The organism is Cupriavidus sp. MPR-AND1C, assembly GCF_058809705.1.
On sequence record NZ_JBXASU010000005.1, the window covers coordinates 114,507 to 201,115 of the forward strand.

Consider the following 86,609-nt stretch of genomic DNA (forward strand, 5'->3'; position numbering starts at 1 on the left):
GGCCGCGAGAATGCTGGATCGGATGCGCCGGCGCGAAGTCGAGCGCAACCAGCAGGGCGGTACCCGCCTGGATCAGGGCACACTGGCGACGCTGCACGACATCGCGCGCCGGCTCAACACGTTGTCGGTTGACCTGGAAATTTATGCCGTGCAGCCCGGAGTTTCTAAGCAGGCGGTGAGCCAGTCACAGTTAGACCTACTGAGCGTGACGGAGAACTATCTGCGGGAGACCTACGACGCGCCATTCTGGCTCATCGCCCATCCGTAATGGCTTAAGCCGCAGCGGTTGGAAGTTTGCCGGGCCCATCGGGACGGACGCCAGATGCGGTGTGGCGCGGTAGGCAGCAGGCTCAGCTCGCGTACTGGGTCTGTCGTTGCGCTACGAAATGTATTCGGCACCACCTTCGAAGAGCGTGCGACCTAGCCGATCATGTGGAGCGGCCGGCAAGCGACCTCCGCCAGCGGTGGGCCGGCCGGCTCTTCCCGATCCTTTCCGTCTTTCGCGCATCCCTCTCCGAATGACTGAAGCCAGGCCCGGTTCCTCCCTTCTGGATTTCGCGCTGGCATGATTCGGTTGGCCTCGCTGGTCGGCTCCGTCGCGAGCGCGCGAGTGAGCGTCTTGGCATTCAGCTTCTACGAATCGCAATCCCGTTGCTCGATGCCGCTACAAGCGCGATTTCCGGCTCACGGCTGAGCTGGCAATATGCGCTCGATCTTCATCGGGGAGGGGCCATGAAGAATCGAGCATCCTGCTCGATCGCCGGCGCCACTCGCTCATCGATATAAGCCAGCCACGCACTTGTCTTGGCATCCATGAAGTGCCGCGACGGCATCAGCGAAAAAACGCCAATGTCAGGAGAGCGCCACGGTGCGAGCACTTGCACTAAGCGGCCATTGCGCACAGCGTCTATGACGCTGAACAGCGGCAATAATGCGATCCCAACGTTGGCTTCGGCAAGGTCCCGAAGGACATCTGGCGTGTCGGCCACGCATGGACCCTTGGGGACGAGTTCGTGGCTGCGATTGCCAGGGCCTATAAGCCTCCAAATGGGACTGACGGACGGATTGGCGGCCTGTAGACAGGCATGGCTTCTGAGGTCTTCCGGTGCTTGCGGTGTCCCGTACGTTCCGAGATAAGAGGGAGACGCGCATAGCACTGAAAACGTCGTTCCCAAACGCCGTGATACCAACCCCGAGTCTTGTAGCGACTCGGCCAAGTAGATGCCGACATCCGTGCCGCGTGCCAGCAGGTTCGGCTCATACTGGGACGTACTGTATTCGACCCGGATCCCCGGTTGCCGCCGAAAGAACTCTGGTAGGGCCGGCACCACGTAGCGCTGACCGAAGTTGGTCATGCACTGCAAGCGAAGCGTGCCTGTAGGGGTATATGCCGCCCCGGCAGCCTGGGCCTCGGCTTCAGCGACCAAATCGAGAATTTCCCGGCATCGCTCAAGATAGGCTGCGCCGGTATCTGTCAGGGCACGTTGGCGTGTCGTCCGATGCAGCAGTTTGGCACCAAGACGCTTCTCCAACTCGCTGACGAGGCGCGATACCTGCGCAGTCGTCAGCTCGAGTTGCTCGGCTGCCTTCGAGAAGCTGCCGGCGTCCATTACGCAGACGAAGGCACGCATCGCGTGGAGTACGCTCAGATTGTTACTCATTTCGTAAATAACCTTCCTCTCAGTGCGTATTGTTTGCAAGTTCGCGCCAAAAGACAATGGCCTCGGAGTGGTTACCTCGGACGAACTGTCCGGGGTGACCGGCTGAAGGAGCGACAAGCGCGCTCCGCTTGCTTGCCAATCGAGAAAATGGCGTAAATAGCACAGACTAAGTCAGTTTGGACACTATGCGTCAACGACGGCATGTTGGTTAATCAGGAGTCGGCAGCCCTCACGCCGAGCCAATTACTACGAGGAGATATCCCCATGAACTTGTCGTTGCGCGCGGCAGATCTCTACGACGCAATCTTCGGCTTGATTCATCGCTGCAGTTGCCAGGACCAGGGAGGCCAAAATGTCTGAAGTCACTCCACCTCTGGGAGCGCCACTGCGCCCGGCACGGCTCGAAGATCGCTATCAACTGGAACGCGGCCCCGCCTACATCAGTGGCACGCAGGCTTTGGTTCGGCTGCTCTTCAATCAGAGCGCGCGTGACCGTGCGAATGGTTTGAACACTGGGGGCTTTGTCAGCGGATATCGTGGATCGCCACTGTCCGGGCTGGATCAGGTGCTCTTTGGCGTCAAGAAGCTTCTGAAAGAGAAGCAGATCGAGTTTATCCCCGGCATCAATGAAGACCTGGCGGCAACCGCGTGCTGGGGCACGCAGCAGTTGATGCAGCGCCCCGAAGAGGCAGCGGTCGATGGTGTGTTCGCCATGTGGTACGGCAAGGGACCCGGCGTAGACAGGAGTGCGGATGCGCTCAAGCATGCCAATGCTGCAGGAACCTCCCCGCATGGCGGAGCGCTCGTGCTGGCTGCCGACGACCACACTGCCAAGTCGTCCTCTTTTGCGCACCAGAGCGAGCAACTGCTGGTCGCCTCCTTCATTCCTATCCTGTACCCGAGCAACGTGCAGGAATATCTCGATTACGGAATCCACGGCTGGGCCATGAGCCGGGCGTCCGGCTTGTGGGTCGGTATGAAGTGCGTTGGCGATATCGTCGAGACAACTTCAGTCGCCGACGTGGATCCGTTTCGGGTCGATTGTCGTCCCCCTGAAGACTTCAAGGCGTCTGAAGACGTTCACATCCGCTGGCCAGACGTGTGGGCGGAACAAGAGCCGCGCCTCGTGCGCTCAAAGCTGCCACTGGCGCTGTCCTACTGTCGCGCCAACAGCTTGAACCGCATCGTGTTGAAGAGTGCGGGCTCGCGAATTGGCATCATCGCAGCAGGCAAACCATACAACGACGTGCGCGAAGCTCTCGCGCTGCTGGGCCTTAGCGAGGACGAACTTGCGGCGAAGGGAATTGCCCTTCTGAAACTTGGCATGGTCTGGCCGTTGGAGCCCCACATCGTCAGGGAGTTCGCACAGAATCTTGACGAGATTATCGTCGTTGAGGAGAAGCGGGCCCTGATCGAGCAACAGGTCAAGGACATCCTTTATCCGTTGGCTGCGAGTGGGGACAAAGCACCCCGAGTGGTTGGAAAGGCGGGCAGTGGACTTCAATGTTCGGAGTTTGAGATTCCTGCCGATCAGCGGCTACTCCGTGGTGACGCCGAACTTGGCCCTGCCGAGATTGCCTCGGCGATTCTTGCGCGCCTGCACGCCAATAGAATCGGCTTGTGCCAAGCCACGCCATCAAGGGATGGCAACAGTAAGCTGGCTCCGCCGGTGGCGCGCCGGCCATACTTCTGCTCTGGTTGCCCTCACAACAGCTCGACCAAGGTACCCGAAGGCTCCCGGGCGACGGCCGGTATTGGCTGCCACTACATGGCCAACTGGATGAATCGCAGTACCGAGAGCTACACGCACATGGGCGGCGAAGGTGTGCCCTGGGTCGGGCAAAGCCGCTTTTCGAAGCGGTCGCATATGTTCGCGAACATGGGCGATGGCACGTTCTTCCACTCAGGATCGCTCGCGATTCGCCAGGCCGTAGCGGCCAAGGCGCCCATGACGTTCAAGATTCTGTTCAACGATGCTGTAGCGCTCACCGGCGGGCAGTCGCACGACGGTCCGCTCACTGCGCCTATGCTCACGCAACTGCTTCACGCCGAGGGTGTCGAGCGCATTGTGGTCGTCAGCGACGACGTGGCCAAATACCGAGGGCATCAGGCGGCATTTGCGCCGGGCACGACCTTCCATCATCGGCGTGATCTTGATGCTGTTCAGCGGGAACTGCGTGAAGTGCCGGGTGTTACGGCGCTGGTATATGACCAGACCTGTGCCGCTGAAAAGCGCCGCCGTCGCAAACGCAACAAGTATCCGGATCCGGCCGTCCGCTACGTGATCAATCCCGAAGTGTGCGAGGGATGTGGCGACTGTACTGTAAAGAGCAACTGTGTCTCGGTTGAACCCCTGGAGACACCCTTGGGCCGCAAGCGCCAGATCAACCAATCTGCCTGTAACAAGGACTACTCCTGCGCGGACGGCTTCTGCCCGAGCTTTGTGGCTGTGGAAGGAGGGGCACTACGGAAGAAGCCGGTTGGGTCGCGTCCGGAGAGCGACCCGGCGGCCTGGCCCGATCCGCCATATCCTCAATTGCCGAATCTCCATGCCGCATATGCCATTCTCGTCAACGGTGTGGGTGGCACCGGAGTACTGACCATCGGCAACATTCTGGGAATGGCTGCCCATTTGCAAGGCTTGCACTGCTCGGTAATGGACATGGCGGGGCTAGCGCAAAAGGGCGGAGCGGTGTGGAGCCATGTCCGGATCGGCAATTCGGCGGAGGAAATCCATTCGCCAAAAATTCCGGAACAAGCGGCGGATGCACTAATTGGCGGCGATCTGGTGGTGAGCGCGCATCCCGACTCCATCAGCAGGCTAAAGGCAATGTCCCGCGCCGTCGTGAACGCGAACGTCTCGCCCACAGCGGACTTTCAGCAGAATCGCGATTTCGCCATGCCGGAGAAGGCGCTCTGGGAGAGCGTCGAGAAGTCATGCGAGGAGAAGAGCCTGGCGAAAGTGCCTGCTCAGGACCTGGCGGTGCGTTACTGCGGGGACGGAGTCTATGCGAACATGATCATGCTGGGTGCTGCGTGGCAGGCCGGTCACGTGCCGCTGTCTCTCGATGCTCTGCGCCGGGCCATCGAGCTGAACGGACAATCGGTGGACGCCAACATGCGAGCGTTCAAGATTGGCCGGCAGTATGTGGCTTCACCAGGTCGGCTGGATGATCGATCGACCGCCGTGGTGCAATGGATGCCACGTACGGATCGGGAGAGCATTCAGCAGTTGCTGGAAGACCGTCGTGCCCGGCTGGTGGCCTATCAGAATGCGGGCTATGCAAATGAATACGAAAAGTTCCTGCAGATGGTGCGGTCGTTCGATGGCCAGACGCCGAGCGGCTACGATCGGGTAGTCGCGAAGAACCTGTACAAACTGATGGCATACAAGGACGAGTATGAGGTCGCGCGACTCCATTCGTCTTCGGATCTGCGCAAGCTGATCGAGAGTCAGTTTGATGGCGAGTACAAGGTCAGGTTCTCGCTGGCGCCCCCGCTACTTGCTCGGCGTGGTTCTGATGGACTCCCACGCAAGAAGCTGTACGGAGGCTGGATGCACCAAGGGTTTCGCGTGCTAGCAGGCCTGAAGTTCTTGAGGGGAACGATTGCCGATCCGTTTGGATACACGCATGAACGTCGTGTGGAACGTGCCTTGATCGAAGAGTACAGGGCTGGGATTCGAGCGACACTGCCCTTTGTGGCAACCCAGCCGGAGAAGTGCATGGAGCTCGCGCGTATTCCGGAGCAGATCCGCGGCTTTGGGCATGTAAAGGCTGCGGCTATCGAGGACGCGCGTTTGCGTCAACGGTCATTGCTTCGGGAAATCACTGGCAAAGACCATTCCCGCATCGGTTATTCGGAGCCATCTGCCTAGCGTACCAATTGACGGGCGCTCCCCGTTGGGGAACAGCGTATCCAAGCTCCTCCGACCTGACGGGCGGGGTTCTCCTTCATGTCAGGCGCCATCGACAGATGGTGCCCGACTTATTGCAGCGTCTGTGGCAACGAGGTGCCCGTTTCCTAACCGCAAAGCGCGAGTACAGAATGACCATCGCCAAAATGCTTGCGCGTCCGGCGTGGAACCGAGTTGCAAGCCTATTGGTCCTTCGCTGAGGGGCCACGGAAGCGATTGCGATAGGCACCCGGACTAAGGCCCACTTTTTCCCTGAACAGCCGGCAAAAGGAGCTCGTGTCGGTATAACCGACCTGCGCCGCAATCCGCTCAACGTTAAGGTCTCCGGCTTCCAGCAGGGTACGCGCGGACTCTATGCGCAGGCTTTGCAGGTACCGGAGCGGCGGTTGATTGAGCGCTGCCTGGAAGCGGCGAATGATTGTGCGTTCGCTCACGCTCAGGTCATTTGCCATGTCAGACATCCTTACGTCCTTGGTCATGTTCTTCTGGAGCCAGTGTTGCGCTCGGTGCACCAGCGAGTCGGCGTGGGCTTTATCCGTCAGCAGTGGAAGATAAGGCGTCTGCTTCGTTTGACTGACATCGATGAGCATCGTCTTGGCACACTGGGACGCAATCATGGGTCCGCAGAAGCGCTCGATGATGTGAACGGTTTGCAATAGATAGGAGGCCTGTGCGCCGGCACAGATTAACCGGTCAGCTTCGGTAATGATGGGTTCGAGTTGAAGATCTACCCGCGGAAACCTAGTACGGAACTGCTCAGCCAGCCACCACGTGGTAGTTGCGGGGCGCCCGTCGAGAAGGCCGGTCTTCGCAAGTACGAAAGTTCCGGTACAGCTAGCAGCCAGGCAAGCGCCCGCATTCCACTGTGAGACAAGCCAATCACATGCCGCTGACTGACGCGCAAGCAACCGTTCGAATGCCTTGCTGCCGGCATAGTGGGCGCTAGGGACAAAAACGAGATCGAATTTTTCTCGTGCGCGAATGGCTTGCGTGTCCACTTTCAGCCCGTTGCTCGTGGTTACGGGCCCTCCGGCAGGCGAAACAAAATGCCACTCAAACTGCACCGCTTCGGCCCCCAGTTGTCGCCGCAAATGGGAGTTCGCGATCTGAAGTAGATCAGCGAATCCTCCAAGGCTGGATGCGTAGCATTCGTCATAAGCGAGGACGGCGGCGCGGTGCGTCATGGTTGGCATAATTCACACTAAATGTGTCAGTCTAGCCAATGTACATCAAAGGGGCTGCTGGGGAAACTGTAGTCATTCCATGAGCGCCATAGCCCATGGGGTATGTAGATTTCGCGCGATCCGGTTGGCCGCTACTTGAGGCGATTCAGCGTAATCCCCATCCGCTGGGCCCATAAGGTTGAGCCGCTGGGGGCGACTCGGATTGACCCGGGGCAGCGCGGGCGAGACAAAGCCCTCCTCACACCAACGCGTCATAGCTCCGTACCCTAAATAGCTGTCCGCGACCTCATATTCGGATTCAGTACTTGGAAGGATTGTTCTTATGCGTATCTCAAATGTCGGCGTCATCGGCGCTGGGACGATGGGTAATGGAATCGCGCAAGTATGCGCGTCCGCAGGCATCAATGTCGTGCTCCTGGATGTTTCCGACGAGGCGCTACAGCGAGGGGTGTCGGTCATTGCCGGGAGCCTAGACCGTCTTATCAAGAAGGGCATCCTGTCTGCTGACAACAAGATGGAGGTGATGGCTCGCATCTGTGGGACGACCCAGTACAGTGATCTGGCCAGCGTCGACCTTGTGATTGAAGCCGCCACTGAAAATGAAGTCCTGAAGCTGCGCATTCTCAAGGATGTTGATGCCGCGATTGGGGACGATGCGATGATCGCGACGAACACGTCTTCCATCTCCATCACCAAGCTGGCCGCGGCTACGTCGCGACCGGAGCGATGCATCGGTACGCACTTCTTCAACCCGGTGCCATTGATGGCCCTGGTGGAGTTGATTCCTGGCCTGCAGACTTCCGATGAAACTCAGCAGCGAATCGATGACTTCGTCAATGCCATCGGAAAGAAATCGATCCTTGCAAAGAATAGTCCTGGGTTCGCGGTCAATCGCATTCTCTGCCCGATGATCAATGAGGCCATCTTCGCCCTGCAGGAAGGTCTGGCGTCGGCGGAGGACATCGACAACGGCATGAAGCTTGGCGCTAACCACCCCATTGGTCCACTCGCACTAGGCGACCTGATTGGATTGGACACGATGCTCTCGGTCATGGAGGTTTTCTATGAGAGCTTCAACGACCCCAAGTACCGACCCGCTCAGCTCCTGAAGGAAATGGTCGACGCCGGCTACCTCGGCAGAAAGAGCGGGCGAGGCTTCTACCAGTACTGCTAATTCGAAGAAATTGCGTCAGGAGACAGGTTGATCATGAGCAACAGCGACGATGCGGTATTGCTTGAGCTTCAGGACGGAGTTGCCAAGCTCCGCTTTAACAGGCCGCGTAGCCTTAACGCTATATCGCCAGAGTTGGCTGAGCGATTCCTTCAACGGTGTCGGGAGGTCCAGGCGAGCACAGCCTGTCGCGCGGTTGTTATTAGTGGCGAAGGGCGTGCGTTCATGGCCGGAGGCGACCTGAGCCACTTCTATCAGGGATTCGAAGTGGCCGCGGATACGGCCGAGGCGATGATCGCGCCAATGAATGAGGCGCTGTCTATTCTGGCATCGCTTCCATTGCCGGTGGTGGCGAGCCTGCACGGGCCGGTGGCGGGAGCGGGAATGAGTGTCGCGCTGGCCTGTGATCTTGCTGTGGCGTCCGACGACGTCCAGTTCTCGTTTGGCTACACGCAGATTGGTGCCAGCCCGGATTTGGGTATTTCTTCGATGTTGCCTCGTACGGTAGGTCTGCGCAATGCGATGGGCATTGCGTTGCTCGGCCAGAGTCTCGGTGCGGAGCAGGCGATGAGGCTCGGTCTGATCAACCGGCTAGTGCCTCGCCAGGATTTGGCGGAAGAAACGGACGCCGTCATGGCTCATCTTGCCACGGGACCAACCCTCGCCTATGCGCAAACGAAGCGGCTGTTGCGGTCATCTTTCGACCGTCCTCTCGCAGCGCAATTGTCAGAAGAACTGGCAGCCTTCCGTGCCTCTGCTGCCACCTATGATTTCGTCGAGGGTGTTTCATCGTTCATCGAGAAGCGCCAGCCCGCGCGGTTCTCCGGCGCCTAGCACCGCTGGGAACCAGCCGCAATGCGCCAATGCGCGATTGCCGGGTGTGCGCAAGAGGGCCGCAGAGCTCTCAGACGCGCGTAGTCGGTCACGGAAAAAGTCTGCTTACGAGTGCCGCGACATGCGCGCTTAGCGCTTGGTGCCACTTCTTGGCGCGGTGACCAGTACTCAGCTTCAAACTCCGATTCCACATAAGAAATTACAAACAGGAGACTACATGTCAGACAGCGTTGCACGTGCCGATGTTATCAGTCAGGCTGATTCCTTCGAACGGGAGGCCTATGCGAAAGTCACCTTGCGACTGATCCCGCTGCTCTTCGTTAGTTACGTGATGGCGTTCCTTGATCGTGTCAACGTCGGCTTCGCCAAGCTGCAGATGCTGTCCGATCTGAGCTTCAGCGAGGCGACGTATGGCCTTGGCGCCGGGATCTTCTTCCTCGGGTACGTGCTCTTCGAGGTTCCCAGCAACATCATCCAGCACCGAGTCGGTGCGCGCCGCTGGATCTCCAGAATCATGATCACATGGGGTCTGCTCTCTGCCGCCATGATGTTCACTCAGACGCCCACCATGTTCTACGTTCTGCGATTCCTGCTTGGTGTCGCGGAGGCGGGGTTCCTGCCAGGCATTGTCATGTATCTGACGTACTGGTACCCGGCACAACGCCGAGGAAGGATCATGGCATTGTTCTTTGCTGCCGTTCCGGCGTCGGGATTGATCGGTGGTCCGCTTTCTGGGTGGATTCTGGAATCGCTTTCCGGCGCATATGGCCTCGCGGGCTGGCAATGGCTGTTTGTTCTCGAGGCTTCGCCATCGATTTTTCTGGGTCTGTTGATCCTTCTGGTGTTGCCGGACGGCATCCAGGACGCCTCATGGCTCTTACCGCAAGAGAAGGACGTGCTCGCCGCAAATGTCAAAGCAGAAAGACGGGATAAGCATGACGTCAAGTTGGGAGCGATCTTCTGCGACAAGCGCGTGTTGGTCATGGCTGCCATTTATTTCTGTGCAACGACGGCTGGATATGGCATTAGCTTCTGGTTGCCTACCATCATCAAGACGACCGGTGTCGTGAGGCCGCTGCAAATTGGCTTGCTGACCGCAGTTCCGTTCCTGTTGGCGATTGTCGGTATGCTGCTCTTTAGTCGGAGTGCCGACGCACGACGCGAGCGCAAGCTGCATCTCGTGAGCGCAATGTCGATTGGGGCGTTCGGTCTGGCTCTCAGCGTCTTCTCCAGTTCGAACACAACTGGAGCACTCGTCGCGTTATCCATCGCGGCCATCGGCGTGTACTCGGCTTTCCCCATCTTCTGGAGCTTTCCAACTGCCTTTTTGACGGGGGCAGGTGCCGCGGCAGCTATTGCGTTCATCACTTCGATCGGCAACATCGGCGGCTTTTTCAGTTCTTACCTTATCGGATGGGTCAAACAGATGTCGGGAAGTACCAATCTTGCCATGCTTGTGCTCGCAGCAGTCTACGTCGTGGGTGTGCTGTTGACGCTGACCGTACCCAGTCGCCTCGTCAATAAATGATCGACGTTTGGCTATTCACAACTTAGGGCTACCAATTGCCAGGAGATATGTGTGAACAATACAGCGCGGTCGACACCCGTGCGCCGTCCCTTTCCAGGTGAACTGCTTGCGTCGCTCAAGTCTATGTTCGGCGAGCGTGTCTCGACCGCGGAGGCAGTCCGCTTGCATCATGGTCGAGACGAGTCGCCTTTCGATCCGCAGTTACCAGACGCGGTGGTATTCGCACAAAGCGCCGAAGACGTGCAAGCCATCGTAAAGCTCTGTGCGCAATACAACGTTCCAATCATTCCTTACGGCAACGGCTCGTCGTTGGAAGGCCATCTGCTTGCCGTGCAGGGTGGAGTTTCCATCGATATGTCGGAGATGAATCGTGTGTTGTCGCTCAACGCCGAAGATCTGACTGTCACTGTCGAGCCTGGCATCTCACGCAAGCAAGTGAATGAAGCTCTGCCCGAAACCGGTCTCTTCTTCCCGATTGATCCAGGCGCGGATGCGACTATCGGTGGCATGACGGCGACGCGCGCGTCGGGTACGTAACACTGAAATGAGTTTGCGAACTCCATATCAGCCTTAGATTATGGACGTCCCGTCCGTTGCCACGGCAGGGAGGGCAACAGCAAGGTGTGTAACCGGCGCCTTGTCGTCGTTGCCTCTTGCTTGGCGTAAATCGCACTGAATGTGTCAGAGTAGACAATGGTCAATAGCCGGTGGTATCGGGAAACTGTGTCTATCCACCTGAGTATGGTGGGGCACATCGTGGGCGGAACGTAGTCGTCGGAAAGGGGGGGCGCATGGTGTCCACCGTTAGTGGAAGATGGCAAGTGGCGAAGCTCGGCGCAGTGGCGTGAGCGCGAGGACTTCATTTGCAAAGCGAACGGAGTCTGTATGAATGCCAGATTTCCAGAGACTGTGACGAAGGCGGACTCGTCGAAGGACGACCGTGATTCCGTATCGGTGGTGGGTAGCTGCCTCGCACTCACCAGTGTGCGTACTAATGAGGTGAGGGACTTCTATCGCGGGTATGCCTTGGTCGCCATGGCAACCGCCGTGATAGCTGTCGTGGTCGGTATTGTGTTCTTTGCAGTTGGAATTCTCCCGTAATGAAAGTCCTAATCGTTCATGCTCATCCGGAGCCCCAGTCGTTCAGCTCGGCCTTGAAAACCGTCTCCGTGGAAGCCTTCCGCGAAGCCGGGCACGAAGTCCAGGTTTCAGACCTCTATGCAATGGGCTTCAACCCTGTTGCGTCTGCTGCCGATTTCGGCGATCGGGCAAATCCTGAGTACTGTGTTTACGCGCTGGAACAGCGCAATGGTGTGGCGAACGGCACTATCAGTCCGGACATTCAACGTGAACTCGAGAAGCTCATGCAGTGCGATCTCCTCGTGTTTAACTTTCCGTTGTTCTGGTTCTCGACGCCAGCGATCCTCAAGGGATGGCTTGACCGCGTGCTCGTCTCTGGAACGGTCTATGGAGGTACACGCTTCTATGACCGTGGAGGACTTCGCGGCAAGCGTGCGCTGCTGAGCGTTACGCTGGGCGGACAGGAACACATGTTCGGACGCGACGGTGTGCATGGACCGCTCGAATCAATGTTGAGGCACTTGTTGCAGGGAACGCTGGGGTACACAGGACTTGACGTACTGCCGCCGTTCTTTGCGTGGCACGTGCCATACATCACGCACGAGGACAGAGTCGCGATGCTGGAGGCGTGGCGTGAACGGATTGCCACGCTTGACGATGCGGTCCCGCTTTCGTTTCCGAGCCTCAATGACTTTGATGAACTGCTGTATCCACTAAAAAAGGCAGAGCAAAGCGAAACAGTTTGATAGTGATCAAAACGTGATCGACAGTCCCATCGTCATTGATATGCGGGCCGGCGAACCATCGCCGGACATCATGCGGCAGGCTGGATGGCCGGGCGGTCGTCGCCTGCCAAAGCGGAGAACTTTGTATGAAGTCGCCTGTTGAGCGAACGGCCATTGCGACGCGCATGGCCGATGTCGCTCCTTTCTATGCCATCGACATCCTGACCCAAGCCAAGCGGCTCGAAGCAGAAGGTCGGGATGTGGTCCACATGGAAGTCGGTGAGCCCGACTTCCCGACGCCGCCCGCAGTTATCGCAGCCGCCCAGGCCGCCATTGCCAATGGCAAGACCACCTATACGCCTGCGCTAGGCATCCCGGAACTCCGGGAGGCGATTGCCGGCTACTATCAAAGTCGCTACGGCGTATCCGTTCCCGCTTCACGCATCGCGGTGACCCCTGGCGCTTCTGGCGCGTTGATTCTCGCCTTGGCTTGCCTCACTGAACCCGGAAAAGAATGGCTGCTGACCGATCCAGGCTATCCGTGCAACCGCAACTTCGTTCGCATCTTTGAGGGCGTACCGAAGTCGATACGAGTGGGGGAGCAAAGCAATTTCCAGCCGACCCTGGAAGATCTCCATGCTCACTGGGGTGACGCCACGGCGGGGGTCATGCTGGCTTCCCCGGCCAACCCTACTGGCACGATGCTCAACCTGGACCAGATCAGCGCGTTCGCCGACTATGTTCGCAACAAGGGCGGGCACTTCATCCTGGACGAGATCTACCAGGGATTGACGTACGAGAACGAGACATCCACGGCACTGCAATGCTGTGACGACGTCTGGATCGTACAAAGCTTCTCGAAGTACTTCCAGATGACAGGTTGGCGTCTCGGCTGGCTGGTGGTGCCGGAAGCATACACCCGTCATATCGAGAAGCTTGCGCAGAACCTGTTCCTGTCTCCGTCGGCCCCGGCGCAATACGCAGCGCTGGCGGCCTTCGATCCCGCTACGCTGGACCTCGTAGAGCAGCGTCGGGCTGAATTTAGGCGTCGCCGGGACTTTCTGTCCGCAGAGCTGGCGCGACTCGGATTCCGAATCGCGGCAAGGCCCGAGGGTGCGTTCTACATCTATGCCGACTGTTCTGGCTTCACTAGCGACAGCTTTGCATTTGCGGAGGCATTGCTCGAGCAAGCCGGAGTGGCGGTCGCGCCGGGCCTGGATTTCGGAGCTAATGAACCCGGCCGCTACGTTCGCTTTGCCTATGCCGCGGACGTCAATCGTCTTGGCGAAGCTGTGGCGCGTATCGAGCGCTTTCTTAAGGGGTAATGGCGTCGGTCGCCGCCTTCCCGAATCCGAGTCACGGCTATGAGGTGGTCCGCACTCGGGTTCGACGGCGTTCGTGTCAAAGCGAGGGCGGCATACCAGTACCAATGCAGTGATTTGACAGGTAATCAGCCTGAGTGGGGAGTGTTTTGCAATGAGCAATCGTGAAGTGGTAGTGGTCGGCGCCGCCCGTACGGCGATCGGTACCTTCGGCGGGTCGCTGAAGGATCTTCCGTTGACCGTTCTGGGTGCGACGGTGGTTCGCGCGGCATTGGAGCGCTCCGGTGCGCAAGCCGGCGATATCGGGCATGTCGTCATGGGCAATGTCATTCCCACCGAGCCTAAGGATGCGTATCTCAGCCGCGTTTCCGCAATGGATGCGGGAATTCCCAAGGAGACTCCGGCATTCAACGTTAATCGCCTCTGCGGCTCCGGTCTTCAGGCGATCATTTGTGCGGCGCAGTCGATCCTGCTAGGCGATGTGAACCTGGCGGTCGGCGGAGGCGCCGAGTCCATGAGCCGCGGTCCGTACATCGCGCAGGCTGCGCGGTGGGGCATGCGCATGGGCGATGGCCAGATGGTCGACTACATGAATGGCATCCTTCATGATCCGTGGAAGCGCATTCACATGGGTGTGACGGCTGAGAACGTCGCGGAACGCTACAGCGTTTCCCGCGTTGAACAGGATGACCTAGCCTTGGAGAGCCAGCGACGCGCTGTTGCGGCGATTCAAGAGGGTCGGTTCAAGAGCCAGATCGTTCCCGTTGCGATCAAAACCCGCCAAGGTGTGGTCGAGTTCGATACAGACGAGCACGTCCGCAGGGACGCGAGTGCTGACGCACTGTCAAGGATGAAGCCCGTGTTCAGGGAGGGAGGCTCGGTAACGGCCGGCAATGCCTCAGGCATCAATGATGGCGCGGCCGCGTTGGTTCTCGCCGAGGCCGGCAGGGCAGCCACTCTGGGGCTCAAGCCCTTAGCCAGGTTGGTTGGCTATGCGCATGCAGGTGTTGAGCCCGAGTATATGGGGATCGGGCCGGTGCCGGCTACGCGTCTGGTGATGCAACGAACAGGCCTCAAGCTCGCGGACATGGACGTGATCGAGGCGAACGAAGCATTCGCTGCGCAGGCTTGCGCGGTGGCGAAGGAGTTGAGCTTCGATCCGCAAAAGGTCAATCCCAACGGGTCGGGCATATCCTTGGGACATCCGGTCGGCGCGACGGGCGCGATCATCTCGGTAAAGGCGATCTATGAACTGCACCGGACAGGGGGGCGCTATGCGCTCGTGACGATGTGCATTGGCGGTGGCCAGGGCATCGCGGCGATCTACGAACGCATCTGAAGCTGTCGATGGGACTTGATCCTGCAAGTCTTACACGTCGAGCATGACGCTAACGGAAGAGTTAGGCGAACTGAGGCGCGAGGTACGGGCGGCGAGCGTCCAAGCCTCGCGCGAAGCGCTCTTGCGGGCTTCCCCGGGCCGTGAAAAAGAGGTACTACGGTCTATTCTCGAAGCCCGGATCACTCACAGTCGCCCTCGCCAAAAGATTGTGCACTTTGCCTGCGCAGCCGAGCGCCGCATATTCTTGAGTGCAGCGCATTTTGAAGAGTGCCGTGAGGTTGCGTCCACTTGTCTGGCGCTTAGGACCCTCTTCTGGGCGTCTTATCGCCGGTTCGGAAGATGATGGCCATTTTGATGTGCCGGCAACTGCGATACATGGACAGTTTTCAGCATCAACTTATGAGGGAAGTACGAGAATGGGCGAGATCATTGACGCCTGGATGCAATTGCCCAACAAAGACTATCTGCTGAACTCCATGTTCGACTCGCTGCGGAGGTGGCCGACGAACTGGAAAACGCTGGCCCTCGACAATCCTGAAATCACACATGAACACGCGCTCGAAACCTTTCGCTCTCAGGGCGTTTCGCGCGTCATCGCCAGTGCCTGGTGGGGCCCAACTGGGCCGATGATCTCAAATGACGAGGTTGCTGCGGCAGTTCGCGCACATCCGGAACAGGTTGTCGGTGTCGCGTCGGTCGACATCAGCCGGCCGATGGAGGCGGTGAGGGAACTGCGCCGATGCGTAAAGGAATTTGGCTTCAAGGGCTTGCGGGTTTTGCCATGGTTGTGGGGCCTGCCTCCCGACGATCGCCGATACTATCCGCTCTATTCCGAATGCGTCGAACTGGACATTACGTTTTGTCTTCAAGTCGGGCATGCAGGCCCGATGCGCCCGTCGGAACCGGGGCGTCCTATTCCGTACCTGGATAACGTTGCCCACGAGTTTCCGGAGTTACGCATCGTAGGCGGGCACATCGGGTTTCCATGGGTGTCTGAAATGATCTCGCTCATGATGAAACATCCGAACGTATATGTGGATACGTCGGCATATAAGGCTTCCAGGTTTCCTCAGGAGCTGGTGTCCTATATGCGTGGGCCGGGCAAGCACAAGGTGCTGTTTGGTACCAACTATCCCATGCTGACTCCCGCGGAGTGCCTGGCCGGCATTGACTCGCTCAACTTGGGCGAAGCTGCCCTGCCGTTGTTTCTGGCGGGTAATGCGCGACGCGCGTTCAAGTTGGACGCATAAGTTGGCAAATGGTGAGCGCATCCAGCGCCCACCGACTACTGATCCCGCGCACATGGGTGGGGGCAATGGCGGCTCGCTCGAGCCCCGCCGGGGCTCGAACTTGCCAGCAAGTCCCTGTTAGCCAGCAACTCGTAGCTGGCGCCATAGCGCTTGCTACAGCCAGGCGCATGGGGTTCCTAAGCGTTTCGCCATTGCGGCGCACGCTTCTCAAGGAAGGCATTGACACCTTCGCGCTGGTCCGCGCCGTCGAACAGATCGACAAAGCGCTCGCGCTCCAGCGCCGCGTGGCGTGGCACACCCAGGCGCGCCGGATGTACAAGTTGCTTGCTGTAAGCTGCAGCGCGTGGGCTCACGCTGCAAGCGCGTTCGGCCATGGCCAGTGCTGTTTCCAAAGTCTTCCCCCGTGGCACGACTTCCTCGACCAGCCCAATGCGCAGCGCCGTGGCGGCGTCGACGCGCTCATTGGTCAGAATCATGCGCTTGGCCCAGCCTTCGCCGACGAGCCATGGCAAGGTCTGTGTGCCGCAGCCGCTCGGCAATAGCCCCACCGCAGACTCGGGAAGTGCCATCTGTGCGTGCTCTTCGGCAATGCGAATATCGCAGGCCAGCGCACATTCCAACCCGCCGCCCATGGCGTAACCGTTGATCGCGGCGATTACCAGCGGACGCGCGTTCTGCAGCGCTTCAAAGGCGGCGCCGAACTGCTGTGCAATTTGCCGCGCGCGGGCGCGATCGCCATCGGAGAATCCATTCAGGTCTGCCCCGGCGCTGAAGAACCTCTCGCCAGCGCCGGTGATGACCACGGCTCGGATTTCGGGATTGGTGTCGATGCCTGCTACCAATGCACGCAACTGCTCAAGGGTTCCGGAGTTGAATGCGTTGTCCGGCGGACGGTTCAGTGTCAGCGTGGCGACGTGGCCGTCTTGGGGAATACTGGATCATTGCTTTGGCTCCTTGCCGGCGGTGGATAGGTACTGACGGATTACCCCGGAGAAATCGAGCCGGCCGTCGCCGGCTTGACTCATCGCCTGATAGATCTGCTGGGCCAGCGCGCCGAGGAACAGCGGCTGCTTCAAGCCGCGTGCGGCGTCGGCCGCCAAACTGAGGTCCTTGAGCATCAGGTCGGCACCGAAGCCGCCCGTGTAGCCGCGCGACGACGGCGCCGTCTCAATCACGCTGGGGTAGGGGTTGTACGTGTCGGACGACCAGCAGCGCCCCGTCGATGTGTTGACGATGCCCGCGAGCACATTGGCGTCGATGCCCAGCCGCACGCCCAGCGCCATGGCTTCCGACACGGCGATCATCGAGATCCCGAGGACCAGGTTGTTGCAGATCTTGGCGGCCTGGCCGGTGCCGGTGTCGCCGCAATGGACCAGATTGCGGCCCATATTGGCCAGCACAGGCTTGACCTGCTCGAACAGCTCGGGCGTGGCGCCAACCATGAAAGTCAGCGTGCCGGCCTGCGCACCGCCGGTGCCGCCGGATACCGGCGCATCGGCCAGCGCGTTGCCACGCGCCGCTGCGGCGGCCGCTAGTTCGCGCGCGGTGGCCGGGGCGATCGTGCTGGAATCCACCAGCGGCACGCCGGGACGTACCCCGGCGAGCACGCCGTTCTCGCCCAGGTAGGCGCTGCGCACATGCACGGCGGCGGGCAGCATCGTGATGACGAGGTCGACCGTGGCGACAGCGTTGCGCGCGGTATCGGCAGCGGTAGCGCCTTCGGCGCACAGCGAGGCTATGGCGGCGGCATTGAGGTCGAAGACGGTGAGGGTATGGCCGGCTTTGAGCAGGTTACGCGCCATGGGCGCGCCCATATTGCCCAGGCCGATGAAGGCGATATGCATGGGAGCTTCAGTCAGAGATAGTTCAATGCCGCCGACTTGCACCCTGTCCCGAACGCAGAAGCAGGATGCAAACGGCGGCACATGATTACGCAGTGGTGGCTTTACTTCAGGCTAATGGTCGTATTGACACCGTCGTTGACCGTCGCGTCGTCAAACCAGCGCGCCGTCACCGTCTTGGTTTGCGTGTAGAACTGCACCACCTGCTTGCCGTAAGGGCCCAGGTCGCCGAGCTTGGATCCGCGCGAGCCGGTGAAGCTGAAGTAGGGGACGGGTACCGGGATGGGGATGTTGATGCCCACCTGCCCAACATCGATTTCGCTTTGAAACTTGCGTGCGGCCGCGCCGCTCTGCGTGAATACGCCGGTGCCGTTGCCAAAGGGGTTGCGATTGACCAGCGCAATGGCGTCGTCGAGTGTTTCCACGCCGATGACCACGAGCACCGGGCCGAAGATCTCATGGGTGTAGACCGACATGTCGGTCGTCACATCTGTGAAGATGGTAGGGCCAATGAAATTGCCTTGCGGGTAGCCGGGTACTTCCACGTTGCGGCCGTCTAGCGCCAGCGTGGCGCCTTCCTTCTCGCCGGAGGCGATGAGGCCAAGAACACGTTCCTTCGCTGCAACGGAGACCACTGGGCCGACATCGGTGCCGGCTTCCGCGCCAGCGCCGACCTTCAGCGTCTTCGCCTTCGCCACGAGTTCAGGCACCCATTCGCGCGCGGCGCCCACCAGTACGACCACGGAGGTAGCCATGCAGCGCTGGCCGGCCGCGCCGAAGCCAGCACCCGCGAGGGCGTTCAGCGTATGTTCCTTGTTTGCGTCCGGCAGTACCACTGCGTGGTTCTTCGCGCCCATCATGGACTGCACGCGCTTGCCATGCGCGCCAGCCAGGTTGTAGACGTGGGTGCCCACGGCGGTGGAGCCAACGAACGACACCGCCTTGATGTCCGGGTGTGTACAGAGCGCATCGACTACTTCCTTGGCACCGTGTACCACGTTCAGCACGCCTGCTGGGACGCCGGCTTCAATCGCGAGCTTCACCAGTTCGACTGTCGACAACGGATCCTGTTCGGATGGCTTCAGCACGAAAGTATTGCCACAGACGATGGCCATCGGGAACATCCACAGCGGAATCATCGCCGGGAAGTTGAACGGCGTGATGCCGGCGCAAACGCCGATCGGCTGCTGCAGCGTGTACGTGTCGACGGTCGAGGCCACGTTCTCGGCAAAGCCGCCTTGCTGCAGCGTGCCGATCGAGCAGGCGTGCTCAACCACTTCCAGCCCACGGAAGATGTCGCCCTCGGCATCGGCGAGCGTCTTGCCCTGTTCGGCCGTCAGGATGGCGGCAATGCGCTTGCTATGCTCTCTGATCAGCGCCTGGTATCGCAGCATGACGCGCAGGCGCGCTCCGATCGGGGTGTGACGCCAGGTCGCGAACGCGTGATGAGCAGCGCTTACGGCGGCGGCCACTTCGCTGGCGGTAGCCAGCGGGACGCGTGCCAGGACTTCTTGCGTGGCGGGATTGACTACCTGGCGGAATTCGGTTGCGGACGACTCCACCCATTCGCCGTTGATCAGCAGTGGTACGGTCGGCGCGGCATTGTCGGTCTTGTGCACGGCACTCATGGTTCTCTCCAGAAAAGCTCGGTCTGTTGGCAGGTGAGGGTAGGACTACAGGCTGCGCGCGATTAGCATGCGCTGGATCTCGCTGGTGCCTTCGTAGATTTGGGTGATGCGGGCGTCGCGGTAGTGGCGCTCAACGGGGTAGTCTTCCAGGTAGCCGTAGCCGCCGTGGATCTGCAATGCCTTGGAACAGACGCGCTCAGCGATTTCAGATGCATAGAGCTTGGCCTGAGAAGCCTCTGACAGGCAGGGCAAGCCTTCGCTGCGCATGCGTGCGGCGTGGTGCACCAGCAGACGTGCGGCGTTCAACTCGGTCGCCATGTCGGCGAGCATGTCGGCGATGGGCGGATGTTCGCGCAGCGCTCGGCCAAACTGGATGCGCTCGCTGGCATAGCGGCACGCGGCTTCGAATGCCGAACGCGCAATGCCAATCGCCTGTGCGGCGATACCGATGCGACCGCCTTCCAGATTAGACAACGCGATGCGCAGTCCTTCGCCAGGGTCGCCCAGCAACGCGTCGTGCGGCACTACGCAGTCTTCCAGCGTGATGGCGCAAGTGTCCGACGCGCGGATGCCCAGCTTCTTTTCGGGGGCGTGAACGATGAATCCTGGAGTATTGGTCGGTACCACGAAGGCCGAAATGCCCTTCTTGCCTCGCTCAGGATCGGTGACGGTGAACACCACGGCCACGCCGGCGCGCTGGCCGTTGGTGACGAACTGCTTGCTGCCGTTGAGAATCCAGCCGTTGTCCGTGAGCCGAGCACGAGTGCGCAAGTTGTGGGCCTCGGAGCCAGCCTGCGGTTCGGTCAGGCAGAAGGCGCCGATTAGTTTGCCGCTTGCCAGACGCGCCAGGTAGCGTTCCTTCTGTGCGTCGGTGCCGAAGTGCAAGATTGGCCCGCAGCCGACTGAGTTGTGCACGCTCATCAGCGTCGCACTGGCGGCGCAGCCGGCCGCGATCTCTTCAATTGCGAGTGCATAGGCCACGTAGTCGGTATAGGTGCCGCCCCATTCTTCTGGCACGATCATGCCAAGTAGGCCCAGTGCGCCCATCTCGGCGACGACTTCGTTAGGTAGACGCCCATCGCGGTCCCACTGTGCTGCGTTGGGCGCCAGCCGTTCGCTGGCAAAGGCGCGTGCGCTATCACGGATCATCGTTTGCTCTTCGGTGAATTCGCTTTGCATGGCAGTTTGGCAGTGGTGTTCGCTTCTTGGAGCAGCGACGCAGGTCTGGAAGGGGCTTAGCTGTGTGGGCGCAGTGTAGGAACACCGATGGCAGCGTCCTATGCCGAATTCCGCCAATCTCGCTGAACTCGTTTGCCATTCGGCTAGTTCTGCAACGGAACTACTCGCACATATTGGCAATCGTGGACCGACAGCTTCGCTGCAAGCGCACACGCTGTGGGAGAGCTGAGCAAGTAGTCAGCGAGCATCCGATCTCTGCGTACACGTGATGAGGCTTGCGGCCAGACCGGGCGCTGACCAGACTAGAGCTCGCACCTCTGTTGGAATTCTGCGAATCAAATACCAATGGAGGACTGCGTGCTATGGAAGAGCCAAAACGTGTGAGCGCCGCCTTCGGGATGTCGGGCCACCGATGAGGGTGCTGATCGCTTGCGGTTGTTGCAGCGCGATTGAGCGACACGCGACCCTGGCTTTTAGGCAATGCCCCCGAGATATGGTGGCGCAAGAGGCATGTCTGGCTGAGCCTCGGTCATAGTTGTGGCGAGATTCACCAATAACGTGTCAGTTTCGACAATGTACAACTGCGACTTGGGGCAGGAAACTGTGAGTGCACGCCACGTGCGGCAGCGCACTCCATGGGAACGCCTTCCACTGGTCATGACAACGATGTTGTCATGCCTTGAGATTCGCGGGAGCCTCGCAACAACTGGAAAGCCGGACGAGGGTTCAACGGCTGATCGCTCCCTTTGAAGTCTTGGGTGCGCAGATCGAGACAAATAGTCGTTCGGAAGAGACAGCCATGAGTAACCAAACAGTATCCACCGGCAGTAATCTCTCGGCATCGAGCATGCTGCAAAAGGGGCTTGCGTATGTCCGTGGCGAGACCAATGTCCCGTTGAGCAATGAGACCATCGGGGAATTCCTGCTCGCGACAGCGGCACGCTATCCCGACCGCAGCGCCGTGGTGTTCCGAGCTCAGAATGTACGTTGCACATGGGCAGAACTTGCACATGAAGTTGACGTACTTGCCACTGGGCTCGCAAACCTCGGCATCGTAAAGGGAGACCGCGTTGGTATCTGGTCACCGAATCGCTTTGAGTGGGTACTGACGCAGTTCGCCACGGCGAAGATTGGCGCAATCCTTGTCAATATCAACCCGGCCTATCGGCTGGCAGAGGTTGAGTACGCATTGAACAAGGTCGGATGCAAGGCTCTCGTGGCGGCGGAGGCTTTCAAAAGCTCGAAGTACCTCGAGATGCTGCAAGAACTTGCGCCGGAGCTTGCCACGGCGACGCCAGGCGAACTGCGTGCGCGAAGACTCCCGGACCTGCGAGCGATCATTCGCATGGGCGATGCAAAGACGCCAGGGATGCTCAACTTTTCCGACGTAATGTCCGGCGGCAGGCAGCAGCGAGAAGATGCGAAGCTCGGGCCGTTGGCAGAATCGCTGAAAGCTAACGACCCCATCAATATTCAATTCACCAGCGGTACAACGGGCAGCCCGAAGGGTGCAACGCTGACGCACCACAACATCATCAACAACGCGCGCTTCGTCGCGATGACGTTGAGCCTGACGGAAGAGGATTCGTTGTGCATTCCTGTGCCGTTGTATCACTGCTTTGGCATGGTCTTGGGAGTGCTTGCGTGTGTGGCAACGGGTTGCACGATGGTCTTCCCGGGCGAGGCGTTCGATCCGGGCGAGACGCTTGCCGCGCTTCATGAAGAACGTTGCACAGCGATGCACGGTGTTCCTACCATGTTTATCGCGGCACTCGACCATCCAGAGCTGGAGAGCTACGATCTGAGTTGTTTGCGAACGGGCGTGATGGCCGGCTCGCCCTGTCCGGTGGAGACCATGAAGCGCGTGGTGTCAAAGATGAATCTGCGCGAGATTACGATCGCGTACGGCATGACCGAGACAAGCCCGACTTCATTCCAGAGTTCGCCTGAAGATCCGCTCGAAAAGCGCACGACCACCGTTGGACGAGTACACCCTCATCTCGAAGTCAAGGTCGTTGACGCATCCGGAAAGACGGTTCAAGTGGGTGAGACGGGGGAACTTTGCACGAAAGGCTATTCTGTCATGCAGGGCTACTGGGGCGACGACGAGAAGACGCGCGAAGCGGTTATCGACGGATGGATCCACACCGGTGATCTCGCGACTATCGACGCGGACGGCTACTGCAATATCGTGGGGCGCCTGAAGGACATGCTGATTCGCGGCGGCGAGAACGTCTATCCACGGGAGATCGAAGAGTTTCTTTTTCGGCACTCGAAGGTGCAGTCGGTTCAGGTCTTTGGGGTCCCGGACGAAAAGTACGGCGAAGAAGTCTGCGCGTGGATCATTCTGCGGCCTGGCGAGCAATGCTCCCCTGAGGAGATTCGCGAATTCTGCCGTGGCCAGATCGCCCATAGCAAGGTGCCGCGCTACATTCGGTTTGTCGATGAGATGCCCATGACGGTGACCGGGAAAGTGCAGAAGTTCGCAATGAGGCAGAAGATGATCGAGGAGATCCAACTTGCCGACCCGAAGGCTGCCTGACGGGCGATCTTCATAAGTGTAAAAGGCTTGACGACCTCCGATAGGCCGTCAACCTCCCTTCGCGCGGAGTAGTTGCATGGTTCGAGGGGATCGGGCTAATGGGTCGGATGCGGTCCGGGAACCGTGCGAATCATTGAATTCGCGCGGGTGCGACGATACACTGGGTCGAACAAACTAGACCATCGTGGCTCATGGATAGGTGGACAACCACTCGCGAGAGCACCACTAGCGTGCACAGCTTCCTGGAGAGGTGGCAGTGGTATCGCATGCTGCCTGCCGAGCTTCGCCAATTGGTATTGGGGACCATCGAAGAGCGGACCGCTGAGGCAGGCGACTACATCGCACGGGCGGGTGAGCCCAGCACCCACTGGTACGGGCTCATGCGCGGCTTTCTGCAGATGTATGTTGTCGGCGCGGACGGCGCCGAAACGACTTTGTATTGCCTGCGGGAAGGAGAGTGGGGAGGTGAGGGATCCTTGCTGAAAAAGGAGATGCGACAGTACGATCTCCGATCGCTGACCCCCTCTCACATTTGCTTGGTACCCGCCTCGACCTTTGAGGCTTTGCGTCAATCGTCTATCGATTTCAACCAGTTCCTCTGCGACATCATGAACGAGAGGATGGGAGTCTTCGTCGGCATGCTCGCTGCCTCTCGCCTCCTTAGGCCTGAGATGCGGGTGGCCAGGGCGTTGCTGATGCTCGCCGACAAGACGGCGGCGGGCGCGCAGGAGTTGTCGATTCCACAGCATGAACTCGCCCTGATTTGTGGGCTTTCCAGGCAGCGAGTGAATATCGCACTCAGCGAGCTCAGGCGGCACGGCCTTGTTGAAAGCGAGCCGTGCAAAGGACTCCTGCTGGTCCATGTTGCTGCGCTGCGCAGTCACGTTGCAGGGGGGGCTTGACCAGCGCTCGCGCCGAACTTCGCGCCCGGCTGGCCCAGCGCTTCTGCAAGGAGATCGAGCCTGTCCCCACCCCAGAAGAGTTCCTCCTTGTAGACGAATGTGGGAGCGCCAAAGACTCCAAGCTCTTCGGCCCTTGCCAGCGCGGCGGTGAGATCGTCTGATGCGTTGGCTTGCAAGTAGGCACACCAATCGTTTGGGTCGAGGCCCACCGCTGTCAGTGCCTCCTCTATCGAGGCCTCCGATTCCAGATCGAACTCTCTGCGCCAGAATGCGGCCAACAGGGGATCGCAAAACTCCCAAAGGCAAGCCCTGGACTTCGCGAACAGCATAGCCTGACTTGCGAGTTTGGCATCCCAGAGCTTCACGGTGGATCGTATGGTCAGTCCTTGCCGTCTGGCCAGCCGGCGGCAGTCCATGTACAGGTACTTCAGTTTGGCGACATCGCGACTCGATCGCTGCTCGACATCGCCCCCATAGGCGGATCGGAAATCCGTGATAAATGGCCACCATTCGAACTTGACGCCGCAGCGCTTTTCCAGCTCCCGCGCAGGCTGCAGAACAAGGTAGGAGTAGGGGCTGCGCAAATCGATAAACGCATCCACGACTGCGGCGTCTTGTGCGTCCATGGCTAAGTGGTTTGAAACAGGTTTTGCTTGGCCCGGTCCGACGTGGTGACGTCGACCCAACGGTCCCGCAGTAGATCGAGGGCTCGTCCCACGGCAGGGCGTGCGCGTACTCGCCCGTACCACGCTTGCACGCCGGGAAAATCGTCCAGGGCTACCCCTGTCATCTTGTGGATGCGGACCCAGGGGAAGCATGCCATGTCTGCGATCGAGTACGTGTCGCAGACGTAGTCCCTGCCTTCCAGGCGATCATCCAGGATCCGCAGCAGACGCCGGGTCTCGGCTTGGTACCTGTCAATGGCATATGGCACGGGAGCTGACGCGTAGCGGTAGAAATGCTGTGCTTGTCCCATCATCGGCCCCAAGCCACCAACCTGCCAGAAGAGCCATTGCAGGACCTCGTTGCGCTGCCGCAGATCTCCTGGAATGAATCGATGTTCCTTTTCTGCCAAGTACAGCAGGATAGCCCCGGTTTCGAAGATTGTTATCGGACCCCCGCCATCGAGAGGAGCGTGATCGACGATGGCGGGAATCTTCCCGTTGGGGTTGATAGCGCGGTAGCCTGCCTGATGTTGGGCGCCACTCGTGATATCGATCGGGATGATTCGGTATGGAATCCCCAACTCTTCGACCAGGATGTGTGCCTTATGTCCGTTCGGGGCTGGCCAACTGTATAGGTCGAGCATCGGCGTCTCCTATCGCTTACGCATGATCTCTTGCCTGCGATGGTCCTGTGCTCGTCGGTTGCCTTCGTCGCTCATTCCGGCCGGGAGCCGCTCGTCCAGAGCGACCGTGCGCTCCTCGATCTGTCGCATGACGCTGTCTTGCAGTGCCTTCTTGGACATTGCGTAAGCCGTGTTGCAGTCGGGGGTAATGCATCGTGCATAGCTTACTGCTGCCGCAAGCAACTGATCCGGCTCGACTACCTCGTGGAAGAAGCCAAGTCGCTCTGCCTCCTCGAGTCCGTACAGTTGTCCGCGTAGCGTGGTCAGGGCTCCGACCTGGTCGCCAAGCGTGTACTTGATGATCTCGACATAGGCTGCCGGCATTGGGATGCCAATGGGCACCTCGTTTAGACCGAACTTGGCAGGCTTGCGCGCTGCAACACGAAAATCGCAGTCAAGCGCTGTGATGAGGCCACCTGCGATGGCGTGGCCGTTGATGGCGGCGACGGTAGGGCGCGGGTACTGGAAGATGCGCAGGTTTGTCTCGCGATACGCGCGATACCATTCGCGGATCTTGTTCCGGTCGCCGCTCCCGAAGATATTGAAACTGTACTGAAAGTCGATGCCTGCGGAGAATGCGTCACCCTCGCCCGTCAGAATCACAGGAAGCTCGCTGAAATCGCGTTCGAGCCGGTCAAAAGCGTCGTGGAGGTCAGCGAAGAACTGGTCGTTCTGCACATTTACCTTGTTGGTGTTCATGCACACGAGTGCGCAACCTTGCAATTCTTCGATAGTCCATGCCATGGAGGTCTCCTTGTGGTTCGGTATGAATCTTCTGTTGCTCAACAGTAGCAAGTCCGCTGGCGAGATGCTGTCGTTTGGATGACAGGCTGGGCGACAGCAGAGAAATATGCAGGCGCATTCCGCGCGAACAGGTTTTCGATTGCGCCTGGTTTGCTTGTGTGAGGTGGCGAACCAGTGGCCGCCTACTCTTCGATGGCGCCGCCGATCGATCGCAGATGCTGCCGAAACGTAAGGTTCGGGTCTGAACGTCGACCGGCCAGGTACTCGTCGAAGCGTGCCTGCGTTCTGAATGTGGTGCCGAGCTGCATTCGTGCCGCTTGATGACGTTCTGTGTCGCGGATGGAGATGGCGAGCGCTGAAACTTCCGCCGCGCGATCCAGTGGTATAAAAATCACACCATCGTCGTCGCCAAGTACGAAATCGTCGGCCGTTACAAGGTGCTGACCGACCGTCGCGGATGGGGCACTGCCTTCATCCTGTACATCAAGCCGTTGTGGGCCCGCAGGCAGACTACCCAAGCTGAAAAAGGGAAGGCGGATAGTCCGAAGTTCGGAGGTGTCGCGATGCAGGCCCCAGATCACTATGCCGGACAGCCCGGCCTTGCTCGCCTCCAGCGTAACCAGGTCACCGACGCACGCCTCATCTCGGCGGCCACCATTGTCGACCACCAAGACGTCTCCGGGACTTGAGCGGTCAATAGCTTCAAGGAACACGTTGACGCTGCCAACGTGCTGGGTGGGACAAACGCGTCCGACCAGGTGGGTATGGGCCCACAGTGCTCGGGTATCTGAAGGTGCACAGCGAACCTGAATGCCGAGTCGCATGCACGCATCCGCGACGTGCGGTGTGGTGAGGTCTCGAAAGGTTCGTTGAAGCTTAACGGATTCCATCGGTCAGTTTTCCTTGGGGTGGTCATGGACGGCGACATCGCGAAGATCGCGAAGGAGATAGTTGACCCTGTTCGTCATCGCAAGGGAATACCTCCAGCCGCGGCCAATTCGCACGGGCCGCAGCGCACTCAGAAGTTCAGTGGGCGCGTCATAAATGGTGAGCGCGCTCTCGCCTTCCCATACAGGCCCGGCTTGAACGTTCTCGGCCTGAAGCCGAACCAATTCGAAGACAGCGGGGCAATCATGCTGGCCTTCGAGCATCGATGGAAAGTGGCGAAGCGCAACAATCGGCCGGCTGCCAAACGTAACGGCTGATTCGCTGGCACGACCCTTGAGCAGGACATGGCCTTCCGCGAGTCGCCGATCTTTCACGGCAACCGTGCCGGCAAAGATGCCCCCGGATTGGAGCCCAGGCGAGGAGATTGAGGTTACCCCCATCGAACGCGTAACCCACACAGAACCGAGCTTCTTCGGATAACCGAGGGCCCAGCCTCGTGCTAGGGAAGTGTCCTGGTCAACCACGATATAGGGACAGTACTGCATGAGCTTGCCTTCGCACTGAACACTCGCAAGCACGATGCATTCGCGATACTGGGCTCGCACGGGGTCGAGCAATTCTGCTCCGGCGTTGGTGCAGGCCTGCCAGTCCACGAAGGAGACGGTGACAAGACCTCGTTCGTCCGGGTGCAGGCTCAGCCCTGGCGGCAGCAGCGCTTCGACGGCAGCAGGATCCGCCCAGTATTCGATGGTGACAAAATCAGCGGCGTAGTGCCACGGTGGATACGGAGCGATACTGGCGTTGCCGTCGTTGGAGAACGGGCCCATGAAGCCCTTTACAGTGGAAAATCGTGTCATGTGGTAACCGGTTTGTCTACGACCAGGCGTGCTGTTCGTTATGGGGAAAGGACCCGTCTTTGACGGCTGCGACGTATGCGGCGAACGCGGTATGAACGTCGCCTGTTTCCTTCATGAAGTTCCGCACGAATCGAGGCATGCGCCCTAGATTGATTCCGAGCATGTCATGCATGACCAGAACCTGCCCTGCGGTGCCGTTTCCAGCCCCGATGCCAATGGTGGCGCACGATGTCATTTCACTCGTGATATCTGCCGCCAGTTGAGCCGGAATCATCTCCAGCACCATCATTGATGCGCCAGCAGCTTGGAGTGCAAAGGCGTCGGCACGCAATCGATCCGCGCCATCCTTCAGACGCCCCTGGACGCGATAGCCGCCCAACGCCGAGACTGTTTGCGGAGTAAGGCCCAGGTGGCCGCAAACCGGAATGCCGCGCTCAACGAGGAATGCGACGACATCCGACGTCCAGTCGCCTCCTTCCAGTTTGACCATATGCGCGCCCGCCTGCATCAACGCTACTGCGGATGTGATCGCCTGCTCGCGCGATTGCTGGTATGAACCAAAGGAGAGGTCTGCGACGATGAGAGCCGTCCCTTGGGAGCGAGCCAGTCCTTGAGACACACACGTGGTGTGGTAGCACATGTCTTCCAGCGACACTCCCACGGTGGTTGTGTTGCCCTGACACACCATGCCGAGCGAGTCGCCGACCATGATGCAGTCGACACCCGCCGCATCCGCCACAGCGGCGAATGTGGCGTCATACGAGGTAAGCACAGCAATCTTTTCGCCTTTCGAATGCATTTCGGCGAGGCGGGTAGTGGTGACTTGCTTGCGTCTCTGGTCGTCGCGGCTTTGACTGCTTCCATAGGGCGCGATAGTGTCCCCATTGGACTGTGGAGGATTAGTGGTCATGCTGTGCATCACGATGCTTGGTGTAATGTTTGGTGCAAAAGCTTCAACTACGGAACGGCTCAATCGAGAGGTTGGCGCAATACCGACGGTTTGCCGTTGGCGCTGTTCTGGCTGGTCAAACAATGATCTCGCCGTCAATACAAGTGACAGCAGCGCCGCCGACCTGGATCCGACCATCGCGTAGTGCCAGGTGAATCGAGCCGGCGCGCCCGATACCAGAACCCTGCGAAGCAATATAGGATGAGCCGAAGCGGGCAATCTGGTCGCTGTATTGCAGGAAGGCCGCTACGGCACCGTTGCCATTGCCGCAGGCTGGATCCTCGTTGACGAAGTACGAAGGAGCAAATGCCCGGACTTCAAGGCGGCTCCGGCAGCTCTCACCGCATTCGCCAAAGATTACGACACCCGTCGCGCCGGCTTTGCGATTCTGCTCTCGCATTGCTCTGAAATCGGGACGTGCCGCTAGTACGGCAGTAGCATCGTTGACCTGTGCGATGATCCATCGGCCGCCGACGTCGACCATCGCAGGGCTGTATTTGCGGCAAGTCCTTGCCCCGAGAACGGACTCCAGGTCATCCACCTGGCGCTGGTCAAGCGGTGTAATGGCGGGCTCGGGCAACTCGAAGGCGATTGAATCTATCTGACCTTGTGCTCCTGCTATCTCAAGCCTCAACAGTCCGGCGGAGGATTCCTGAACCAGAGAGCCGTTGCGCAACTCCACTAATCCCGCTTCCAGTAAGGCATAAGCCGTACCGATCGTGGGGTGTCCAGAAAAGTGCTCCTCGCGACCGCGGATGAATGTGCGGATGCCATAGTCCGCGTCGCTCGCATTCTTGGTGACCACGAAGGTGGTTTCCGGCAGACTGGACCAAATCGAGATGTGCTGCATTTGCGCGGTGGTCAGTTCTTCAGCGCTGAGCACAACACAAACCGGGTTGCCCTTGAACCTCTGGCTGCTGAACACGTCCACCTGTTTGAAGGGAATCTTAGACACCTTGGTACCTGCGACAGGATTGGAAAAAACCTTCCGATTCTTCAATATCGCCTCGGCATTGACGCGCACGCATCGTTCTGCGTGCAGCAATTCGGTCGATTTCGGTGACATGCTCAGTTTGGGTCGAGGTTCCGCACTGCATCACCGTCTAGCATCGCGGCGTGAGCTTTGACCAGCAATTGCAACGTCTCATCGAGCGTGTCAGCCAAATTCTGATTGCTCCGATATTGCGAGTGGACACGCCGAAGCAGCGAAGCCTGTGCCATCCATTCCAGGAGCGCCTCATACGAGATGCTCTGCTGCTCCAGTAGCTTGAATTTGACGAGCACTTTGAGGGCGTGCATCCCGTTTCGCATGGGATCGTCGCGAAAATGGGCAAGCCTGCTTGTGGCGCGTTCGAGCGCCTCGTCTACCCACGAAAAGGGCCGGCCATGCCCAGGGATGACCATGCGGACTTGAAGGCTTCCAATGAGCTCCAGCACCGCTTGTTGCTCCGCGAAGCCGCTCTCGCCATCGAGCTCTGGAAAAATCACCCCAAAGCCGTTCTCCCATAACGCATCGCCTGATATAAGCAAGCGCTCGTGGGGCGCGTACAGCATCACGGCGTGTGGGGCATGCCCTGGCGCAGCAAGAATCTGCCAGTCAATTGCACCCATCCGCAGTGTGTCGCCATCCTTCAGCACATGGTCATAGGTGAAGCGTTCACATCGTTGGCCAGTAGGCAGGTAGCTGAGTGCCTCAACGTCCCATGTGGAAACTGCATTGGCATCAGCCGCGGGTATCCAGGTGCGGGGTTGCCACCGCCGTTGTATCGCGGCATTGCCTCCGCAGTGATCGGAATGCAAGTGAGTATTGGCGAGTCGACGCAAAGGCTGGCGGGCAAGCCGCTGTTCGACAAGCGCTACGGTCTGAGTCGCATGTGTGACGTAACCGGAATCAACCAGGGCCGTGTCAGTGCCATCGATGAACAGGACACTATTTGAAGACAGCCAGCCGCGCTCAAGGACATGCATGCTGGCGGGCAAGGCTGCCATAGGCCTTGGTGTGGTGACGGTGTTCATTATTGGATGGTCAACGTCTTGTACAGCGAAGCATTCGGCCGCGGCGGTAGCTTTGGGTGGTCTGACGGCAGCAGTCAGAGCGCATTGGTAAGCGGGGCCCTGCCGTCCATTGTTTGGACAGTTTCATCGCTGGGCCACAGGCTGTACATTGTCTAAAGAGACATAACATGTGCGAACTGCGACAACCTAGTGCGCGCCCCCGCGGGTGCCTGCCGCGCGGCGCGATGTGCGTCGCGCATCAAGGTATTGAAGGGAAGGCAGTTCGAAACACTTTCGGTGAGGGAAGCCTTGACACATCCCAATCGCTTCGAGACTACGTCCTCAGTTGATCCGGTGTGGAGTAAATAGGGCGGATGCCTCGCAGCAAATTTTGTCCATGGCGACACTGAAACTTTGGCGTCTGGTGTCGGGACAAGAAAGAGGCTGTCGGTCACGCAGTAATCAGGGTCCGACTTCGGTGTCATAAAGTCGTCAGCATGGTCACAAACACTAGGGAAATTCCCACCCGGGGACTGTCATTCCGATGACAGGTCATCGCCCTCAGATCGCCTAAGCTGGCGCCGAACAACCAATCACCGGTTGTTCCCCAGCCAACTTGTATAGCGTGTTCAAGTGAGCTGCAGCGTAATCGCTTTGTGAGGTGCCCCGGTACCGCGCGCTATAGACGCGTACATCTGAAGCGTGAAGCGATGGACCGAAGTCGATCGGTAGCACGTTCATTCGAACTTGATACTCGAACGGCGATGACTCGCGCTAAACGTAGTACCGGACGATGACAACATTGGTGTAGACAGCACCAGGAGACAAGCAATGCGTCATATTGATATTCACCGGCTGGCTGACGAGGCCCGCTTTAACCGCTTTCACGGACTCATACTATTCTGGTGTGCGTTGATCATCGTGTTCGATGGCTATGACTTGGCGGTAGCGGGTATTGCGCTGCCGTCAATCATGAAGGGTATGGGAGTCGACTCCACGAGGGCAGGGTTCATGATTAGCTCGGCGCTGTTCGGAATGATGGTTGGCGCAATCTTGCTTGGCACTGTTGCGGAAAAGATTGGCCGCCGACGTGCCGTCGCCATTTGCGTTGCCCTCTTTAGCGTGTTCACCGCAGTGGCTGGCTTCACAAGCGACCCAGTAGCGTTCAGCGTCGCCAGATTTCTTGCAGGCCTTGGCATCGGCGGGGTGATGCCAAATGTGGTGGCGCAAATGACGGAGTACTCGCCAAAGCGGATTCGCAGCACCATGGTTACGTTGATGTTCAGTGGCTATGCGGTAGGGGGGATGCTTGCTGCAGTTCTGGGAAAGGGCCTGATCGAGACATACGGATGGCAGTCCGTCTTCGTCGCCGCAGGTCTGCCGGTGCTCTTGATCCCATTGATCCTGAAGTCGTTGCCTGAATCGATGGCGTTCCTGATCAAGGCTGGACGTATTGAGGAACTGAAGTCGACTGTCTCGAAGCTTGAGCCAAGTTACCGGCCGAAGGCGAATGACCACATTGCACTGCTTGCCGTTGATAAGGCGAGTGGTGCGCCGATTCGCCAACTGTTCCGTGAGGGCCGGGGCTTCAGCACTGTGATGTTCTGGGTTGTTTTCTTCACGTGCTTGTTCATGGCCTACGCGCTGAGCTCGTGGCTGACTAAGTTGATGGCCACTGCAGGGTACAGCCTTGGCTCTGCGTTGACGTTTGTCCTTGTTCTGAATTTCGGAGCCATCGTCGGTGCAGTGGGAGGGGGCTGGTTGGCTGACCGCTTCCACATCAAGCATGTTCTGGTGGTCTTTCTTGCGTTGGCTGCGGTGTCGATCTACTTGCTTGGCTACGGAGTGCCCACTGCGGTGCTGTACTTCGTCGTCGCGATGGCTGGTGCGACAACCATCGGCACGCAGATCCTGGCCTACGCGTATGTCGGTCAGTTCTACCCTATGACCGTTCGCTCCACTGGGATCGGTTGGGCATCTGGTGTCGGACGCAGTGGCGCGATTCTGGCACCCATCCTGATCGGCGTCCTGGTTGCGAGAAACCTGCCATTGCAACAGAACTTCACCGTAATTGCGGTTCCTGCGTTAATCGCGCTGCTGGCTGTTGCACTGGTTAATCACGGGCGCTCGGCCGCCGCGCACAGCGAACGCAGCAACGCAGAGACGGTCGATCTCCCGCTCGTTGGTACCGCCGGAGAAGGCGCGCGCGGTTGAAGATCATTTGCGGGGTGTCTCTTGGGCCCCATTGAAATGGGGCTTCTTTTTATACATCACCGACCTTGGGATTGCCTCTTGAGGGCGCGAGGCCATCACTTGAGTTCTCATTCACCGCGTCTTAGAAGGGCGCACGGGAGCATCGCACGACCTTAAGCCAATATCGGCTCTTCGTTACTGAGAATGGCTGTTTAATTGGCCACAACATAGACGTCGGTAATCCGACACGCGATTCTGCTCAGCGGATTGTTGGCGTGCGTTTGAGTTGCGGGGCGACACCATCCTGCTGCCATACGGAGCCGGACCCCGATGTGGGGGCGCCTTCTCGAGTCAATCTGCTCAGATTGGTATTCTCATCGCTCTATTCGGGGCGTGCCGCATCAGCGTTGCGATCTCCGTGGTATTTCGAAAAGGCTGCCGTGCTCGCTTTGATACTGTGCGAACCAAGTTTGGTTCCCGACGATCAAAAAGAGTAGAGGTCGAGGATTGCGCCGTTCCAGTAAGCGCCACTCCCGCTTGTCCACCGAAGATGGAGCCGGCTGTGCTTGCGGGTGGGTGTGCCATTCTCCCAGGTAATCGATCTGGCCGCCGCTTTGCTCCCACCATCGCAAGGCAACTTGTTGATGGGAAGGATCTTTGCGTATGAACGCCCAGCGCGACTGCACATCTTGCGGTGCGGGCACAGTAGCAGCGACCACATCGAGGTGCGCGCCTCGGCGATAGCCCAGCAGGATGCCGCCTGCTTCAGGCCTGGACCCCATCTGAACGTACCTTTGCAAGAGCGTCAGCACTTCAGTGTCAAAGACGATCGAAGTTCCGCTCTTCAAAGTTAGCGTGGTAGTAGCAAAGAGGCGCAGGTTGGACATTTGGCGAGTCGTTCAGGATTGCCGGCTTTGGCACTCGTACGTTGTGGCTTGCCGTCCAACCTGATAGCGCGCAGACGCGGGCTGACACTGCCGTTGCGCCAGTCGGCAATCATCTGCGCGCAAAGGCCGGCGGCGGCCAGCGGTGCGGTGACGGCGTAGGGAGTAATCGAGCGACAGCCTACCAACTTGCTTTGCACGGGGCCATCGGCGACACGGAAGCGCTCGGTCATACCGCCGTCCGGTTCAAAATGCCACAGGCAGTCGTAGCAGGCGCGGTTGCCCGCTTCGGTCCACAGGGCTTGCACCGCTTCGCCATTGCCACAGACCCAAGTGAACGCCATGGGAGGGCAGTTCGGATCTTCGGCGAGATGATGCTGATGGGCCTGGCTCAGCACGGAGGACAAGGCCTGCTCGCCGGTGGCGTCGATGACCAGATCTGCCCGGAACAAATCTGGCCACTTTCTGGCATCCTTGACGATGGCCCGGATGTTTGCGTACGGAAACTCCTGCGTGAGTCGTTGACGCAGCGCTGCGGCTTTGTGATCGAACAGGGCGTCGAAGCCGAGCACGTGGCGTCCGAGGTTTTCCGGCCACAAGGGCTCGGGATCGCAAAGGACCAACTCGCCGCCGCCGGTGCCTGCGCCGAGGCGAACCAACGCCTGGGCCAAATAGCCCCCGATTGCGCCGACGCCGACGAGGTGCAGGCGCAATCCTGCCAGTGAGCCGGCCGTGGTGAGGTTGCGTTCGTGAATGAACTTTGGGCTCAAGTCGTGCGCGAAAAATGGCTGGATCGGGTTGCGGCCCCCGGCTCCTGAGGTGAAGTGCTGTCGCACATCACTGCGGGGTTGACGCAGCGCCGCCCGACTCGCGTGTGGCAAGCCCATGAAGAAGCCGAAGACGCCGCCCGACGATTGGAGCAGCACGTAGACGCCTTGCCAATCTTTCCACAGGCGCCGGTGCATGACCTGCAGCAACTGACTGTATGCATCGCTATCAATGCGCTTCAACCACGCCAGCAGTTCGGCCATGGTAGTGGGCACGCCGCGTTCCTCCAGCCACGGGGCGCGGCGCAGCGTAATGAGGCTGCAGCAAACAGGATGGATGTCGGCGGCTTCGTCGCGTTGCAGAGCCGGCTGACACTGGTCCAGTTCCTCCGCTCGCGTGCCTACCAGCACCATGCCGTTGCCGAGTGAGCGTGCGGTAAGGGGCTCGCTGGAGCCAAGGGTGCCGTGCAAAATAGTATGCTTGCCCTGGTCCCAATAGACACGGAATTCTTCCCGCGACTCGCGCTCAACATAGCCCGATTGCGCTTGTTCGGCCAGGACGCTTGCTGCCTTCTCAAGGCAATAGGCCACCGCCTTGTCGGCGTGATGTCGATTGAGGATAACGTCGCCAGCCGCGAGATAGCATAGCCAGCCGGTACGCAGCAGATGCGGGCGAAAGCCGGGAGGGGCGTCGAGCAGGGTGATGTCAGGATATCGAATGAAGTCCCAGTCCCGGATGTCCAGCCGAATGGGCACTCGCGTTCTCCCTACTTCCAGGGCGCCCCGATAGGCCACGCTAGTAGGATGGTCCACCGCGATTTCTTCAAAGCCGCGCGCAACCAGATAGCGATGGACGCGCGCATTGGCGCGGCTGAGGTTACCCGGCACGAGTGGGGCGGACCACGGGTTGGGACACCACAGCGGGCGCGATGCTACGAACGGCCTGAGCATCGCTGGCCTCGCACGCGATCCAGTCGGGCCGCATGGGGACCCGGACGCCCCAGAGTTCTCGCAACTGAAGGATGACTTGTTGTGCCTCCTGCGGCGACGCGTGAACGATCGCACTGCGCAAGCCGCCATGCAGGGTGCGGGCGCGCTGCGTGGCATCGCGACGCGCGCCGGGATCCAGTCGGTTGAACTGCTCGCCCGGGTCGATGCTGGCTTCTTTAATGTCGCCCCCCAGCCTGTCGGCCAAGGATTGCGTGACATGTAGCAGGGCAAGGTCGTCGCGGTTGTCCAGGCTCTTTGTCGCCGTATCGAGGGCCTGGGCGGCACAGATCATGAGCACGATCGAACTGGGCCCGCCGCTTTCCCATGTGTGATCACGCCAGGCCTTTAGGTAGCGGCAGAGGCGACGCAGGCTCGGGTGACGAAGACGTTTCTTCTCGAACCATTTGGCCACGGCGCGCGGGTCAGAGCGCCGCCACGTGCCGTCGCGCAAGGCCAGTGAGATGTGACGCAGATCGTCCCAGTCCTGCTGGTCGTCGGCGAGCGTAGCGCTGTCCAATGCCCAGGGTTGGCCGAGCGCCTTGCGCGCGACGTGTTCCTGAATGGTCTGGAACTCGTTGGCGGGGGCGACATAGAGCGGCAAATCGATGTGCGCGGTCTCGCCCGTCAGGTTGACGCGGACACAAGTTTCCTTTCGGCTCAGCGTCCACCCATTTGCCTGGGCGACCGGCGCGACGATTTGTTCCACCATGCGATAGAAGGCGGCAGCCGCATGACGCGGTTCCACGGCGTTATCTTCCCAGGCGTCGACAGGCAGATAGATCCCCAGGTCCCAGTCCATTTCTTGCGGCGGGGTCTGGCAGGGGAGGTTGCAGGTATCGTACGACCACGAGCCCTGCGTCATGAAGCGGGGCTGCGCCTTGGCCTCCTCGTTCAGGTGGGTGCTCAGCCAGACCGGGATGCCGCGGGCCAGGGCCCCGCGCAGCAAGTTCTTGGCGGCACGCAGCCGCTGCTCGGTGGCCTCGTCCGGCTTGAGGCGGCTGTGAAGCGAGCCACTTTCCAGACGGGCATAGAACAGCTTGTGGGCGTTTACAGGCATGCGGCAATCTCCGGCGATTGATGGGGGCCATAGTGGAAGGTGGCCGGGGCGGGTTGGTGAGCGCGCAGCAGGTCAAGCAGGGTCGGCGTAACCTGTGCCTGGATGGCGTTGGCAGCGTGGCCGCGCAACGTCTTCTGTGCGTTGCGGCCGGCGCGGTCAAGTCCGACATTCATGGCCGCCTCAAACGGTACCGGGTCGTCGATGTGGTGGTAGGCCTCTTGCAGCCAGTGCGCAAGCATCTGGTGGCTCATCTGCTCCTGCGAGGCGATGGTCAGGCCGAACAGGCGTCGGCCCCATCCGGCCACCGGCCACAGCCGCCGCCAGAACGCCACCTCGCCGATCGCGCGGCCGAACAGCAGGCCCATGTCGGAGGCATGCGCCGCGTTGAACGCGACACCGGGCGCCGCCGTGCCCACGGCAACCAGCCGGACACGCGACTGGGGCACATCCAGGAAGCGAACGGCCTCGTGCAGCGCGGGCAGGCCCGGGGCATTGGCCACCAGTCCGCCATCGGCATAGCGCACATCGTTGAACTCGTGAATCGGAAAAAAGGTGGGCGCAGCACTGGTGGCGAGCGCCACGTCGACCAGCCGATGCTTCCAGTCGCTCTTCCAGTTGACGTGGTGCGGGGTCTTGAACATGCACGGGCCGCCCTTCGTCACGTTGACGGCCGGCACGAGAACGCGGTGAGCAAGCTCGCCGAGGGTGCGCTCGCCGAACAGCTCGGGGGCCGCCAGCAATTGCTGCAAGGGCTTGTTGGCGTATTTCGACGACCACAATCCGAGGTTCAATCGATCGGCGAGCCAGCGCGGACGCCGCAGACCGAAGACCGTGGGGGCGAAGATGTCTTCGCCATGGTCGGTAAAGAGCGCGACGACGCGCGACATCGGAATCTCGGCTGCGACGGCGAGCGCAAGGATGCCGCCGATCGACGTGCCGGCGATCAGGTCGAACTTCTTGGCAAGCGGGGCGCCGAGTTCCTCTTCCAGATGTGCGAGGATCTGCGCGGCGAAGAGGCCGCGAAAGCCGCCGCCGGAGATCGCGAGGATATGAAATCCACCGTCTTCCGCCGCAACCGGCGATGGGGTGGGATGGGGGGTGTGGGTCATGTTGTGCAACTTCAGTCGGCGTGGGCGGCGCCAGCCAATGGGTGGCTGAGGCGGCGCGGTACACGCGTGGGCGGCCCGTCGTGCCGGGATGGCGCAGGAGCGCCGCCCCCCCGACACGGCGTACGAAGGCGGGAGCCGGGACTGGCCTCCCGCAACAGGGGCGACCGACTAGAAGAGACTGAGCTGACCGGGATGGGCGCGCCAGTGCTGGCACACCTGCTCGGTACGGCCGAAGCGCACGCGCCGGTAGGCCCGCACGAAAACGCCGCGGACGCGGCGCTGGAAGTGATGCATAATAAACTCCAGAAATTGCGGCCAAAGCTTGCCCACAACTCCCGGAGCCATTACACTCCGGACGTCCTTACCAGACAGGTTGTGGGTGACGAGGCTGGCCTCATTGCCCCGCCAGAAGCCCCTGGGCGCGCCAACGCCTCGGGGCTTTATTTTTTTTCCGGCGCCTGCCGGAATCCTTGGGTGCTGCTAGTCCTTCACGTCCCGGTTCTGCAAGGCTGCGTGATCAATCCAACTGCCGCGGTTGCCCCACTCGCGTAGGTGCCAGCCGGCCGATCGGTCCGCTTCGAAGCGATCGTCGCCACTGAGGAGCACCGACAGGCGACTCACGCGCTTGCTGAAGTCTTCGCCCGCGATCAAGCCGCCGAAGCCCTCCCGTGTCAACAGTTGCAGCAATTGCCGCGTCGGCGCCGGTCGGCGATAGCGATTGAGGATCGACACCGCCGCATCGGTGACGGTCTTGCCTTTCGGCAAGCCCCGCGTGCGCTCTTCGGCCCGCTGCATCAGGTTGACCAGGCGGGCGCGGACATCCGGCGCTGCCTGCTCGTCTTTCTGCTGCGGCGACGCCGCAACCGCTTGCCCCAGCAACGCCTCCTCGAAGGCACCCCCTTCCAGCTTGTCACTCAGATGCAGGAACAGATTGACCTCCTGCAACTGCCTTTGCAGAGCCTCGATCTGAGCTTCGAGGTCTCGCCGCAGGGCGAGCGCATGCTCATAAGCTGACATTTCAAGTCTCGTCTACTACACACGGCCCCAATGTATCGTAACGGACACGTGCGCGCAAGCCTTGCGCAAGTGATTTTCTAGAAATCTGGAAGGAGTCGGTGCATTCTGTGAAATAAGGTGCATTATGCGGCTCAAAATCTGTGGATAACTTGCGGGGTGGGGAAAATTCTCTCTTGACTCAGTGGGCTGGCCACATTAAACGCGGCCGCCGCCGAGGGGGCACTCTGCCTCCCGGTATCGGAAGTTGATCGGTGCTGTGCACTATATGTAGTCGAAGTGTTGAGGTGTGGTCAAGATATAGTAGGTGATGGGTGGCCGGGCCACAGGTCCGCCGCGCCCGCGATGGGGGCCGCTGCTGGAGTTCCGCCAGCACGCGCGTGGGACCTCTTTCTGGAGCCTGGGTGGAGGGGGAGGGAGCGCTGCTGCGGGATGCCATGCATCGCCCGGGGCGGTCAGCGTTTTTTGCCGGAGTGGGCTACAGGATAAGTGTTCTTATCTGCTACGCTAAAACCACCGACGCCCGAGGCCGACCCGCCAGTCTTCTCCCTTCCCGTCGCCCGCCGACCCCTCCGCCGTGCTGTTCCCCGTACCCGGCAGGAGGCCGCGATGGCGTCCGCTTCGCTTTTCCCATCCAACGCCTCGTCCGCGGCGCGTCCGTACGTGGTCACGCGACGGCGTTTGCACCGCGGGCACTTCGCCTACCTGCGCGGCCTCGCCGAAGGCCTGTCCGCCAGCCTGTTGCGGGATCGGTATCTGGCCGACGAGGAGGCGCCAGACGAGCACGAGGAGCCCATCCACCGCCTGGCCGGCTGGATCCGCGCCGAACTGGCGGCGGCCGCCGCGCGGGGTGGCGATTTCGCGCGGGCGCGGCTGCTGCGCCTGGATCTGGTCCCCGTCGCCGACCACCCCGTGCCTACGCTGGCGGCGTTCGTGCAGGCCAGGGGCCTCGAGGACGCCAGCGAGGCCGTTCAGCTCGCCGCCTGGGAGGCCGCTTGCGGCAGCGCGCTCGCGCGCGAGCGCCACCACACAAGGTTGCTGCACCGGCAGCTCGACGCGATCCATGCGCTCGAGGCCGTCATGCTGCGCCCGCCCGCCTGCGCGGACGGGGTCGAGGCGTGGATCACCGATGCGCTGGCGCAGCGGCTGATCGGCGCCGGCCTGCCGACCTTGGGCGCGTTGCACGCGCGCATGTCAACGGGTGGTGCCTGGTGGCGCGAACTGCGCGGGGTCGGCGTGCGCAAGGCCGAGGCCTTGCGGGCCTTCGTCGCGGCGCAAGCCGTCACCCTGGGCGCGCTGCCCGCGCCGGAGGCGGGCCATGCCAATAGCCGAGGGACTGAGGCCGATGCGCCGCGAGCCGAGGCGGACCTCGTCGGGCCGAGCCTGGTGCCTCTGGACCGTTTGTGGGTAAGTGCGAGCCTGGATGGCTCGGCCGGCCGTTTCCGGGCGGCGCCGGAGCGGTGTATGCTCGCCGCCAGCAATGACTTGCAGGCCGTCGAGGCCTGGCTGCGAACCAAGGCCAAGGGGCCGGCGCCAACCGTGCGCCGGGGTGTTAAAGGCGAAGCGGGGGAGGGCGATGCCGCGCGGCCGAACTGCACCGATCGGGCCTACCGCAAGGAGGTCGAGCGGCTGCTGTTGTGGGCCGTCGTCGAGCGCGGCAAGCCGCTGTCATCGCTGACCACCGAGGACGCGACCGCCTTCCGGGACTTCCTGCTGGCGCCGCCGCCGGGGTGGTGCGAAGCGCACCCCTACCCGCGCGGGCACCCCGCGTGGCGCCCGCTGCAGGGACCGCTATCGCCGCGCTCCGTCAGCTATGCGCTGGGCGTGCTGGCGAATCTGTTTGGCTTCCTCGTGGACCACGGTTACGTGACGGGAAACCCGTTCCGCGGTGTGGCGCCGCCCGGTCCGGTCGAATCCGGCCCCGATGCGGGGCGGGCGTTCACGCACGTCCAGTGGACCTTTATACAGACGCAACTGGCAGCGTTGCCGCCGGGTCTCGCCTCGGCGCGCTTGCAGATGGCCTTGCCGCTCTTGTACGACAGCGGGCTTCGCTTGTCCGAACTGGTGGCGGCGCGCACCGCGGATCTGGCTGCGGTCCGCCTGGCCCGGCCGCCGGAGTCGCCGGTCGAGGGGTGGATGCTGCGTGTGCGAGGGAAGGGCGGCCGCATGCGCGAGGCGCCGGTCGACTGCCGTTGGGTGCGCGGCCCGCTCGCGGATTGCCTGGTGAAACGGGGCCTGTCCGCCGATCCGCGCGCCGTGCCTGATGTGCCGTTGCTCGCACCGGCGGTTCCCGATGCCGCGCCGGAAGCAGGCATTGCCGCCAGTTCATTTCATCAGCAACTGAAGCGGTTCCTGCTGCGCTGCGCGCAGACGCTGGAAGCCACCGATCCGGGCGGGGCGGCGCTCTTGCGCCGGGCGTCCTGCCACTGGTGGCGGCACACGGCCATCAGCCACGCGCTCGATGCCGGGGTACCGCTGCAGGTCGTGCGTGAGAACGTGGGCCACATGTCGCTGTCGACCACCTCCCGCTACGTGCGGGTCGAAGCCGCGCGTCGGCTAGCGGCCATGCAGCAATTGTGGGGCCGATAGCGGCTGTTACATTTTGTTACTTGTGCGCTGCGGCATGGATTTTTGCGAGCGCCCAGTAGACCAGCATAGGCGATACGGTCAACAATTACAAATTAATGCCGCAAAGAGCACTTTAATTGGCGAGAATGAGGCTCGCGTGCGGGTTTATCCGTAGTCGAACACGCCTGCAGCGCTTCGGTAAGCATTCGCGCCCAACGAGCCGGCGTTGGGTTGGCTCCCGGCAAAATCGCGCCCTACAGGTGTCCTACGCGATTACTAAAATGAAAAGTGTAGCTTGATGCTCTATTTAGGTGTTCAATGCAACACGTTTAGAAAAATCAAGCATTTGTTTTTCGCCGGCGGCTGGTGCAGGATGCACTCACACACAGCCTGCGACCGACCCGATCGGCGCACTTCCACCCCAGAGCCAAAGTTAGCACCCTCGCCGTTTCATGCTGCATTGCATCAAGCCTGGCAGCAATGGCGAGTGGGGCAGCGTTTGCCCAAAATTTGGAGGTTAATTATGAGGCACTTTAGCGATGACCCCTCGTCCCATGGGCGGGCCGCCATGTCCGCGAAGGAATCGGTACGGGGTCGAGCGCGCAAGTTTCCATTCGACGGAGTGGCTGACTTGATCCATGCGCTGCCAAGGCATCGGGACAAGGTCCTCTTCGCGGTTCTCGTCGCAAGCGGCGCTCGCTTGCTGGAAGCGCGGCTGCTGCTGATGGGGGACGCAGAAAAAGCAACAACCCGTCTGATCAACTTTCCCCATCGCTGGGCGGCGGATTAGCAAGCGTCGTCCGGGGATTCACCGTGTCTTCGGGCCCCATGCAGCGCACCGACCGATTCGCATTGTCGCAAATGGCGATACCGCCTTCGCGCAGATGGTTCGGCTCAAACATATGAAGTCCGACTCGAACACTTTCGAGGGGGAAACATGTACAAGCACGTGACCTTGCTGATCGACCATTCGGGCGACGCGACGAGATGGAAACTGCTTGGGCCAGATGGTCAACCGTTTCTGGCATTTGACCTATTCGTCAAGGCGATACGGGCGCTAAGGCTGAACACGCGAAAGAACTATTGTAGGCATCTGGCCGAGTTCATCGACTATTTGATCGAAGCCCAATGGGTACTGGCCAGAGGCGGCTTGCTCACCAGGTCTCAATTGACCGAGGTTATCGAGGCATACGGCGAGTACCTGCTCCTTGGTACAGGCGCCGCCAAGGACGCTGCCAAGAAGATCGCGGAGACGATGCCGCCATCTTGCTTGAATTGCCCCGCGAGTCTGATGCCCAAAAAGGCGGCCATTCGTCGGTGGCTAAAGCTATCCAACGCTTATGGTCGAGAGGTGGAAATGCTGGCGATGCTCAATGATGGAAATGCAGCCACACACCAAGAGCCGCCACTGCTGCCAGAGGTCGGCACGCGACGTCCGTTACCGGAGTATGAAAAGAGAGCCTTGCGGGCAAAGTCCATGCTCGCGGGCGTGATTGCCGGCGGACCTCGGTTCATTGAAGCCGTGCCGCTCGGAAAAGACGTAGCCCAAACGTTCGAAGCGAGTCGTGCTTTTCCCTACGACAAGGTCATCGACTTCGTTGATGCGTTTCCAACGTATCGGGATCGCTGCCACTATGCGCTTCTGGCGGCCTCGGGGTGTCGAGGCAGCGAAGGGCGGCAGATCCTCATCGATGACATCAACATGGAAGACGCTACCGTTGCATTGGTCGATCCAAGCAGTCGGCCGGCTGATACGAGTTATTGCCGTCTGTCGTCCGAGGAGCGAGAGCTGTTGGCATGGAAGGGCCGGGCCACAGACCTGACGCTGCTTATCGAGCCCTTTCGCTCGCTCTTCTTCGAATGCCTCGAACAATATTTGAATCGTGAGTATATCGATCACGGTAGGCATAGCTTCCTTTTTCAGTACTCCAACCGACGCACTATCGGGGCTCCCTATTATTTGTTCGACAGCAAGGAACGAATTCAGCGATTTCACCAAGCGCTAAAAAAAGTGGGCGTCGTGCTGCCCCGCAATACTGCGGAACATTCGTTACGGCACATGTATGGATGCTACCTGGTGAATTATTTTCCTCGTTCCGACGGAAGCTTCGGACTCCCACTTTCGATAGTGATGCAGTTGATGGGGCACGCCAACATCGAAATTACGAAGAAATATGCCGTAATCGATGAGACCCTCAAGCAGCTTGAGGTGGCACATGCCAATGAGGTTATCTTCGGAAATGGAACGCCGGTCAGTCTGCTGGAACTGAAACTGGCTGCGCTAACCGCAGAGGCCGAACGGGTGATACGGGAGCTCGAACAGCGGCGTGTGGCAGCTTGACGTATGGACACGGTGCGACGCGGTCACACCGTACTACGGCATTCAATAGGGGGGCACTAGTGTCCGACCCCATGCAACTTGAGGGAGCAGCCCAGAATGATCAATTTGACCGTCGACCAAGTCGTATTCAACCGAACCGGGAGCGCATTGCATGAGGACGTATGTAGCGCATTGCGTGCGGCCTCCAGCGCGATACTGGACGCGCTGCAGCTCGACCGGGCCGAGCTCGGGTCCGTCACAACGAAAACTAACCTCCGCGCCGCATTCCCCAAGTTTGTCGAAGGCCGTGTCCTCGCGGATGAGCGACGTTGCTTTGGGGTCGAGTACGTAGAAACGGCGTATGCGATGTATGAAGGTGGCTATGCAGCAGTTACGGAGGATCATTTTCGCGCTCTGATGTTTCCTGATGGTTCAGGTGAGTTCTCTTACAAGAGGGCCTACGCTCAGACCATACGCACGGGTGCAGGAGTTTTTCTCGTGGCGCTCCACTGCTTGGGAGCGATCACGTTGCCTGTTAGCTTTAGCTGGCCTTCGCTACGCGAAGACCGAGGTGGTCGACGTATCGAGATAGGGAAGTTTGTATGCTCCGAGCTGTTAGACCTCATACGCTCAATCGACTCGCAAGAGTTGGAATCGAAGATCCCAGCATTTGATGTCCTCGGAAGTTCGAAGAAACGCAGAGAATGGTTTCTTTCCTATGGCACGAAGGCGATCCTGGCCACAGGCTGGCAAACACCGGAAGATGTGAATCTAGAGGATTTGATGGCGATCAAGGCGAAAGAAAAGACCTTGGGCGTCCATATTCAACATGTCTATAGGACATTATTGGATGTTCTTGTGCGTGCCTTTGGGGACCGTGTCAGCGTAACCCCAGAAATTTGGGGGCGCGCACTCGAAAGTCGCGTGCATTGTCTGCCTGATTTAGACATTAAAGACGGTGGGATCGATCTCATTGACATCTTAGAAGAGTTGCTTGACTCTCAGGTCGCAATGTTTACTCCGGAAAAGATGATTAAAAACATTAAAGGAATTCCGGGGATTGATGTGGATGTAAGGCGAGTCGGTAAGGTATGGATCGATATTGAGAATCTGTACATAAAGAAAATATCGAGAGAGAATTACAAGTCAATAAAAAATATTCTTTCATGGTGGAACTGCTATCTCTTCTATTATCTCCCAGTCTGGTTCGATAGGCATGGGGACACCACTCTTGCTTTTCCCGGCACACCCGCGCTCTTGGCAAGATCGCGAGCGTTCTTCGTGTCGCGCTTGCTTGACGTGGACCACGATGTCCCTATGACTTTCCTTGAGTTCATGGACATCATTCGCAGGCATCGAGGCTGGGTCAACAATAGCTACTATGCGTTGCTCAAGAACCTGGAAGCGTTCTTCGCTTTCATCGAAGATTATGCTGAAGAGTTAGAGAATTGTTCCGGATTCACGCAGCCGATAGCTTCTCACGATTTTCCGCGGACCACGAAATACAAGGTGACAACGAAGCGGCCAATTCCGAAGTGCTTCTTTAAGGTTTATATTATCTATCACGAAACCATCCTTCATTTTCTTAACGCGGTATTGCAGGGTGTTTTGTGTGGGGAGATTTCCTCGGAAGCAGTCCAGAAGATGACGCGTGACGAGGTTATCGATGCGTTTGCGTGGTCAAGTACCCTAGGGTTCGTCCCGGTCCTGGCTGGCGGGAAGTCTGTCATTCCGCTGCGCTTCATTCCTAATGTTATCGATGCCGATTGGAGGGATATCAAAGGGAAAGGCCGCTTGTATGTGCCTCATCCTCACGGGCTTATCCAGAACCTGGCAGCGCTTCATGCGGGCGCGCGTGGAAACCATTTGCAATGGCTGGATCGCAGAAGTTTTGATCGGCATGCAAGCGACGATGGTGGAGGAATCACTTTGCTCTATCTCAACACCGATAAGGTCCAATCCAGCGGCCTGACGGTACACGTGCATCGCCGCGTCATCGAGTTGCTGCGCAGCCAGCGCAAATGGGTGGAACTCATTGATGCACCTGAATTTCAAACCGAACATTATTACAACAACGAGCCGAAAACGAAGTGGCCAAAGATTCTGCCGCTGTTCGCTTACAAGGCCGATGGGGCGCCGCATCTGGACGAGGTTTACGCCAAATCGTGGAAGCGCATGTTGCTCGGACTTGAGGGACTCTTGCCCCAGCTAACCGAGTATGGGAAGGTCCGTAGCCTCCTGCGCTTATTGCCGAAGAATGTCCACATCACCGATCCGAACATTGAGGAAAAGCTCAAACAGTATGGTGCGAGCCAAAAAGTTGTCTGTGAGCTACGGGTGAGTACCGAGATTACCCCACACAGTGCCAGAGCCACGGTCATCTCGGAGGCCCGGACCTTTCTCACGCCTGATCTGATCGGGACCTACCTCACCGGCCAAACTGAGCCGGTCGTCATCTACTACATGCGACCGGATGCCGATTCCATACGGCAGGCGGAAGCCTACCAAGGCCAACACATCAGAGACGCGGTGATACGCGACATTGCCGAGCCCGCAATTCGGGGCAAAGGAGCTTCCTCGGCATTGATCCAGGCAGACCACGTGAACTCGAACTTGTCGAGAAGTCTCCGCAGCAACCCGAACGAGACGATTGAATGCTACGGCTGTATGAGCATTACGTTCTCAAAGCCTGAAAGGGATGGCATTGACGTCTGGCAAGAAACGATGGGTGAAGGCGCTGCTGCCAATAAAACTGAGATCTGTCCATTCGGCAACAACTGCCCGCCTGAGATCATCAAGGAACTGAAAGGCCGGCGTAGGTGTGGGCTGTGCCGCTATGCCATGCGATGCATTGACCATCTCCCGGCGATCCATGCCAAGCAGCGGCAGCTTTCCGAACAGGTCGACACGCTGGAGGCATCCATTGAGCTCGAGCGGAGTACGGTTGGGGGGCGCAGGTCGGAAGACGAGATCGAGTTGCTGGAACAGGAGGCTGCGGATCTCTGCGAAGAGCTGGCGGGGTGGATTCTCAATGGTGAGGTACTCGAAGGTGAGCGCAAGCGAATTGCGGAGGGTGAGGATACGCGTCGGTGGATTGTGCAAAAGCCCGAGATCATCGAGAAGAAGCTTCAACGGTGCGTTGGGCCCAATTGCCAGACAGCCTACTTATTGGCTCGCCTCGGTGAGTGCTTGCAATACCCGACGATGGAGAACGAGGAAGTCCGGGCGCGCTTCGATTTGCTCAGACGAAGGCTCCTGTGTGAGCGGGGAAATCTGCAGGAAGCGCTAGCCTTAAACGTGCCGCCTGATCCTGCGTCCGAATGTGCCGGCATTCTGCGCTGGATCGTAGACTCCTGCGGCCTGAGTCTGGCACAAGTTGCAGAATTGCTTGATGGAGCCCACCTGAGTCGCCTTCCTGAGCCAACCTTCAAAATCTTGGGCTACGAGGCGAACGATGGCGAGATTGATGACTGAAAGTCGGTTTTCCCCGTGGCAGGATAGATGTCAGACAGCGCGCGAGACACTCATCGATCAGGAGCTCTTACGCTTGGAAGGAAAAGGGATGCGCTTCGAGTATGTGACGGCGCTCGCCGAGTACATTGCGGAGCGCCTATCCATTCGTGAGCAAAAATGTTGTGTGCCCAGCACGCTGCTTCGGAATTCTCGCTATCGTCCAAAGCTCGACGACTACATTGGCAATCCGCAGAGTGGTAAGAAAAGAGGGGGGGCGACGGCTGTCGTTCGCGGCCAGACGGCCCGGCCGCTGGAAGCAAAGAAGGAGGAGCTCCAGGTCGCAAATCTTCGCCGGGAGAACGAGCGCCTTAGGCTCTACAACGCCACACTGGAAAAGACCGTCTCGGGCTTTAAGCAGCAGGCACAGCGCATTGCGGGCAAGCCCGAGGTGGCTCAGTCGGAATCCGTGGCAGGCATTAGCGCTGAGTCTGTGTATGAGCGAAAGTTTGTCATGACTTGCCACGTGTTGGGACGGGTGCTGGATCAACTGCCGGCAATTCTGAATGTGGATCTGGAAGCCGGGCGCATCATCGACAAGTCCGATCGCAGGAATGGTCTCATTGCCGAGGGGGATATGGCCGAACCGTTCATCGAGTGGCGCAAGCAATCAAAGAGGAGGTCGGCATGAGCAGCGGCAAAGAAATAGGGGACGGCTACGCCGAAACCCTCAGTGAATTTCTGCGCAGCGATTGCGAGGTGCCGATCTCTCAAGCGGGACGCGTGAACATCAGCGAACTCGCTAGAGTGACTGGAATTCCGAAGTGTTCGTTCTATCAAAACTCGAGCATCCGGAGAATTCTCTCAGAGTCTATGGCTCGCCCGATCGAGGTGCAAGGCGGGAAGAATAGCCCCCAAGAATGCTCCGACGTTGGCGCGTCTTCGACGCGCGCCATGGAGTCGCTGGAACGTCGGGCGAATCATCTTGAGAAGCACAACGCTGTACTCGTTGCTGAGAACGAGCAACTGCGGAGAGAAGTGCGCGCGCTGCGGCTCGCGCTAGGGAGGCAGGACATGATGATAGAAACGGGACGGAAGGTGCATATTCCAATCCAGGAGGCGCGATGAGCGCGTCCACCTTGGCGCCGATTGCGGTGCGAGTGCGTGTCAAGAAGCTGTTCAGTGTCCTGCCGAACGGAGCCTTCATTGCCGGCGGTGAGGACGAAAACTGCGAATCGATTCGGGTACTGGTGGGCCCGCACAGCGAGGCTTGCACGCCCTTTGCAGGTGAGACATGGGAGTTCTCGGGGCACTTTCGGGTACACCCTCAGTATGGAAACCAATTTCACGCATCGTGCGGGGCACGCCCGCTGTTCCCGCAAGCGAATCTGCTTCATCACTATCTCGCCGAACACCCCGACTTCGTTGGGATCGGGCCTGCAAGTGCCAGAAAGCTCTGCGAGCATTTCGGAGAGCGCATTTACACGGTCCTGGATCAAGGCGATGTACCTACTCTTTGCCCAATACTGTCGCCGAAGGTTGCTCACCAATTGGTTCATATGTGGCGTGAGAAGCGAGAGGAAGCGTCAACCATAGAGTTTCTGGATGGACGCGGTGTCGACTGGCGGCTCGCCACCAAGCTTCACAAGGTATGGGGCGCCAACGTCCCGGCCGTCTTAGCGGAGAACCCGTACCGCCTTTTGGCCGTTGCTGATTGGAAGGCCGTGGATGGGCTTGCGCAGCGCTTTGGCGTTGCACATGACGACCCGCGTCGGTTGGTGGGTGCAGTGGAGGCGTGCCTGTACGCCAGGCTGAGTGGTGGGCATACGCTCACAGGGATCGAAAGCCTTGAGCGCTCGCTCAGAAGACTAATCGACCGACGCTCGATCGGCAAGGCGATTCAGGAAGCGCTTGTGGTGGGTGCTGCGAAGCAGCCGATGGAAGGTGCATTTCAGCCAGCAGGAGCGTGGGCGTTGGAGTTCGGTCTCGCACGGCGGTTGCGCTCGCTACTGGATGCGCTCGAGCACCGGGCGGACTTTCCTGTCGAGGATTTAAGAATGATGGAGAATGCGATTCGGTCGGCCGAGGTGCAGCAGGGATTTTCGTTCAGTGCTGAGCAAAAGGCCGGCATCTTGTCGCCCTTTCAGCATCGGATCTCACTCTTGCTAGGGGGGGCCGGGGTCGGAAAGACTTCAGTGCTCAGAGGGGTGGTGGGAGTGGCGCATTGCTTGGAGCAAGGCGTCATCCAGCTTGCGGTAGCTGGCCGTGCGGCAAGGCGTCTGGAACTCGCGTCGGGGCATGAAGCCATGACGCTGGCGAAGTTTCTCTGGTCGGTGCGTTCGGGCAGAGTTGTCGTCCCCACTGGTTCCCTTGTGATCGTTGACGAGGCTTCAATGTTGGACCTTTCGTCGGCGTTTCGGCTGCTCCAGCTTCTTCCGGACACTACACGAATCTTGCTGGTCGGCGACGCCTTGCAACTTCCACCAGTTGGATTCGGCCTGGTTTTACATTGTCTGAAGGAAAGCAGGGTGATACCAACTAGTGAATTGAAGGCTGTGCACCGCCAAGCCGGTCAGTCGGGAATTCCGGCCGCGGCTGAAGCCGTGCGCCACCATCGCATGCCGGACTTCGTTCGGTATGAAGGCAAACACGACGGAGTTAGCCTCCTCGATTGCTGTGGGGATGATTTGATGCCGTTGCTTTACGACATTCAGCACCAATGGGAGGGGGAGGAGTACGCCATACTTGCTCCCTTGCGCAATGGCCCATTCGGAGTGAAGTTGATCAACGCTGCTTGTCACGCGATGAAGAACGGCGGCGACATGGCGGGTGGCTTCTTTGTGGGAGAACCAATCATGCACGTGATCAATGATTATGAGCGATTGCTGATGAACGGCGCCCTCGGACGAGTTTTATCGGTGGAGAAGGACGGCGCATTAACTGCCGAGTTCGAGGGGAAAGTTCACAGATTCGCGGCGCGCGATGTGCCAGGCCGTATTGAACTAGCCTATGCAATGACGGTCCACAAAGCCCAGGGCTCCCAGTTCTCCAGGGTGATTGTGGTGACAGGTTCGACCAAGGCCTTTGACCAAGCAATAGTCTATACGGCGATGACTCGCGGCATCAGGCAGGTCGTATTTGTTGGCGACCGCCAGATGTTGAGAAGGGCTATAGAAGCGCCGGCAAGGGGCGCGCAACGACAGGTTGCATTGACCCAATTCCTGACTGAGGCCCTACCCATCACGGCCAGATGAATGACTCTTGGCCGTTGCAATGAAGCGAGAACGCTTTTGATTAGCACGAGGACCATCGGAGATGCACCATGGGCGCGACAAATGATGTCTACTTTGCCGGACGGGTATTTGGCAGACGCGAGCAGGATGGCTACCGCTTCTTTCTATGGGTGGATGTACTGATCGGTGAGATCACTGGTGCCGGGACTGGGACGTCCTTCGCTTCCCTGCACGCCGAACCTGCTGACGGAGCATTCTTGTGCCGCCTCAAAGGCGGATGGCTCTTCGTGACTGGAACGAAAGGCCATGCTCTGCGGCGCAACACCTTTTGGGATGACACACCTGACGCTGAGGCAAACGCGCAGGCGCTGCAAGCGCTTGGCTGCGAAGTGTTGACTCTTGACGAGGGCAATGCTCGCGTGCGAGCAGACGGTATTCCCGTTCACTCGGTCACGGGCGAGGAAAAGCGCCGAACTGAAGGCTTGGCGCGGTGTGGCAACAACGTCTAGGAAATATTAGGGGAAGGACATGCCTAATTCTGTGCCTCAAGCTGCTCTTGGGGCGGTGCTTAACGATTCGAGTGCGACATCGCGACCGGCGACGTGTGCTTTCCCGAAGATTCTCTGGCACTCTGGAGAGCCGTGGGCATTCGCCAATGATTGGGCCATCGGGAAAGATGCGCGCAGTCCGTCGACCATCCGGGCCCGTATTCGGCATCTCGGCCAGTTTGCATACTGGCTAGATTCAAAAGGGCTGGACTGGCGCCATTTCCCTCAAGGTGCAAACGATAGCTCGTTGGCATTGTATCGAGACGAACTTCACGCGCAATTTAGACAGGGGGCGTTGACGTGCCACAACGCTGAGGTACGGTGGCGCGTCGTCGTTCAGTTTTACCGATACGCCCGCGGGTGCGGCGTTGTGGAAGACCATCCCTCGTTGCACACCCGCGGTCCGCTGGTACGTCATCTGGCTACTTACGAGACCCGAACCCCACCAATCGCGCGCGACCCGGTTCCAAGCACCACGTCGCCACCGATGCCAACGGCACGCCGATCGCGGTCATCCTGACCGGCGCGAACCGCAACGACATAACCCAGCTCTTGCCCTTGATCGAAGCGATTCCGGCTATCCGGGGTTGCCGAGGTCGCCCCTTGCGCAAGCCTGGCCGAACTACGCCGACCGTGCGTACGATCACGACAAGTACCGTCGACCGCTTCATGCTGCCGGCATCCCCACTTCGATCGCGCGGCGTGGCCAGCCCCACGGCAGTGGACTCGGCAAGATCCGCTGGGTTGTCGAGCGCACGCATGCCTGGCTTCACGCATTCCGCCGTCTGCGCACCCGTTTCGAGCGTCGCGCCGACATTCATGAAGGCTTCCTCAAGCTGGCCTGTTGCCTCATTTGCTGGCGCACCCTACAGCGTGAGGAAAGTTCATTTTGAAATGAGTTCTAAGTCAGGCCCATTCGAGCGCGGCGAGGTCAATGGGTTCCTTGCTGCAAGGCGCGCGGCGGGGATTAACTCTGCGTTGTATTGTCCGTTGATTGCCTCGGCTAGGGCATTGTTGCGGAATCGCCCTTGCTTGCCCACCGAGGGGCGATACGCGCCTCGGCCAGACACGCTGTGAAGCGAATGCTTACGTATTGCGGCGAGCTGTGATCCGAATGGCAAGCGATCACGTTGCCGCGCCCAGGCAGGCGGGCGCACAGAGCTTGCCCCCGTGCATCGAGCATGAAGTCCGTTCGCATTGAACAGCTTACCCACCCCACGATGTGCCTGGGCGGGGTTAGGTTGCAGGTGGTAAGGCAGCAGCTAGCGGTTAGTGTGATGGCGATGTCACTTGATCGATTTTGTACAAGAAACGAATCACTGCGCAGTAGGGGTTCTGCGCCCATTTTGCTGACGTTGTGAGATGCCTACGGGCGCACAATGGGGCGTTGACCCAAGCGTGCATTTGAGTGCATACTAGCCCCGTGTGCAACCGATTGATTCGATTGAGTTTTCACTCACTCACACGGTTGTCGGCTCGCTTTTTCCCTATATAACGGTTCGAATCGTGTAGGGCGGACCATTTTCTCCCGCATTCCCCAGCATTCCCCATCGCTCAGAGGGGCCATCGTCGCATCGCGAACTCAGGCGAGGTGCTGCCTATGGCTGACAGTCCGGTCTAATATTTCGGGGCTGCCGTGGCTTTTTCTGGCTCGGCGCGTTTCCCGAGGCTATTCCCATGGCGAAGTTCAACACAGGTGCGGGCAGGAAGCTGCGTTACTGGCTGGCCGGTGGCGCGTGCCTGTTGATGCTGGCCGCCATTGCACGCCATGTCTTGTTCCTGGTGGTCGAGGAGGATGCGTTCGAGCCCAAGCCGGCCGGCGCGGCCGGTGCGATGACGCCGGATCGCCTGGGCGTCGCATCGCGCCAGTTCGCGTTTGCCAGCGGCGCGCGCATGCTGCGCGCCTCCTGCGTCCTGGCGCAGGGCGGCGACGCCCCCGCCTTGCTGATCTACCACGGCGACGAGGAAAACTTGTCGGACTGGGCCAGCGCGCAGGCGCTGCTCTACCGCGACGGGATCTCGTCCTGCGTGTTCGACTACAGCGGCTATGGCGCTAGCAGCGGCAAGCCCGGCGTGGTCAACCTGCATGAGGACGGCCTGGCCGCATATGGGCAGTTCCTCGCCATGACGCCGCGAGCCAGCCGGCGCTATGTGATGGGTTTTTCGCTGGGTTCCGGGGTGCTGCTGGATGTGATCTCCGCCTTGCGCCCGGCGCCCGCTGGCCTGGTGATTGCCGCTGGCTTCACGTCCGCACGCGAGGCGGCGGTGCTGACCGGGCGGGTGCCGGAGTGGATAGCCAGGCTGCTTCCCGAGCCGTGGGACAACGAGGATCAATTGCGAAAATCAAGGCTGCCGCTGCTGCTTGTGCACAGCCGCGCGGACGAGGTGATTCCCTTCGCGCATGCCGAGCGGCTGGAGCGCGCGGCCTGCGGTCCTCGCCGGCTGGTGGCGCTGTCGGCGCTGCCGCACGATGCGGCGATCCAGTCGGAGCGCCAGGAAGCGTTCTGGGCGCCTATCGTCGCCTATCTGCGCTCGGGCCGACTGGCCGGGGAGGGCGCCGAATAGGCCGCGCGCACGCCGTGCCGCCGGGGGGGGCACGAAAAAGGGGCGTCGGCCAAAGCCGCACGCCCCTTTTTAGCGATGGCCGCCGTGAGAGGCGGCCGCGCCGGTATTACGCTTCTTCGGGCAGGCTCGCGCCTACGGTATTGAAGCCGGCGTCCACGTAGGTGATCTCGCCGGTCACGCCGCTGGACAGGTCCGACAGCAGGAAGGCGGCCACGTTGCCAACCTCGTCGATGGTCACATTGCGGCGCAGCGGCGCTGCCTCCTCGATGTGGCCCAGCAGCTTGCCGAAGCCCTTGATGCCGGAAGCGGCCAGGGTCTTGATCGGGCCTGCGGAAATGCCGTTGGCACGAATGCCGCGCGGGCCCACCGAAGCGGCCAGGTAGCGCACGCTGGCTTCCAGCGATGCCTTGGCCAGGCCCATGGTGTTGTAGTTCGGGACCACGCGCTGCGCGCCGAGGTAGGTCAGCGTCAGCAGCGAGGCCTTGTCAGACAGCATGGGCAAGGCGGCCTTGGCCAGAGCGGGGAAGCTGTAGGCCGAGATGTCGTGCGCCACACGGAAGGACTCGCGCGAAAGACCTTCCAGGAAGTCGCCAGCGATGGCCTCGCGCGGCGCGAAGCCGATCGAGTGCACCAGGCCATCGAGCTTGTCCCAGCTCTGGCCGAGCCCGGCGAAGGTGGCGGCAATCTGTTCGTCGTCGCCAACGTCGCATTCGAATACCAGGCTGCTGCCGAATTCCTTGGCAAAGTCGTTGATGCGGTCCTTGAACCGTTCGCCGACATAGGTGAAGGCTAGCTCGGCGCCTTCGCGCTTGCAGGCGGTTGCGATGCCGTAGGCGATCGAGCGATTGGACAGCAAGCCGGTGATCAGGATTCGCTTACCTGCGAGAAATCCCATAACTTCTCCAATGATGTTCGAGGTGGACGGGCACGTTTCGTGCAACGGCGTCCGGGCTGCGGCGCGCACCGCGCGGCGGCTGCTTTGCAGCAGGCTGACGACCGGCAAAACAGCGGTGCCGCATACTGGAATGTCCGGATGGCTGGATGCCGGCCGAACCCATGTAAAATTGTCTCATAACTTGACCGCGCCGCCGAAGGCTGCGGACGATCCGATTCAGGTGGAGGACCCAAACCGGATGCATATTCGCGCACGTAGACCGCTTCAGGCGGCATGGCAGCGCTTCCGCACATTTGCGGCGCTGGGCTGTGGATTCGTAGCCCTGTGTACCGCGGGTTTTCCCTTGTCGGCTGGAGCCGCCCATGGCTTCGCACAGTATGGCGGCCTCAAGTATCCCGCCGATTTCACCCATTTCGACTACGCCAACCCGGACGCGCCACGCGGCGGCACGCTGACGCTCGCCAACCCGGACCGCCGCACCAGCTTCGACAAGTTCAACCCGTTCACGCTCAAGGGTACCTCCGCCCCGGGCGTGAACACGCTGATGTTCGAGTCGCTGTTGATTGCCAGTAGCGATGAAACCGCCAGCGCCTATGGCTTGCTGGCGGACGACGTGACCGTGGCGCCGGACGAACTGTCCGTTACCTTCCACATCCGGCCGCAGGCGCGCTTCAGCAACGGCGATCCTGTGCTGGCCAGCGACGTCAAATACTCCTACGACATGCTGATGAGCAAGGCATCCAGCCCTGGCTACCGCAGCATGTGCACCGACGTGAAAGCCGTCACGGTGGTGGATTCGCGCACGGTACGGTTCGATTTCAGGCAGCGCAACATCGAGCTGCCGCTGATCGTTGGCTCCTTGCCGGTCTTCTCCAGGAAATGGACCGCCACGGTGTCGTTCGACAAGCTGACCTTCGAGGATCCGGTGGCCAGTGGGCCCTACCTGATCGAGCGCTACGATGCCGGACGCGGCATCACCTTCAAGCGCGATCCGTCGTACTGGGGCAAGGACCTGGCGGTGCGCCGCGGCACGTTCAACTTCGACCGGGTGGTCTATCGCCTGTACAAGGACGAGACAGCCAAGCTCGAAGCCTTCAAGGCTGGCGAGTTCGATGCGATCGTCGAGTACAAGGCCAAGAGCTGGGCTAAGAGTTATGAGGGCAAGCGCTTTTCCAACGGCGAACTGATCAAGACCGATTTTCCGCACCGCAACGGAGCCGGCATGCAGGGCTTCGTCATGAATATGCGCAAGCCGATGTTCCAGGACGTGCGGGTGCGGCAGGCCCTGATCCTGGCGCTGGATTTCGAGTGGCTCAATCGCCAGCTGTTCTATGGCGCGTATCGCCGCCTCGATAGCTGGTTCTCCAACAGTGAGCTGGCCGCCAGCGCCACGTTCGACGGCCGTCCCGGCCCCGGCGAGCTGGAACTGCTGGAGCCGCTGCGCGCGCAGCTGGCGCCCGAGGTATTTGGCCCCATCGTGGCGATGCCCACCACCAATCCGCCGCGTTCGCTGCGCGACAACCTGCGCGATGCGCGCCGGCTGCTGGCCCAGGCCGGCTGGACCTTCGAGGATGGTGCACTGCGCAATGCCAAGGGCGAGCCCTTTGTCTTCGAGTTCCTGGACGACGGCGGGGCCATGAGCCGCGTCATCACCACCTACGTGCGCAACCTGGAGAAGCTGGGCATCGAGGTGAACCAGCGCACCACCGATTTCGCGCTGTACCAGAAGCGGCTGGAAGACTTCGACTTTGACATGGTGTCGATCCGTTTCCCGGATTCGCAGAGCCCGGGCAACGAGCTGCGCGACCGCTTCAACAGCGAGGCGGCGGGCACGCCCGGCTCGGACAATCTGTTTGGCCTGAAATCGCCGGCGATCGACCGCTTGGTGGACAATGTCCTGCACGCCCATACTCGCGAAGAACTGGTCAATGCCGGGCGCGCGCTGGACCGCGTGCTGATGCACGGCTACTACATTGTGCCCAACTGGTATAGCGCGTCGCATCGGGTGGCATACCGAAAAGAGCTGGTCTATCCGCAGCGCCTGCCGTACTACTACACGGCGGAAGGCTGGATCCTGAGCAACTGGTGGCGTGCCGATGCCAAGCCAGCCGCTCAATAAGCGCGACAAGGAAACAAGATGCTCGCCTATCTGCTCAAGCGCGTACTGTTGATGATCCCGACCCTGCTCGGCGTCATTACGCTGACGTTTGCGGTGATCCAGTTCGTGCCGGGAGGCCCGGTCGAACAAATGATGCTGGAGCTCAAGGGGCGAGGTGGCGGTGGCGGCGAGGCCAGCGGCGGCGGCGCGGAGTATCGCGGCCGGCGCGGCGTTGACCCCGACAAGATCAAGGAAATCCAGGCCTTGTACGGCTTCGACAAGCCGCCGCTGGAGCGCTATTTCATGATGCTCAAGCGCTTCGCCCGGTTTGATCTGGGGCAGAGCTATTTTCAGCACCGCAGCGTGTGGGAGCTGGTGAAGTCGAAGATGCCGGTCTCTGTCAGCCTGGGCCTGTGGACGTTCTTCCTGACCTACCTGATATCGGTGCCGCTCGGCATATCCAAGGCGATCCGGGCGGGCAGCCGCTTCGATGTCGTGACCAGCATGGTGGTGCTGGTGGGTTATGCCATTCCAGGCTTCGTGCTGGGCGTGTTGCTGTTGGTGCTGTTCGGAGGCGGCACCTTCGTGCAGTGGTTCCCCTTGCGCGGCCTCACGTCGGACAACTGGGACCAGCTCACGCTGATGGGCAAGGTGATGGATTACCTGTGGCACCTCGTGCTGCCGATCACCGCCTCGGTGGTGGGCAGCTTCGCGGTCGTCACTATGCTGACCAAGAACGCGTTCCTGGAGGAGATCCGCAAGCAGTACGTCCTGACCGCCCGCGCCAAGGGGCTGGCGGAGCGCCGCGTGCTCTGGAAACACGTCTTCCGTAACGCGCTGATTCCGCTCGTGACCGGTTTCCCGGCTGCCTTCATCGGCGCTTTCTTCACCGGCTCCCTGCTGATCGAAACCCTGTTTTCGCTCGACGGGCTTGGCCTGCTGTCCTACGAGGCGGTGCTGCGGCGGGATTATCCTGTTGTGCTGGGCACGCTCTACCTGTTCACCTTGATCGGCCTGGTGACGCGGCTGATCTCCGACGTTTGCTATGTGATGGTTGACCCGCGCATCCACTTCGAGGCGGTGCACCGATGAAATTCAGCTCGCGCGCGCTCCCCAACGGGCTGCCGCATTCCCTGTCGCCGCGCCAGCGCGCCTGGCAGCGCTTTCGCCGCAATCGCCTGGGCTACTGGAGCCTGATCCTCTTCGTCGCCATTTTCCTGCTGAGCATGGTCGCCGAGACCTTGTCCAGCGATCGGCCGCTGGTGGTGAAGTACAAGGGCGAGTGGTATTTCCCCATCGTCAAGACCTATGCCGAGAGCACCTTCGACGGGGACTTTCCCACCAAGGCGGACTATCTCGATCCGTTTATCCGCGACCGCATCACCAGCAACGGCAATTTCGCCATCTTCCCGCCCAACCGGTACTCGTACGACTCGATCAACTATTTCTCCAAGGAGCCAAATCCGGCGCCGCCTTCCGCGGAGAACTGGCTGGGCACCGATGACCGCGGGCGCGATGTGCTGGCGCGGCTGCTTTATGGGTTCCGCGTTTCGGTGCTGTTCAGCCTGGCGCTGACGTTGATCGGCGTGGTGATCGGCACCTTGACGGGCGCGCTGATGGGTTTCTTCGGCGGGCGCTTCGACCTGATCTCGCAGCGCGCCATTGAGATCTGGAGCTCGATGCCCGAGCTCTACCTGCTGATCATCTTCGCGTCCATTTTCACGCCGAGCCTGGCGCTGTTGATCATCCTGCTTTCGCTGTTCGGCTGGATGGGCTTGTCCGACTACGTGCGCGCCGAGTTCTATCGCAACCGCTCGCTCGACTACGTCAAGGCGGCGAGGGCGCTGGGACTGTCCAATGTGCAGATCATGTGGCGCCATATCCTGCCCAACAGCCTGACACCGGTCATCACCTTCCTGCCATTTCGCATGAGTGCGGCCATCCTGGCCCTGACCAGCCTCGACTTCCTCGGCCTTGGCGTGCCACCCACCACGCCGAGCCTGGGCGAGCTGCTGGCGCAAGGCAAGGCCAACCTCGATGCCTGGTGGATCTCCCTGTCGACCTTTGCCGTACTAGTGGTGACGCTGCTGCTGCTGACGTTCATGGGCGATGCGCTGCGCGACGCCTTTGATACGCGCCTGGGCCTGGCCCAGCTGCGCGGCCGTGTCGAGCCGAAGGCGCCAGAGGGTTCTCCCGCGGCCGAGGCGGCGTCATGAGCGCAATGCAACAAGCCACGCAGGTCACACTGGCCACGCAAGCCAGCGCCAACGATCCAATGCAACCCGTGCAAGCCAAGGGGGATGCCGGCGGCCCGCTGATGTGCATCGAACGCTTGTCAGTCACTTTCGGTCATGGTGAGGATGCCACCCGGGCGGTGCGCGATGTCAGCTTCGACCTGCGTGCCGGCGAGCGCTTCGCGCTGGTGGGCGAGTCAGGCTCGGGCAAGACTGTCACGGCGCTGGCCATGCTGCGCCTGGTGGACGATGCGCGTTACCAGGGCTCGGTGCGCTTCGAGGGGCGCGACCTGCTCAAGGTGTCGGAGCGCGAGATGCGTGGCATCCGCGGCGCTGACATTGCCATGATCTTCCAGGAGCCGATGACCGCGCTCAACCCGCTCTACACGATCGGCAACCAGATCGTGGAGACGCTGGCGTTGCATGAGGGCCTGGACCGCCGCGCGGCGCGTGAGCGCGCCATCGCGCTGCTCGAGCGTACGGGCATCAGCGACGCGGCGCACCGTTTCGACAGCTTTCCCCACCAGCTTTCGGGCGGCCAGCGCCAGCGCGCCATGATCGCCATGGCGCTTGCCTGCCGGCCCAAGCTGCTGCTGGCCGACGAGCCCACCACGGCGCTGGACGTCACCATCCGGGTGCAGATTCTGGAGTTACTGCGCGACCTGCAGGCGGAGTTCGGCATGGCCGTGATGTTGATCACGCACGACCTCAACCTGGTCCGGGCCTTCGCCCAGCGAGTGGGGGTGATGGAGAAGGGCGTGCTGGTTGAGGTTGGCGAGACCGCCTCGGTATTCGCGGCGCCCCAGCATCCCTATACCCGCAAGCTGATCGACAGCCGGCCGCGGCGCGAGGTGCTGCCGCTGGTGCCGCTAGCTCCCGTGTTGCTGGAGGCGCGCGGCTTGTGCGTGAACTATGCGCGCAAGCGCCGTGGCCTGGCAGGATGGTTTGGCCGCGACCAGTTTGCCGCCGTCAAGGACGTGAATTTCTCGCTGCGCGAGGGCGAGACTATCGGCATCGTGGGCGAGTCGGGCTCCGGCAAGACCACGTTGGCCCATGCCGTGCTGAACTTGCAGCGCCGCAGCGCCGGGGATATCCAGTTCCTGGGCAAGAGCCTGGACGAGGTCTCCCGGCGCGAGCGCAGCACCTTGCGCTCGCGCCTGCAGGTGGTGTTCCAGGACCCGTTCGGCTCGTTGTCTCCGCGCATGACCATCGAGCAGATCGTGGGGGAGGGCCTTGCCCTGCACCAGCCTGGCTTGTCGCGTGATGCCATGCGCCAGCGCGTCACCGAGGCGCTGCGAGAGGTTGGCATGGACCGCACCGCCCTGGGGCGGTATCCGCACGAGTTCTCCGGCGGCCAGCGCCAGCGCGTCGCCATTGCCCGCGTCCTGATCCTCAAGCCACAGGTGCTGGTGCTCGACGAACCCACATCGGCACTCGATGTGTCCATTCAGCAGCAGGTGCTGGCGCTCCTGACGCAGTTGCAGCGCAAGTACAACCTGAGCTATCTCTTCATCAGCCACGACCTCGCGGTGATCCGCGCCATGGCGCACCGCGTCATCGTGATGAAGTCCGGCGAGGTGGTCGAGGCGGGCGATACCGAGACCGTCCTGGGTGCTCCGCAGCACGCATACACCCGCAAGCTGATGATCGCGGCAGAAATTGGTGCGAGCGATCCGACACTGCCGCAAATTGGTGCAGGCGCACTCAGGGTGTCACCCGATTGACTCGCGGTTGACATAATCAAACCGAGAAAGCATCTGCGACTTTCGTCGTATAGCCTTGATTGCAAAGCGTTTTATTTGAATTTTGTAACGAACTTTGACATGTGGATGACAACCTTATACCATCCGGCGAGAACTATTTTCGGGGGTGGTTCGCGCGTCGCTTATGCGTGTGGCGAGTGGTTTGCATCACTTGGTCCGCTTTTTGCGTGCGAGTCATCCCATTGATTTCAAGCCCGCCCGGTGCGTTTTCCCGGGGCCGGTCAAGAACGATTCATCAGGAGAACCAATGCAGCGAATGCTTCATTCCCTGGCGCGCGGCGCCGTAGGAATTGCCATTGCCTGCGGTGCCACTCTATCGAATGGAGTGCTGGCTGACACGGTCTTCAAGGATCCCGATGCTCGTATCGATGCACGTACCGAACTGAGTGCGGACCCCCATCCGGAAGGCAAGCGTGGCTTGCTCTCTTCGGTCATGAGTTCCACCAGCCATGTGGCCAGCAAGGCCGGCGACCTGGTCATGAATGCCCTCGGGCTGATTGGCGTGCGCTACCGCTTCGGAGGCAACAGCCCCGAATCGGGCCTGGACTGCAGCGGCTTCGTTCGCTACGTGTTCAATGACACCTTTGGCTTCGTGCTGCCGCGCCGCTCGGTCGAGATGAGCCAGGTCGGCACCACCGTGGCATCCAACGACCTGCGCCCCGGCGATCTGGTGTTCTTCAACACCATGCGCCACACCTTCTCGCACGTTGGCATCTATATCGGCGACAACAAGTTCGTGCACGCACCGTCCACCGGCAGCAAGATCCGCGTTGACGACATGCGTGCCTCGTATTGGGTGACGCGCTATAACGGTGCGCGCCGTATCGACGACGCGCCGCAGGACAGCGGCAGCGCCAACAACCTTGGCAATATGGTCGAGACCCTGAAGCGTTTCGATCCGAATGCAGTGAACCGCCCGCTCTACGGCGGCTGACCGGCGCGCGGACGTGGTCCGCGCCAGTCAAGGAAAAAGGACTGCCACGCAGTCCTTTTTTCGTTGGTGCTGCCGGCTCCCTACTGCGCGGCTACGGTGCCGGCGGGCCGCAGCCGCGCCTGGGCGAGCTTGTCGCGCAGGCTCGCCATGACGGCGGCGGCGGCTTGCTCGCCGGCCAGGATGGCACGGTTGCGTGAGTTGAAGTCGCTGCCGCCCATGTCCGGCAGGTCGGGGCGGATCACGATGTCGGCCCGCGCCAGCGCCATCTTGCTGATCGACTGCCCCATGATGGCGGTGGTCTGCAGCAATACCCCGCTCTGGCCATTGCTTTTCTGGCTGGAAGGCTCGGCGGAGATATTCACGGCAATCACGAAGTCCGCGCCCATGGTGCGCGCGGAGTCCACCGGCACGGGCTCGACCAGGCCGCCGTCCACATAGTCGTGTCCCTGGATCGAGACCGGCTGGAACACCCCCGGCACGCTACTCGACGCGCGCACCGCCTGGCCTGTGTTGCCGCGCCGGAACAGGATGCCCTGGCCCGTCTTGAGATCGGTGGCGACGATGCCCAGCGGCAGCTTCATGGACTCGATGGGGCGATTGGCGATCAGCTTGTTCACATAGTTCTGCAGCGCCTCGCCCTTGAGCCAGCCGCCGAAGCGGGTGCCGAAGGGCAGGGCCCAGTCGGCGATGGCAGCTTCGTCCATCGTCAGCGCCAGCTTGTTGAGCTGGAAGCCGCTCATGCCAGACGCGTAGAGCGCCGCGACCACCGCGCCAGCGCTGGTGCCGGTGACGAGGTCCGTGTGGATGCCTTGCGCCTCCAGCGCCTTGATCACGCCGATATGGGCGAAGCCGCGCGCGGCGCCGCCGCCTAGCGCCAGGCCGATCCTGATCGGGCGGGGTGGCACCACAGGCACCAGGGTCGGCGCGGCCGGTGTTTCCGGCGTGGCGGAGAGGGTGCCCGGCTTGGGGCCAAAGGAGCAGGCCGCCAGCAGTGCTGCCGCGCCGGCGCCAAGGAAATTGCGTCGTTGCATGGATAACCGAGGGAAGGGAAGTGGCGCATTAGGCGCGGCCAGCGTCGCGACGGCGGGAATGTGCCGTCCGCGCTAGCTACGCGCCCAGCGCGACAGCATTCAGACCGGGCAGAGCATAAATGATTCCGCGCGGCCGGGCACCCCGGCGCCGGGTGGGGCGGGATGCCACGCCCTGCTTGCTATAATGTGGCGATCCGTGCGACACGCACTTCGTGTCCGGGTAGCTCCAACGTTAGGAGCATCGACCTTTGTTGGGACGCGGGAAGGCTTAGGCTGACCCGTCAATCTCAACCATTTCTTGCTTTGACGAACCTGGCCGTAAGGTGGGGGGAGTCCAGATGTTGTGATGAAGGCCAGAATACCGGCCCGAGTCGCAGTTTGCTTTTTGCTGGATGAATGTCCAGCCATTGCCCAAAGGCGGGGACGCTCGCCTTTGGGCGAGTTCTCGGTAAACACACGCTCTATGGAGGGTGTGGGCGTTTGTACAATGCGGTTTGTTGTGCAGGCGCAACATAGCATTTCATCCGGTCCATATGGATCGGCGCTACGTTCTTTGGGACGGAGGCTAGCGCTCGCAAGAGCCCACCGCCGTCAAGCGCTCGCTGGTTAGGAGCACATGAAGTAAGAGAGTGAGGTTCCGGAGCGTAAGCTCTGCGCGTTATGGTTCGGTCGGACTCACCCGCGAGGGTGCTCTGATAGAGAACCTGCTATGCGACTAGCAGTAGCCTAGGGGGACATGCGTCACTGGTAACGGTGGGGTGTGAAGCTTCCCTGACAATGTAGCCCCCGTAAGGGCGCCCGTTTTCCGTGAGGGAAATGGGTGGAGACTCCGAGCAGCGATGGGGTCGAGGAGCTAGGCTGACTGGTATGGGTAATGTAAGTGAACTGCTGATAAACGTCGTAAACATTGCAGTGCCAAAGCTGCTGATAGGCACTAACCAAACGGTACGTGGTCGGATGTCCCGCTGGATCGTCGGGACACGTCGCTAATGAACCACCGGCGAAAAGGCAGGCCCTAACCCAGTCGTGTAACGCGCAGGGAACGTGGTAAGCCCGTATGGCTGCCGAAGCGCAGTTGGCTTAGGCAGGCGAACCGCAAGGAACGCTGTTGGCTGTGCGGGTATGGGAGGTTGGACAAAGCGAATGCCGGGCTGTAATGGTTCGGATAGGGGTTGAAACATCATCCCACGCGAAAGCGGGCAGACTTCCAACTGGTCTTTCGTCGCAAGACGTCTGACTGAACTCGCTTGTTTAATTTTTCTTCCCTTGAGGGGCAACTGTCCCTCAAGGGGCATGTTGTCTCTTGATTTTGGGGAGGATCCTCAAGATAGGAGAGCAGCATGGAAGCATTGATCCGCAAGGATGAATCTGCGCCCTCCGGCGTTCCGCAGCGATGGGGCGACATCAATTGGCGCCGCGTTGAGCGAAACGTTCGGGTAATGCAGATTCGAATTGCGAAGGCAACACAGGAAGGGGATTGGCGCAGGGTGAAAGCCCTGCAACGGTCTCTGACCCGCTCGTGGTCCGCCAAGGCATCGGCGGTGCAGCGAGTGACGGAGAACCAAGGTGCGCGGACAGTAGGTGTTGACCGCGAAAAGTGGGACTCGCCCGAAGTCCGATGGGAAGCCATCGGACGGTTGAAACGCCGGGGGTACCGGCCCATGCCATTACGGAGGGTCTTTATCCCCAAGTCCAATGGGAAGGAACGCCCTCTGGGTATTCCGACCATGTTGGACCGAGCCATGCAGGCCCTGTATCTGCTGGCGCTGGAACCGGTGTCCGAAGGGACGAGTGATCCGAACTCCTATGGGTTCCGGATCAATCGCTCTACCGCGGATGCCATGTCCCAGCTATTTGTCTCGTTGTCCCAGAAGGCTTCGGCTCAATGGGTACTAGAGGCGGATATCAAGGGGTGCTTTGACCATATCAGTCACGACTGGCTGGAACGCAACGTCCCGATGGACAAAGCAATTCTGCGAAAGTGGCTGAAGGCTGGCGTGGTATTTCAGGGCCAGTTTCAGGCGACCGAAGCCGGAACACCACAGGGGGGCATCATTTCCCCGACTCTGGCAAACGTGGCATTGAACGGGTTGGAACGGCAACTGGTGGAGTCCTTGCGGACAAAACTTGGAGTCGCCAACGTACGGAAGCATAAGGTGAACGTCGTGCGGTATGCAGACGACTTCGTGATCACCGGCAGTACGCCGGATGTTTTGGAGCACGAAGTGAAGCCGTGGGTAGAGGAGTTCCTAGCAGTACGGGGGCTGACGCTATCGACGGAGAAAACGCGGATCGTCCACATTGCCAACGGCTTCGACTTCCTTGGGTGGAATTTCCGTAAGTACTCGGGAACGCTGCTCATCAAGCCAAGCAAAAAGAACGTGCAGACGTTCTATCGCAAGGTGAAGGAAGTCATCAGTGCTAACAAAGCGGTAAAGCAGGCGGATCTAATCGCCCTGCTGAATCCGATGCTAAGGGGCTGGGCGCAGTATCACAGTCCAGTGGTTGCGAAGGCGACGTTCACACGTACAGAGCACGATATCTTTAGGGCTCTGTGGCGGTGGGCGAAACGGCGACACAACGGTAAGGACTCTGGCTGGGTGCGGAAGAAGTACTACGCAGCGGTCGGGGAACGAAACTGGGTGTTCGGGACCACAGTAACAAAGGCGGATGGTAGTAGCTACTGGAAGGGGTTGTATTCGCTATCGAGTACAGTTATCCAGCGGCACACAAAAATCAAGGGGAGCTACAACCCCTTTGATCCTGAGCAGGAGCGGTATGGCGAGAAGTTGCGGCAGGAGCGCATGCGATCAAGCATGTCGCACCGAAAGCAGTGGATCAAGCTGTATTTGTCCCAGCAAGGGCTGTGTGCGGTGTGTCAGTGCAAGATCACCAAAGAGACCGGGTGGGAAGATCACCACTTGGAGCCGCGCATTCTTGGCGGCTCCGATGCTCTAGGGAATCGCGTGCTGTTGCACCCGAACTGCCACATCCAAGTTCACCACCACGGTCAAACTGTTGTGAAACCGGTGTTTAACTAACATTTTGCAGAGATTTGAGCCGTATGCGGGGAAACTCGCAAGTACGGTTCCTCGGGGGGGATGGGTCAGTAATGACTTGTCCCTACCCTCCTACACCCAGGCCTGCGCGCATTCGTGCGCGGGCTTTTTTGTTTCATTCCTCTATGACACAACAACGCGTCCGCACCCGCTTCGCGCCGAGCCCGACCGGCTTCATTCACCTCGGCAATATCCGCTCCGCGCTCTATCCCTGGGCCTTTGCGCGCCGCATGAAGGGCGATTTCATCCTGCGCATCGAGGACACTGACGTCGAGCGTTCTTCGCAGGAGTCGGTGGACGTGATCCTGGAAGGCATGGCCTGGCTCGATCTCGATATCGACGAAGGCCCGTTCTACCAGATGGAGCGCATGGACCGCTATCGCGAGGTGGTCAAGCAGATGCTGGACAGCGAGCTGGCCTATCCCTGCTACATGAGCACCGAAGAGCTGGACGCGCTGCGCGACGCGCAGCGCGAGCGCGGCGAGAAGCCGCGCTACAACGGGTTCTGGCGTCCCGAGCCGGGCAAGGTCCTGCCGGCGCCGCCGGCCGGCGTGCAGCCGGTGATCCGCTTCAAGAACCCGATTGGCGGCAGCGTGGTCTGGGACGATGCGGTCAAGGGCCGGATCGAAATCTCCAACGACGAACTGGACGACCTGGTGATCGCGCGCCCGGACGGCACGCCGACCTATAACTTCTGTGTGGTGATCGACGATCTCGACATGCGCATCACCCACGTGATCCGCGGCGACGACCACGTCAACAACACCCCGCGCCAGATCAACATTATCCGCGCACTGGGTGGCGTTGCCCCCGTGTACGCGCACTTGCCGACCGTGCTCAACGAGCAGGGCGAGAAGATGAGCAAGCGCCATGGCGCCATGCCCGTGACCGGCTACCGCGACGAAGGCTATCTGCCCGAGGCCGTCCTTAATTATCTGGCCCGCCTGGGCTGGGCACATGGCGACGCCGAGATCTTCTCGCGCGAGCAGTTCGTTGAATGGTTCGACCTGGAGCACCTGGGCAAGTCGCCGGCGCAGTACAACCCGGAGAAGCTGGCCTGGCTGAACAACCACTACATCAAGGTAGGCGACAACGCGCGCCTGGCCGGCTTGACCCAGCCGTTCATCGAGGCGCTGGGCGGCAAGGTGGAGGGCGCAAGCCTGGAGGGTGTCATCGGGCTGGTGAAGGACCGTGCCAATACCCTGAAGGACGTGGCTCAGGCCGCGCTGCTGTTCTACCGTGGCGAGCCGCAGCCGGATCCGGCGCTCAAGGCAGAACACCTCAACGCCGACATCCTGCCGGCACTGCAGGCCCTGGCCACGCGGCTGGCGGCACTCGGCGAGTGGAAGCGCGAGGAGATCAGCGCGGCCTTCAAAGCGGTGCTGGCCGAATTCGGCCTGAAGATGCCCAAGCTGGCTATGCCGGTCCGCCTGCTGGTGGCGGGGCAGTTGCAGACGCCTGCCATTGATGCCGTGCTGGAGTTGTTTGGGCGCGATACGGTGCTGCGCCGCATCCAGGCCGGGCTAGCCTGAAATAATTTGAAGAAATTCCAGACAGGGGCTTGCGCTCCTGCCAGGAATTCAGCATAATCTTGTTCTCCCTGCAGCGCGGACAAAAACCAAGCGGGCAAAACAGATGGAAGCGATAAGAAGTAATCCCGCAGTAATGTGGATCGCAGAAAAAAGTTAAAAAAGGGGTTGCAAAAAAGCAAGGTTGTTTATATAATCTTGTCTTCGCTGAAACGAAGAAACAAACGCGAAACGCTGCGAAAGCAGCGGTAGCAAAAAGAAGTAGGCGGTAACGTAGTACCATGGGGCTATAGCTCAGCTGGGAGAGCGCTTGCATGGCATGCAAGAGGTCAGCGGTTCGATCCCGCTTAGCTCCACCAAAATGCCGGAAGTTTCGAGTGTGATAAATCGAGGCTTCCAGGGTGTTGTGAAGGTCTGGTTGTTGAGATTTTCACAGTGCCAGACGAAATAAGTCGAAAGACAAGTTTCTGTCCCCATCGTCTAGAGGCCTAGGACATCACCCTTTCACGGTGAGTACAGGGGTTCGAATCCCCTTGGGGACGCCAAATAACGAACGTAACCAAACGTTCGAGTTGTCGTCGAAAGCATCGCTGTCGATGATAAGTAAGAGTATGGAGTGGTAGTTCAGTTGGTTAGAATACCGGCCTGTCACGCCGGGGGTCGCGGGTTCGAGTCCCGTCCACTCCGCCAAAACTAAACCCGCATGGTTATGCCATGCGGGTTTTTTCTTTTGCTGTCCAGCATTCTCTCGAGCAGTTTCCGATAATCCCTGCTACTTGATTCAGTTCGCGCGCGATGGTTGCGCGGCGACATTATGTCGGGCCTCGCCTGCTCACCGGGCAGGCATTATCACGCTGTGGCTGGCGGCGGTCCGCCCTTGTTCGGCTATATGCCCTCGTCGCGGCGGAGATAATCCATCCGCTGCGTGTTCCAGGCTTGCTCAGATTGCACGGCGCCGGCTGACTGTGGCGAAGTAGCGCACCAGCAGCGAGCCGGCGATGGCCAGGCTGATGCTGTTAGCCAGCCAGAACCCCGCGGCTCCCCGCGTGAAGGCGGGCAGGGCGTCGATCAGGCCAAAGCCCAGCACGTAACCGCCCCCCAGGCCGACTCCCCAGAGAGACGCCGCGTAGATCAAGGTCGGCACCAGTGCGATCTTGTAGGCGCGCAGGATGAATGCCGTCATGACCTGGACTGCGTCGAATGCCTGGTAGAAGGCGATGAACAACATGAGAGGAAGGGCGGCGCGTACCACTGCAGGATCCTTGGCGTAGGCATGCAGCAGGGGTTCTCGCAGGATCCACAGCAGGCCACCGACCATGATCGCCAGCGTAGCCGCCAGGCAGATGCCGTGGCGGGCAATGCGGCGTGCGCTGTCCTGGTCGCGCGCGCCGATGGACTGCGCTACCAGGGTGGAGGTGGCGATCGCCAGCGACAGCGGCAGCATATAGGCCACCGCCCCCAGGTTGGCAATGATCTGGTGGCCAGCCAGCACCACGGTACCCATGCGCGTGATGAAGATCGACATCAAGGTAAACGAGGTGATCTCGATCAGGTAGGTCAGCCCCATCGGCACGCCCAGGCGCAACAGTGCCCGGATCGGCCGCGCTTGCGGCCACGCCCAGCTGGAAAAGATCTGCAGAGTGCGGTAGGCCGCGTTGCGCCGCAGGATCATGATGCCGGAGATGCACCAGATCCAGCTGATCAGCGCCGAGGCCAGCGCGCAGCCCGGCCCGCCCATCGGCGCCAGGCCGAAGCCACCGTCGATGAACCAGGCATTGAGCGGAATCTTTACCACCAGCCCGACGAGCTGCAGTACGGTCACCATGACCGGGCGCGACAAGGCGTTGTTGAGTGCCGAGTAGATGCGAAAGCCCAGTGCGGCCGGCAAGCCAAAGGCCTGGATATGCAGGTAGTGCGTTGCCTTCTCGACCAGCTCCGGCGGTGCCTGGGCAAACTCCAGCAGCGGGCCGGGGAACAACAGCAGCAACATGCCGGGGATCGCCAGCGCCAGTCCCAGCCAGGCGGCCTGTCTGACTTCATTGCCAATTTCCGCCGCGCGCCCGGCGCCATGGAGCTGACCGGCGATCGGTGCAAGCGCCTGCAGCACGCCCATCAAGCTGATGTAGACCGTGATGTAGATGGACCCGCCCAGCCCCACGGCGGCCAGGTCGATGGCAGAGGCTCGCCCGGCCATGATGGTGTCGATCACGCCAAAGGCGATCACCGCAAGCTGGCCGACCAGGACCGGTGCGGCCAGCACGGAAATGCGGCGGATATCGTGGAACATGTTCATGCGGGCAGGCGTGGCGCCGCCACCTCAGGGGTGGCTTGGCAGCCGACGTCCGGGCAGGCTGGGCCGGGGCGGCGCGACCCGGGACATATCGACCAGGCGATACATGCGAAAACGCTCGTCGCGATCGGAGGGGCGCCGGCCTTCCCAGATCAGGCGCCATTCAAAGTGCGAGATGCTGGTAGGTTCGCCGTAGTCGACCGGGTCGTGGCGCAGCAGGACGTCGCAGCCGTCATCCGGGCCGCCGAAGCGGATATGGCCGAAATAGGCAAACGACGCCAGCTGCGCGTCGCCCATACGAATCGGCTGCACACAGTTATACGCCGTGGGCAGCGCCATCGAGGCGGCCTGGGCCACGTCGCGATAGGTCTTGCCGTAGTTGATCGATGGCAACCACAGCGTCATGGCCAGCACCCACATCAGCGTGGTGCCAGCGGCCGAGATCACCACCGGGCGCCAGATCTGCTTAGGCGCGCGCGACAGGCGCCAGCGCACGATCAGGATCCAGGCTGCCGTCACCAGCAGCGCATAGACGATCGCACTGACGGTGAAGTCCTGCTGGAAGCCCGGCAGCAGGCGGTAGATATTGGCGGCGACGCGCGGAGGCTGGCCCGTCGTCCTGGCGATCCACATGAACCAGACGAAGCCACCGAAGATGGTGAAGAACAGCAAGGCGAACCAGTCGATCGCGTTGATGGCGGCGCGCGTGAGCGTCGGCAACCCGAACGCGGCAAGCACGGCCATCGGCGGCAGCAGTAGGATGAACTGTACGTCGCCCGGCGCACGCAGCAGAAACAGCAGCAGCAGCGGTGGCAGCAGCATCGCCAGGGGCAGCGCCACATGCGGCGCACGGCGCATGCCCGACCAGCTCAGCCAGGCCCAGCAGGCAATTGGCCACACCGGCCAGGTAAACAGCAGCAGGTTGCGTGCGATGAAGTTGAGCGCAGCGGCGTTCGGCGCGCCGTAGGTGCGGCGATCGTAGCGCGACCACTCGCGGATGAAAGTCACGGCGTCGTTGTGGTCGGTCGCGCCGAAGTAGGCGGCGGCCATCCAGGCTGCCACCAGCGCCAGCGCCAGCGGCACGCTTGCCAGCAGCACGCGCGGCAGGGGCAGGGGCTTGCAGGCCAGGCCGCAGATGATGACCGACGCCAGCAAGACCAGCGGGATGACCGGCCCGCTGGACAGGGTCAGTGCGCCCAGCCCGACGCCCAGCCAGATACCACCCTGGATTGGCTTGTCCAGGCTGCGGACCATGCCATACAGGCTCATGGCGACAAAGCAAACTTGCCCAACCTGTGGCGTGGTTTCGTGGCCGCGCATGGCCAGGCCTACGCAGGCCAGGAAGATCAGCAGGGCGCCGTCGGCCAGCGTGCGGCCGTAGTCGCGCGCGTTGGGCTGGCCGCCAAAGACATAGGCGAAAGGCTGCACCTCGGCGCGCCGGCCGAGCAGGTAGGTCGCGTACCAGATCAGTGAGCAGGTGCCGAAGTAAAAGAGTGCCGTGGCGATGCGCGACGCGTCCGGCGCGCCGAGCCAGCCGCCAAACAGGCGGATCATCAGGGCGCCAACCCAGAATACCAGCGGGCCGTCTTCACCATAAGGGCGGCCCACGATATTGGGCATCAGCCAGTCCTGGGTGCCGCCGGTGGCCAGTTGCCACATTACGCCGAAGCCAGCCGCATCCTCGTTTTTCCACGGATCGCGGCCGAACAGGCCAGCCAGGCCGTAAATGATGCAGATGGCCAGCAACAGTGCGCGCGGAAGCGTACCGGTGGCGGCTGCGGTCAGGTGGACACGGGAAGTCTTGGCTGCGCTCATTGATTGGAGGGTCTAGGGGGCCGCCGGGGCGGGGCGCTCCCGGTTAGCTGCGTCCGGAGGGCGCCGGTTGGTGCCGATCGCGCGGAGGCTGCAAAAGCAAAGAGGCAGCCGATGCTGCCTCTTTGCTTGGGTGCGCGGCGCCGGAGCATTTTGTCCGAGGCCATGCAGCGAGCGGGCTCGCGGCGAATTACTTCGCGGTGAGCTTGTTCAGCTTGCTGCCGAACTTCTGGCGGAACTTCTCGACGCGGCCGGCCGTGTCCATGATCTTCTGGGTGCCGGTGTAGAACGGGTGCGATTCCGACGACACTTCGATCTTGGCCAGGGGGTATTCCTTGCCGTCGCGGGTGATCGTGTCGCGCGTCTGGATGGTCGAGCGGGTCACAAAGCTGAAGTCGTTCGACACGTCGAGGAATACGACTTCGCGATAATTCGGGTGAATGCCTTCTTTCATGGTGTTTCCTTTCAGGTTGGGTAGCCAGTCCGTTGTTTGCCGTGCTGCTGCTGCTGCCATTGCCAAAAGCGCGAAAAAAAGCGCCAGAAACTGGATGCGCTGATTGCACTGGCAGCGTTGCGGCGAACGAACCACTTGCCGATAACGGACAATCCGGGATTATCGCAGAAAAACAAAAAGCTGGGCAAGTTTTGAGTGCGCGATGCGCACGGCGGCCGAGGGTGGCGAAAGGTTGGTCTTCGATCACATTGAGGCCGGATCCTGGCGATAAAACGCCGCGAGTGAATCATAGAGAACCGGCCAGTGCCTGCGAAGGCCGGTCGGCTCGACAAAGAAGGTCTCCGAGGCCACGGCGAAGAACTCGCTTGGCGCCTCGCAGCCATATGGGTCGATCACCCGCAGCGCCGGCGGCAGCCGTTCCGGATGGTCCCAGGCATGGTCGGACTGCTGCTCGCAGGCGTCCGCGAAGCGGTCGTACTCGGTAAGGAAGGACTCGGCCCATTGCTCGCGGTCGATGCCCGGATGGAGCACGCGTGAGAAGGGCGGCACGCCGTCCGGCTCGCCGTCGAGCATGTCGAGCTTGTGGGCGAACTCGTGGATGACTACGTTGTAGGTGTCATCGGGGTGGTGGGCATGGCGTGCATTCAGTCCGGCGCCGGGGGTCTGCACATCAGGCCAGGAAAGGATGACCGGTCCGTGTTCCCAGGCTTCACCACTGGCTTCCTCGACCACGCCATGCACTAGCCCGATCTCGTCCTCGACGGTGCGGCGGATGACGAAGTCACCGGGGTAGAGCACAATGCCGCGCCACCCGCGATACCACTCGATGCCCAGCTTGAGAATGGGCACGCAGGCTTGCAGCGCGACGCTCGTCACCATCTCGTCGGTGAGCGGCAGGTCGTGCGCGGTTGAGTATTCCTTGTCGGCGATGAACAGGGTGGCGAGCTCGCGCAAGGTGGCGAGATCGGCGGCGCCATAGCGCTGCACGAACGGCAGCGTGGCCACCGTGTGCGCCCACAGCGCATCGGGAATGGCGTAGTGTTCGAGTTTGCGCACGCGCGAGCGCGCACGCAGGAAGTGGCTCAGTCGGCCGAACATGGGACTCCTGCAGGCACGGGGCGGAAATGCAAAAGGGCGCGCCGAGGCGCGCCCTTCCAGTGCATTGCCAGCGCGCGAACCGCAGCGCGCGGCATAGCGAACGATCAGCCGCCTCTGCGCATCATATCGAAAAACTCGGCGTTGTTCTTGGTCGCCTTCATCTTGTCGAGAATGAACTCCATGGCCTGCACTTCATCCATGTCCGAGATGAACTTGCGCAGCACCCAGACCTTTTGCAGGATCTCGGGCTTGATCAGCAGTTCTTCGCGGCGCGTGCCGGACTTGTTCAGGTTGATCGACGGATAGACGCGCTTTTCCGCCAGGCGGCGTTCCAGGTGCACTTCCATGTTGCCGGTGCCCTTGAACTCTTCGTAGATCACGTCGTCCATGCGGCTGCCCGTTTCGATCAGCGCGGTGGCGATGATGGTCAGCGAGCCGCCTTCTTCCAGGTTACGCGCAGCGCCGAAGAAGCGCTTGGGGCGTTGCAGCGCGTTGGCGTCCACACCACCAGTCAGCACCTTGCCCGAGGCCGGCACCACCGTGTTATAGGCACGTGCCAGGCGGGTGATCGAGTCCAGCAGGATCACCACGTCGCGCTTGAGTTCGACCAGGCGCTTGGCCTTTTCGATCACCATTTCAGCGACCTGCACGTGGCGGATGGCGGGTTCGTCGAAGGTCGACGCCACCACTTCACCGCGCACCGAGCGCATCATTTCGGTCACTTCTTCCGGGCGCTCGTCGATCAGCAGCACGAACAGGTCCGCTTCCGGATGGTTGTTCGCAATCGCGTGGGCGATGTGCTGCAGCATCACGGTCTTGCCGGACTTGGGCGAGGACACCAGCAGGGCGCGCTGGCCACGGCCAATCGGCGCGATCATGTCGATGATTCGGCCGGTGATGTTTTCCTCGGCGCGGATTTCGCGCTCCAGCGTCAGCGGCCGGTTCGGGTGCAGCGGCGTCAGGTTCTCGAACATGATGCGGTTCTTGACCGCTTCAGGCGCTTGACCGTTGACCTTGTCCACCTTCACCAGTGCGAAATAGCGCTCGCCGTCCTTGGGGGTCCGTACTTCGCCCTCGATCGTGTCGCCGGTATGCAGGTTGAAGCGGCGGATCTGCGAAGGGCTGATGTAGATGTCGTCCGTGCTTGCCAGGTAGGAGGTCTCGGGCGAGCGCAGGAAGCCGAAGCCGTCCGGCAGGACTTCCAGGGTGCCGTCACCAAAGATGATTTCGCCCAGCTTGGCGCGCTTCTTCAGGATCGCAAACATCAGCTCCTGTTTGCGCATCCGTTGTGCGTTGTCGATCTCGAGGGTCGCGGCCATTTCGAGAAGCGCAGACACGTGAAGCGATTTGAGTTCTGTCAGGTGCATAGACGAGGGGTACAGAGGCGCCCGGACGGGCTGGACCTAAAGGAGGGGGAGGAAATGAGCGAACGCTCGGGGAAGTTGTTGATGCCATCTTAGCACAATCCGGACGGTGCGCCAGGGAAGGCGCACGCACGTCGGATTGTGGCTACACCGGGGGAGCGCCTGATGGCGCCGCGCCCCGGGCCGGCGTATTACAGATTGCCGTCGAGGAATGCGGTCAGTTGCGACTTGGACAGCGCGCCGACCTTTTGCGCGGCAACCGCGCCATTCTTGAACAGGATCAGCGTGGGGATGCCGCGAATGCCGAACTTGGCCGGCACTTGCTGGTTCTCATCGACGTTGATCTTTGCGATCTGCAGCTTGTCGCCGTAGTCTTTGGCCACTTCGTCCAGGATTGGGGCGATCATCTTGCAAGGACCGCACCATTCTGCCCAGAAGTCGAGCAGGACAGGCTTGTCGGACTGGAGCACGTCTGCGTCGAAGGAGGCGTCGCTCACATACTTGATTTGTTCACTCATGGCGGAAAACCTCTGGTTTCGCTCTGTTTAATTTAAAGGCGGGATTTGCCGAACCGCTACATTACACGAGTTTGCGCCTACCCGTGGGCGGGCGCCTTACCCGGTGCGGGCTTGTCCCGAGCGACGGGACAGCCATGACTGGCGGGATGTTGCTCATATATTACCAGTTGATGGGAATTCAATACCCGGCTCATCAACCTCACGGTGCGCTGCCGTACGCGGAGATGAAACCCGGCCGATGCGGCTGCGTGTAGCGCCATTCTGCCCGCGAATCCAAGCCTGGTGGGTTCATTGTATTAATCGGCGCAAGAGCTTTTATCAATCGGGGGCCGCGCCGAAGTTCGCCGAGAGGTGCTCGATGTGTGACTTATAGGTAACGCCATTTATGCTTCGACATGCGGCGCGAGGGCTTTGCGCAAACGCAATCGAATGCGATGCAAAGGTCGCGCGGCGCCCCCGGGCGCGTAGAATGGAATCATGCGCCCGGCCTCGGCCCGGCGCCTTCCCGCGCAACAGACAAGGCTACAGACCATGACGCCAGACACCCCTTCCAAGCCGGATCCGCAGCAACCCCCCGAAGTGGAACACTTGAGCGACGCGCTGGAGCACATCAATGCGGCAGTCGAGCAGGAGAGCATTGCCGGCGGCGCTGCCAAGGGCCTCCTTTACAGCGTCATAGAGACCCTGGGCGCGCTCGTGGGCGACCCCGACCTGCCAGAGCACGCACGCTCCGGCTACCAGGGCCTGCTGGAGACCGCGCGCGAAATCCGCTCGCGCCTGGAGGCCGGCAGCCAATGAAGGTTCTCCGGGCTCTGAGGGCATCGCGCATCCCGTGCGCGATGCCCGGCTGTGCGCGCTGACCGGCGCGCGCTTTCTCGCCATGGCATCCGATCCGGCCGTCACTCTCGCTTCATGACCTCGCTGCAATTTCGTCCCGGCCCCGACTTCCTGCCGCAGGCCGCCGCCGCGGCCTGGTATTTCCTCGACCATTGCGGGGAGCAGCAAGCCGCCGCGCATGTGGTGGTGCCCACCGCGGCGCAGATCCCCGGCGTGCGCCAGGCGCTGGATGCCGCCGCGCGCGCGGCCGGCAAGCCGCGGCTGCTGCCGCGGGTCGTCACCATTGGCCACTGGCTGCTCGACTTGCCGCCCGACCCGATCCCGGTGCGCAGCCATGCGGCGCGGCTGCTGGCCGTGCAGCAGGCCATCCGTGCGCAGGACTGGCTGCGGCGCGCATTTGGCGCGCAGACCGAGGCCGCGGCGTGGGGGTTGGCGCAGACGCTGCTCGCCATCAGCGATGAACTGAGCGCGCGCTGGCTCGACGATGACGCCATCCGCGATGAAGACGTCGATGGGGACGATCGCGCGGCCCTGCTGCAGGGCGCGCTGGAGCGGACCTACGCGCATCTGTCTTCCCGCTTCCTCGGTGAGGAGGCGCGCATCGTGATGGCCTTCTGGCAAGCCTTGTCCGGCCCGGACGATCCGCTGCCCGCGCGCCGGCGCGCGCTGCACCGGCTGGCCCAGCACCTGGACGGCCCGGTCATCTGGCTCGGGCCAACGCCGCCCCAGCCGATCGAGGAAGCGTTCCTGCGGCAGGCCGCCGAGCTCGTGCCGGTGATCCGCATCGGCTACGACTGGACTGCGCAGTCCGCGCAGGCGCCGAGCGGCGCGCTTGATGCCGGTTTGGGCGATGAGGACGGGGAGCCCGACTGGTACGACACCTTGCTGGCACTGTGGCCCGAGGCGCGGCTGCCTGGCCCGAATGAAGCTGCCGCGCGCCGCGCGCCACGCAGCCTGCCGGCCGAGCGCCCGCGCGTGCGCGTGATCGGCAGCGCGCGCTTCGAGGACGAGGCCGGCGCTGCCGCCGGGCAGCTGGTGCAGTGGCTCAACGAAGGCCGCCGCCACGTGGCGCTGGTGGCGCACGATCGCGTAGTGGCGCGGCGCGCGCGCGCGTTGCTGGCGCGTGCCGGCGCGCCGGTGCGCGACGAAACCGGCTGGAAGCTCTCGACCACGCGCGCCGCGGCTGCGCTGATGCGATGGTTCGACCTGCTCAACCAGGACGGCGATACCTCTGCCCTGCTCGACCTGCTGAAGAGCCCGTTTTGCCTGCCAGACTTTGCATTGCGCGGGGAGGCCATTGCCGCGCTGGAGCGGCAGATCCGGCGAGACGGCATCAGCGGTGGCTGGCGCCGCTTGCAGCAGCGCTTCCGCCCCGATACGGCTGACCAGGCCAGCGGCGATGGCAATGCCGGCGACGCCGCGCAAGACGACGCGCGCCGCGCCGCCCGGCAGGCCGCTTGCGAGCTGGTGCAGCACCTTGCGGCCGAAGCCGGCGCCTGGCCGCGCGGCAACGCACAGCACCCGGTCTCGACCTGGCTGGAACGCCTCGATGCCACGCTGGATGTGCTCGGCATGCGCGAGGCCTTGTCTGCCGACGATGCGGGCACACAACTGCTCGATGCGCTGGCGCGTCTTGCCGACCTGCCGCAGGACGAGACCGGTGCGCTGGCCACACTCGATCTCGGCGAATTCCGCTCCATGCTGTCAGCCTTGCTAGAGTCGGTTGCCTACAAGGAGCCCTCGGCCAGCGGCACCGCGCGCATCACGATCCTGCCGCTTAACGGCGCGCGCATGCGCCGCTTCGATGGGGTCGTGGTGGTGGGGTGCGATGACACGCAGCTTCCCTCCAGCGCGGCCGAGCTGATGTTCTTCTCCAACCAGATGCGGCGTGAGCTCGCACTGGAAGACCGCGAGGTGCGCTTCGCCCAGCAGGCGCGAGACCTGGCCGAGGTCCTGCTGAACAACGACGACGTGGTGCTCACCTGGCAGCGCCTTGGCGCGCGTGGCGAGCCCAAGCATGTGTCGGGCTGGATCGAGCGGCTCAGCGCGCTGTGCGCGCGCGCGGGCGCGCCGATCGAGGCGAGCGCGTTGCCGGTGCTGCACGAGACCTTCGCCGAGGTGGACGGCATGCCCGCGCCGGCGGCATCGGAGCTGGTGCCTTCGCGCTGGAGCGCGCAGGCGTACAACATGCTGCGCCGCTGCCCCTACCAGTTTTTTGCCGGCCGCATGCTCGGGCTGGCGGGGCTGGAAGTCGTCAGCGACGACCTGGAAAAACGCGACATCGGCGAGCTGCTGCACCGCGTGCTGCTGCGTTACCACCGCGAAGCCTCGCAGGACGGCTTGCGCCGTGAAGATGCTCGGCTGGCGCGCCTGCGCGAGATTTCCGATCACGAGTTCGGCGCGCTGATGAAGGAAGACGGCAACGCCATCGGCTACTACCGCCGCTGGTGCGAAGTGCTGCCATCCTACGTGGCATGGCAGGCGGAGCGCGAGGCGCAGGGCTGGTTCTGGGACGATGGCGAGCTCGATGCCACTGTCGACCTGCCCATGCCCGACGGCCAGCCGCTGCGCGTCAATGGCCGCATCGACCGGCTGGATCGCGCGCGCGACGGCAGCCGCGCGGTGCTTGATTACAAGACCCAGACCGTGCTGCGCTTGAAGCGCAAGGTCGGGGACGTGGAAGAGGATTGCCAGTTGCCGTTCTATGGATTGCTGCGCGCCGACGTTGCCGCTGGCAGCTGGGTGGCGCTCGAAGGCGCGAAGGACGGGCCGCCGGCGCCACAGCGCGAAGTGAGCCTGCCTGACTTCGACGCCGCAGTGGTGTGGCTCGAACAACAATTGCGCAGCGACGTGATGCGCCTGCGCCAGGATGCGCCGTTGCCGGCCTTCGGGGACGCCAGCGCGTGCACCTACTGCACCGCCCGCGGCCTGTGCCGCAAGGGCTTCTGGGAAAGCACGGCGTTGCCGCCGGGGATAGGGGGCCGCGCATGAGCATCCACGCCTATTTGCGCGATGGCCAGCCGGTGGCCGAGGCCGAGTTCACGCGCGCGGCCTGCGACCCCGCCAGTTCCGTGGTGGTCGAGGCTTGCGCGGGCAGCGGCAAGACCTGGCTGCTGGTGGCGCGCCTGCTGCGCCTGCTGCTGGCCGGCGCGGCGCCGCACGAGATCCTCGCCATCACCTTCACGCGCAAGGCCGCGGAGGAAATGCGCGAGCGCTTGCTGGAAGTGCTCGCGCAGCTCGCGCGCGACGATGACGACGCGGTGATCGCCGCGCTCACGCAGCGCGGGCTGTCGCCCGATGCCGCACGCGCCGCGCTGCCGCGCGCGCGCGGCCTGCATGCACAGGTGCTGGCCGCGCCCGGGCGCATGGCCATCGATACCTTCCATGGCTGGTTTGGCACGCTGCTGCGCGGCGCGCCGCTGGCGTCGGGCATCGTGCCGGGCGCCACGCTGCGCGAAGATGCACTGCGCATGAAACGCGAGGCCTGGGCGCCGTTCTGGCAGGCCCTGGCCACGCCGCCGTATGCCAACCTGCGCGCAGCCTTCGAGCGGCTGGTGGATGCCATCGGTGAGTTCCAGGCGCGGGCCTTGCTCGACGCCATGTTCCATGCCCGCAGCGAGTGGTTTGCGTTCCGCGAAAGCGCTGATCCCGCCGAGGCGCTCGCCGCGGACCTGGGCGAGGATGCCCAGGTCGACGTGCTGCTGGACGTGCTGGCCGATGACGGCTGGCTTGACGCTTGCCAGGGCCTGGCGTCGCAACTGGGCCGGGGCGGCAAGACCGAGCAGGCTCACGCTACGCGCCTGGCCGATGCGATCCTGGCGATCCGCGCGTGGCGCGAGGCGGGCGCCGAAGGGGGCGAGCCGGCCGAGCGCACCTTCGCGATATTGCGCGACGCGTTTTTTACCGCAGCCGGCAAGCCGCGTTCGCTACGCGCCACCACGGCGCTGACCAAGGCACTGGGCGGCGAGGCGATGGTCGATGCGTTCCTCGCCGAGCACGGCGACATGTGCGCCGCGCTGGAGCAGGTCGCGCAACGCCGCTGCGAGGCCGCGGTGCTGGCGGTCAACCTGGCGCTGTACGAACTGGGCGATGCGCTGCTCACGCGTTACCAGCACCATAAGTCCGAACAGCGCGCAATGGACTTCGCCGACCTCGAATGGCTGGCCGCGCGGCTGATGCGCGACGAAGAGACCGCGACCTACCTGCAGGTCCGGCTCGATGCGCGCTACCGCCATCTGTTGCTTGACGAGTTCCAGGACACCAACCCGCTGCAATGGCGCATCCTGCAGGGCTGGCTGGCCGGCTACGCAGGCCTGGGCGAGCGGCCCACGGTATTCCTGGTGGGCGACCCCAAGCAATCGATCTATCGCTTCCGCCGCGCCGATGCGCGCCTGTTCCAGACTGCCGGCGAGATGCTGCAGTCGGGTTTCGGCGCCACCGTGCTGCGGACCAACCGCACCCGCCGTAACCGCCCGGAAGTGCTCGATTGGGTCAACGCGGTGTTCGACACCGCGCGCGCCGACGGGCGCTATGCGCTGTTCGAGACGCAGACGACCGCGCTGGACGAGCCTGGCGGCCCGGTGTGGCTGTTGCCGCTGGTCGAGCCCGAGGCGGAGCCGGCACCGCAGGACGATGCGGCTAGCGATGACGATACGGCCGCGCGGGATCCCGCCACGCACCGCGATACGCTGACGCAGCCGCGCCAGCACGAGGGCGATTCGCTGCGGCTCGAAGAGGGCCGGCGCGTGGCGGCCTGGCTAAAGCATGTCCGCGCCACGGTGTCGGTTGCCGACAGCGATGGCCCGCGGCCCGCGCGCTGGAGCGATGTGCACTTGCTGGTGCGCCGCAAGACCCATCTGGCGGAGTACGAGCGCGCTTTCCGCGAGGCTGGCATTCCCTGCCTGAGCCCGCGCCGCGGCGGTTTGCTAGCCACGCTGGAAGCGCTCGACCTGTCCGCGCTGCTGGCGTTCCTGATGACGCCGGAGTCTGACCTGGACCTGGCCCATGTGCTCAAGAGCCCGCTGGTGGGCGCGACCGACGAGGACCTGATCGCCATCGCGCAGATGGCCCAGGCGCGCGAGCCGCGGCCAGGCTGGTGGGCCTGCCTGCGGGAGCAGGGGCTGCCGGAGTTCGGCAGCCCGGCACTGCGCGATGGCGTCGCGCGCCTGCGCCACTGGCTGGAGGTGGCACCGCATCGGCCGGTGCATGACCTGATCGACCACATCTACCATGGCGGCGAAGTGCGCCGGCGCTATGCCGAGGCCGCGCCGGCCGAGATCCGCGACCAGGTACTGGCCAACCTCGATGCCTTCCTCAAGCTCTCGCTCGACCTCGATGGCGGGCGCTACCCGAGCCTGCCCAAGTTCATCGACGAGTTGCAGGAAATCCGGCGCGGCGAAGAAGGCGAAAGCCCGGATGAAGGCGGCATGGCCGATAGTGCCGAAGACGCGCAAGGCGAGGCCGATGCCGACGAAGCCACCGACAATGCGCTGGACGCGGTCCACATCCTCACCGTGCACGCCGCCAAGGGGCTGGAGGCGCCGTTCGTCGTGCTGCTGGACGCCAACCACAGCGACGCCGCCGCGGACCGGAGCGGCATCCTGATCGACTGGCCGCCGTCCTCGGCCGTGCCGGTGCATTTTTCCGCCTATGGCAAGCGCAGCACGCGCGGGCTCGCTCGCGCGCCGTTGTTCGAGGCTGAGGCTGCCTTGGCCGAGCGTGAGAACTGGAACCTGCTCTATGTAGCGATGACGCGCGCGCGCCAGGGGTTGCTGGTGAGCGGCGTCAAGGGGCGCGCATCGCGCAGTGCCGACAGCGCCGAGGGTAACCGCGAGATCGCCGGTAGCTGGTATGCGCGGCTGTTGGCAGCCGGGGTCGGCGCGGAAGTCGAGCCGTTCCCGGCGGCGACCGCGCAGGACGTGGCGGATGCCGCCGCCAGCCATGATGCGCGCGTGCGCTTTACCGATTTTCGGCAGCGTTACCGTGAGGCGGCCGAGAGCCTGGCGCCGGTGCTGGCGTGGGAGGACGAGGAAGCGGAGCAGGGCGCCGCCACGGGCGAGGACGGCGACCACGCGATCGTGTTCGATGCCGACGCGGCGCGCCATGGCGAACTGCTGCACGCGCTGCTGGAACGCGTGACGCGCTACCCGGAGGCGTTCGAGGGCCTGCCTACGCCCGAGGTGGTGATGCGCTGGTTCCCGCTGGCAGGTGCCGGCACGGCGCAGGCGCGCACGCTGTGGCGGGAGCAGGCGCATGCCGCGGTCGAAGGCGCGCGATTGATGCTGGAGGCGCCGGCATTGCGGCCGTTGCTGTTCCCGCAGGGCGCGCTCAGCGCCCGCAACGAGGTCGAGCTTTACGATGCGCGCGGCCGCCTGCTGCGGATCGACCGCCTGGTGGAGTTTGCCGATCGGGTGGTGATCATCGACTACAAGCTGCGCCTGCTGCCGCAGGAGCACGCGGCCTACGCGCAGCAGCTCGCGGGCTATGTGGCAGCGGTCAGGCCCATGTTCCCCGGGCGGCGGGTCGAGGCCGGCGTGGCCACGGCCGACGGGGAGTGGATTGCGGCGGATGCGCTGCAAACGTCGCGCCAGGGCACGCTGTTCTAAGCGAGTCCTGGATCATGGAAAACGGGAGGGCATTGCGTGGATGCGGATTCAGCGAGGCCCTGCCGAACACTATGCCATCGGCAGCCTGATGCGCAGACTTGAAGAAAGCGCGATGATGCGAGGGGAGGTTACTGCCGGACAACTGCGGCTGGATGGCTGCGGAATACAGCTGGGGGATGTTAGGGGGACGAGCCTGACCCTCGGCACTGGCGGAAAACGGCTGTGGCTGCTTCGTTCCCGACCTGACCAGGTTGACCGCGCCACCATGCGAGGAGGCCCGTCCGGTCGGCATTGTAACCCAGCGCGGGCGGGTCCGGCAGTTTTCCGCGAAATTGATTGCGTAAATTGATTGAGTCGCTTGATTGAGCCATGCAACCCAGACACCTGTGAGATCCACGATGAATGCCAAAGACCAGATGCTCCGCGCCACGCTGCCGCCCCAGGACATCTCCACGGAAGTCCTGCTGGAGAAGTACGCCAAGGGTGAGGAGGCGACCGCCGCCGACGTGCGCCAGCGGGTGGCGCGCGCGCTGGCCGAGGCAGAGCCCGAGGCGCAGCGCGCGCAATGGGCTGAGCGCTTCCTGTGGGCGCAGGAGCAGGGCTTCGTACCGGCGGGGCGCATCAACTCGGCGGCCGGCACGCGCATCGAGGCCACGCTGATCAACTGCTTCGTGCAGCCGGTGGGGGACTCCGTGTCCGAGGTGCGTGACGGCAAGCCGAGCATCTACACCGCGGTGGCGCAGGCGGCGGAGACCATGCGGCGCGGCGGCGGCGTGGGCTACGACTTCTCCGCGATCCGCCCAGCCGGTGCGCTGGTGAGGGGCACGCACTCGCGCGCTTCGGGGCCCGTGTCGTTCATGAAGGTGTTCGATGCTTCCTGCGCCACGGTGGAATCTGCCGGTTCGCGCCGTGGGGCGCAGATGGGCGTGCTGCGCTGCGACCACCCGGATATCGAGACCTTCATCCACGCCAAGGACCGCGGCGAGCTGACCAACTTCAATATCTCGATCGGCGTCAGTGATGACTTCATGCGCGCAGTCGAGGCCGATGGCGAGGTCGAGCTGGTGCACGAGGCCGAGCCCGCGGCGGAAACCATTGCCGCGGGCGCTTACCGGCGCGACGACGGCCAGTGGGCCTATCGCCGCGTGCCGGCGCGCCAGTTGTGGGACCAGGTGATGCGGGCTACCTACGACCATGCGGAGCCCGGCATCCTGTTTTTGTCGCACATCAACGACGACAACAATCTCTATTACTGCGAGCGCATCGAGGCCACCAATCCTTGCGCAGAGCAGCCGCTGCCGCCCTATGGCTGCTGCGACCTCGGCTCGATCGACCTGACCCGTTTCGTGCGCCAGCCCTTTGGCGCGGACAGCCGCTTTGATTTCGAAGCCTTCGCCGAGGTGGTGCGGCTGGCGGTGCGCATGCTCGACAACGTGCTCGATATCACCTACTGGCCGTTGCCGGAGCAGCAGGCCGAGGCGCACGCCAAGCGGCGCATTGGCCTGGGCTTTCTCGGGCTGGGCAGCGCGCTGGTGATGCTGGGCATCCGCTATGACGCCGAGGCGGGGCGCGCGCTGGCCGCGCGCATCGCGCAGACCCTGCGCGACACTGCCTACCTGGCATCGGCCGGGCTGGCGCGGGAGAAGGGCGCCTTTCCCCTCTTCAAGGCCGAGGCCTACCTGGCCAGCGGCTTCGCGCGGCGCTTGCCGGGCGCGGTGCGCGAAGCCATCGGCCGCGACGGCATCCGCAACTCGCACCTGCTGTCGATTGCCCCGACCGGCACCATCACGCTGGCGTTCGCCGACAACGCGTCCAACGGCATCGAGCCCGCTTTTTCGTGGACCTACAACCGCAAGAAGCGCATGGCCGACGATAGCTACAAGGTGTTCGAGGTGGCGGACCATGCCTGGCGCCTTTATCGCCACCTCGGCGGCGATATGGCGCAGTTGCCTGACAGTTTTGTCACGGCGCTGCAGATGTCCGCGCTCGATCATATGAAGATGCTCGAGGCGGTCCAGCCCTATATCGACACCAGCATCAGCAAGACAGTGAACGTGCCTGAGGATTATCCATACGAGGCCTTCCGCAACCTTTACCTGGAAGCCTGGCGCGCGGGGCTGAAGGGGCTTGCCACCTACCGCCCCAATAGCGTGCTGGGCGCGGTGCTGTCGGTGACGCCGCCGCCGGCCGGCGCCCAGGCTGCGCCCGCCATGCCCGCTGTGACGGACGACCCGCTGCGCAAGCCATTCGCGAGCCGGCCCGTGGGCGACCTCGAAGGGGTGACCTCCAAGGTCGAGTACATGACCTATGAGGGGCACAAGACGGTCTACCTGACGGTCAATTTCATGCGTGTGGCCGGCCAGCTTGACGGCAAGCCGGTGGCCGTGGAGCGTCCGGTGGAGTTTTTCATGCCGGCCGGGCAACGCAACGACGGCCAGCAGTGGATCACGTCCACCATGCGGCTGCTGTCGATGGTGGCGCGTTCCGGGGGCTCGATCGCCAAGGCCTTGGCCGACATGCGCAATGTCGTATGGGATAAGGGCACGGTGCGCTATGGCACGCTGACGCGCCAGGACGGCACCGAGGTGCCGCGCTTCCACGATTCCGAGGTGGCGGCGATCGGGTATGCCCTGCAGCGCATCCTGATCAAGCGGGGTTTCCTCGATGCCGAGGGCGTCCAAGTGCCGGTGGCGGCGCTTGCGGCCCGCCTGGCCGGGCTGGAAGGGCTCGGCGGGGGTGCCGTTGACCGTGGTGGCGCGGCCCTGGCAGCGGGTGGCGCTGGCATGCCGGCCGCCGGGATGGGGCTGCGTTCGGGCAAGCCGTGCCCGGAGTGCGGCGCCCATGCCCTGCACAAGGTCGATGGCTGCGCCAAGTGCGCCAACTGCGGGTATGTCGGGGAATGCGGCTAGGGGCCTGGGGCGCAGGGCAACACACCTGGCCACCCTGTGAAGCGGGCGTGAATCCCGCCTGAACGACGGCCGCCTTTTGCTACAATCGCCGCCATGAGTTATCAAGTGCTAGCGCGCAAATGGCGCCCCCGGGATTTCACCACGCTGGTCGGCCAGGAGCACGTGGTCCGCGCGCTCACGCACGCGCTGGAACAACAGCGGCTGCACCATGCCTACCTGTTTACCGGCACGCGGGGCGTCGGCAAGACCACGCTGTCCCGGATTCTCGCCAAGGCGCTGAATTGCATCGGGCCGGACGGCACGGGCGACATCACCGCGCAGCCTTGCGGGGTGTGCAAGGCCTGCACCGAGATCGATAGCGGGCGTTTCGTCGACTATATCGAGATGGACGCGGCCTCCAACCGCGGTGTCGATGAAATGGCGTCGCTGCTGGACAAGGCGGTGTACGCACCCACGGCGGGGCGCTTCAAGGTCTACATGATCGACGAAGTGCACATGCTGACCAACCACGCCTTCAACGCCATGCTGAAGACGCTGGAAGAGCCGCCCGCGCACGTCAAGTTCATCCTGGCCACCACCGATCCGCAGAAGATCCCGGTCACGGTGTTGTCGCGCTGCCTGCAGTTCAACCTCAAGCAGATGCCGCCGGGCCATATCGTCAGCCACCTCGACCACGTGCTGGGCGAGGAGGGCATCGTGCGCGAGCCCAATGCGCTGCGCCTGCTGGCCCAGGCCGCCCACGGCTCGATGCGCGACGCGCTGTCGCTGACCGACCAGGCCATCGCCTACAGCGCCGGCCAGGTGTCCGAGGCCGCCGTGCGCGGCATGCTGGGCGCGATCGATCAGAGCTACCTGGTGCAGTTGCTGGATGCGCTGGCCGCCGAAGACGGCCCCGCCATGCTGGCGGTAGCGGACGGCATGGCGGATCGCAGCCTGTCGTTTGCCGGCGCCTTGCAGGACCTGGCCTCGCTGCTGCACAAGATCGCGCTGGCGCAGGCGGTGCCGGCCTCGGTCCAGGAAGAGTGGCCGGAAGCCGCCGAAGTGCGCCGCTTTGCCGCAGCCTTCGATGCGCAGGAAGTGCAGCTGTTCTACCAGATCGCCAACCTTGGTCGCAGTGAGCTGGCGCTGGCGCCCGACGAGTACGCGGGCTTCACCATGACGCTGCTGCGCATGCTGGCATTCCGCCCGTCGGCCAGCCCCACGCCTACGGTGGCGCAGGGTGGCGGCCAACCGGCGCCGCGCACGCGCGGAGGCGCTGCGCCGGCGGCACGGGTTGCGGCAGATACGGCCGCAGCCAGCGCCGCCGCGGCGCCTGTTGCTCCGAGCTTGCGTGCGGCCGCGCCGATGCCGGCCGCCGATCCCTCGGCAGCGCAGGCACAACAACCCGCGCCGGCAGCACCCGCAAGGACGCTGAGCCCGGCTCCGGCAGCCGTCGCGCCGGCAACCGCTCCCGCCAGCGCGGCACCGATGTCGCCGGCCCGTGCCGCGCTGGCCGCGGCGCGCCTGGCCTCCGCCGCGCGCGCAGGGGGCAGCCCGCGCATGCCGCCGCCTGCCGCTGCCCCTGCTGCGCCGGCCGCGCGCCCGCCCTCGGCCCAGCC

At 61.8% G+C, this 86,609-nt stretch carries 61 protein-coding genes, 3 tRNA genes, 1 other RNA gene and 3 pseudogenes (1 of these 68 only partly in view); 38 read left to right on the forward strand and 30 right to left on the reverse strand.

Annotation, left to right across the window (positions count from 1 at the left end; genetic code table 11):
- Positions 1 to 268 carry the 3' end of a DEAD/DEAH box helicase gene (locus tag AC1RWI_RS05100; RefSeq protein WP_492864927.1) on the forward strand. 3,041 nt of this gene lie to the left of the window's left edge, so the window shows 268 of its 3,309 coding nt (coding positions 3,042-3,309); the start codon falls outside the window, past its left edge; its stop codon occupies positions 266 to 268.
- A gap of 448 nt (positions 269 to 716) precedes the next feature.
- On the opposite strand, the gene AC1RWI_RS05105 is transcribed toward AC1RWI_RS05100, so the two are convergent.
- Complete coding sequence (locus AC1RWI_RS05105) at positions 717 to 1,661, reverse strand: LysR family transcriptional regulator (protein WP_492864929.1); 945 nt, start codon at positions 1,659 to 1,661, stop codon at positions 717 to 719.
- A gap of 352 nt (positions 1,662 to 2,013) precedes the next feature.
- Between AC1RWI_RS05105 and AC1RWI_RS05110 the strand changes: the two genes are divergently transcribed.
- Positions 2,014 to 5,538 carry an indolepyruvate ferredoxin oxidoreductase family protein gene (locus tag AC1RWI_RS05110; RefSeq protein WP_492864931.1) on the forward strand — a complete coding sequence of 1,175 codons (3,525 nt, stop codon included), beginning with the start codon at positions 2,014 to 2,016 and terminating at the stop codon, positions 5,536 to 5,538.
- Between the two features lie 221 nt (positions 5,539 to 5,759).
- Here AC1RWI_RS05110 and AC1RWI_RS05115 read toward each other — a convergent pair whose 3' ends face one another.
- Positions 5,760 to 6,761, reverse strand: a complete 1,002-nt coding sequence (locus AC1RWI_RS05115) for a GlxA family transcriptional regulator (RefSeq protein ID WP_492864933.1) — start codon at positions 6,759 to 6,761, stop codon at positions 5,760 to 5,762.
- Positions 6,762 to 7,083: 322 nt separating this feature from the next.
- On the opposite strand from AC1RWI_RS05115, the gene AC1RWI_RS05120 reads away from it, so the two are divergent.
- From AC1RWI_RS05120 to AC1RWI_RS05155, 8 genes and pseudogenes are all read left to right on the forward strand, one after another.
- Entirely contained in the window at positions 7,084 to 7,935 is an 852-nt protein-coding gene (locus AC1RWI_RS05120; RefSeq protein WP_492864935.1) for a 3-hydroxybutyryl-CoA dehydrogenase, read from the forward strand.
- Between the two features lie 33 nt (positions 7,936 to 7,968).
- The gene (locus AC1RWI_RS05125) at positions 7,969 to 8,766 is read left to right on the forward strand and encodes an enoyl-CoA hydratase/isomerase family protein (protein WP_492864937.1); all 798 of its coding nucleotides are present in this window, start codon (positions 7,969 to 7,971) and stop codon (positions 8,764 to 8,766) included.
- A 217-nt stretch (positions 8,767 to 8,983) separates the two neighbouring features.
- Positions 8,984 to 10,294: an MFS transporter gene (locus AC1RWI_RS05130; RefSeq protein ID WP_492864939.1), complete on the forward strand. Its 1,311-nt coding sequence runs from the start codon at positions 8,984 to 8,986 to the stop codon at positions 10,292 to 10,294.
- A 51-nt stretch (positions 10,295 to 10,345) separates the two neighbouring features.
- A pseudogene (locus AC1RWI_RS05135) lies at positions 10,346 to 10,828 on the forward strand (FAD-binding oxidoreductase); the annotation flags it as partial.
- A gap of 566 nt (positions 10,829 to 11,394) precedes the next feature.
- Positions 11,395 to 12,120: an NAD(P)H-dependent oxidoreductase gene (locus AC1RWI_RS05140; RefSeq protein WP_492864941.1), complete on the forward strand. Its 726-nt coding sequence runs from the start codon at positions 11,395 to 11,397 to the stop codon at positions 12,118 to 12,120.
- Positions 12,121 to 12,245: 125 nt separating this feature from the next.
- Positions 12,246 to 13,424: a pyridoxal phosphate-dependent aminotransferase gene (locus tag AC1RWI_RS05145; RefSeq protein WP_492864943.1), complete on the forward strand. Its 1,179-nt coding sequence runs from the start codon at positions 12,246 to 12,248 to the stop codon at positions 13,422 to 13,424.
- Between the two features lie 151 nt (positions 13,425 to 13,575).
- Entirely contained in the window at positions 13,576 to 14,760 is a 1,185-nt protein-coding gene (locus tag AC1RWI_RS05150; RefSeq protein WP_492864945.1) for an acetyl-CoA C-acyltransferase family protein, read from the forward strand.
- Positions 14,761 to 15,176: 416 nt separating this feature from the next.
- Positions 15,177 to 16,010: an amidohydrolase family protein gene (locus tag AC1RWI_RS05155; protein WP_492864947.1), complete on the forward strand. Its 834-nt coding sequence runs from the start codon at positions 15,177 to 15,179 to the stop codon at positions 16,008 to 16,010.
- Between the two features lie 176 nt (positions 16,011 to 16,186).
- Here AC1RWI_RS05155 and AC1RWI_RS05160 read toward each other — a convergent pair whose 3' ends face one another.
- The 4 genes from AC1RWI_RS05160 to AC1RWI_RS05175 form a co-directional block, all read right to left on the reverse strand.
- Positions 16,187 to 16,942 carry an enoyl-CoA hydratase gene (locus AC1RWI_RS05160; protein ID WP_492865023.1) on the reverse strand — a complete coding sequence of 252 codons (756 nt, stop codon included), beginning with the start codon at positions 16,940 to 16,942 and terminating at the stop codon, positions 16,187 to 16,189.
- Between the two features lie 6 nt (positions 16,943 to 16,948).
- The gene (gene mmsB / locus AC1RWI_RS05165; RefSeq protein WP_492864949.1) at positions 16,949 to 17,854 is read right to left on the reverse strand and encodes a 3-hydroxyisobutyrate dehydrogenase; all 906 of its coding nucleotides are present in this window, start codon (positions 17,852 to 17,854) and stop codon (positions 16,949 to 16,951) included.
- A 101-nt stretch (positions 17,855 to 17,955) separates the two neighbouring features.
- Complete coding sequence (locus AC1RWI_RS05170; RefSeq protein ID WP_492864951.1) at positions 17,956 to 19,479, reverse strand: CoA-acylating methylmalonate-semialdehyde dehydrogenase; 1,524 nt, start codon at positions 19,477 to 19,479, stop codon at positions 17,956 to 17,958.
- 45 nt (positions 19,480 to 19,524) lie between these two features.
- Positions 19,525 to 20,658, reverse strand: coding sequence for an acyl-CoA dehydrogenase family protein (locus tag AC1RWI_RS05175; protein ID WP_492865025.1), 1,134 nt, complete (start codon positions 20,656 to 20,658; stop codon positions 19,525 to 19,527).
- A 799-nt stretch (positions 20,659 to 21,457) separates the two neighbouring features.
- Between AC1RWI_RS05175 and AC1RWI_RS05180 the strand changes: the two genes are divergently transcribed.
- Together AC1RWI_RS05180 and AC1RWI_RS05185 are read left to right on the forward strand one after the other, a co-directional pair.
- Positions 21,458 to 23,200, forward strand: a complete 1,743-nt coding sequence (locus AC1RWI_RS05180; RefSeq protein WP_492864953.1) for an AMP-binding protein — start codon at positions 21,458 to 21,460, stop codon at positions 23,198 to 23,200.
- 266 nt (positions 23,201 to 23,466) lie between these two features.
- Positions 23,467 to 24,102: a Crp/Fnr family transcriptional regulator gene (locus AC1RWI_RS05185; RefSeq protein WP_492864955.1), complete on the forward strand. Its 636-nt coding sequence runs from the start codon at positions 23,467 to 23,469 to the stop codon at positions 24,100 to 24,102.
- On the opposite strand, the gene AC1RWI_RS05190 is transcribed toward AC1RWI_RS05185, so the two are convergent.
- From AC1RWI_RS05190 to AC1RWI_RS05225, 8 genes are all read right to left on the reverse strand, one after another.
- Positions 24,081 to 24,728 carry a 2-hydroxychromene-2-carboxylate isomerase gene (locus AC1RWI_RS05190; RefSeq protein WP_492864957.1) on the reverse strand — a complete coding sequence of 216 codons (648 nt, stop codon included), beginning with the start codon at positions 24,726 to 24,728 and terminating at the stop codon, positions 24,081 to 24,083. The two genes, AC1RWI_RS05185 and AC1RWI_RS05190, sit on opposite strands and share 22 nt — an antisense overlap.
- Positions 24,729 to 24,730: 2 nt before the next feature.
- The gene (locus tag AC1RWI_RS05195) at positions 24,731 to 25,411 is read right to left on the reverse strand and encodes a glutathione S-transferase N-terminal domain-containing protein (protein ID WP_492864959.1); all 681 of its coding nucleotides are present in this window, start codon (positions 25,409 to 25,411) and stop codon (positions 24,731 to 24,733) included.
- 9 nt (positions 25,412 to 25,420) lie between these two features.
- A complete protein-coding gene (locus AC1RWI_RS05200) occupies positions 25,421 to 26,194 on the reverse strand; it encodes an enoyl-CoA hydratase/isomerase family protein (protein WP_492864961.1) in 774 nt (257 codons plus the stop codon).
- A gap of 182 nt (positions 26,195 to 26,376) precedes the next feature.
- Positions 26,377 to 27,084 carry an RraA family protein gene (locus tag AC1RWI_RS05205; RefSeq protein WP_492864963.1) on the reverse strand — a complete coding sequence of 236 codons (708 nt, stop codon included), beginning with the start codon at positions 27,082 to 27,084 and terminating at the stop codon, positions 26,377 to 26,379.
- Positions 27,085 to 27,087: 3 nt separating this feature from the next.
- Complete coding sequence (locus AC1RWI_RS05210; RefSeq protein WP_492864965.1) at positions 27,088 to 27,939, reverse strand: acetoacetate decarboxylase family protein; 852 nt, start codon at positions 27,937 to 27,939, stop codon at positions 27,088 to 27,090.
- Positions 27,940 to 27,955: 16 nt separating this feature from the next.
- On the reverse strand, positions 27,956 to 28,858 hold the full coding sequence (gene panB, locus AC1RWI_RS05215; protein ID WP_492865027.1) for a 3-methyl-2-oxobutanoate hydroxymethyltransferase: 903 nt from the start codon (positions 28,856 to 28,858) through the stop codon (positions 27,956 to 27,958).
- Between the two features lie 106 nt (positions 28,859 to 28,964).
- The gene (locus tag AC1RWI_RS05220; RefSeq protein WP_492864967.1) at positions 28,965 to 29,954 is read right to left on the reverse strand and encodes a PhzF family phenazine biosynthesis protein; all 990 of its coding nucleotides are present in this window, start codon (positions 29,952 to 29,954) and stop codon (positions 28,965 to 28,967) included.
- A 2-nt stretch (positions 29,955 to 29,956) separates the two neighbouring features.
- Positions 29,957 to 30,904, reverse strand: a complete 948-nt coding sequence (locus AC1RWI_RS05225) for an MBL fold metallo-hydrolase (protein ID WP_492864969.1) — start codon at positions 30,902 to 30,904, stop codon at positions 29,957 to 29,959.
- 810 nt (positions 30,905 to 31,714) lie between these two features.
- Between AC1RWI_RS05225 and AC1RWI_RS05230 the strand changes: the two genes are divergently transcribed.
- Positions 31,715 to 33,097, forward strand: coding sequence for an MFS transporter (locus tag AC1RWI_RS05230; protein ID WP_492864971.1), 1,383 nt, complete (start codon positions 31,715 to 31,717; stop codon positions 33,095 to 33,097).
- Positions 33,098 to 33,477: 380 nt separating this feature from the next.
- Here the strand turns inward: AC1RWI_RS05230 and AC1RWI_RS05235 are convergent, their stop codons facing one another.
- The 6 genes from AC1RWI_RS05235 to AC1RWI_RS05260 form a co-directional block, all read right to left on the reverse strand.
- Entirely contained in the window at positions 33,478 to 33,963 is a 486-nt protein-coding gene (locus AC1RWI_RS05235) for a Mov34/MPN/PAD-1 family protein (protein WP_492864973.1), read from the reverse strand.
- On the reverse strand, positions 33,927 to 35,615 hold the full coding sequence (locus tag AC1RWI_RS05240) for a ThiF family adenylyltransferase (RefSeq protein ID WP_492864975.1): 1,689 nt from the start codon (positions 35,613 to 35,615) through the stop codon (positions 33,927 to 33,929). Before AC1RWI_RS05240 ends, AC1RWI_RS05235 begins: the two co-directional genes overlap by 37 nt.
- Complete coding sequence (locus AC1RWI_RS05245; protein ID WP_492864977.1) at positions 35,605 to 36,774, reverse strand: CBASS cGAMP synthase; 1,170 nt, start codon at positions 36,772 to 36,774, stop codon at positions 35,605 to 35,607. The genes AC1RWI_RS05240 and AC1RWI_RS05245 overlap by 11 nt, the downstream gene beginning before the upstream one ends.
- Positions 36,765 to 37,883 (reverse strand): CBASS cGAMP-activated phospholipase, encoded by a 1,119-nt coding sequence (locus AC1RWI_RS05250; protein WP_492864979.1) that lies wholly within the window; start codon positions 37,881 to 37,883, stop codon positions 36,765 to 36,767. The genes AC1RWI_RS05245 and AC1RWI_RS05250 overlap by 10 nt, the downstream gene beginning before the upstream one ends.
- Before the next feature lie 168 nt (positions 37,884 to 38,051).
- Positions 38,052 to 38,177 (reverse strand): hypothetical protein, encoded by a 126-nt coding sequence (locus AC1RWI_RS05255; RefSeq protein ID WP_492864980.1) that lies wholly within the window; start codon positions 38,175 to 38,177, stop codon positions 38,052 to 38,054.
- A gap of 186 nt (positions 38,178 to 38,363) precedes the next feature.
- Positions 38,364 to 38,900, reverse strand: a complete 537-nt coding sequence (locus tag AC1RWI_RS05260; protein WP_492864982.1) for a hypothetical protein — start codon at positions 38,898 to 38,900, stop codon at positions 38,364 to 38,366.
- A gap of 606 nt (positions 38,901 to 39,506) precedes the next feature.
- On the opposite strand from AC1RWI_RS05260, the gene AC1RWI_RS05265 reads away from it, so the two are divergent.
- From AC1RWI_RS05265 to AC1RWI_RS05305, 9 genes and pseudogenes are all read left to right on the forward strand, one after another.
- Positions 39,507 to 41,486, forward strand: a complete 1,980-nt coding sequence (locus AC1RWI_RS05265) for a site-specific integrase (RefSeq protein WP_492864984.1) — start codon at positions 39,507 to 39,509, stop codon at positions 41,484 to 41,486.
- A 547-nt stretch (positions 41,487 to 42,033) separates the two neighbouring features.
- Positions 42,034 to 42,255 (forward strand): hypothetical protein, encoded by a 222-nt coding sequence (locus AC1RWI_RS05270; protein ID WP_492864986.1) that lies wholly within the window; start codon positions 42,034 to 42,036, stop codon positions 42,253 to 42,255.
- 147 nt (positions 42,256 to 42,402) lie between these two features.
- Positions 42,403 to 43,806 (forward strand): tyrosine-type recombinase/integrase, encoded by a 1,404-nt coding sequence (locus tag AC1RWI_RS05275; protein ID WP_492864988.1) that lies wholly within the window; start codon positions 42,403 to 42,405, stop codon positions 43,804 to 43,806.
- 96 nt (positions 43,807 to 43,902) lie between these two features.
- Positions 43,903 to 47,259: a hypothetical protein gene (locus AC1RWI_RS05280; protein WP_492864990.1), complete on the forward strand. Its 3,357-nt coding sequence runs from the start codon at positions 43,903 to 43,905 to the stop codon at positions 47,257 to 47,259.
- A gap of 88 nt (positions 47,260 to 47,347) precedes the next feature.
- Positions 47,348 to 47,926, forward strand: coding sequence for a hypothetical protein (locus AC1RWI_RS05285; protein ID WP_492864992.1), 579 nt, complete (start codon positions 47,348 to 47,350; stop codon positions 47,924 to 47,926).
- The gene (locus AC1RWI_RS05290) at positions 47,923 to 48,363 is read left to right on the forward strand and encodes a DUF6262 family protein (protein ID WP_492864994.1); all 441 of its coding nucleotides are present in this window, start codon (positions 47,923 to 47,925) and stop codon (positions 48,361 to 48,363) included. The genes AC1RWI_RS05285 and AC1RWI_RS05290 overlap by 4 nt, the downstream gene beginning before the upstream one ends.
- Complete coding sequence (locus tag AC1RWI_RS05295; protein ID WP_492864996.1) at positions 48,360 to 50,489, forward strand: AAA family ATPase; 2,130 nt, start codon at positions 48,360 to 48,362, stop codon at positions 50,487 to 50,489. The genes AC1RWI_RS05290 and AC1RWI_RS05295 overlap by 4 nt, the downstream gene beginning before the upstream one ends.
- Before the next feature lie 68 nt (positions 50,490 to 50,557).
- Entirely contained in the window at positions 50,558 to 50,977 is a 420-nt protein-coding gene (locus AC1RWI_RS05300) for a hypothetical protein (protein WP_492864998.1), read from the forward strand.
- Between the two features lie 468 nt (positions 50,978 to 51,445).
- Positions 51,446 to 51,909: pseudogene (locus tag AC1RWI_RS05305) on the forward strand (IS5 family transposase); the annotation flags it as partial.
- Between the two features lie 19 nt (positions 51,910 to 51,928).
- Here the strand turns inward: AC1RWI_RS05305 and AC1RWI_RS05310 are convergent.
- Positions 51,929 to 52,244: pseudogene (locus tag AC1RWI_RS05310) on the reverse strand (transposase domain-containing protein); the annotation flags it as partial.
- 449 nt (positions 52,245 to 52,693) lie between these two features.
- On the opposite strand from AC1RWI_RS05310, the gene AC1RWI_RS05315 reads away from it, so the two are divergent.
- A complete protein-coding gene (locus AC1RWI_RS05315) occupies positions 52,694 to 53,581 on the forward strand; it encodes an alpha/beta hydrolase (RefSeq protein ID WP_052494623.1) in 888 nt (295 codons plus the stop codon).
- 106 nt (positions 53,582 to 53,687) lie between these two features.
- Here the strand turns inward: AC1RWI_RS05315 and fabI are convergent, their stop codons facing one another.
- Entirely contained in the window at positions 53,688 to 54,476 is a 789-nt protein-coding gene (gene fabI / locus AC1RWI_RS05320) for an enoyl-ACP reductase FabI (protein ID WP_043347558.1), read from the reverse strand.
- Between the two features lie 238 nt (positions 54,477 to 54,714).
- Between fabI and AC1RWI_RS05325 the strand changes: the two genes are divergently transcribed.
- The 5 genes from AC1RWI_RS05325 (at position 54,715) to AC1RWI_RS05345 (ending at position 61,505) form a co-directional block, all read left to right on the forward strand.
- Complete coding sequence (locus AC1RWI_RS05325) at positions 54,715 to 56,595, forward strand: extracellular solute-binding protein (protein WP_043352064.1); 1,881 nt, start codon at positions 54,715 to 54,717, stop codon at positions 56,593 to 56,595.
- 18 nt (positions 56,596 to 56,613) lie between these two features.
- Positions 56,614 to 57,666 (forward strand): microcin C ABC transporter permease YejB, encoded by a 1,053-nt coding sequence (locus AC1RWI_RS05330; RefSeq protein WP_043347554.1) that lies wholly within the window; start codon positions 56,614 to 56,616, stop codon positions 57,664 to 57,666.
- Positions 57,663 to 58,790 (forward strand): ABC transporter permease, encoded by a 1,128-nt coding sequence (locus AC1RWI_RS05335; RefSeq protein WP_043347552.1) that lies wholly within the window; start codon positions 57,663 to 57,665, stop codon positions 58,788 to 58,790. Before AC1RWI_RS05330 ends, AC1RWI_RS05335 begins: the two co-directional genes overlap by 4 nt.
- Positions 58,791 to 58,849: 59 nt before the next feature.
- Positions 58,850 to 60,532 carry an ABC transporter ATP-binding protein gene (locus AC1RWI_RS05340; protein WP_052494800.1) on the forward strand — a complete coding sequence of 561 codons (1,683 nt, stop codon included), beginning with the start codon at positions 58,850 to 58,852 and terminating at the stop codon, positions 60,530 to 60,532.
- A gap of 286 nt (positions 60,533 to 60,818) precedes the next feature.
- Positions 60,819 to 61,505 (forward strand): C40 family peptidase, encoded by a 687-nt coding sequence (locus tag AC1RWI_RS05345; protein ID WP_043347549.1) that lies wholly within the window; start codon positions 60,819 to 60,821, stop codon positions 61,503 to 61,505.
- 80 nt (positions 61,506 to 61,585) lie between these two features.
- On the opposite strand, the gene AC1RWI_RS05350 is transcribed toward AC1RWI_RS05345, so the two are convergent.
- Positions 61,586 to 62,536, reverse strand: a complete 951-nt coding sequence (locus AC1RWI_RS05350; RefSeq protein ID WP_492865002.1) for a patatin-like phospholipase family protein — start codon at positions 62,534 to 62,536, stop codon at positions 61,586 to 61,588.
- A 1,340-nt stretch (positions 62,537 to 63,876) separates the two neighbouring features.
- On the opposite strand from AC1RWI_RS05350, the gene ltrA reads away from it, so the two are divergent.
- The 5 genes from ltrA to AC1RWI_RS05375 all read left to right on the forward strand — a co-directional run bounded on the left by ltrA (position 63,877) and on the right by AC1RWI_RS05375 (position 67,814).
- Positions 63,877 to 65,577, forward strand: a complete 1,701-nt coding sequence (gene ltrA / locus AC1RWI_RS05355) for a group II intron reverse transcriptase/maturase (RefSeq protein WP_492865004.1) — start codon at positions 63,877 to 63,879, stop codon at positions 65,575 to 65,577.
- Between the two features lie 143 nt (positions 65,578 to 65,720).
- On the forward strand, positions 65,721 to 67,127 hold the full coding sequence (gltX, locus tag AC1RWI_RS05360) for a glutamate--tRNA ligase (RefSeq protein WP_043347543.1): 1,407 nt from the start codon (positions 65,721 to 65,723) through the stop codon (positions 67,125 to 67,127).
- 280 nt (positions 67,128 to 67,407) lie between these two features.
- Positions 67,408 to 67,483: transfer RNA gene (locus AC1RWI_RS05365), tRNA-Ala, on the forward strand.
- Positions 67,484 to 67,593: 110 nt separating this feature from the next.
- Positions 67,594 to 67,669 (forward strand) — tRNA-Glu (locus tag AC1RWI_RS05370).
- Positions 67,670 to 67,737: 68 nt separating this feature from the next.
- Positions 67,738 to 67,814: transfer RNA gene (locus AC1RWI_RS05375), tRNA-Asp, on the forward strand.
- A gap of 250 nt (positions 67,815 to 68,064) precedes the next feature.
- Here AC1RWI_RS05375 and AC1RWI_RS05380 read toward each other — a convergent pair.
- The 6 genes from AC1RWI_RS05380 to trxA all read right to left on the reverse strand — a co-directional run bounded on the left by AC1RWI_RS05380 (position 68,065) and on the right by trxA (position 74,660).
- Positions 68,065 to 69,417 carry an MATE family efflux transporter gene (locus tag AC1RWI_RS05380; RefSeq protein ID WP_063778416.1) on the reverse strand — a complete coding sequence of 451 codons (1,353 nt, stop codon included), beginning with the start codon at positions 69,415 to 69,417 and terminating at the stop codon, positions 68,065 to 68,067.
- Between the two features lie 24 nt (positions 69,418 to 69,441).
- The gene (locus AC1RWI_RS05385; protein WP_043347540.1) at positions 69,442 to 71,229 is read right to left on the reverse strand and encodes an ArnT family glycosyltransferase; all 1,788 of its coding nucleotides are present in this window, start codon (positions 71,227 to 71,229) and stop codon (positions 69,442 to 69,444) included.
- A 187-nt stretch (positions 71,230 to 71,416) separates the two neighbouring features.
- Positions 71,417 to 71,680 carry a type B 50S ribosomal protein L31 gene (locus tag AC1RWI_RS05390; RefSeq protein WP_006157720.1) on the reverse strand — a complete coding sequence of 88 codons (264 nt, stop codon included), beginning with the start codon at positions 71,678 to 71,680 and terminating at the stop codon, positions 71,417 to 71,419.
- 243 nt (positions 71,681 to 71,923) lie between these two features.
- Positions 71,924 to 72,778 carry a M90 family metallopeptidase gene (locus AC1RWI_RS05395; RefSeq protein WP_043347538.1) on the reverse strand — a complete coding sequence of 285 codons (855 nt, stop codon included), beginning with the start codon at positions 72,776 to 72,778 and terminating at the stop codon, positions 71,924 to 71,926.
- A gap of 104 nt (positions 72,779 to 72,882) precedes the next feature.
- Complete coding sequence (rho, locus tag AC1RWI_RS05400; RefSeq protein WP_043347534.1) at positions 72,883 to 74,145, reverse strand: transcription termination factor Rho; 1,263 nt, start codon at positions 74,143 to 74,145, stop codon at positions 72,883 to 72,885.
- A gap of 188 nt (positions 74,146 to 74,333) precedes the next feature.
- Positions 74,334 to 74,660 carry a thioredoxin TrxA gene (gene trxA / locus AC1RWI_RS05405; protein WP_010814265.1) on the reverse strand — a complete coding sequence of 109 codons (327 nt, stop codon included), beginning with the start codon at positions 74,658 to 74,660 and terminating at the stop codon, positions 74,334 to 74,336.
- A gap of 531 nt (positions 74,661 to 75,191) precedes the next feature.
- Between trxA and AC1RWI_RS05410 the strand changes: the two genes are divergently transcribed.
- From AC1RWI_RS05410 to AC1RWI_RS05420, 3 genes are all read left to right on the forward strand, one after another.
- Positions 75,192 to 75,458 carry a hypothetical protein gene (locus AC1RWI_RS05410; protein WP_492865007.1) on the forward strand — a complete coding sequence of 89 codons (267 nt, stop codon included), beginning with the start codon at positions 75,192 to 75,194 and terminating at the stop codon, positions 75,456 to 75,458.
- Between the two features lie 114 nt (positions 75,459 to 75,572).
- Positions 75,573 to 78,488, forward strand: a complete 2,916-nt coding sequence (locus AC1RWI_RS05415) for a PD-(D/E)XK nuclease family protein (RefSeq protein WP_492865009.1) — start codon at positions 75,573 to 75,575, stop codon at positions 78,486 to 78,488.
- Positions 78,485 to 82,102 carry a UvrD-helicase domain-containing protein gene (locus AC1RWI_RS05420; protein ID WP_492865011.1) on the forward strand — a complete coding sequence of 1,206 codons (3,618 nt, stop codon included), beginning with the start codon at positions 78,485 to 78,487 and terminating at the stop codon, positions 82,100 to 82,102. Before AC1RWI_RS05415 ends, AC1RWI_RS05420 begins: the two co-directional genes overlap by 4 nt.
- A gap of 183 nt (positions 82,103 to 82,285) precedes the next feature.
- Here AC1RWI_RS05420 and ffs read toward each other — a convergent pair.
- Positions 82,286 to 82,384, reverse strand: an RNA gene (gene ffs, locus AC1RWI_RS05425) — signal recognition particle sRNA small type.
- A 116-nt stretch (positions 82,385 to 82,500) separates the two neighbouring features.
- Here ffs and AC1RWI_RS05430 point away from each other — a divergent pair.
- Both AC1RWI_RS05430 and AC1RWI_RS05435 read left to right on the forward strand, forming a co-directional pair.
- Complete coding sequence (locus tag AC1RWI_RS05430; protein ID WP_492865013.1) at positions 82,501 to 85,011, forward strand: adenosylcobalamin-dependent ribonucleoside-diphosphate reductase; 2,511 nt, start codon at positions 82,501 to 82,503, stop codon at positions 85,009 to 85,011.
- A 93-nt stretch (positions 85,012 to 85,104) separates the two neighbouring features.
- Positions 85,105 to 86,609 (forward strand): DNA polymerase III subunit gamma/tau (locus tag AC1RWI_RS05435; protein ID WP_492865015.1); only part of this gene is annotated, 1,505 nt, incomplete at its 3' end.

What these genes read in the sequence shown, in the direction of transcription:
- AC1RWI_RS05105 (WP_492864929.1), bottom strand. Translation starts at nt 1,661, where the DNA reads ATGAGTAACAATCTGAGCGTACTCCACGCGATGCGTGCCTTCGTCTGC.
- AC1RWI_RS05110 (WP_492864931.1), top strand. Translation starts at nt 2,014, where the DNA reads ATGTCTGAAGTCACTCCACCTCTGGGAGCGCCACTGCGCCCGGCACGG.
- AC1RWI_RS05115 (WP_492864933.1), bottom strand. Translation starts at nt 6,761, where the DNA reads ATGACGCACCGCGCCGCCGTCCTCGCTTATGACGAATGCTACGCATCC.
- AC1RWI_RS05120 (WP_492864935.1), top strand. Translation starts at nt 7,084, where the DNA reads ATGCGTATCTCAAATGTCGGCGTCATCGGCGCTGGGACGATGGGTAAT.
- AC1RWI_RS05125 (WP_492864937.1), top strand. Translation starts at nt 7,969, where the DNA reads ATGAGCAACAGCGACGATGCGGTATTGCTTGAGCTTCAGGACGGAGTT.
- AC1RWI_RS05130 (WP_492864939.1), top strand. Translation starts at nt 8,984, where the DNA reads ATGTCAGACAGCGTTGCACGTGCCGATGTTATCAGTCAGGCTGATTCC.
- AC1RWI_RS05140 (WP_492864941.1), top strand. Translation starts at nt 11,395, where the DNA reads ATGAAAGTCCTAATCGTTCATGCTCATCCGGAGCCCCAGTCGTTCAGC.
- AC1RWI_RS05145 (WP_492864943.1), top strand. Translation starts at nt 12,246, where the DNA reads ATGAAGTCGCCTGTTGAGCGAACGGCCATTGCGACGCGCATGGCCGAT.
- AC1RWI_RS05150 (WP_492864945.1), top strand. Translation starts at nt 13,576, where the DNA reads ATGAGCAATCGTGAAGTGGTAGTGGTCGGCGCCGCCCGTACGGCGATC.
- AC1RWI_RS05155 (WP_492864947.1), top strand. Translation starts at nt 15,177, where the DNA reads ATGGGCGAGATCATTGACGCCTGGATGCAATTGCCCAACAAAGACTAT.
- mmsB (WP_492864949.1), bottom strand. Translation starts at nt 17,854, where the DNA reads ATGCATATCGCCTTCATCGGCCTGGGCAATATGGGCGCGCCCATGGCG.
- AC1RWI_RS05170 (WP_492864951.1), bottom strand. Translation starts at nt 19,479, where the DNA reads ATGAGTGCCGTGCACAAGACCGACAATGCCGCGCCGACCGTACCACTG.
- AC1RWI_RS05175 (WP_492865025.1), bottom strand. Translation starts at nt 20,658, where the DNA reads ATGCAAAGCGAATTCACCGAAGAGCAAACGATGATCCGTGATAGCGCA.
- AC1RWI_RS05180 (WP_492864953.1), top strand. Translation starts at nt 21,458, where the DNA reads ATGAGTAACCAAACAGTATCCACCGGCAGTAATCTCTCGGCATCGAGC.
- AC1RWI_RS05185 (WP_492864955.1), top strand. Translation starts at nt 23,467, where the DNA reads ATGCTGCCTGCCGAGCTTCGCCAATTGGTATTGGGGACCATCGAAGAG.
- AC1RWI_RS05190 (WP_492864957.1), bottom strand. Translation starts at nt 24,728, where the DNA reads ATGGACGCACAAGACGCCGCAGTCGTGGATGCGTTTATCGATTTGCGC.
- AC1RWI_RS05195 (WP_492864959.1), bottom strand. Translation starts at nt 25,411, where the DNA reads ATGCTCGACCTATACAGTTGGCCAGCCCCGAACGGACATAAGGCACAC.
- AC1RWI_RS05200 (WP_492864961.1), bottom strand. Translation starts at nt 26,194, where the DNA reads ATGGCATGGACTATCGAAGAATTGCAAGGTTGCGCACTCGTGTGCATG.
- AC1RWI_RS05205 (WP_492864963.1), bottom strand. Translation starts at nt 27,084, where the DNA reads ATGGAATCCGTTAAGCTTCAACGAACCTTTCGAGACCTCACCACACCG.
- AC1RWI_RS05210 (WP_492864965.1), bottom strand. Translation starts at nt 27,939, where the DNA reads ATGACACGATTTTCCACTGTAAAGGGCTTCATGGGCCCGTTCTCCAAC.
- panB (WP_492865027.1), bottom strand. Translation starts at nt 28,858, where the DNA reads ATGCACAGCATGACCACTAATCCTCCACAGTCCAATGGGGACACTATC.
- AC1RWI_RS05220 (WP_492864967.1), bottom strand. Translation starts at nt 29,954, where the DNA reads ATGTCACCGAAATCGACCGAATTGCTGCACGCAGAACGATGCGTGCGC.
- AC1RWI_RS05225 (WP_492864969.1), bottom strand. Translation starts at nt 30,904, where the DNA reads ATGAACACCGTCACCACACCAAGGCCTATGGCAGCCTTGCCCGCCAGC.
- AC1RWI_RS05230 (WP_492864971.1), top strand. Translation starts at nt 31,715, where the DNA reads ATGCGTCATATTGATATTCACCGGCTGGCTGACGAGGCCCGCTTTAAC.
- AC1RWI_RS05235 (WP_492864973.1), bottom strand. Translation starts at nt 33,963, where the DNA reads ATGTCCAACCTGCGCCTCTTTGCTACTACCACGCTAACTTTGAAGAGC.
- AC1RWI_RS05245 (WP_492864977.1), bottom strand. Translation starts at nt 36,774, where the DNA reads ATGCCTGTAAACGCCCACAAGCTGTTCTATGCCCGTCTGGAAAGTGGC.
- AC1RWI_RS05250 (WP_492864979.1), bottom strand. Translation starts at nt 37,883, where the DNA reads ATGACCCACACCCCCCATCCCACCCCATCGCCGGTTGCGGCGGAAGAC.
- AC1RWI_RS05255 (WP_492864980.1), bottom strand. Translation starts at nt 38,177, where the DNA reads ATGCATCACTTCCAGCGCCGCGTCCGCGGCGTTTTCGTGCGGGCCTAC.
- AC1RWI_RS05260 (WP_492864982.1), bottom strand. Translation starts at nt 38,900, where the DNA reads ATGTCAGCTTATGAGCATGCGCTCGCCCTGCGGCGAGACCTCGAAGCT.
- AC1RWI_RS05265 (WP_492864984.1), top strand. Translation starts at nt 39,507, where the DNA reads ATGGCGTCCGCTTCGCTTTTCCCATCCAACGCCTCGTCCGCGGCGCGT.
- AC1RWI_RS05270 (WP_492864986.1), top strand. Translation starts at nt 42,034, where the DNA reads ATGTCCGCGAAGGAATCGGTACGGGGTCGAGCGCGCAAGTTTCCATTC.
- AC1RWI_RS05275 (WP_492864988.1), top strand. Translation starts at nt 42,403, where the DNA reads ATGTACAAGCACGTGACCTTGCTGATCGACCATTCGGGCGACGCGACG.
- AC1RWI_RS05280 (WP_492864990.1), top strand. Translation starts at nt 43,903, where the DNA reads ATGATCAATTTGACCGTCGACCAAGTCGTATTCAACCGAACCGGGAGC.
- AC1RWI_RS05285 (WP_492864992.1), top strand. Translation starts at nt 47,348, where the DNA reads ATGCGCTTCGAGTATGTGACGGCGCTCGCCGAGTACATTGCGGAGCGC.
- AC1RWI_RS05290 (WP_492864994.1), top strand. Translation starts at nt 47,923, where the DNA reads ATGAGCAGCGGCAAAGAAATAGGGGACGGCTACGCCGAAACCCTCAGT.
- AC1RWI_RS05295 (WP_492864996.1), top strand. Translation starts at nt 48,360, where the DNA reads ATGAGCGCGTCCACCTTGGCGCCGATTGCGGTGCGAGTGCGTGTCAAG.
- AC1RWI_RS05300 (WP_492864998.1), top strand. Translation starts at nt 50,558, where the DNA reads ATGGGCGCGACAAATGATGTCTACTTTGCCGGACGGGTATTTGGCAGA.
- AC1RWI_RS05315 (WP_052494623.1), top strand. Translation starts at nt 52,694, where the DNA reads ATGGCGAAGTTCAACACAGGTGCGGGCAGGAAGCTGCGTTACTGGCTG.
- fabI (WP_043347558.1), bottom strand. Translation starts at nt 54,476, where the DNA reads ATGGGATTTCTCGCAGGTAAGCGAATCCTGATCACCGGCTTGCTGTCC.
- AC1RWI_RS05325 (WP_043352064.1), top strand. Translation starts at nt 54,715, where the DNA reads ATGCATATTCGCGCACGTAGACCGCTTCAGGCGGCATGGCAGCGCTTC.
- AC1RWI_RS05330 (WP_043347554.1), top strand. Translation starts at nt 56,614, where the DNA reads ATGCTCGCCTATCTGCTCAAGCGCGTACTGTTGATGATCCCGACCCTG.
- AC1RWI_RS05335 (WP_043347552.1), top strand. Translation starts at nt 57,663, where the DNA reads ATGAAATTCAGCTCGCGCGCGCTCCCCAACGGGCTGCCGCATTCCCTG.
- AC1RWI_RS05340 (WP_052494800.1), top strand. Translation starts at nt 58,850, where the DNA reads ATGCAACCCGTGCAAGCCAAGGGGGATGCCGGCGGCCCGCTGATGTGC.
- AC1RWI_RS05345 (WP_043347549.1), top strand. Translation starts at nt 60,819, where the DNA reads ATGCAGCGAATGCTTCATTCCCTGGCGCGCGGCGCCGTAGGAATTGCC.
- AC1RWI_RS05350 (WP_492865002.1), bottom strand. Translation starts at nt 62,536, where the DNA reads ATGCAACGACGCAATTTCCTTGGCGCCGGCGCGGCAGCACTGCTGGCG.
- ltrA (WP_492865004.1), top strand. Translation starts at nt 63,877, where the DNA reads ATGGAAGCATTGATCCGCAAGGATGAATCTGCGCCCTCCGGCGTTCCG.
- gltX (WP_043347543.1), top strand. Translation starts at nt 65,721, where the DNA reads ATGACACAACAACGCGTCCGCACCCGCTTCGCGCCGAGCCCGACCGGC.
- AC1RWI_RS05380 (WP_063778416.1), bottom strand. Translation starts at nt 69,417, where the DNA reads ATGAACATGTTCCACGATATCCGCCGCATTTCCGTGCTGGCCGCACCG.
- AC1RWI_RS05385 (WP_043347540.1), bottom strand. Translation starts at nt 71,229, where the DNA reads ATGAGCGCAGCCAAGACTTCCCGTGTCCACCTGACCGCAGCCGCCACC.
- AC1RWI_RS05390 (WP_006157720.1), bottom strand. Translation starts at nt 71,680, where the DNA reads ATGAAAGAAGGCATTCACCCGAATTATCGCGAAGTCGTATTCCTCGAC.
- AC1RWI_RS05395 (WP_043347538.1), bottom strand. Translation starts at nt 72,778, where the DNA reads ATGTTCGGCCGACTGAGCCACTTCCTGCGTGCGCGCTCGCGCGTGCGC.
- rho (WP_043347534.1), bottom strand. Translation starts at nt 74,145, where the DNA reads ATGCACCTGACAGAACTCAAATCGCTTCACGTGTCTGCGCTTCTCGAA.
- trxA (WP_010814265.1), bottom strand. Translation starts at nt 74,660, where the DNA reads ATGAGTGAACAAATCAAGTATGTGAGCGACGCCTCCTTCGACGCAGAC.
- AC1RWI_RS05410 (WP_492865007.1), top strand. Translation starts at nt 75,192, where the DNA reads ATGACGCCAGACACCCCTTCCAAGCCGGATCCGCAGCAACCCCCCGAA.
- AC1RWI_RS05415 (WP_492865009.1), top strand. Translation starts at nt 75,573, where the DNA reads ATGACCTCGCTGCAATTTCGTCCCGGCCCCGACTTCCTGCCGCAGGCC.
- AC1RWI_RS05420 (WP_492865011.1), top strand. Translation starts at nt 78,485, where the DNA reads ATGAGCATCCACGCCTATTTGCGCGATGGCCAGCCGGTGGCCGAGGCC.
- AC1RWI_RS05430 (WP_492865013.1), top strand. Translation starts at nt 82,501, where the DNA reads ATGAATGCCAAAGACCAGATGCTCCGCGCCACGCTGCCGCCCCAGGAC.